The sequence below is a fragment of the Undibacterium sp. RuTC16W genome, from assembly GCF_049339445.1.
Lineage (GTDB): Bacteria > Pseudomonadota > Gammaproteobacteria > Burkholderiales > Burkholderiaceae_D > Undibacterium.
The window spans coordinates 1-115,343 of the sequence record NZ_JBMPPE010000009.1; the positions used below are offsets into that span (position 1 = coordinate 1).

102 protein-coding genes, 2 tRNA genes, 1 pseudogene and 1 riboswitch (1 of these 106 running past the window's edge) are annotated in these 115,343 nt (G+C 49.1%); of the genes and pseudogenes, 51 read left to right on the top strand and 54 right to left on the bottom strand.

The window, feature by feature from the left end; translation table 11 throughout:
- Positions 1 to 126 (top strand): ExbD/TolR family protein (locus ACO0K4_RS16040; RefSeq protein ID WP_422957813.1); only part of this gene is annotated, 126 nt, incomplete at its 5' end.
- Positions 127 to 245: 119 nt separating this feature from the next.
- Here the strand turns inward: ACO0K4_RS16040 and ACO0K4_RS16045 are convergent.
- Positions 246 to 1,172, bottom strand: a complete 927-nt coding sequence (locus ACO0K4_RS16045) for a sulfurtransferase (RefSeq protein WP_422957664.1) — start codon at positions 1,170 to 1,172, stop codon at positions 246 to 248.
- A 134-nt stretch (positions 1,173 to 1,306) separates the two neighbouring features.
- Between ACO0K4_RS16045 and ACO0K4_RS16050 the strand changes: the two genes are divergently transcribed.
- The 5 genes from ACO0K4_RS16050 (at position 1,307) to waaF (ending at position 9,336) form a co-directional block, all read left to right on the top strand.
- Positions 1,307 to 1,453, top strand: a complete 147-nt coding sequence (locus ACO0K4_RS16050; RefSeq protein WP_422957665.1) for a hypothetical protein — start codon at positions 1,307 to 1,309, stop codon at positions 1,451 to 1,453.
- Between the two features lie 9 nt (positions 1,454 to 1,462).
- Positions 1,463 to 4,990, top strand: a complete 3,528-nt coding sequence (gene dnaE, locus ACO0K4_RS16055; RefSeq protein ID WP_422957666.1) for a DNA polymerase III subunit alpha — start codon at positions 1,463 to 1,465, stop codon at positions 4,988 to 4,990.
- A complete protein-coding gene (locus tag ACO0K4_RS16060) occupies positions 4,983 to 6,359 on the top strand; it encodes an O-antigen ligase family protein (RefSeq protein WP_422957667.1) in 1,377 nt (458 codons plus the stop codon). The genes dnaE and ACO0K4_RS16060 overlap by 8 nt, the downstream gene beginning before the upstream one ends.
- Before the next feature lie 146 nt (positions 6,360 to 6,505).
- A complete protein-coding gene (gene msbA, locus ACO0K4_RS16065; protein ID WP_422957668.1) occupies positions 6,506 to 8,242 on the top strand; it encodes a lipid A export permease/ATP-binding protein MsbA in 1,737 nt (578 codons plus the stop codon).
- Between the two features lie 2 nt (positions 8,243 to 8,244).
- Entirely contained in the window at positions 8,245 to 9,336 is a 1,092-nt protein-coding gene (waaF, locus tag ACO0K4_RS16070) for a lipopolysaccharide heptosyltransferase II (protein ID WP_422957669.1), read from the top strand.
- A gap of 388 nt (positions 9,337 to 9,724) precedes the next feature.
- Here the strand turns inward: waaF and ACO0K4_RS16075 are convergent, their stop codons facing one another.
- The 9 genes from ACO0K4_RS16075 to ACO0K4_RS16115 all read right to left on the bottom strand — a co-directional run bounded on the left by ACO0K4_RS16075 (position 9,725) and on the right by ACO0K4_RS16115 (position 18,272).
- Positions 9,725 to 10,747: an acyltransferase family protein gene (locus ACO0K4_RS16075; RefSeq protein WP_422957670.1), complete on the bottom strand. Its 1,023-nt coding sequence runs from the start codon at positions 10,745 to 10,747 to the stop codon at positions 9,725 to 9,727.
- Positions 10,748 to 10,926: 179 nt separating this feature from the next.
- Positions 10,927 to 12,387 carry a ribonuclease G gene (gene rng / locus ACO0K4_RS16080; RefSeq protein WP_422957671.1) on the bottom strand — a complete coding sequence of 487 codons (1,461 nt, stop codon included), beginning with the start codon at positions 12,385 to 12,387 and terminating at the stop codon, positions 10,927 to 10,929.
- Between the two features lie 18 nt (positions 12,388 to 12,405).
- Positions 12,406 to 13,026 carry a Maf family protein gene (locus tag ACO0K4_RS16085; RefSeq protein ID WP_422957672.1) on the bottom strand — a complete coding sequence of 207 codons (621 nt, stop codon included), beginning with the start codon at positions 13,024 to 13,026 and terminating at the stop codon, positions 12,406 to 12,408.
- Between the two features lie 73 nt (positions 13,027 to 13,099).
- Complete coding sequence (rlmH, locus tag ACO0K4_RS16090) at positions 13,100 to 13,570, bottom strand: 23S rRNA (pseudouridine(1915)-N(3))-methyltransferase RlmH (protein ID WP_422957673.1); 471 nt, start codon at positions 13,568 to 13,570, stop codon at positions 13,100 to 13,102.
- Positions 13,571 to 13,769: 199 nt separating this feature from the next.
- Positions 13,770 to 14,474 (bottom strand): ribosome silencing factor, encoded by a 705-nt coding sequence (rsfS, locus tag ACO0K4_RS16095; protein ID WP_422957674.1) that lies wholly within the window; start codon positions 14,472 to 14,474, stop codon positions 13,770 to 13,772.
- The gene (gene nadD, locus ACO0K4_RS16100) at positions 14,474 to 15,244 is read right to left on the bottom strand and encodes a nicotinate-nucleotide adenylyltransferase (protein WP_422957675.1); all 771 of its coding nucleotides are present in this window, start codon (positions 15,242 to 15,244) and stop codon (positions 14,474 to 14,476) included. Before nadD ends, rsfS begins: the two co-directional genes overlap by 1 nt.
- A complete protein-coding gene (gene hemF, locus ACO0K4_RS16105) occupies positions 15,245 to 16,144 on the bottom strand; it encodes an oxygen-dependent coproporphyrinogen oxidase (RefSeq protein WP_422957676.1) in 900 nt (299 codons plus the stop codon).
- A 41-nt stretch (positions 16,145 to 16,185) separates the two neighbouring features.
- A complete protein-coding gene (gene purD, locus ACO0K4_RS16110; protein ID WP_422957677.1) occupies positions 16,186 to 17,460 on the bottom strand; it encodes a phosphoribosylamine--glycine ligase in 1,275 nt (424 codons plus the stop codon).
- A gap of 86 nt (positions 17,461 to 17,546) precedes the next feature.
- Positions 17,547 to 18,272, bottom strand: coding sequence for a YebC/PmpR family DNA-binding transcriptional regulator (locus tag ACO0K4_RS16115; protein WP_422957678.1), 726 nt, complete (start codon positions 18,270 to 18,272; stop codon positions 17,547 to 17,549).
- A 131-nt stretch (positions 18,273 to 18,403) separates the two neighbouring features.
- Here ACO0K4_RS16115 and ACO0K4_RS16120 point away from each other — a divergent pair, with 131 nt between their 5' ends.
- Positions 18,404 to 20,050 (top strand): helicase HerA-like C-terminal domain-containing protein, encoded by a 1,647-nt coding sequence (locus tag ACO0K4_RS16120; RefSeq protein WP_422957679.1) that lies wholly within the window; start codon positions 18,404 to 18,406, stop codon positions 20,048 to 20,050.
- A 162-nt stretch (positions 20,051 to 20,212) separates the two neighbouring features.
- Here the strand turns inward: ACO0K4_RS16120 and fghA are convergent, their stop codons facing one another.
- The 4 genes from fghA to ACO0K4_RS16140 form a co-directional block, all read right to left on the bottom strand.
- Positions 20,213 to 21,073, bottom strand: a complete 861-nt coding sequence (gene fghA, locus ACO0K4_RS16125; protein ID WP_422957680.1) for an S-formylglutathione hydrolase — start codon at positions 21,071 to 21,073, stop codon at positions 20,213 to 20,215.
- Between the two features lie 34 nt (positions 21,074 to 21,107).
- Positions 21,108 to 22,214 (bottom strand): S-(hydroxymethyl)glutathione dehydrogenase/class III alcohol dehydrogenase, encoded by a 1,107-nt coding sequence (locus ACO0K4_RS16130; RefSeq protein ID WP_422957681.1) that lies wholly within the window; start codon positions 22,212 to 22,214, stop codon positions 21,108 to 21,110.
- Positions 22,215 to 22,286: 72 nt separating this feature from the next.
- Entirely contained in the window at positions 22,287 to 23,000 is a 714-nt protein-coding gene (locus ACO0K4_RS16135; protein WP_422957682.1) for a GAF domain-containing protein, read from the bottom strand.
- Positions 23,001 to 23,104: 104 nt separating this feature from the next.
- A complete protein-coding gene (locus tag ACO0K4_RS16140; protein WP_422957684.1) occupies positions 23,105 to 23,278 on the bottom strand; it encodes a hypothetical protein in 174 nt (57 codons plus the stop codon).
- On the opposite strand from ACO0K4_RS16140, the gene ACO0K4_RS16145 reads away from it, so the two are divergent.
- The 4 genes from ACO0K4_RS16145 (at position 23,277) to ACO0K4_RS16160 (ending at position 27,729) form a co-directional block, all read left to right on the top strand.
- Positions 23,277 to 24,194 carry a DMT family transporter gene (locus ACO0K4_RS16145; RefSeq protein WP_422957685.1) on the top strand — a complete coding sequence of 306 codons (918 nt, stop codon included), beginning with the start codon at positions 23,277 to 23,279 and terminating at the stop codon, positions 24,192 to 24,194. The two genes, ACO0K4_RS16140 and ACO0K4_RS16145, sit on opposite strands and share 2 nt — an antisense overlap.
- Positions 24,195 to 24,250: 56 nt before the next feature.
- Entirely contained in the window at positions 24,251 to 25,237 is a 987-nt protein-coding gene (locus ACO0K4_RS16150; RefSeq protein WP_422957686.1) for a quinone oxidoreductase family protein, read from the top strand.
- A gap of 72 nt (positions 25,238 to 25,309) precedes the next feature.
- A complete protein-coding gene (locus ACO0K4_RS16155) occupies positions 25,310 to 25,465 on the top strand; it encodes a hypothetical protein (protein WP_422957687.1) in 156 nt (51 codons plus the stop codon).
- A gap of 107 nt (positions 25,466 to 25,572) precedes the next feature.
- A complete protein-coding gene (locus tag ACO0K4_RS16160) occupies positions 25,573 to 27,729 on the top strand; it encodes a DUF1631 family protein (RefSeq protein ID WP_422957688.1) in 2,157 nt (718 codons plus the stop codon).
- A 51-nt stretch (positions 27,730 to 27,780) separates the two neighbouring features.
- Here the strand turns inward: ACO0K4_RS16160 and ACO0K4_RS16165 are convergent, their stop codons facing one another.
- Entirely contained in the window at positions 27,781 to 28,437 is a 657-nt protein-coding gene (locus ACO0K4_RS16165) for a DUF4136 domain-containing protein (RefSeq protein WP_422957689.1), read from the bottom strand.
- A gap of 348 nt (positions 28,438 to 28,785) precedes the next feature.
- On the opposite strand from ACO0K4_RS16165, the gene pepN reads away from it, so the two are divergent.
- The 3 genes from pepN to ribA all read left to right on the top strand — a co-directional run bounded on the left by pepN (position 28,786) and on the right by ribA (position 33,473).
- Positions 28,786 to 31,464 (top strand): aminopeptidase N, encoded by a 2,679-nt coding sequence (gene pepN / locus ACO0K4_RS16170; RefSeq protein ID WP_422957690.1) that lies wholly within the window; start codon positions 28,786 to 28,788, stop codon positions 31,462 to 31,464.
- A gap of 67 nt (positions 31,465 to 31,531) precedes the next feature.
- Positions 31,532 to 32,533, top strand: coding sequence for a class 1 fructose-bisphosphatase (locus ACO0K4_RS16175; RefSeq protein WP_422957691.1), 1,002 nt, complete (start codon positions 31,532 to 31,534; stop codon positions 32,531 to 32,533).
- Positions 32,534 to 32,840: 307 nt separating this feature from the next.
- Positions 32,841 to 33,473, top strand: coding sequence for a GTP cyclohydrolase II (gene ribA, locus ACO0K4_RS16180; protein ID WP_422957692.1), 633 nt, complete (start codon positions 32,841 to 32,843; stop codon positions 33,471 to 33,473).
- A gap of 100 nt (positions 33,474 to 33,573) precedes the next feature.
- Here ribA and ACO0K4_RS16185 read toward each other — a convergent pair whose 3' ends face one another.
- From ACO0K4_RS16185 to zwf, 4 genes are all read right to left on the bottom strand, one after another.
- Positions 33,574 to 34,515: a DedA family protein/thiosulfate sulfurtransferase GlpE gene (locus ACO0K4_RS16185; RefSeq protein ID WP_422957693.1), complete on the bottom strand. Its 942-nt coding sequence runs from the start codon at positions 34,513 to 34,515 to the stop codon at positions 33,574 to 33,576.
- Between the two features lie 96 nt (positions 34,516 to 34,611).
- Positions 34,612 to 35,508 carry an SIS domain-containing protein gene (locus ACO0K4_RS16190; RefSeq protein ID WP_422957694.1) on the bottom strand — a complete coding sequence of 299 codons (897 nt, stop codon included), beginning with the start codon at positions 35,506 to 35,508 and terminating at the stop codon, positions 34,612 to 34,614.
- Between the two features lie 164 nt (positions 35,509 to 35,672).
- On the bottom strand, positions 35,673 to 36,362 hold the full coding sequence (pgl, locus tag ACO0K4_RS16195; protein ID WP_422957695.1) for a 6-phosphogluconolactonase: 690 nt from the start codon (positions 36,360 to 36,362) through the stop codon (positions 35,673 to 35,675).
- Positions 36,349 to 37,818 (bottom strand): glucose-6-phosphate dehydrogenase, encoded by a 1,470-nt coding sequence (gene zwf, locus ACO0K4_RS16200; RefSeq protein ID WP_422957696.1) that lies wholly within the window; start codon positions 37,816 to 37,818, stop codon positions 36,349 to 36,351. Before zwf ends, pgl begins: the two co-directional genes overlap by 14 nt.
- 394 nt (positions 37,819 to 38,212) lie before the next feature.
- Between zwf and edd the strand changes: the two genes are divergently transcribed.
- From edd to ACO0K4_RS16235, 7 genes are all read left to right on the top strand, one after another.
- Entirely contained in the window at positions 38,213 to 40,075 is a 1,863-nt protein-coding gene (gene edd / locus ACO0K4_RS16205) for a phosphogluconate dehydratase (RefSeq protein ID WP_422957697.1), read from the top strand.
- Between the two features lie 69 nt (positions 40,076 to 40,144).
- Positions 40,145 to 40,783, top strand: a complete 639-nt coding sequence (eda, locus tag ACO0K4_RS16210) for a bifunctional 4-hydroxy-2-oxoglutarate aldolase/2-dehydro-3-deoxy-phosphogluconate aldolase (RefSeq protein ID WP_422957698.1) — start codon at positions 40,145 to 40,147, stop codon at positions 40,781 to 40,783.
- A gap of 180 nt (positions 40,784 to 40,963) precedes the next feature.
- On the top strand, positions 40,964 to 42,610 hold the full coding sequence (gene pgi / locus ACO0K4_RS16215) for a glucose-6-phosphate isomerase (protein ID WP_422957699.1): 1,647 nt from the start codon (positions 40,964 to 40,966) through the stop codon (positions 42,608 to 42,610).
- A 315-nt stretch (positions 42,611 to 42,925) separates the two neighbouring features.
- Positions 42,926 to 45,718 (top strand): phosphoenolpyruvate carboxylase, encoded by a 2,793-nt coding sequence (ppc, locus tag ACO0K4_RS16220; RefSeq protein WP_422957700.1) that lies wholly within the window; start codon positions 42,926 to 42,928, stop codon positions 45,716 to 45,718.
- Between the two features lie 151 nt (positions 45,719 to 45,869).
- Positions 45,870 to 46,424 carry a molybdopterin-guanine dinucleotide biosynthesis protein B gene (gene mobB, locus ACO0K4_RS16225; RefSeq protein WP_422957701.1) on the top strand — a complete coding sequence of 185 codons (555 nt, stop codon included), beginning with the start codon at positions 45,870 to 45,872 and terminating at the stop codon, positions 46,422 to 46,424.
- 27 nt (positions 46,425 to 46,451) lie between these two features.
- A complete protein-coding gene (locus ACO0K4_RS16230; RefSeq protein ID WP_422957702.1) occupies positions 46,452 to 46,652 on the top strand; it encodes a YjfB family protein in 201 nt (66 codons plus the stop codon).
- A 325-nt stretch (positions 46,653 to 46,977) separates the two neighbouring features.
- On the top strand, positions 46,978 to 47,394 hold the full coding sequence (locus ACO0K4_RS16235; RefSeq protein ID WP_422957703.1) for a hemerythrin domain-containing protein: 417 nt from the start codon (positions 46,978 to 46,980) through the stop codon (positions 47,392 to 47,394).
- 60 nt (positions 47,395 to 47,454) lie between these two features.
- Here ACO0K4_RS16235 and ACO0K4_RS16240 read toward each other — a convergent pair whose 3' ends face one another.
- A complete protein-coding gene (locus tag ACO0K4_RS16240; RefSeq protein ID WP_422957704.1) occupies positions 47,455 to 47,670 on the bottom strand; it encodes an RNA-binding S4 domain-containing protein in 216 nt (71 codons plus the stop codon).
- Positions 47,671 to 47,799: 129 nt separating this feature from the next.
- The gene (locus tag ACO0K4_RS16245) at positions 47,800 to 48,078 is read right to left on the bottom strand and encodes a hypothetical protein (protein ID WP_422957705.1); all 279 of its coding nucleotides are present in this window, start codon (positions 48,076 to 48,078) and stop codon (positions 47,800 to 47,802) included.
- Positions 48,079 to 48,328: 250 nt separating this feature from the next.
- Between ACO0K4_RS16245 and ACO0K4_RS16250 the strand changes: the two genes are divergently transcribed.
- The 8 genes from ACO0K4_RS16250 (at position 48,329) to ACO0K4_RS16285 (ending at position 57,914) form a co-directional block, all read left to right on the top strand.
- Positions 48,329 to 48,580, top strand: a complete 252-nt coding sequence (locus tag ACO0K4_RS16250) for a DUF2282 domain-containing protein (RefSeq protein WP_422957706.1) — start codon at positions 48,329 to 48,331, stop codon at positions 48,578 to 48,580.
- 16 nt (positions 48,581 to 48,596) lie between these two features.
- On the top strand, positions 48,597 to 49,463 hold the full coding sequence (locus tag ACO0K4_RS16255; protein ID WP_422957707.1) for a DUF692 domain-containing protein: 867 nt from the start codon (positions 48,597 to 48,599) through the stop codon (positions 49,461 to 49,463).
- Positions 49,460 to 50,314, top strand: coding sequence for a putative DNA-binding domain-containing protein (locus ACO0K4_RS16260; RefSeq protein WP_422957708.1), 855 nt, complete (start codon positions 49,460 to 49,462; stop codon positions 50,312 to 50,314). The genes ACO0K4_RS16255 and ACO0K4_RS16260 overlap by 4 nt, the downstream gene beginning before the upstream one ends.
- Positions 50,315 to 50,383: 69 nt before the next feature.
- On the top strand, positions 50,384 to 50,848 hold the full coding sequence (locus tag ACO0K4_RS16265) for a DoxX family protein (RefSeq protein WP_422957709.1): 465 nt from the start codon (positions 50,384 to 50,386) through the stop codon (positions 50,846 to 50,848).
- Positions 50,849 to 51,253: 405 nt separating this feature from the next.
- Positions 51,254 to 52,468: an efflux RND transporter periplasmic adaptor subunit gene (locus ACO0K4_RS16270; RefSeq protein WP_422957710.1), complete on the top strand. Its 1,215-nt coding sequence runs from the start codon at positions 51,254 to 51,256 to the stop codon at positions 52,466 to 52,468.
- 3 nt (positions 52,469 to 52,471) lie between these two features.
- Positions 52,472 to 55,588 (top strand): efflux RND transporter permease subunit, encoded by a 3,117-nt coding sequence (locus ACO0K4_RS16275; protein ID WP_422957711.1) that lies wholly within the window; start codon positions 52,472 to 52,474, stop codon positions 55,586 to 55,588.
- A gap of 232 nt (positions 55,589 to 55,820) precedes the next feature.
- Complete coding sequence (locus ACO0K4_RS16280) at positions 55,821 to 57,068, top strand: SGNH/GDSL hydrolase family protein (RefSeq protein ID WP_422957712.1); 1,248 nt, start codon at positions 55,821 to 55,823, stop codon at positions 57,066 to 57,068.
- A gap of 162 nt (positions 57,069 to 57,230) precedes the next feature.
- Positions 57,231 to 57,914 carry an OmpW/AlkL family protein gene (locus ACO0K4_RS16285; RefSeq protein ID WP_422957713.1) on the top strand — a complete coding sequence of 228 codons (684 nt, stop codon included), beginning with the start codon at positions 57,231 to 57,233 and terminating at the stop codon, positions 57,912 to 57,914.
- A gap of 112 nt (positions 57,915 to 58,026) precedes the next feature.
- Here the strand turns inward: ACO0K4_RS16285 and ACO0K4_RS16290 are convergent, their stop codons facing one another.
- Genes ACO0K4_RS16290 through ACO0K4_RS16300 form a run of 3 tightly spaced genes read right to left on the bottom strand, consistent with a single transcriptional unit; the run spans position 58,027 to position 60,243 of the window.
- Entirely contained in the window at positions 58,027 to 59,025 is a 999-nt protein-coding gene (locus ACO0K4_RS16290) for a diguanylate cyclase (protein ID WP_422957714.1), read from the bottom strand.
- Between the two features lie 22 nt (positions 59,026 to 59,047).
- Positions 59,048 to 59,914: an HDOD domain-containing protein gene (locus ACO0K4_RS16295; RefSeq protein WP_422957715.1), complete on the bottom strand. Its 867-nt coding sequence runs from the start codon at positions 59,912 to 59,914 to the stop codon at positions 59,048 to 59,050.
- A complete protein-coding gene (locus ACO0K4_RS16300; protein WP_422957716.1) occupies positions 59,911 to 60,243 on the bottom strand; it encodes a hypothetical protein in 333 nt (110 codons plus the stop codon). Before ACO0K4_RS16300 ends, ACO0K4_RS16295 begins: the two co-directional genes overlap by 4 nt.
- A 183-nt stretch (positions 60,244 to 60,426) precedes the next feature.
- Between ACO0K4_RS16300 and ACO0K4_RS16305 the strand changes: the two genes are divergently transcribed.
- Positions 60,427 to 61,083, top strand: coding sequence for a DUF1345 domain-containing protein (locus ACO0K4_RS16305; RefSeq protein WP_422957717.1), 657 nt, complete (start codon positions 60,427 to 60,429; stop codon positions 61,081 to 61,083).
- A gap of 55 nt (positions 61,084 to 61,138) precedes the next feature.
- On the opposite strand, the gene ACO0K4_RS16310 is transcribed toward ACO0K4_RS16305, so the two are convergent.
- Entirely contained in the window at positions 61,139 to 61,651 is a 513-nt protein-coding gene (locus ACO0K4_RS16310; RefSeq protein WP_422957718.1) for a hypothetical protein, read from the bottom strand.
- 440 nt (positions 61,652 to 62,091) lie between these two features.
- Between ACO0K4_RS16310 and ACO0K4_RS16315 the strand changes: the two genes are divergently transcribed.
- Positions 62,092 to 62,523, top strand: a complete 432-nt coding sequence (locus ACO0K4_RS16315) for a hypothetical protein (RefSeq protein ID WP_422957719.1) — start codon at positions 62,092 to 62,094, stop codon at positions 62,521 to 62,523.
- A 25-nt stretch (positions 62,524 to 62,548) separates the two neighbouring features.
- On the opposite strand, the gene ACO0K4_RS16320 is transcribed toward ACO0K4_RS16315, so the two are convergent.
- The 11 genes and pseudogenes from ACO0K4_RS16320 to glyA form a co-directional block, all read right to left on the bottom strand.
- Entirely contained in the window at positions 62,549 to 64,363 is a 1,815-nt protein-coding gene (locus ACO0K4_RS16320; protein WP_422957720.1) for a M14 family zinc carboxypeptidase, read from the bottom strand.
- 59 nt (positions 64,364 to 64,422) lie between these two features.
- Positions 64,423 to 65,742, bottom strand: coding sequence for a TRZ/ATZ family hydrolase (locus ACO0K4_RS16325; RefSeq protein ID WP_422957721.1), 1,320 nt, complete (start codon positions 65,740 to 65,742; stop codon positions 64,423 to 64,425).
- Between the two features lie 775 nt (positions 65,743 to 66,517).
- Positions 66,518 to 67,733: pseudogene (locus tag ACO0K4_RS16330) on the bottom strand (IS256 family transposase).
- Positions 67,734 to 67,933: 200 nt separating this feature from the next.
- Positions 67,934 to 68,500 (bottom strand): GspH/FimT family pseudopilin, encoded by a 567-nt coding sequence (locus ACO0K4_RS16335; RefSeq protein ID WP_422957722.1) that lies wholly within the window; start codon positions 68,498 to 68,500, stop codon positions 67,934 to 67,936.
- A 4-nt stretch (positions 68,501 to 68,504) separates the two neighbouring features.
- Positions 68,505 to 68,963, bottom strand: a complete 459-nt coding sequence (locus ACO0K4_RS16340; protein WP_422957723.1) for a type IV pilin protein — start codon at positions 68,961 to 68,963, stop codon at positions 68,505 to 68,507.
- A gap of 10 nt (positions 68,964 to 68,973) precedes the next feature.
- Positions 68,974 to 72,876 carry a pilus assembly protein gene (locus ACO0K4_RS16345; RefSeq protein ID WP_422957724.1) on the bottom strand — a complete coding sequence of 1,301 codons (3,903 nt, stop codon included), beginning with the start codon at positions 72,874 to 72,876 and terminating at the stop codon, positions 68,974 to 68,976.
- 33 nt (positions 72,877 to 72,909) lie between these two features.
- Positions 72,910 to 73,587, bottom strand: coding sequence for a pilus assembly PilX family protein (locus ACO0K4_RS16350; RefSeq protein WP_422957725.1), 678 nt, complete (start codon positions 73,585 to 73,587; stop codon positions 72,910 to 72,912).
- Between the two features lie 5 nt (positions 73,588 to 73,592).
- Positions 73,593 to 74,621, bottom strand: coding sequence for a PilW family protein (locus tag ACO0K4_RS16355; protein WP_422957726.1), 1,029 nt, complete (start codon positions 74,619 to 74,621; stop codon positions 73,593 to 73,595).
- Positions 74,622 to 74,642: 21 nt separating this feature from the next.
- A complete protein-coding gene (pilV, locus tag ACO0K4_RS16360; protein ID WP_422957727.1) occupies positions 74,643 to 75,224 on the bottom strand; it encodes a type IV pilus modification protein PilV in 582 nt (193 codons plus the stop codon).
- A 108-nt stretch (positions 75,225 to 75,332) separates the two neighbouring features.
- Entirely contained in the window at positions 75,333 to 75,806 is a 474-nt protein-coding gene (gene nrdR, locus ACO0K4_RS16365; RefSeq protein ID WP_422957728.1) for a transcriptional regulator NrdR, read from the bottom strand.
- 293 nt (positions 75,807 to 76,099) lie between these two features.
- On the bottom strand, positions 76,100 to 77,350 hold the full coding sequence (gene glyA / locus ACO0K4_RS16370) for a serine hydroxymethyltransferase (protein WP_422957729.1): 1,251 nt from the start codon (positions 77,348 to 77,350) through the stop codon (positions 76,100 to 76,102).
- 113 nt (positions 77,351 to 77,463) lie between these two features.
- Positions 77,464 to 77,600, bottom strand: a riboswitch (ZMP/ZTP riboswitch).
- Positions 77,601 to 78,063: 463 nt separating this feature from the next.
- On the opposite strand from glyA, the gene ACO0K4_RS16375 reads away from it, so the two are divergent.
- From ACO0K4_RS16375 to ACO0K4_RS16440, 14 genes are all read left to right on the top strand, one after another.
- A complete protein-coding gene (locus tag ACO0K4_RS16375; protein WP_422957730.1) occupies positions 78,064 to 78,816 on the top strand; it encodes an SDR family NAD(P)-dependent oxidoreductase in 753 nt (250 codons plus the stop codon).
- Positions 78,817 to 78,968: 152 nt separating this feature from the next.
- The gene (gene ybgC / locus ACO0K4_RS16380) at positions 78,969 to 79,367 is read left to right on the top strand and encodes a tol-pal system-associated acyl-CoA thioesterase (protein WP_422957731.1); all 399 of its coding nucleotides are present in this window, start codon (positions 78,969 to 78,971) and stop codon (positions 79,365 to 79,367) included.
- A gap of 110 nt (positions 79,368 to 79,477) precedes the next feature.
- Entirely contained in the window at positions 79,478 to 80,173 is a 696-nt protein-coding gene (gene tolQ / locus ACO0K4_RS16385; protein WP_422957732.1) for a protein TolQ, read from the top strand.
- A 6-nt stretch (positions 80,174 to 80,179) separates the two neighbouring features.
- Positions 80,180 to 80,620 (top strand): ExbD/TolR family protein, encoded by a 441-nt coding sequence (locus tag ACO0K4_RS16390; protein WP_422957733.1) that lies wholly within the window; start codon positions 80,180 to 80,182, stop codon positions 80,618 to 80,620.
- Positions 80,620 to 82,605 (top strand): autotransporter assembly complex protein TamA, encoded by a 1,986-nt coding sequence (locus ACO0K4_RS16395; protein ID WP_422957734.1) that lies wholly within the window; start codon positions 80,620 to 80,622, stop codon positions 82,603 to 82,605. The genes ACO0K4_RS16390 and ACO0K4_RS16395 overlap by 1 nt, the downstream gene beginning before the upstream one ends.
- A 30-nt stretch (positions 82,606 to 82,635) precedes the next feature.
- The gene (locus tag ACO0K4_RS16400) at positions 82,636 to 87,036 is read left to right on the top strand and encodes a translocation/assembly module TamB domain-containing protein (protein ID WP_422957735.1); all 4,401 of its coding nucleotides are present in this window, start codon (positions 82,636 to 82,638) and stop codon (positions 87,034 to 87,036) included.
- 139 nt (positions 87,037 to 87,175) lie between these two features.
- Positions 87,176 to 88,081 (top strand): cell envelope integrity protein TolA, encoded by a 906-nt coding sequence (gene tolA / locus ACO0K4_RS16405; protein WP_422957736.1) that lies wholly within the window; start codon positions 87,176 to 87,178, stop codon positions 88,079 to 88,081.
- Between the two features lie 6 nt (positions 88,082 to 88,087).
- Positions 88,088 to 89,359, top strand: coding sequence for a Tol-Pal system beta propeller repeat protein TolB (gene tolB, locus ACO0K4_RS16410; RefSeq protein WP_422957737.1), 1,272 nt, complete (start codon positions 88,088 to 88,090; stop codon positions 89,357 to 89,359).
- Between the two features lie 61 nt (positions 89,360 to 89,420).
- Entirely contained in the window at positions 89,421 to 89,960 is a 540-nt protein-coding gene (pal, locus tag ACO0K4_RS16415; protein ID WP_422957738.1) for a peptidoglycan-associated lipoprotein Pal, read from the top strand.
- Positions 89,961 to 90,142: 182 nt separating this feature from the next.
- On the top strand, positions 90,143 to 90,886 hold the full coding sequence (ybgF, locus tag ACO0K4_RS16420) for a tol-pal system protein YbgF (RefSeq protein WP_422957814.1): 744 nt from the start codon (positions 90,143 to 90,145) through the stop codon (positions 90,884 to 90,886).
- A 91-nt stretch (positions 90,887 to 90,977) separates the two neighbouring features.
- A tRNA-Lys gene (locus tag ACO0K4_RS16425) sits at positions 90,978 to 91,053 on the top strand.
- Positions 91,054 to 91,169: 116 nt separating this feature from the next.
- Positions 91,170 to 91,245: transfer RNA gene (locus tag ACO0K4_RS16430), tRNA-Lys, on the top strand.
- Positions 91,246 to 91,393: 148 nt separating this feature from the next.
- On the top strand, positions 91,394 to 92,287 hold the full coding sequence (locus ACO0K4_RS16435; protein ID WP_422957739.1) for a class I SAM-dependent methyltransferase: 894 nt from the start codon (positions 91,394 to 91,396) through the stop codon (positions 92,285 to 92,287).
- Positions 92,288 to 92,492: 205 nt separating this feature from the next.
- Positions 92,493 to 93,950, top strand: coding sequence for a Ppx/GppA family phosphatase (locus ACO0K4_RS16440; RefSeq protein ID WP_422957740.1), 1,458 nt, complete (start codon positions 92,493 to 92,495; stop codon positions 93,948 to 93,950).
- A 125-nt stretch (positions 93,951 to 94,075) separates the two neighbouring features.
- Here ACO0K4_RS16440 and ACO0K4_RS16445 read toward each other — a convergent pair whose 3' ends face one another.
- Positions 94,076 to 94,651, bottom strand: coding sequence for a GNAT family N-acetyltransferase (locus tag ACO0K4_RS16445; protein WP_422957741.1), 576 nt, complete (start codon positions 94,649 to 94,651; stop codon positions 94,076 to 94,078).
- Between the two features lie 303 nt (positions 94,652 to 94,954).
- Between ACO0K4_RS16445 and ACO0K4_RS16450 the strand changes: the two genes are divergently transcribed.
- The gene (locus tag ACO0K4_RS16450; protein WP_422957742.1) at positions 94,955 to 95,557 is read left to right on the top strand and encodes a hypothetical protein; all 603 of its coding nucleotides are present in this window, start codon (positions 94,955 to 94,957) and stop codon (positions 95,555 to 95,557) included.
- A 116-nt stretch (positions 95,558 to 95,673) separates the two neighbouring features.
- Here ACO0K4_RS16450 and ACO0K4_RS16455 read toward each other — a convergent pair whose 3' ends face one another.
- The 8 genes from ACO0K4_RS16455 to ACO0K4_RS16490 all read right to left on the bottom strand — a co-directional run bounded on the left by ACO0K4_RS16455 (position 95,674) and on the right by ACO0K4_RS16490 (position 101,818).
- Positions 95,674 to 96,288 carry an alpha-ketoglutarate-dependent dioxygenase AlkB family protein gene (locus tag ACO0K4_RS16455; RefSeq protein WP_422957743.1) on the bottom strand — a complete coding sequence of 205 codons (615 nt, stop codon included), beginning with the start codon at positions 96,286 to 96,288 and terminating at the stop codon, positions 95,674 to 95,676.
- Positions 96,289 to 96,311: 23 nt separating this feature from the next.
- On the bottom strand, positions 96,312 to 96,821 hold the full coding sequence (locus ACO0K4_RS16460; RefSeq protein ID WP_422957744.1) for a DUF1993 domain-containing protein: 510 nt from the start codon (positions 96,819 to 96,821) through the stop codon (positions 96,312 to 96,314).
- 350 nt (positions 96,822 to 97,171) lie between these two features.
- Positions 97,172 to 97,960 (bottom strand): head GIN domain-containing protein, encoded by a 789-nt coding sequence (locus ACO0K4_RS16465; RefSeq protein WP_422957746.1) that lies wholly within the window; start codon positions 97,958 to 97,960, stop codon positions 97,172 to 97,174.
- A 153-nt stretch (positions 97,961 to 98,113) separates the two neighbouring features.
- Positions 98,114 to 98,938, bottom strand: coding sequence for a DUF2726 domain-containing protein (locus ACO0K4_RS16470; protein WP_422957747.1), 825 nt, complete (start codon positions 98,936 to 98,938; stop codon positions 98,114 to 98,116).
- A gap of 351 nt (positions 98,939 to 99,289) precedes the next feature.
- A complete protein-coding gene (gene ypfJ, locus ACO0K4_RS16475) occupies positions 99,290 to 100,174 on the bottom strand; it encodes a KPN_02809 family neutral zinc metallopeptidase (RefSeq protein WP_422957748.1) in 885 nt (294 codons plus the stop codon).
- Between the two features lie 49 nt (positions 100,175 to 100,223).
- A complete protein-coding gene (locus ACO0K4_RS16480) occupies positions 100,224 to 100,562 on the bottom strand; it encodes a single-stranded DNA-binding protein (RefSeq protein WP_422957749.1) in 339 nt (112 codons plus the stop codon).
- Between the two features lie 15 nt (positions 100,563 to 100,577).
- Positions 100,578 to 100,949 carry a hypothetical protein gene (locus ACO0K4_RS16485; RefSeq protein ID WP_422957750.1) on the bottom strand — a complete coding sequence of 124 codons (372 nt, stop codon included), beginning with the start codon at positions 100,947 to 100,949 and terminating at the stop codon, positions 100,578 to 100,580.
- Between the two features lie 137 nt (positions 100,950 to 101,086).
- Complete coding sequence (locus ACO0K4_RS16490) at positions 101,087 to 101,818, bottom strand: flagellar brake protein (RefSeq protein WP_422957751.1); 732 nt, start codon at positions 101,816 to 101,818, stop codon at positions 101,087 to 101,089.
- A 365-nt stretch (positions 101,819 to 102,183) separates the two neighbouring features.
- On the opposite strand from ACO0K4_RS16490, the gene ACO0K4_RS16495 reads away from it, so the two are divergent.
- Both ACO0K4_RS16495 and ACO0K4_RS16500 read left to right on the top strand, forming a co-directional pair.
- Complete coding sequence (locus tag ACO0K4_RS16495; RefSeq protein ID WP_422957752.1) at positions 102,184 to 102,747, top strand: GNAT family N-acetyltransferase; 564 nt, start codon at positions 102,184 to 102,186, stop codon at positions 102,745 to 102,747.
- Between the two features lie 177 nt (positions 102,748 to 102,924).
- Positions 102,925 to 103,398, top strand: a complete 474-nt coding sequence (locus tag ACO0K4_RS16500; protein WP_422957753.1) for a WbuC family cupin fold metalloprotein — start codon at positions 102,925 to 102,927, stop codon at positions 103,396 to 103,398.
- 464 nt (positions 103,399 to 103,862) lie between these two features.
- Here the strand turns inward: ACO0K4_RS16500 and ACO0K4_RS16505 are convergent, their stop codons facing one another.
- The 7 genes from ACO0K4_RS16505 to ACO0K4_RS16535 all read right to left on the bottom strand — a co-directional run bounded on the left by ACO0K4_RS16505 (position 103,863) and on the right by ACO0K4_RS16535 (position 111,442).
- Positions 103,863 to 104,297 (bottom strand): hypothetical protein, encoded by a 435-nt coding sequence (locus ACO0K4_RS16505; protein WP_422957754.1) that lies wholly within the window; start codon positions 104,295 to 104,297, stop codon positions 103,863 to 103,865.
- 141 nt (positions 104,298 to 104,438) lie between these two features.
- Positions 104,439 to 105,110, bottom strand: coding sequence for a TonB family protein (locus tag ACO0K4_RS16510; protein ID WP_422957755.1), 672 nt, complete (start codon positions 105,108 to 105,110; stop codon positions 104,439 to 104,441).
- 351 nt (positions 105,111 to 105,461) lie between these two features.
- The gene (locus ACO0K4_RS16515) at positions 105,462 to 105,815 is read right to left on the bottom strand and encodes a TfoX/Sxy family protein (RefSeq protein ID WP_422957756.1); all 354 of its coding nucleotides are present in this window, start codon (positions 105,813 to 105,815) and stop codon (positions 105,462 to 105,464) included.
- Between the two features lie 94 nt (positions 105,816 to 105,909).
- A complete protein-coding gene (locus tag ACO0K4_RS16520; protein WP_422957757.1) occupies positions 105,910 to 106,290 on the bottom strand; it encodes a glutaredoxin family protein in 381 nt (126 codons plus the stop codon).
- 336 nt (positions 106,291 to 106,626) lie between these two features.
- Positions 106,627 to 108,699 (bottom strand): M13 family metallopeptidase, encoded by a 2,073-nt coding sequence (locus tag ACO0K4_RS16525; protein ID WP_422957758.1) that lies wholly within the window; start codon positions 108,697 to 108,699, stop codon positions 106,627 to 106,629.
- A 261-nt stretch (positions 108,700 to 108,960) separates the two neighbouring features.
- Positions 108,961 to 110,442: an aminoacyl-histidine dipeptidase gene (locus tag ACO0K4_RS16530; RefSeq protein WP_422957759.1), complete on the bottom strand. Its 1,482-nt coding sequence runs from the start codon at positions 110,440 to 110,442 to the stop codon at positions 108,961 to 108,963.
- 103 nt (positions 110,443 to 110,545) lie between these two features.
- A complete protein-coding gene (locus ACO0K4_RS16535; protein ID WP_422957760.1) occupies positions 110,546 to 111,442 on the bottom strand; it encodes a LysR family transcriptional regulator ArgP in 897 nt (298 codons plus the stop codon).
- Positions 111,443 to 111,546: 104 nt separating this feature from the next.
- On the opposite strand from ACO0K4_RS16535, the gene ACO0K4_RS16540 reads away from it, so the two are divergent.
- The gene (locus ACO0K4_RS16540) at positions 111,547 to 112,149 is read left to right on the top strand and encodes a LysE/ArgO family amino acid transporter (RefSeq protein WP_422957761.1); all 603 of its coding nucleotides are present in this window, start codon (positions 111,547 to 111,549) and stop codon (positions 112,147 to 112,149) included.
- Between the two features lie 62 nt (positions 112,150 to 112,211).
- On the opposite strand, the gene ACO0K4_RS16545 is transcribed toward ACO0K4_RS16540, so the two are convergent.
- The gene (locus ACO0K4_RS16545; protein WP_422957762.1) at positions 112,212 to 113,072 is read right to left on the bottom strand and encodes an alpha/beta fold hydrolase; all 861 of its coding nucleotides are present in this window, start codon (positions 113,070 to 113,072) and stop codon (positions 112,212 to 112,214) included.
- A 242-nt stretch (positions 113,073 to 113,314) separates the two neighbouring features.
- Here ACO0K4_RS16545 and ACO0K4_RS16550 point away from each other — a divergent pair, with 242 nt between their 5' ends.
- A complete protein-coding gene (locus tag ACO0K4_RS16550; protein ID WP_422957763.1) occupies positions 113,315 to 114,097 on the top strand; it encodes a hypothetical protein in 783 nt (260 codons plus the stop codon).
- 91 nt (positions 114,098 to 114,188) lie between these two features.
- Positions 114,189 to 115,073: a DUF4349 domain-containing protein gene (locus ACO0K4_RS16555; protein WP_422957764.1), complete on the top strand. Its 885-nt coding sequence runs from the start codon at positions 114,189 to 114,191 to the stop codon at positions 115,071 to 115,073.
- A 166-nt stretch (positions 115,074 to 115,239) separates the two neighbouring features.
- Here the strand turns inward: ACO0K4_RS16555 and ACO0K4_RS16560 are convergent, their stop codons facing one another.
- Positions 115,240 to 115,343: the 3' end of a hypothetical protein gene (locus ACO0K4_RS16560; RefSeq protein WP_422957766.1), read on the bottom strand. The gene runs 208 nt beyond the window's last position; 104 of the gene's 312 nt are visible here — the last part of the coding sequence; its start codon lies beyond the right edge, outside the window; it ends in the stop codon at positions 115,240 to 115,242.

Consider the following 115,343-nt stretch of genomic DNA (forward strand, 5'->3'; position numbering starts at 1 on the left):
CCGGAAGTGCATCTGCGGCCCAACAAGCTGGTGGCGTACAAGTCGGTAGCCCATGTGATGGCAACGGCACAGCGCCTTGGTGTCACTAAGATCGGGATGGTTGGTAATGAGCAGTTCTTGAAGTGATGTAATTCTCTTCAAAATATGTTCTGACTAAAAAGAAAAGGCTCCTTGCGGAGCCTTTTCTTTTGCTGTGATTGTGAACTTAAATTAACAGCTTATATTGTCAGCCTATTTTTTGTGAATTAGCTTGCTGACTGGTTTGCAACTTGTGCGCCAGATGTTTCGCCTGCTATTTCGCTGGTTTGCAGTTTTTTGCAATGAGGGCAGGATTTTCCCTGAACATACCATGAGGATAGTTGTTCGCGTGGCGTCACCACTGCACGGCATGCATAGCATTGCGTGGTATCCGTTGCTTCCAGCTTCGGATTTAGGGCAGTACGATAATCAAAGACAAAGCAGTCACCGTGATAATGAGCACCGCCTACTTCTTCAAAATATTTCAGAATCCCGCCCTCTAGCTGATACACGCTGTCATAGCCGACATTCTGCATGTGGATTGCCGCTTTTTCGCAGCGAATGCCGCCAGTACAAAAAGTCACCACAGTCTTATCATTCAATGCTTCGCGATTGGCTTCAATGACGGCAGGGAACTCGGTAAATTTGCTGATCCGATAATCAATCGTATTATCGAAACTACCTACGTCGACTTCAAAATCATTACGTGTATCAACCATGACTACCGCTTTGCCATGATCGTCATGTCCTTGATCCAGCCAGCGTTTTAAGGTGTGTGCATCGACCGATGGTGCGCGGCCTTCCTCAGGCTTAATCAAGGGCATGCGCATGGTGATGATTTCAGGTTTCAGCTTGACCAGCAATTTGGTGAATGGCTGATGGTCCGAAAAACTTTCTTTAGCAACGACATCTGCAAAACGCGGATCGGTATGTAGCCAGTCCATATAGGCATCTATTTCATGACGCAATCCCGCCAGGAACATATTGATGCCCTCTGGCGTGAGTAAAACAGTGCCTTTGAGATTTAATTCCTGGCATTTAGCGATGAATTCCGGGCGCTTTTCAGCCGTATCGTCGAATGTAATGAATTTATAAGCAGAAATATTAACGTAAGGTGTTTCTTCGGTTTGTATTGCGGGAGTTGCGTGCGACATAGTAGATATTCAGTAAGTCATTGATTTGGCAGCATTATAAACTTTTCTGGACGCAAAATTACAGTTTTGCGATTCAAAAAAACAAAACGGTCACGACTCACAATAAGCAAACTTTGCTTTTGCCCTGATGAGCAATGCAGAATATATGGCTATCTGGCGAGGGAGTGCCTTGCCTATCTGGCGCTCTCTGCCAGGCTCTTGTCGGTTATATCACCATTCATATCGCGATTCCCGCACTTTTACCTGCACTGGCAATCGTTTTCGCCAGTCCGGCACGGTAAAATACGCGAATGAATACTGAATTAACACTGACCAACGATAGTACGGCGCCTGCCTTGTCTGCCGCTGCACATCCGCAATTTGTCCACCTGCGTTTGCACTCTGAATATTCGATTGTCGATGGCTTGGTTCGCATTGACGATGTGGTAAAAGCGGCAACGAAAGATAAGCAGGTTGCGCTGGCGATTACCGACCTGGCGAATTTGTTTGCTATGGTGAAATTTTATAAAACAGCACGTAGCAAAGGTGTGAAGCCGATTGCTGGTTGTGATGCATGGATCACCAATGATAACGACCGAGATAAGCCGTCGCGCCTGATGCTCTTGGTGAAAAATAAAAAGGGCTATTTGCAGCTCTGCGAATTATTGGCGCAAGCCTGGCTGACCAATCAGCATCGCGGTCGTGCCGAGATCCGCTACGAATGGCTGCACGCCTTATTTGAGGCTGATCAGCAAAAGGGCGAAGAACCAGGCCTGATCGTCTTATCGGGCGCTCACTTCGGCGATGTTGGTATTGCGATAGACAATGGCAATATTGATCTGGCCGAGCGCAGTGCGCAGCGCTGGGCGGCGATTTTCCCCCACCATTTTTATATTGAAATTCAACGCGCAGGTCAGCCAAATATGGATGCTCATGTGCGTCAGGCGATCGCTCTGGCGCGCAAGCTGCGGTTGCCGGTTGTTGCCACGCATCCTATCCAGTTCATCAATAAAGAAGACTTCGTTGCCCACGAAGCACGCACCTGTATTGCCGAGGGCGATATGCTGGCGAATGGTCGTCGCGTACGTCGTTTTAATGATCAGCAATGTTTTAAAACCCAGGCGGAGATGGCCGAGTTATTTGCCGATATTCCAGGTGCGCTTAAAAATTCTGTCGAGATTGCCAAGCGTTGCAATCTCACGCTGGAATTGGGTAAGCCGAAATTACCCGACTTCCCGACACCGGATGGCATGACCATCAACGATTTTCTGGTACATGAATCACAGCGCGGATTAGAGCAGCGACTGGTACAACTCTATCCGGATCTGGAAAAGCGTGAACAGCATCGCCCCAGATATGAAGCGCGCCTGAAGTTTGAAACCGACACCATCATCAAGATGGGCTTCCCGGGCTACTTCCTGATTGTGGCGGACTTTATCCAATGGGCAAAAAATAATGGCGTACCGGTTGGTCCGGGCCGTGGGTCAGGTGCTGGCTCATTGGTCGCGTATGCGCTGCTGATTACGGATCTGGATCCGCTTGAATACAATTTGCTGTTTGAGCGTTTTTTGAATCCAGAGCGCGTATCCATGCCCGACTTTGATATTGATTTTTGTCAGGAAGGACGTGATCGCGTTATCCAGTACGTGAAAGAACGCTACGGCAAAGAGGCGGTATCGCAGATTGCGACCTTCGGTACCATGGCGGCCAAAGGGGCGATTCGCGACGTCGGCCGCGTACTGGATTTTGGTTATATGTTCTGCGATGGGGTCTCGAAATTAATTCCATTTAAACCGGGTAAACAAGTCACGATTGCTGAGGCGATTGTCGAAGAACCTTTGCTTGCCGAACGCCAGGAAAACGAGGAGGAAGTTAAAACCTTGCTCGATCTGGCACAACAGGTCGAAGGGATTACCCGTAACATCGGCATGCATGCGGGGGGCGTGCTGATCGCGCCAGGCAAACTGACTGATTTCTGCCCGCTGTACACGCAAGGGGGTGATTCCGGCGTGGTATCGCAATACGATAAAGATGACGTTGAAGCAGTCGGTCTCGTGAAGTTCGATTTTTTGGGCTTGACCACGTTGACGATTCTGGATCGTGCTGTTCGCTACATCAAGATGCTGGATCCGGCGATGGCGGATTTTGATCTGGCGAAATTGCCTCTCAACGACAGGCCATCGTATGAACTGTTAACCAAGGCGAAAACGGTCGCCGTATTTCAGCTGGAAAGCCGCGGCATGCAAGGCATGCTGAAAGACGCACGCCCCGATCGCTTTGAAGACATTATTGCGCTGGTAGCCTTGTATCGTCCGGGACCGATGGACCTGATTCCGGATTTCTGCAAACGTAAGCATGGTGAGAAATTTGATTATCCTGATCCGCGTACCGAAGGTATTTTGTCAGAAACCTACGGCATCATGGTGTATCAGGAGCAGGTAATGCAAATGGCGCAGGTCGTCGGTGGCTACTCCTTGGGTGGCGCGGATTTGCTGCGTCGTGCGATGGGTAAAAAGAAAGCCGAAGAGATGGCGGAACACCGCCAGATTTTCCGTGACGGTGCGGCGAAGGACGGTTTGCCACAAGCGAAAGCGGATGAGATTTTCGATTTGATGGAAAAATTCGCTGGCTATGGTTTTAATAAATCGCATGCCGCTGCCTACGCGTTGCTGTCGTATCACACTGCATATCTGAAGGCACATCATCCAGCCGCGTTCATGGCAGCCAACTTATCGCTGGCGATGGATGACACGGATAAGATTAAAATTCTGGTCGAGGATTCACTCGATATTTGCAAACTCACCTTACTCGCACCCGATATCAATCAATCCGAGTACCGCTTTATTCCAGTTGGTGAGCCGGGTAAAAAAGCTACGCAAATCCGCTATGGCCTGGGTGCTGTCAAAGGCTCCGGTCAAAATGCGATTGAGAGCATTGTCGCAGCGCGTAAGGCTGATGGACCTTTCCTGAGTTTGTTTGATTTTGCAAAACGGATTGACAAGCGTCAGGTCAATCGCCGCACGGTAGAGTCCCTGATACGTGCTGGTGCGATGGATAGTCTGGGGCAGGATCGCGCGGTGCTTCTGGCAACCGTGCCTTTGGCGATGGAAGCGGCTGAGCAGGCCGAGGCTGCGATTAATCAAGTCAGTTTATTCGGTGATGATGACGATATGATTCCGCCGCCGGAATATATCAAGGTTGATCATTGGTCCGACAAGCAGCGTTTGATGGAAGAAAAACTGGCATTGGGATTTTACTTATCTGGCCATCTGTTTGACGCTTATGCTCCAGAGGTGAGACAGTTTATTAAAACTACACTCGCCAAGCTTGATCCCTCGCGTGATCTGCGCCTGATCGGTGGCGTGATTGCCGGGTTGCGTACGCAGATGACGCAACGCGGCAAGATCATGATCGTCACTCTCGATGACGGTACAGCGACCGTTGATGTGACGGTATATAGCGAAATGCTGGATGAGTATAAAAACTTGTTTAAAGAAGATGAATTTTTGGCGGTGCTAGGCAAGGTGTCCGAGGATCGCTTCTCCGGCGGACTTCGAATCACTGCCGAAAAAATCATGGACATTGGCCGCGCACGCGTCCAGTTTTCACAAGGCTTGCGTTTGTCACTGGATGCGGGAACTGATCTGAAAAAATTGCAGGACATTCTCAAACCTAGCCTGAATCCGGAAGGTTGCCCTGTCCTGATCCGCTATCAAAATACCGACGCCAGCGCCGAGCTGTATCTGGCAGATCAGTGGCGGGTCAATCCTGACGACAATCTACGGCAAAAACTCGGTGAGTGGCTGACACCTGACAGAGTGCAGATCGAATATGCCTGACCGCATGAAACAGACCGGATCACTACCCGCGCAACCGCAATCTGACACGCACTTGCAGACCCAGTCAGGTGGATGGTTGCCATTGTGGACTGAACGTGCAAACTGGCCGCAGCAGGTGCTGGCATTTCTGCCACTGACTTTATTTTTTCCGGTCGGTGTGATGTATGGCGGAGTGCTGGTGTTTTACATCAGCCTGTTACTGTCTTGCGTGTCGAATGATACGTGGCGATTGAAGCTGCAAGCGATACGACGCAGCCCGATGTTATTGCCTGTGCTGACATTGAGTGCGGTCAGTATCGTCGCTGCGGTCTCGCATGAGCGACCCGTTGGCGAATTCTGGTCAGGATTCTGGCACTATCAGACCTATGTTTTTTTATTTCCTTTTCTGTGTGTCGGTGCCGGTGCCTGGCAGCAAAAAGCGCTCAAGAATTTTTTTGCCGGAGCGATCTTTGCAGCGAGTTTGTATTATCTGAATCTGCTGCATGTCTTGCCAGCCAATACACTGTTCCGCAGCTATGTTGTTTATGAGGGGAATAAGTCAATCTTGCTCGGTATCTTACTGGCACTCGCTTCCGGCTGGATGTTGCATGAATTGGTTTTACGCAAAAATCATTTATTGATCAGGATGTTCGTATTGACATATGTCGTTCTGGCCTTATTGTTGCTGGCCAAAACCCGTACCGCCAGTCTGATCTTTGTTTTGTTATGTGTCCTGATGGCCTTGCGTAACTTGCGCTGGTCCTGGCGTAGTGCGCTGGTTCTGGCCTGCCTGTTGATGGCTGGCGTCGGTACCTGGAACTATGTGTTGAGTCTGCCTGCACCAGTGACCTGTGCTGTAAATGAGATGCAGCTTGCCGGTGCCAGACCTGCACAGATTCTGGTAACGCGTGCGCAGTGTACGGTGCATCAGGTGCATTCATTTAACGAAGGAAAAAATATCGGCGAAGACGGTATGCGGCTGGAGATTTATAAAGTAACCAGTCAGATCATCGCAGAGCAGGTCCTACTCGGGCATGGTATTGCGAACTGGATGCCGCTTTATCAGCAACGCGCCAAAGGCATGATGAGCGGCACCATGACGACACCGCATAACGATTATCTGCTGTATTTCACTGAGCTGGGTATCGCCGGATTGGCGGCATTGTTATGGATCTGGCTTAGCCAGTTGTGGCTGGCGCACCGCATGACCCTGCAGGCACAAACACGGGAGCGAGCGATGTTACTAGCGATGCTGGGAATAACGATGATGGTCGGTGGCATGTTTAATGCCATCCTGCGCGATGGCGTCTTCGGGATGGCCTTGATGATTTTGCTGGCGATTCCGCTGGCAGGTGTCGGCACAGACCATAGACAAGCCAATGTAACTTAATAAAGAAAATTGAAATTGAATCCGCATTATCCATGCGCCTTCTGGCATGAAAAGGCTCTGAAAGCCGCATGGATCAAGCGGATTGCTGTTGAGATGTTCAAAAAAATCTCTTCAGCCTACTCAAAATAATCAAAATAATGAGAATAATGAATCAGCAAACGATACAAATCGCGCAGCGCTTATGGGCGTCGATGCGTCAGCACCGTCAGCGTCTGTTATGGACCTTACTGACGATGATCGGTACCGCATTGACTGAGGTAATGTTTCCGCATGTTTTCGGCTATCTGCTGGATCATGGTTTTAAAGGCGAGCATACCAATCTGCCGTTGTGGAAAGTACCTGCTGCAATCATCGGTATTTTTGTCTTGCGCGGTCTCTGCACATTTACGACAAGTTATCTGATGTCATGGATTGCAACCCGTCAGTTGAATGATATCCGCGCTCAGGTATTTGCGCGGATCATGAATGTCCCTATCAATTTTTATCATACAGAATCCAGCGGCCGCATCATCAACACCATCATGTTTGAAGCGCAGCAAATCGTGGAAATGATGAAGGTATCGATCACGACCCTGTTCCGCGATTCGCTGACGGTGGTCGTCTTGCTCGCCTATTTGTTATGGGTCAACTGGAAGCTGACGCTGGTCACGATTGTCTTGATTCCCTCCATGGCGTATCTGGTGCGGCGTGTCAGCAAGCGCCTGCGCAAGCTCAATCAGGATCAGCTCGAAGTCAACGGCGAACTGACCCAGGTCATCGAAGAGACCACACGTGCCAGCCAGGTGATTCGTATTTTTGGCGGCCAGAATTACGAGCAGCAACGCTTTGATAAAAAGAATGAAAAATTGCGTGGTTATGCGATGAAGACCACGGTGGCCGTCGCATCGACGACGCCGGTTACGCAAGTGCTGGCAGCTTGTGCCGTCGCCATAGTGATTATGCTGGCGGTCGCACAAGGCAAGTCGGACACCACTACCGTCGGTGATTTTGTTAAGTTTATTACGGCGATGATGATGCTACTGACGCCTCTGAAACGTCTGGCTGATCTGAACGGTCCGATGCAGCGTGGCATGGCGGCGGCGGAATCGGTGTTCTCAATGATCGATGCAGAGCCTGAACATGATAGCGGCAAGCCCTTGCCCGCCAGAGCTCTGGGTAAGCTGGAATTTATCAATACCAGTTTTAGCTATCCGGGGCAGGAGCAAGTCGCGTTGCAAAGGATTAACCTGAGCATCCAGCCGGGTGAAACACTGGCGCTGGTCGGCATGTCCGGTGGTGGTAAGACGTCATTAGTGAATCTGGTGCCACGTTTTTATCAGGTGAGTGACGGTGAGATTCTATTGGATGGTATTCCGTTGAATCAGATTTCTCTCTCGAGTCTGCGGGCGCAGATTGCGATGGTCAGTCAAAACGTCGTGCTGTTTGACGACACCGTCGCGGCAAATATTGCCTATGGCGACCCACAACCGGATGCTGCGCGTATTGCCGCCGCAGTGACTGCCGCGCATCTGGAAGATGTCGTACGTGAATTGCCCGAAGGGTTGAATACCATGATCGGTGATAACGGCAGTCGCCTGTCTGGCGGACAACGTCAGCGTCTGGCGATAGCACGAGCGATTTATAAGAATGCACCGATCCTGATACTCGATGAGGCGACATCGGCGCTGGATTCAGAGTCTGAGCGCGCCGTGCAATCGGCACTGGATGAATTAATGCAAGGCCGGACTACACTGGTGATCGCGCATCGCTTATCCACCATAGAGCGCGCCAGCCGGATCGCGGTGCTGGTGGACGGCATGATCAGTGAGATCGGAACCCATGCCGAGTTACTGGCAAAAGAAGGTGTCTATGCGAACCTGTATCGCTTGCAATTCACGGCCTGACTATGAATGCGCCTTCTGTTAATCCAATCACTTCAGTTGCTTCGGCACCGGCTCCTGAGCGCTTACTGGTCATCGCACCGAACTGGATAGGCGATGCGGTCATGGCGCAACCATTGCTGCGGTTATTAAAGCAGCAGTACCCGGCTCATGCGATTGATGTACTGGCCGCCGCCTGGGTCGCCCCGGTATTGCGGGCGATGGCAGAGGTCGACACGGTACTGGAGACACCGTTTAAGCATGGTGCATTGCAATTGCGTGAGCGTTGGCGTTATGCCCGACAACTGCGTCAGCGTCATTATGTTGCGGCGTATATTTTGCCGAATACCTTAAAGTTTGCGCTGATTCCCTGGCTAGCCGGTATTCCCCGGCGCATTGGGTACAAAGGCGAGAGCCGCTATGGCCTGATTAATATGATGCATCATGATGATCTTGCCGCACCGCGAGCGATGGTGCCGTTTTATGCAGCATTAGCTGCCGAACCTGCGCCACAAGTTACGACGACTTGTGCGCGTCCTTCACTATCCGTGAGCGAATCGCACATTGCAGCGACTTATACACAACTCGGTTTGTCGCGGGAACAACCGCTCATCTGCTTTGCGCCCGGTGCTGAGTTCGGTAATGCAAAACGCTGGCCGACATCGCATTTTGCCCAACTCGCCGGGCAGATCGCCGCAAGCTATCCCGCAACACAAATCGTCTTACTAGGCTCGCCAAAAGACAGCGCTGTCTGTGATGAAATCAAGGCCTTATCGCAATCCGTCCCATCCATCCCATCCATTCATCACCTTGCCGGCAAGACCAGCCTGGATCAGGCGATTGCCTTGATTGCCAGTACCTCTGTCATGGTGAGCAATGATTCCGGCTTGTTGCATATCGCGTCGGCGCTGAACCGACCCGTCATTGCCCTGTATGGCCCGACCGATCCCGATCACGCACCACCGTTTTCTGACATTGCCTACTCCCTTTCCTTGCGCCTGAACTGCGCACCGTGCAAACAGCGCGAGTGTCCATTGGTGCATCAGAACTGCATGCAGAAAATGACGACAGAGATGGTCTATCATCCGATATCGGCGATCATGGCATCGCATCAGTAATCTCATTGAATGTCTTATCAGGTAGAGAAAATGCTCTATGAACACCGTTATCTGTCAGAAAAATAATCAGCCAGATCAGATATCGAACCTTATCTGCAACGATATTTATGTTAGACCGGAGTCTTGATTTTTACTGTTTGGGGATCGCAGTTACCCGATGCTGACACGATCTATCTTGAACAAGATTGCCACCTCCTGAGTCTAGTGAATGAGATGCGGTCGCGACAATTCACCCGATACGCAATCTGCTTGAGACTTCGGTTGCCCCAACCGATGAAGGACGCATTGCAGCGATAGATGCCGCGGAAATTTTGCAGGGATAATCGCCCATAGATAGACTTGAGAAATTTAGTAAGGCTTAGTAAGACTTAGTAAGACTTACTAAGACTCAGGCAGATATGTTTTTTAAACGCCATGCCGGTGGCGTGAATAAATATCGCAGTGCACTCAGCGATTTTGTTTGACTACCGCGATACACGAGCACCGGCAACACGATTCCCGCACCGACGCCAGCCAGTAGATGTGTCGCCACATCATCAATATGTAAAAATTTACTCAATATAATTCTGACGCCACTCGCTGCGAGTATATGCATCAGATAAATCGGCATGGAATATTGCCCTATTGTCGTCAACCACACACCGGTTCTTGTTTGGCTGAGCCAGATCGACAAACTGCTGACTAAAACGATTCCAGCGCAGGACAGGACGATGAGCAACACACTCGTATCGGTATAGATCAGGCGCAAGCGATGATAAAAAATGTACTGTAGTGTTCCGAATAAAATCAGGCTGCCGAATACCCAACTGCCAGCTCGATTTTCTATCCATCGCAAGACCGTCGTGACATTCATACCTAAGACGAAAAAAATAAAATAATTCGCCAGATAGTCAAAAGGAAAAGGGAGCGCCACATACAAATGCAGTACCCAGAACGCCAGTGCCGACACCAAGATGATGCCTTGTTGCCTGGCCTGCTGCTGGCGATGCACCAGCACGGCAAGGCCAAAGATCAGGAAGAGAACGTATAAAAACCAGAAATGTGCACGCGGCATCCACAGTAAGGACAAGACATCGCCCACGCTGGTTTGTGAGTTCGTATACCGGGATAAAAATACCTCAATGAATCCCTGCAACAGAGACCAGATCAGGTAAGGGTAAATAATCGTACTAAGTTTGCTGCGCATGAGTTGCATGTCACCGTATTTGTTTAATGACGGCAAGAAAAATAAACCAGACAAGAAAAAAAACAATGGCATATGAAAGCTGTAAATCACGCTATCGATCAGCATGTAGCTTTCTTTATCTAATGGCAAACCGGCATTCCACGCGCCACGTGCGACGTGCGCATAAACGACCAGCAGGATACCGATTGCCTTGGCGTAGTCAGCCCAGTTATTTCTGTGATTCATTTGTGTCGTTATGTTCAAGCTAGCTCAAATTGACGTCAGTTCTTATATACAGCTGTTTTTTTGAAGTAAAAAATAATGAGTCACCTGTTTTTGTTAATGCTTGGATTAATCAATTTATAAAATTAATGATTGAACCATCTCATCTAGATGGAAACAGTTAAATTTAGTAGAAAGTTTTTTCACATCAATATGATGTCGTACTGCTCCTGATGAAACACATTCTCCACTTGCAGTGAAATCGGCTTACCAATGAAATCACCGAGCATGGCTAAATGCTGTGACTCTTCTTCGAGAAACATATCCACCACGACTTGCGACGCCATGATGCGGAACTCTCTTGGATTGAATTGTTTGGCTTCGCGCAGGAGTTCGCGCAAAATTTCGTAGCAGATGGTGCGTGCGGTTTTGACCTGTCCCTTGCCGCTGCATGCCGGACAGGGTTCGCACAGGATGTGTGCCAAGGATTCTCTGGTGCGTTTGCGGGTGACTTCGACCAGGCCTAATGCGGAGAAATTAGAGATGGAGAGTTTAGTCCGGTCGCGTGACAATGCTTTATTCAGCTCTGCCAGTACCGCGGCTTTATGTTCTTCGTTCTCCATATCGATAATGTCGAGAATGATGATGCCGCCGAGATTGCGTAGTCGTAGTTGGCGGGCGATGGCGTGGGCTGCTTCGAGATTGGTTTTGAAGATAGTGTCATCGAAGTTCCGACCGGCGACGAAGCTGCCTGTGTTGACGTCAATGGTCGTCATGGCTTCGGTCTGATCAACGATCAGATAGCCGCCAGATTTCAGATCGACGCGACGCCCCAGAGCGCGCTCAATTTCCTCTTCAACACCGTATAAATCGAAGAGTGGCCGTTCACCTGTGTAATGCTGGAGTTTCGGCAATACCGATGGTGTATACGTGGTGCCGAACTCAAGCAGCATCTGATAGTTTTCACGCGAATCGACCTGAATACTTGCAGTCTCTTCGTTCACAAAATCACGCAGGACTCTTTGTGCCAGATTCAGATCCTGGTAGAGCAGGGTTGTGGGCGGCTGAGTTTTTGCCATCTGGGTGATATTCGCCCATGTCCGTCTCAGATATTCGACGTCGGATTTCAGATCTTCGTCAGAGGCATCTTCGGCCATGGTTCTGACGATGAATCCGCCTTTTTCATCAGGCTGTTGCAAGCTCAGCACTTTGGCGCGTAGTGCTTCACGCTCGGCTTCGTTTTCGATGCGCTGTGAAATGCCGATATGAGAATCTTGCGGCAGATAGACCAGCATGCGACCCGCAATAGAAATCTGGGTAGAGAGTCGTGCGCCTTTGGTGCCTATAGGATCTTTGATGACCTGAACGGTAATTGGCTGACCATCGAATAACAGTTTTTCAATCGGCGTCAGTACATTGCCGCCTTCTTGCGAACGTGCGTCCCAGATATCGGCGACATGCAAAAACGCAGCGCGCTCTAAACCGATATCAATAAATGCCGATTGCATGCCAGGCAGTACGCGTACAACTTTACCCAGATATACGTTGCCAACCAGACCGCGCGACAGTGTGCGCTCTATATGAAGCTCTTGTACTGCGCCTTGAAAAATCAAGGCAACCCGGGTTTCTTGCGGGGTAATGTTGATGAGGAGATTTTCGCTCATAGATCAATAAGATGCCAATTAGGGGATATGAATACCTGCTTGCCGTAACAGCTGGGTCGTCTCAAATAAGGGTAAGCCCATGATGCCAGAATAACTGCCGCTGATGTGGGAAATAAAGCGCGCAGCAGTTCCCTGGATACCATAGCCACCGGCCTTATCATAAGGCTCGGCGGACAGGCAATAATCTGACATTTCCTGTTCGGATAAAGTCGCAAATCGGACCTCAGATCGCTGAGTGAGATGCCAGCGTCCTTGCGTGCTGACGACGGCAATACTGGTCAGGACGGCGTGCTGCTGTCCTGACAGTTGGCTCAACATCGCCCGCGCTTCATTTTGATCGACGGGCTTGCCAAGAATTTGATCATGGATCACGACAGTCGTGTCAGCAGCCAGCACAGGGCGCATCGCCAGTCTGCGATGCTGCATGATGGTCCACGCGGCTTCAGCTTTTTCCTGCGTGACGCGACTCACATAATCGTAAGGCAGTTCGTCCGGCAATACCTGTTCAGTCACATCGGGGCCACGAGGCGCCAGATCCCTTAGCAGCACTACTTCAAAATCGATACCGATCTGGCGCAAGAGTTCGCGGCGACGTGGACTCTTGGAGGCGAGATATATTTTATTGTCGGCGATGGGCATGTTGTCTCCTCGACGTTCACAGGTCTATATGTCTACTGATGAGGCTATTGTGCGCCAGGATTTTATCCTGTGCTCAAACCCGATGATAGGGATGGTTTTGCGTAATCGAATAAGCGCGATATAGTTGCTCAGCCAGCAGCACGCGTACCATGCCGTGCGGCAGGGTCAGGCTGGAAATTCTGATCAGCATATCGGCTTTCGCCTTAAATTCAGCATCCAGTCCATCCGCGCCGCCGATAATAAATGCCACATCCCGTCCATCTTGCTGCCAGCTAGTCAATTGCTGCGACAGGGCGACACTGGTCAAGTCCTTGCCGCGTTCATCCAGGGCGATGATGCGCGCATTCTTTGGTAAAACAGCTTCAATTTTGACGCGTTCCAGTCCCATTACGGTCTCGGCAGTTTTACTGCCGGAGCGTTCAACAGGCTTAATTTCTTTCAGATGGATCCGGCACTCGGGTGGCATGCGTTTGCTGTATTCATTAAAGCCGTCTTCTATCCATGCAGGCATTTTGTGACCAACGGCAGCGATGATGAGTTGCATAAAATGGTGACTAATTGGTTGAGAAAATTTCTGGAAAAAATCAGAAAAAACAGTCGTAAAAAAGGCTTCTGTTTTACACAGAAGCCTATATTTAATCTGCCGTATCAAGCAAGCCTATCTGTTAAATAAATTTGTTCACTGCATCTTTAAAGATGTCTTTTAAACGAATTGATTAACCGACTCTTTTAAACGAACCAGATTATTCTGCAGTTTTACGACGAGTAGTCGCTTTTTTATCTGCGGCTTTTTTGGCGGAGGCAACGGCGGTTTTGGTTGCAGCAACTTTAACGCGAGTACCGCTTGGTGTTTTGGCAGTCGTTTTTTTCACACCAGTACCAGCGGTGGTTGCTGTTTTACGTACCGGTTTTGCTGGTGCATCAGCACTGGCAACTTTGGCTACGCGAGGTTTGCGCGTGGTTTTCTTTGGCTCGTCATCCAGCGTAGTCTGGCTTGCCATCATATCGTGTGTGACTTCGACAGGCGCAGCCTTGGCACGGCTTGCACGTTTTGGTTTGGCTTCTTCATCTTCTGATGCGCTGGCTAATTTCTTCGTGCCGCGCTTGGCTGCGCCGAATTTAATTTCTTTGTCGCCCCAGATTTCTTCCAGGCGGTAGTAGGCGCGAATGGCTGGTTGCATGATGTGAACGACCATATCACCCAGATCGACCAATACCCATTCACCGGTTGTTTCGCCTTCCATGCCAATGACGTCGCCGCCATTTTGTTTGACTTTGTCGCGTACTGACGCTGCCAGAGCTTTGGTTTGACGGTTCGATGTACCGGAGGCAATCGCAACGCGGTCGAACAAGCTGGTCAGGTGGGTCGTGTCGTAGACGATGATGTCTTGTGCTTTTACGTCTTCCAGAGCGTCAAAGACGAGAGTTTGTAGTTGTTTGATATCCATTATTTTTCGTATATATGATGTTGTTGTATATAGTCTAGCACCTTGCGAGGTACTAGCGATGTTGTTAGCTGTCCACGCTGCAGATCGTCACGAATCTGTGTGGCTGATATATCGATGAGGAGATCCTCTGTCAGATAAGTCAGCCCAGCGGGGGTATTGCGAATTTGTTCCGGTGTTGCCGCTCCTTGCTTGAATTTTTGCAGCACGTGCTGCTGTGTTTGCTGCGCTACTGACACTACTACTTGTGGCGAATTAGTTTGTTCCAGTTGGAAGCCGGGTCGTGAGGCCGCGCATAGATGCGCCAGATCAAACAAATGTTGCCATTGGTGCCAGCTAGACAGATTCTGCAACTGGTCGGCACCGATTAAAAAAACGATGGAAGTCTTGTCACCATACTCTGCCCGCAAAGCGCGCAAGGTATCGACGGTATAAGTAGCGTGCTGACGTCTGGCGCGCTGTATTTCTTGCTGATCTATCGTCAGTTTGCATGTGTTTACCTCTGCAAACGCCAGTTCCAGCATGGCACATCTCTGCTCAGCGCTGGCGACCAGGCCCTTCTTTTGCCAGGGATTACCCGCCGGTACGACGCGTAACTCCTGAGGTTCTAATAATGTGATAAATCGTTTTGCCAGTGCGACGTGTCCAAGATGAACAGGATCAAAACTGCCACCTAAAACGACGACACAGTGCTGAGCTTGCTGAATCTGATGATGCAATGGATGCGTTCCGGCTATCTTATTGACCGAAACAGGATCCGGTGACACAGTCATTTAAATCCATTCCCTGTGCGGCAAAAATTCTTGTGCCAGCGCTGCTTCGGCGCTATTTTCTTCCGGCGACCAGTCATAACGCCATTTTACTACCGGTGGCATGGACATCAATATGGATTCGGTCCGGCCACCGGATTGCAAGCCAAATAGTGTTCCACGATCGAACACCAGATTAAACTCGACATAACGACCCCGGCGATACGCCTGGAAATCGCGCTCACGTTCACCATAGGACAAGTCTTTGCGCTTTTCAAGGATGACGCTGTAGGTGGGGGCAAATGCATCGCCGACACTTTGCATCATCGCAAAGCTGGTCGCAAAATCGAGCTCATTGAAATCATCAAAGAAAATACCGCCAACACCACGTGCCTCTTTACGATGCTTCAGGTAAAAATACTCGTCACACCATTTCTTAAAACGTGGATGTAAATCCTGACCAAACGGAACCAGCGCATTTTTGCAGCTTTGATGGAAATGCTGTGCATCGTCGACAAAACCATAGTAGGGCGTCAGATCCATGCCGCCGCCAAACCACCATACATCGGGCTGACCCGCGGCATAGGTTGTGAAGAACCGAACATTCATATGCACAGTCGGTGCATACGGATTGCGCGGATGGAGTACCAGCGACACGCCCATGGCTTCCCACTTGCGACCAGCGAGTTCGGGGCGATGAGCTGCCGCTGATGGTGGCAGATTATTCCCCATCACGTGAGAAAAATTCACACCACCGCGTTCGAATACATTGCCTTCTTCAATCACGCGCGAAATCCCGCCGCCGCCTTCCGGGCGATCCCAGCTATCGGTAATAAAGTCCTTGCCATCGATCTGTTCCATCGTGGCGACGATCCTAGACTGCAATCCAAGCAGGTAAGTTTTTACGGCGTGTGAGTCAGTCATGCGTTCTGATTAAATTGGTGACAGTGGTTCGTTATCGCTAATTAATGTTTCTTATTCATTGCGCGCCAGCCAATATCACGACGATATTGGGCGCCATCGAAATGGATTTTTTCTACGACTTCGTAGGCATGTTTTTGCGCCAGCTTGACCGTGTCGCCCAGACCGACGACGCACAATACGCGCCCACCTGTTGCGGTCAGTGTGCCATCTTTTAAGGCAGTACCAGCATGGAACGTTACGCTGTCTGCGGTCTCGGCCGGTATGCCAGTGATCACATCACCTTTGCGCGGCGCATCTGGATAGCCCGCGGCTGCCATGACGACGCCCATCGCGGTGCGGCGATCCCATTCCAGTTCTACTGCATCGAGTGTGCCATCGACCGCGTGTTCCATGACGTTGACCAGATCGGTTTTCAGGCGTGCCATGATAGGCTGAGTTTCAGGATCGCCCATGCGGCAATTGAATTCCAGTGTTTTTGGATTGCCCTGATCATCAATCATCAGACCAGCGTACAGGAAGCCGGTGAAGACGATGCCGTCTTTTGCCATGCCTTGTACGGTCGGGACGATGATTTCGCGCATCACACGTGCATGCAATTGTGGTGTCACGATGGGCGCCGGGGAGTACGCGCCCATGCCACCGGTGTTCGGACCTTCATCATGATCCAGCAGGCGTTTGTGATCCTGACTGGTTGCGAGTGGCAGAATATTTTTGCCATCCACCATGACGATAAAACTGGCTTCTTCACCCGCTAAAAATTCTTCGATCACGACACGCGCACCTGCATCGCCGAGCTTATTGTCAGACAGCATCATATCGACGGCGGCATGTGCCTCGTCGAGAGTCATGGCAACGACGACGCCTTTACCTGCGGCCAGTCCATCAGCTTTGATGACGATAGGTGCGCCTTTTTTTGCGATGTAATCATGGGCACCTGCTAGATCTGAAAACGTTTGGTATTCCGCCGTCGGAATAGCGTGGCGCTGCATGAATGATTTGGCAAAATCCTTGGAGCTTTCGAGTTGCGCAGCTTCTTTGCTCGGGCCGAAGATTTTCAGGCCGCGGGCGCGGAATACATTCACGATACCCGCTGCCAGCGGCACTTCTGGGCCTACGACGGTGAGTCCGATATGCTCTTGCTCAACAAAATCTGCCAACGCAACGGAGTCAGTCAGCGCGATGTTTTTCAGGCGGATATCTTGTGCGGTACCGCCATTGCCGGGAGCGACAAAAATGGTCTGTACACGTTCTGATTGCGCGAGTTTCCAGGCTAATGCGTGTTCACGGCCACCAGAGCCTACAACGAGAATTTTCATAACAACTTTCTTTTTTCAATGACTGCGTTGCATCGAGTTGCATAGAGTTGCATTTACTACCGATGTTCTGCAAGGGCACATCAGATTTAATCTTCGATGATGGCGTTGGTGAAGACTTCTTGGACGTCATCCAGATTTTCCAGCGCATCCAATAATTTTTGCATCTTGATTGCGTCATCGCCAGTGAAGACGGTTTCTGTACCTGGCTTCATAATGACTTCAGCGATTTCCGGGATGAATCCGGCTTTTTCCAACGCGTCCTTGATGCCGGACATGTCGTAGGGTTGGCACAGAACTTCAATGCCACCTTCTTCATCGGTAACAACATCATCGGCACCCGCTTCTAAGGCTGCTTCCATCAATGCGTCTTCATTCGTGCCCGGCGCAAACAACATCTGACCGCAATGCGTGAATAAAAATGCGACCGAGCCTTCAGTGCCCATGTTGCCGCCGAATTTGCTGAATGCATGGCGTACTTCTGCGACGGTACGTACACGGTTGTCGGTCATGCAGTCAACGATGATCGCTGCGCCACCGATACCGTAGCCCTCGTAGCGAATCTCTTCATAGTTCGCGCCTTCCAGTGTGCCGCTACCGCGCTGTATTGCACGGGTGACGTTTTCTTTCGGCATATTGGCGCCGGCCGCTTTATCGACTGCCAGGCGCAGGCGGGGATTGGAGGCGACATCATCGCCGCCCATGCGTGCTGCAACCGTAATTTCTTTAATCAGACGCGTCCAGATTTTGCCGCGTTTTGCATCGGTGGCCGCTTTTTTATGCTTGATATTGGCCCATTTACTATGTCCTGCCATGATCGCTCTCTCTTGAATTGGCAATTGTTCACCTAAAGCCAGGCAAATTCCCCTTGCTTCGGTTCTATAATGAAGTCTGCCATTTTAACATAGTGATTTTATTCAAATCCCCCTAGAGAACGACCAAAACCATGTCAAAACCACTGCTTATTGCAAAAAATCAAGCGCAGGAACTGCATTTACTGTCAGATTGGGCGAATCGCCACGGCTGTATCACCGGAGCAACCGGTACCGGTAAGACCGTGACACTGCAGGTGATGGCGCAGGCGTTCTCGGATATCGGCGTGCCGGTTTTCATGGCTGACGTAAAGGGAGATTTGTCCGGCATGGCGCACCCGGGGCAGTCTGGCCCCAAAATCCAGCAGCGTTGTGAGCAACTTGGGATCGCGGCACCGGACTGGAAGGCTTGCCCAGTCACGTTCTGGGACGTATTTGGCAAGCAAGGTCATCCCGTACGCGCGACGATCTCTGATCTTGGACCGCTGATGTTAGGACGCATGCTAAACCTGAATGACACTCAGGAAGGTGTATTGCAGCTCGCTTTTAAAATCGCCGATGACAACGGCTTGCTCTTACTTGATACCAAGGATTTGCGTGCAATGCTGCAGCACCTGGGCGATAACGCGAGTGAGTTTCAGACCGAATACGGCAATATCTCCGCGGCCAGCATCGGTGCGATACAGCGCGGTCTGCTGGCAATCTCTGAGCAGGGTGGTGAGCAATTCTTTGGTGAGCCAATGCTGAATCTGGACGATATGCTGCAAACCGATGCCAGCGGCAAAGGTATTGTGAATATTCTCGCCGCCGACCAGTTGCTGCAATCGCCGCGCCTCTATTCGACTTTCCTATTGTGGATGCTGTCTGAGCTGTATGAGCATCTGCCTGAAGTCGGGGATCTTGATCAGCCTAAGATGGTGTTCTTCTTTGATGAAGCACATTTATTGTTCGACGAAGCGCCTAAAGTCTTATTGCAAAAAATCGAACAAGTCGTCCGCCTGATCCGCTCTAAAGGTGTGGGCGTGTATTTCGTCACGCAGAACCCGCTTGATATTCCAGATACCGTACTGGGGCAGCTTGGCAATCGTGTGCAGCACGCTTTACGCGCCTACACACCGCGCGATCAGAAAGCTGTGCAGGCAGCAGCAGAAACTTTTCGCCCCAATCCCGATCTTGATACAGCGCAGGTCATCAGTGAGCTGGGTGTCGGTGAGGCATTGATTTCTTTTCTGGATGAAAAAGGTCGGCCAAATATTGTCCAGCGCGGTTTTATCTTGCCACCTGCATCGCAGATTGGTGCGATTTCACCTGAGGAGCGCCAGCAGATTATGGCGACTTCGATTGTTGCAGGCGTCTATGAAAAAACGATAGATCGTGATTCTGCCTACGAAAAACTCAAAGGCAGAGTCGTCAGTACTCAATCGCAAAATCAGCCGCAAAGCGCACCAGCGCCCGATCAGTCTGGTGGTATCGGCGATGGCTGGGGCAATTCTGGCGGGACTACTGCCTCAAGCCGTACGCCCACGGAGTCAGCGCCAACGATCCCGTCGCAGCGACAAGTGCAAACGCAGGAGCAATCTCCACAGCAATCTCAGGAAGCCGGCGGTATCAGCGATACGCTGAAAAGCGTATTCGGCAATCTGCTCGGTGGTAGCGGAGGCATACGTCGTCGCGATAACGTCGCAGAGACCATGGTTAAATCGGCAGTACGAACCATCGGATCACAGGTTGGCCGTGAGATTATTCGTGGTGTGCTCGGGTCTATTTTGAAGAAAAAATAAAATGATTTCCAACCAGCAGGATGTGCCGCTATAAAATTTCATCATATTAATCCATGCAATCCGCAATGCTGGCGCGCCTTCTGGACGTATTTCGTCGTAAAAGGCGCACCAGTGTTGCGGATTCCGTTTTGAAATCAAGAGGAAAACATCGGATGATCTTATTTATGCCGCATTCAAAATCGCCGCATGGAACCGCAAATGATCTTCAATAAAACTGGTGATGAAATAGTAGCCATGATCATAGCCCTCATGACGTCGCAAAGTCAGAGGCTGGTTCGCTGTTGCGCAGGCGACTTCGAATTCGTGAGGCAGTAATTGCTCGGCTAGAAATTTATCGCCGAGTCCCTGGTCAATCAAAATCCCGTGAGGAAAAGGCGTGCTGGTGTTTGCCATCAGGATCGATGCATCGTAATCGAGCCAGGTGCTTTGATCAGCTCCAAGATAACCGCTAAATGCCTTTTGTCCCCAGGGACATTTGGTCGGCGCTGCAATCGGTGCAAAGGCGGAGACTGAGCGGTAAATGTCCCGGTTGCGCAGTGCCAGTGTGAGCGCGCCATGGCCACCCATGGAGTGGCCAAAGATGCCGATCTGATTTGCTTGTGCGGCGAAATTTTTCAGGATTTTGTGGCGCAATTCATGCACGACGTAGGAATACATACGGTAATGTTTTTCCCACGGCGCTTGCGTTGCATCGAGATAAAAACCGGCAGCGACACCAAAATCCCAGCCATCGCTATCGCCCGCGATAGACGCACCGCGCGGACTGGTATCCGGCGCGACTAACATGATGCCGAGTTCTGCTGCCAGTCTTTGCGCCCCGGCTTTGATCATGAAGGTTTCTTCATTGCAGGTGAGGCCCGCCAGATAGAACAAGACGGGGACTGCACGCTCTTTGGCTTGTGGTGGTTGAAATACCGAAAACCGCATCGGCAATCCGATCTCGCTAGACTCGTGACGATAAAAACCTTGCACGCCACCGTAGCAGGCGTGCTCGCTGATTGTTTCTAAAGCGGCGGCGGTCATCTTGGATCCTGTGGTGGCTAGTTTAAAATCAAGTTTAGAATTCAACAACAGAGCGAATCGACTCGCCGCTCTTCATCAGATCAAAGCCTTCGTTGATGCGCTCTAACGGTAGCTTGTGCGTAATCAGATCGTCGATGTTGAGTTTGCCTTCCATATACCAGTCAACGATTTTTGGTACGTCAGTGCGGCCTCGTGCGCCGCCGAATGCAGAGCCTTTCCAGACGCGACCGGTGACCAGCTGGAATGGCCGCGTACTGATTTCTTGTCCTGCTGCTGCAACGCCGATGATGATCGACTGGCCCCAGCCTTTGTGACTGGACTCCAGCGACTGGCGCATCGTGGTGGTGTTGCCGATACATTCAAAGCTATAGTCTGAGCCGCCATCGGTCAGGCCGATAATTGCGTCGACAACGTTACCGACTTCGGTCGGATTAACGAAATGTGTCATACCGAATTTACGCGCCATTGCTTCGCGAGCCGGATTGATATCGACCCCGATAATTTTATTCGCGCCGACCATGCGGGCTGCCTGAATGACGTTCAAACCGATGCCGCCAAGACCGAAGACGACCACGTTGGCGCCAGCCTCTACTTTTGCTGTGAACAAGACTGCACCGACGCCGGTGGTGACGCCGCAACCGATGTAGCATACTTTGTCGAAAGGCGCGTCTTCACGGATTTTTGCGAGAGCGATTTCTGGCACTACGATGTAATTGGAGAAGGTTGATGTCCCCATGTAGTGATACAGCGGCTTACCATCTAATGAGAAGCGGCTAGTCGCATCTGGCATCAGACCACGTCCCTGGGTACTGCGGATTGCCTGACAGAGATTGGTTTTTTGTGACAGACAGAATTTGCACTCACGGCATTCCGGTGTGTAAAGAGGAATCACATGGTCGTCTTTTTTCAGGCTCTTGACACCGGGGCCGACATCGACCACGACGCCTGCGCCTTCATGCCCCAGAATCGCCGGGAAAATGCCTTCCGGGTCAGCGCCAGACAGGGTGTAGTAATCGGTGTGGCAAATGCCGGTAGCCTTAATCTCGACTAAGACTTCACCTGCTTTTGGGCCGCCTAATTCAACTTCTTCGATAGTCAGAGGTTTGCCGGCTTGCCATGCGACTGCTGCTTTGGTTTTCATGTCTGTCCTTTGTCGTTATAGGAGGTAAGTAGAACTGTAAATGGGTAGAACGACTACAAGCTGACTGTAGTTTTAGCTGAGAATGCTAGACAAACTTGTAGCTACCGCGACGAGTAAAGCGAGCTCAGCGCCGTTAAAAATATTCTGTGTAAATGCTTCTGAATCGATAATCCCCAACACGTGACCATCTGCTGCCAGGATCGGCAAGCAAGCTTCTGCCTGCACTTTTGGATCACAGGTGTAATACTCGCCGCCAGTCGCAAGATAGGCGCTGACGTTGTTGATAATCCGGCTCTTACCGCTGATGCCGACGGTGCTGTTATTGCTGATGGCAGCGAATTCGGGTGTGAGCGGAAATTCGGCGCGTGATGCGGCACCAAAGTAGGCTAGCTTTATTAATACAGCATTACCATCTGATCCGGTGGGTGTCTGGTCGATTTTCTGATTGATTTTTCGATACACGCCAAACCACTGGCTGCCGCTATGTTGCTGATAAAACTTAACCAGTGCAGTCACCTGTTGCAACAGCCGCAGATTGTCAGGCGTTTGTCCGCCCAGGCGGGCAGCCAGATCATAGGGTGTGGCGGATAGCTGATCAAACAAGGAACAGGAGCCACCTTCGCCTAGTTCGGGTACCTGATATTGCCATTGGACTTGCGTGTCTTTTTCAGTTGATCTGATGAATTGCTGCAGTTGTTCTTGGTAGCTGGAAACTTGCGTCGCAAAATCAGACGGTAATTGTGAGTGATCGATGCCGCTGTGTGCCATAAAAAATGCGATTGACATTGGTCTGCCCGAGGTTCTAAAAAGCATTTGAGTTTATCAGATGTCTCATATCAACGTGGTAGCGGGCTAGTCGCTGAAAAATCTGGGAAGGTAGCGCCCAGCTTTTACCGGGCGGGGAGCGGTTTGCTGAACGCAGCATTCTTGATTGCAGTATTCCGTAGTACATAGTGAGTGCGATTTTTTACGTTGGTTGAGCCTGCCACCAATTCGCCGTCAACAGGCAAGGCGTATTTGTCCTGAGTACGCGTAATCGCATATGCATTTACAATATTTGGCATGACTACCTCGCTTACTTCTCAACGCAGTGCCCATGATCGACGCCAGTATCTGATCGGGTTAACCATCGCCATCACCGGTGCCATTTTGTTTTCCACTAAGGCGATTGTCGCAAAACTAATCTATCGATATCACGTTGATGCGGTGACCTTGATTAGCTTTCGTATGCTGTTTTCATTACCGGTCTTTGCAGCGATTGCGATCTGGCAAGCGCATAAGGGCGGAGCCCTGAAAGTGGCAGATCGCTGGCGTCTGGTCGGCCTTGGTTTGATTGGCTATTATTTATCAAGCTTCCTGGACTTTTTAGGTTTGCAATATATTACGGCGGGGCTGGAGCGGTTGATCCTGTTTTTGACGCCTTCATTTGTTTTGCTGATTTCGGTATTTTTTTTAAAGCGGAAAGTCAGTCGTATCGAGTGGGCGGCTCTGGGTGTGTCGTATCTGGGGATCGTACTGGTGTTTTTACATGATCTGCAATTTGGCGGTGCTGACGTGATGCTGGGAGCTGCCTTGGTTCTTGGCGCGGCGATTTCTTATGCTTTGTACCTGATACAGTCGGGTCAGCTGGTGGTGCGACTCGGGACTTTACGGCTGGTATCGTATGCGATGTGTGTTTCTAGCGTGGTTTGCATCGGTCAGTTCTTTGTATTGCGTCCGGTTAGCATGCTGGTGCAGCCTTCTGCGGTATATTGGCTTTCCTTGGTGAATGCGATTTTTTGTACCGTATTACCGGTGTTTCTGACAATGATCGCCGTGCAGCGGATCGGTGCACCTACCGCGTCGCAAGCGGGCATGATAGGACCGGTATCCACCTTATTCCTCGGCTCGTTTTTCTTAAATGAGCCGATCACCAGCTGGCAACTGGCGGGGACGGTATTAGTCATTGGCGGTATGTATCTGTTATCGATCAAGAAATAGCGTAAGCAGTCTACCCTTCATCCATTTTTCATTCATTTCAACCAGCGGAAGCGACCATGAGCACATCGACAAGCAAGGTAATCAGAATCCAGCAAACCGGCGGACCAGAGGTCATGGAGTTTGTTGACGTACCGCTGGGGCAACCTGGTCTGGGTGAAGCACTGGTTCGACATGTTGCTTGTGGTCTGAATTTTATCGATGTGTACTTTCGTACAGGCTTATATCCTCAACCTTTGCCTGCCGGATTGGGCATGGAGGCGTCCGGTGTTGTCGAGGCGGTAGGCGAAGGCGTAACTTATGTAAAGCCGGGCGACCGAGTCGCTTATGCAGGGCGTCCGAACGGCGCCTATGCCCAGGCGCGGATAATGCCTGCGGATAATCTGGTGCGACTGCCGGACAGTATCGACTTTGAGACTGCGGCAGGCATGATGCTGCAAGGCTTAACCGTGCAATACCTGTTCCACCGGACTTTTCCGCTCAAGGGCGGCGAGACGATTTTGTTCCATGCCGCGGCTGGCGGCGTCGGACTGATTGCCAGTCAATGGGCGCGGGCGATCGGTGTGAATATGATTGGCACGGTTGGTTCCGATGAAAAAGCTGAGCTGGCAAAAGCGCACGGGTGTACGCATGTGATCAATTACAACAAAGAGAATTTTGTCGAACGAGTCAAGGAAATCACCGAGGGCAAAGGTGTGCCGGTGGTATACGACTCGATCGGCAAAGATACGTTTACCGGTTCGCTCGATTGTTTATCGCCTCTGGGCATGATGGTGAGTTTTGGCAGTGCGTCCGGACCCGTTCCGGCGTTTGGCTTACAAGAGCTGGCATCGCGAGGTTCTCTATTCATTACACGCCCGAGTCTGATGAGCTACACCGCCAAACGCGCTGATTTGGAGCAGATGGCTGCGCATTTGTTCTCTATGGTAGAGAGTGGCAAAGTGAAAATTGACATACGGCAACGTTATGCCCTGAGCGATGCTGCACAGGCACATCGCGATCTGGAAGCGCGAAAAACAACAGGTTCGTCTATCCTGATTCCATAACGCAATACTTCTCCACCATATTGAGCCGTGTCTGTTAACATCCTGAATCTGAGATATTACTGACGAGATACGATGAGCACGCCAGAGCAACAGGAACAACATGAGCAAATCAGCAATGATTCCTCCGACGGTAGCCCGAAATTCGGGCGTTTATTGATTGTTCTTGTCCTGGCAGTGATGTTGATCGTCGTCATTACCTTTACATCGGAAGCGATTTACTCTAATTAAAAAGACGTAAATAAAAACACATAAACGTATATTGCCTTCAGTCAAGGATTGATGACGCGATGAAAAATCGTGACAGCCATCCTTGAAACTAGTAACGGACCCACGCGATGGACACCATTCCACTTCACAATACAACAAAAAAAAGTGAGTTCTCCAGCTCAAGTCGCTTATTAATTTTACAAAGTTTGGTACCGGTCGCAACTAACCGGGTGTCATCCCAGCTGGAAGCATTTTCTACGCGACTAAGCGAAGCTCTGTTCAAAATCTCTGACCAGACTGTGCGTCCTGAAGAGGCGAGTACCAGCTTTCAGTCATATCAGTTGCTGAAGAGAAACGGCACAAGCTTTTATCGCCTGGTTGCCGGTCAGATTAACGCGGCACTGGCAAAAGAAGTCAGTACCGTCAATACCCGCAAAAAAACGAAAAAAGACGACGAGAAGCAAGATTTTTCTCTCGTGACTTTTGAGGAAATGGAAAGTAAAGTCCTGATGCGTAATCTGTGTCAGGCTCTCGAAGTCAGTAATGCCGAGCAATTAGTTGCGCTGAATATCCGCATTGGCCATGTCCTGCGCCGCACGCCGATCAGCGTCTCGCAGAATCCGTTCAGACCAGAAATATTTGTTCATGCGGTGTATCAGGCGTGGATGGAATTCGATCCTACCCCCGAATCGCATCATCTGGTGTTACGCTTGATGCAACCACAATTGTTTTTGCAATTGCAGCCAATTTTGACCGAAGTTAACGACGCATTGATTGCGCGGGGTATCTTGCCAGACATCACTGACTCATTCAAAAAAAATCAGCGGAAAAACGAAACTACACGTTCGGATGACATCGCTGATCGTGACCCGTATCTGCACAATAAACTCAGGAATATATTCTCCGGTCAGCCTGTGAATGCTGAGGCGACGGGGAAGGATCATGCGCTGGCATGGACCGGCAACCAGAGCAATGCAGGTCATTATGGTGAAAAAGCCGATACCGTCACCATCGACCGGCAATTCTTTGATTATCTGACCAGCATTCAAAGGAACGACAACCTGGGATCGATTGCCGGCGGCATGAGCGCTTCGCCATTGCGTCAGTTATCGCAGCAGGCACCAACCGACAATCTGACCCACATTGATCAGAATACGATAGAGCTGCTGGCAAGGATTTTTGATTTCGTCTTCAATGATCCGAGTATTCCTGAGGATATCAAGGGCCTCATCGGTCAGTTGCAAATCCCGACACTCAAAGTCGCCTTGATGGACAAGGATTTCTTTTTTAAAGATTCCCATCCGGCTCGTGTGTTGATTGATACGCTGGCGAAATCCAGTGTGTTGTTGAACACCGATAGCACTAGCGAAGATCCCCTTTACCAGATGATCGAGGGCATTGTTGAACGGGTTCAGCAAGAGTTTGATCAGCAAATTGATTTGTTTTCTGATGTCGTATCGGATTTGGAAAACTTCCTGAAGGAAGAAGAGCAAAAAACCGAAGAAGCCATTACCCAGCCGGTCGCAGAAGCGCTGAAACAAGAGAAGATGCGTCTGGCGCGGGAGTTTGCCGAGAATGATGTGTCTTTGCGGGTTGAGACGGGTGAAGTAGCCGGTTTTCTGGAAACCTTCTTGCTAGACCAGTGGATACGGATACTGACGATTGCGCATAGCGTCAAGGATCAAAAGCCGAACGCCCTGGAAAATGCCCTCAAAACCATGGACGACCTGATCTGGAGCCTGAAGCCGAAGAACAGCGCCGAAGAACGCAAAGAATTAGTCAGCAAATTACCTGCCATGCTGACCCTGCTGAATGCCTGGCTGAATGCGATTAAATGGGATGAGCCGGACCGGGTTATTTTCTTTTCCAAACTGGCTGAACGCCATGCCGCGATTGCGCGTGCACCATTAGAATTATCACCGCGCCGGCAATTGGAAATCGCTGTGAATATCGCGCAACGCGCGAGTGAACGTCGCCTGAATCGTCACGTGCAAGATCAGAACGAGCAGCCCGCAGATGAATGGACGCTGATGCTGGAGACGATGGAACGTGGCGTCTGGATTGATTTTACCCGCGCCAATGGCTCTACTGCACGCTTTAAACTCGCCTGGGTTAGTCCTAAGCGGACACGTTATATTTTTACGAACCGCCAGGGGCATGACTCGTTTTCAATTTCCAGCGAAGAGCTGGCGCATAAATTTCGTGATGGTGAAGCCGTACAGATTGTGGCGGATTCTGTGGTGGACAGAGCGTTGTTAGAGGCGTTACGGGATCCTCCGGGCTAGTAGCTTGAAAAAAAGCGACTCGCCTGAGTCGCTTTTTTTAATTGAAATTCCTTATTTTTCTACCGGCAATTCAACCTCAACCGTCGAGCCACTTACTCCCGGAAAATGCAAGAACGCACTGTCCATCAGGTAATGCATGCTGGTATTGATCTCGGGATTCAATTGCTCCGTACTGGCTTTGATTTCACTCAATTTTTTACCGCTCGCTTTATCCGTGATATTCACTTCAAGCTGATGTAGATAATACCGGCGCACGCTGATGTCCTGCATCAGCAGGCTATCGGTGTAATACCGTGGGTAAAAGAAAGGGCGCCGGTAAAAAACCAACCCTCGATTGAAATGCAGGCGCCAGAATGGATCATACAGCGCCAAATCCCACGGGGATGACAACTGGATCTCACTCAGGTTGCTGGCGTAATTCATCGTTACGGAGAGTACTGCGCCAGTGACATTGGCTGCATCTGCCGAATTTGCCTCGACCAGACCAATTTGTTTCAACTTCTCGCGTAGTAGTTGCTCATAGGCTTTAAATTCAGGGCTATTGGCTTGTTTCTCCGATTTATCAACAACGAAACTTTTATTCTTCAGTTCCGCAGGCCATTCGTGAAAAACGCTGACCCGGCTACTTACCGTCGTAGCACATCCCGTCATGAAGAGAACGGCGCACAGGGATAGAGCAGCCAGGCAATAGTGACATATCATTTTCATCGCAAATCTCCTTTCATTCTAATTTTAGATGATATAAGCCGCAGTAAGTTCGTCCCGTTACGTTTTGTCACGCGAGGCTTGTCGCAAGCAAGATGAAAAAGAGAGTGAAATATCAGGCAATTAGTCGAATTAGTCTGATTTTTTGCCGAATTTTCTATGGTAATGCCTAAAGCAGATGAAGACTGACTGTACAGCTTGGTAAAATACTAGTCTTTGCGCTATGTTGACTATTTACGGGCGTAAAATTGTTTCGGCCGGGTTGTCTTTGCGGATACCTCTTAACGGAATAATTTTGGGCCAGTCCAGCGCTCCCTTTTTCGCTTTTATTTTTACAAGGCATTCGAACTCATGCGTACAGACACTGCTGATACACCTGTCACTATCTTCCGCAAAGATTACATCGCTCCCGGTTATTGGGTTGATACTGTTGAAATGGGTTTTGATCTCGATCCGGACGCGACGCATGTCGCCACCCGAATGGTCATGCGCCGTAATCACGATAGCAGCGAAAAAGATATTGTTCTGTTCGGTGAGTCACTCAAGTTACTGCAATTGCGCCTGAACGGTATCAACCTGAAAAAATCCGCTTACAAAATCGAAGGCGAGACACTGCGTATCGCGAATGCGCCTGATGAGGTCACGCTGGAAATTGAAACACTGATCAAGCCGGTCAAGAACACCTCTTTATCCGGGTTGTACACATCGAATCATAATTTTATTACCCAATGCGAGGCCGAAGGTTTTCGTAAAATCACCTGGTTCCCGGATCGTCCTGACGTCATGGCGAAATACACCGTGATGCTGCGTGCAGATAAAAAGAAATATCCAGTCTTGCTGTCCAACGGTAACCTGATTGAAGAAGGTGATCTCGGCGATGGCCGTCATTACGCGAAATGGGAAGATCCTTTCAAAAAACCGTCTTATCTGTTCGCACTGGTTGCCGGAAAACTGGTTTGCCAGGAAGAAAAATTCAAGCTCAAATCCGGCCGGAAAGCCTTATTGCAAGTCTGGGTAGAGGACGGCAATCTGGATAAGACCCAGCATGCCATGGACTCCCTGAAGAACAGCATACGCTGGGACGAAGAACGCTTCGGCCTCGAGCTGGATCTCGATCGTTTTATGATTGTGGCGACTGGCGATTTCAATATGGGGGCGATGGAAAACAAGGGCCTGAATATTTTCAATACCAAGTTTGTCCTGGCGAACCCGCGTATTGCTACCGACGTTGATTATGCCGGTATTGAATCTGTGGTCGGTCACGAATACTTCCATAACTGGACCGGTAATCGCGTAACGTGCCGCGACTGGTTTCAGTTATCCCTGAAAGAAGGATTGACCGTCTTCCGCGATCAGGAATTTTCTGCCGATCTGGTTGGTACTGCGACTGGCCGTGCTGTGAAGCGTATCGAAGATGTGCGTTTGCTGCGTCAGGTACAGTTCTCTGAAGATGCCGGCCCGATGGCGCATCCGGTACGTCCTGACTCCTTTGTCGAAATCAATAATTTTTATACCGTCACGATTTATGAAAAAGGTGCAGAAGTTGTGCGTATGTATTACACCTTGCTGGGACATGACGGTTTCCGTAAAGGCATGGATTTGTACTTCGAGCGGCATGACGGCCAAGCGGTGGAATGTGATGATTTCCGCGCTGCGATGGCCGATTCGTCTGGCCGTGATCTGACACAATTTGAGCGCTGGTATAGTCAGTCAGGTACGCCACGTGTGAAGGTCGAGACCCGATTTGATGCAGAAGCCAAGACCTATGACATCACCTTGACGCAATCGAGTTTGCCGGTGGCTGGTCAGACTAAAAAACTGCCTTTCCATATTCCGGTTGCGGTTGGTTTGCTGAATAAAGCGGGCAAGGATATAGCGTTGCAGCTTGACGGCGTCAGTTCCGATGATGCACCAGCTACCTTGGTGCTGGAGTTGACCAAGACGAGTCAGACTTTCCGTTTTACGGGAATTACTGAACAGCCGACGCCATCGATCTTACGTAACTTCTCCGCGCCGGTGGTTCTGGAAATTAATTATAGTGACGAAGAACTGGGACACTTGCTCGCGCATGACAGTGATCCATTCAACCGTTGGGAAGCGGGGCAGCGCCTTGCAACACGCCGTCTGGTAAAACTGACCAAGGCAGTCCAGCAAGCCGAAACGCTGGAACTCGATACGATGTTCGTCGATGCTTTGCGCAAAACATTGAATGACAAAACGCTGGATCCTGCTTTCCGCGAACTGGTCTTGACCTTACCCTCGGAAGCGATGATTGCTGAGGAGTTTAGCGTCGTCGATCCGCAAGCGATTCACGAAGCCAGAAAATTCATGCGTGCTAACCTGACCCAGCATTTGAAAGCGGATTTCCTGACTGCCTATGAAGAGAATCTGACTCCGGGCAAATACAGTCCAGATGCCGTTTCTGCGGCGAAGCGCGGACTCAAAAATCTGTCGCTGTCTTATCTCCTGGAGTGGCCGGACGACGCTACTTTTGATCTCGCTAAAACACAATTTGCAGAAGCTGAGAATATGACCGATCGCTTGGCGGCACTGACTGCGCTGACGAATTTTTCAGGCTCGGCAAAAAATACCAAGTCTGCTGAGCAAGCTTTGAATCAGTTCTACAAAGAATTCAAAAAAGAAGCATTAGTAATCGATAAATGGTTCATGCTGCAAGGTACGGCGCGTACGACGGATGTGGCAAAAGTCCGCGAATTGATGACGCATCCGGCCTTTACCCTGAATAATCCTAATCGCGCGCGCAGTCTCGTGTTCAGCTTTTGCAATGCGAATCCATCACGGTTTCATGCGGCGGATGGCAGTGGTTATGCTTTATGGGCAGAACTGGTTATCTCGCTCAATAAAATCAATCCTCAAGTTGCTGCTCGCCTGGCACGCAGTATGGACCGATGGAAGAAATATCCAAAGAATTTGCAAGCGCATATGAAAGTCGCTCTGCAGAAAATTGCTGATACCAAGAACCTGTCGAAAGATGTGCTGGAAGTCGTCAGCAAAGCTTTGGCTTCTTAATAGTGACGGCCATATTATTGATGAATATATCCTGGGTAATTAACTGCCGGGATAACAAAGGAAACTTATGAAACGTGTCAGTCTCACGCAATATCTGGTTGAAGAACAACGCCTCAATAATTCTATTCCTGCTGAATTGCGCTTATTGATCGAAGTCGTTGCACGTGCCTGCAAGACCATCAGTCATGCTGTTGGCAAGGGTGCGTTAGGCGAGGTGCTGGGAACAGCGAGCACCGAAAACGTCCAGGGCGAAGTGCAGAAGAAGCTCGACATCCTGTCGAATGAGATTTTGCTCGAAGCAAACGAGTGGGGCGGTCATCTGGCAGCGATGGCATCGGAAGAAATGGAAAGTATTCATCCGATTCCGAATCGCTATCCGATGGGTGAATATATGCTGCTGTTTGACCCGTTGGATGGCTCCAGCAATATTGATGTGAATGTGTCCATCGGCACGATTTTCTCCGTCCTGAAAGCACTGGACGGTATGGCAACGCCGACAGAAAAAGACTTCATGCAAGCGGGGAATAAGCAGGTCGCTGCCGGTTATGCTGTGTATGGTCCGCAAACGGTGCTGGTGCTCACCACGGGTAATGGCGTGAACTGCTTTACGCTTGATCGTGAAATGGGTTCCTGGGTACTGACGCAACGCAATATGCAAATCCCGGCAGACACCAAGGAATATGCGATCAATGCGTCGAACACCCGTCACTGGCATCCTCCGGTCACCCGTTATGTGAACGAGATGCAGGCTGGCGTTACTGGTCCGCGTGGCAAGGATTTTAATATGCGCTGGATTGCATCAATGGTGGCGGACGTTCATCGTATCTTGAATCGCGGCGGTATCTTTATGTATCCGGCGGATGCACGTGAACCGGACAAGCCAGGCAAACTGCGCCTGATGTATGAAGCTAATCCTATGTCTTTTATCGTTGAGCAGGCGGGTGGCGCATCGACCGACGGCAAGCAACGTATGCTGGATATCCAGCCTGAAAAACTGCACCAGCGCGTGCCGGTCTTTCTCGGCTCAAAAAATGAAGTAGAACTGGTCACGCGTTACCATCAGGAATAAGACGACTTCAAGAATCCGGTAAGAATAAAGCTGATCCGGTCTCTTATCAAAAACCCACGAAAATCGTGGGTTTTTTTATTGATGCCTGAGCAGGCTTGGAAATTCCGGATGTGCCCATATATCTTACAGACAAGCAGATAAAATCAGGTAATTTGGACGAACCGCTCTAGAGCTTGTGCGCCATCAGAGTGCAAAAGTCCGTGGTCGTTTATACTCTTGCCAACGCGGTTCATCACCATCATTGCGAAAATAGTAATAAAGCAAATTAGTTTGCGTAAGTCCATTCAGAATAATCCGTGAGAAATTTATGTCTAGCATTGACACGCCTGTGAGTACTTCAGCTCAGGCATTAGAGTACGTAACGTCCTGCAATTTGCCGACGACCTGGGCAACTTTTCAGATGCATGCCTTTGTGGAGCCGGACACCGGTAAAGAGCATATCGCTTTAAGCTTGGGTAACGTTGCAGACGGCGAGCCAGTGCTGGCGCGCATACATTCCGAATGTTTGACTGGCGATGCTTTGTTCAGCCTGCGTTGCGATTGCGGACCGCAGCTGGAAATGGCCTTACAAAAAATCGCGCAAGAAGGCCGTGGCGTGTTGCTGTACCTGCGTCAGGAGGGGCGTGGCATTGGTCTGCTGAACAAGGTGCGCGCTTACCACTTGCAGGATCAGGGTGCCGATACCGTTGAGGCAAATCAGCAACTCGGTTTTGCCGCAGATCTGCGCAATTACAGCTTATGCGATCCCATGCTAAAACATTTAGGGATCAGCTCGCTCAAACTGATGACGAATAACCCTCGCAAAATTGCCGCGATGGAAGGTCTGAAAATTACGATCACAGAACACATCCCGCTGATCATCCGCCGTAATCCGCATAATGAGCGTTATCTCAGCACCAAGGCGACTAAATTAGGACATCTGATACAGCCAGAATTGTGATGGAAGTTGGGCGGTCTTGATTTGACCCCTGATGCATTACGGTTACAGATTATGCAGATTATGCGATGACGTTCCTTAGCCTATCCTCGGCTAAGTACGGTCATGAGGGATAGATATGGATTTCGTGGCCAGCCTCTACCCAGGCATCCAAACCGCCGAGCAATGGCCGCGCCCGTTTATAGCCGCGTCCCATCAACAGCTTTACCATCTGTGCTGCAGAAGCCTCATTCGGGCAATTGCAATACACCACAATATCGCTCTCTGGCCGGACATGCGGGATCAGTGTTTGCCACTCAGTCAGTGCAATCATCTTCGCCCCGGGAATATGTCTTGCGTCGAGAGTGCGTACCGATGGTGAGCGGATGTCGACGATCACCGGGGTGTTCCCAGAATCCATCATGTCAACCAGCTCATTGACGCTGATGCGGGCGATTGCCAGAATTTTCTGGAAGCGCCAGCGCTGCCACCATTTATAGCTGATGTACGCGAGCAAGGCGATGCCTGCAATGACCAGTGCGCCATTACCCAGCGCCATAAACTGACGGCTGATCAGCTCAATATCCGGATGAAATAACCAGCCAAAGCCGATTGCCAGGCTTGCCCATAAAAATATTCCGATCGCATCAAAGAATAAAAATGCCAGTCGAGGCAAGCGCAACGCCCCCGCCATTGGCGCGACGATCAGAGACAGGCCAGGGATAAATTTCGCCACCAGCAGGGTCGTCAATCCCCAGCGCTCAAAACGTGTCTCGGTCTGGCGTACGCATGAATCCGGTGACAACGACAGGCGGCATAAAAAAGTCATGACCCGCAAACCGTGACGCTGCCCAATCAGATACCACACCGTGTCACCGATCAGGCTCGCCAATACCGTTACCGCCAGCAAGGCCGCCAGAGACACATGACCATCGGCGGCCAGCGTACCGGACACGATCAGCGTCGGCACCGTCGGAATCGGCAGCCCCAATTGCATCAGCAAGACATTGCTAAAGACAATGATCAGGCCGTATTGATGGGCGAGTTGTATCAGGGTTTGCATCATGGTGGGAAAGTGGCCTGGTCGCTAGCATGGACGTAATTCATCATTGTATGACGATCTGCCTTTTTGTGATGCGGTGCTGTTTATTCCGGACTGACTCTATTTTGAATCGAGCCGTTTTTCGCTGATGCTGGCCTTGGCGCGCTCCAGCATATCGATTGCTGCCGGGCCGCGTTGCAGAGTGACTGCGACGGCGAGGGCGTCGATGTAGGTCAGGTGGGCGAGGCGCGAGGTCATCGGGGTGTAGATATCGGGATCTTCTTCGACGTCGACACTGAGATGGACGTCAGCGAGTTCCGCCAGCGGGCCGCCACTGGCGCATAGCACCAGCACTTTGGCACCAGCACCTTTGGCGAGCTGCACGCTGCGTATCATGTCGCGGGTGCGGCCGGTGCGTGAGAAGGCGACGACCACACAATCACTGTTTAACAAGGATGCGGATTGCGCTTGTAAATGGGCATCGCAAAAGACAGTCGTAGGAATGCCGAACCGGAAAAATTTTAGCTGTGCGTCGATGGCCAGCGCACCCGAATAACCTAGACCATAACATTCAATCCGGCGTGCGCGTGACAGCAGGTTGACTGCGGCTTCAAAGCTTGCGGTGTTGGCTGAATTGCGTGCTTCCATCAATGCAGCAATGGTGCGGTCAAATACTTTGGGCAGCACATCACGTACCGAATCGGCTTGATTGACATCGAGATGCAAGAACGGAATGCCAGTGGCCAGACTCTTGGCAAATGCGAGCTTAAAGGTCTTGAAACCATCAAATCCCATCGACTGCGAAAAACGTGCAACCGTCGGCTCGCTGACATCACAAGCCTGCGCCAGAACACGGATCGACATCTCCAGTGCATCATGCGGTTTCTGTAATAAAAACTCCGCAACCTGCCGCTCGGCACGACTCAGCGCCGTACTGGCAGTGCGTATGCGCGCCAGCAAACCTTTTTCAGATGGAATCGGCTTAGGATCGAGAAGACGGGATACAGAATTTGGCATGGCTTTTTATAATCAGTTATTGTTATCCGAGATTGTCCAGCGGGTACACCCACGATACTATGTGAGCGCCGCAGTCACAGCAAAATCCACATCAAAATTCACACCAAAACTGCCTCGGCAAAATGCCTCTGTCATCATTGCAAATCCGTATGGACAATTTCGGATTATGGACACCAAAATACTTCAACATCGCAACGGGCTTCATGCAATAGCGCGGCGACGGGTAAATATGTTTCTGCTGCATTTTCCAGAACACGGCGCTTCTCTGCTCCGGTGATCACCAACCAGATCCTGTCTGTATTTAGCAGACGTGGTAGCGACAGGGACATGCGCCTTTGGCGGGTTTGTGGATGCAGTGCCGCCAGACAAGCCAACTCATCATGTTGAGTCGGTGCGCCGGGAAATAGCGAGGCAATATGTCCATCCGCGCCCATGCCGAGCAAGACTGCGCTGAATGCTTGCGGAATCTGTTCGTCCAGACGATGACTGATCGCTTCCGTCGCTACTTCTGGGGTACGCGCGGCATTTTTCAACGAGATCAATTTCCATTGTTTGCCATACGATTGCGCCATGCTTTGTTTGAATAAGCCTTCATTACTTTGCGCATCCGCATCATCCACCCAACGCTCATCGGTCGCAACCAATTTCACGTTATTACTGTCACGATGCGACAGCAATTGATCGAGCCGGCGATACAGAGGCGCAGGCGTGGAGCCGCCTGCAAGGGCAAAATAGGCTGGGAGCCGCGCCAATGCTGCGGTATCGATAATGCCTAACCATTCAGCCACCAGAGCGTCGCTGAGTTCTTCAAAGCTGGCAAAGCTATGTAGCACCATGGTCTCAGCCTTCAACATATTCTTCACCCCAGGCCGCACCGTTTTGCGCAAGCAAATAACTGGATGCCGACGGTCCCCAGCTACCGGCGATATAGGACTTCAGTCCTTCGCTATCGTTTTGCCATGCAGTCATGATCGGATCTATCCATGCCCATGCCGCACCGAGTTCATCATCACGCACGAACAGGGTCAGATCACCGTGCATCGCATCAAGCAACAGACGTTCATAGGACTCGACACGGCGTGAATTCGAGGCTTCGGCAAAATCCAGATTCAGGGCGACATCGGATAAGCGTATGCCTTCACCTGGTTCTTTGGCTTTTAAAAACAGTTGCACGCTTTCTTCCGGCTGCAAAGAAATGACCAGGCGATTCGAGCGTAAATTACTTTGCGAACTACCAAAAATCGAATACGGAATCGGTTTGAAATTGATCGTGATCTCGGCGCTGCGGCTCGCCATACGCTTACCGGTGCGCAGATAAAACGGCACGCCAGCCCAGCGCCAGTTATCGATCTCTGCCTTAATGGCAACAAAGGTTTCTGTGCGCGATGCCGGTGGCACACCAGGTTCCGCCTGATATGAAATCACTGGCTGACCATCAACCGCACCGGCGCGATACTGGCCGCGCACGGTTTTTTTGCTGATATCTTCCGGAGTAAATTTACGCAGGGCGCGCAGTACTTTAACTTTTTCATCGCGGATCGCATCAGGATTGGCGTTGACTGGCGGTTCCATTGCAACGATAGAGACGAGTTGTAGCAAATGATTTTGCACCATGTCACGCAGGGCACCGGTACGGTCGTAAAAGTCGCCGCGTGATTCAACGCCGACTTGTTCCGAGATCGAGATTTGCACGTCCTGGATCGATTTGCGATTCCACAGCGGTTCGAGAAACGCATTCGCAAAACGTAAGGCCAGCAGATTTTGCACCATTTCTTTACCGAGGTAATGATCGATACGATAGATCTGGTTTTCGCGTAGATAGCTGCGTAATGAGGCATTAATTTCTTTCGCGGACTGAGCATCGCGGCCCAGCGGTTTTTCCAGTACGACGCGGGCATTGCCTTCGACCAGGCCATGCTTGGAGAGTTGTTCTACGATAGGCACGAACAGATCGGGGCCGGTCGCCAGATAGAACAGCGTCGCATTGGTATCGCTGGTTTTGATTTGTTTTTTGAGCGCATCAAAGTCGCTGGCTTCACGCGCATCGATTTTGGAGTAATGCGTCAGCGCCAGAAAGGCGGCTGTTTTTTCGCTGTGCCCGGCCTCTTTGTCCTCGGTCTTGGCGCCATACGATTCTATGCTGGCCGCGACACGGCTACGGAAATCCTCATCGGACAAGGCTTCGCGTGCGGCGCCGATAAATTGAAAGTCAGCATCCAGACGACCATTGACAAAGGCGCTATACAGGGCAGGGATAATCTTGCGCTTGGCGAGATCGCCGGTGCCGCCAAACAATACAAATGTGGTCATGCTGACTCCAAGGTTGTTCTGAGTTGTAAATGATGATGTCGACAGAATAAGCAGGCATCGCTATAGCACGGTATACGCTCTATATTGCCCGGGCTTTTTAGCTGGACCCAGGTTACTCAGCCACACCGGAGCGTACTTTTTTGCTTTACTTATTCAGGCTTACCTTATTTATGCTTGTAAAGCGCACTGATGAAACGCACTTATGTACCTTACGCATTGCTTTTATTTTTCTTGATTATGCCAGAATACAATCAAAAATGTAGTTTCATTACGATAAATTTGTCATATTTACGTGAAATACATGAAAATATTTGATTAACTGAAAGTTTGTTACAGAAATTTAGGTTTTATGCTATCTTTGCAGTATCCAAAAAAAGCATGAGGCTAGTCTGCCATGACAACATCTACTTCCGCACTGATCACTCCAGAGATTCATCCCGTCGTTGCCCGTGTCACACAGCGTATTGCCGAGCGCAGCAAGACTTTACGTAGCGCCTATCTGGCGCGGATTCAGAAAATGGCGGGACGTGGCCCGCGCCGCGCGAGCCTGTCTTGTGCCAATCAGGCGCATGCCAATGCTGCGATGGATAGCGGCACCAAGATCTGGCTGAATCAGGCACAAAAACCGAACATCGGTATCGTCACCGCCTACAACGACATGTTGTCCGCGCATCAGCCTTACGAATCCTATCCGCAACAAATCCGCCAGGCAGCCTTGCGCTTTGGCGGCACCGCGCAAGTTGCCGGTGCGGTGCCTGCGATGTGTGACGGTGTGACACAAGGTCGTCCCGGCATGGAGTTGTCGCTGTTTTCGCGCGATGTGATTGCGCAAGCGACCGCGGTAGCCTTATCGCATGACGCTTTTGACGCGACTTTATGTCTGGGAATCTGCGATAAGATCGTGCCTGGTTTATTGATCGGTACGCTGGCATTCGGCCATCTGCCGACCATTTTTATTCCCGCCGGCCCGATGGGATCTGGCCTGTCGAATAAAGAAAAAGCTGCCGTGCGTGAACGCTATGCCCAAGGCAAGGCAACGAAAGAAGAACTGCTGGCGGCCGAGAGCGCGGCGTATCACAGTGCCGGTACCTGTACTTTCTACGGAACTGCGAATAGTAATCAGATGCTGCTGGAGGCAATGGGCTTGCATCTGCCTGGTGCCGCTTTTGTCCATCCGGGTGATCCTCTGCGTCACGTACTGACCGACGCGGCGGTCGAGCGCGTATTGCAATTAACCGAGCAAGGTGGCAATTACACCCCGATTGGCGAATTGGTGAATGAAAAAACCATCGTCAATGCGGTGATCTCTTTGCTGGCAACTGGTGGTTCGACTAATCATACGATTCACTGGATTGCGGTAGCGCGTGCTGCCGGTATTCTGATTGACTGGCAGGACTTTGATGAATTGTCGTCAGTGATCCCTTTGCTGACCCGTGTTTATCCGAATGGTACGGCAGACGTGAATGCGTTTGAAGATGCAGGCGGACCGACATTTGTCATTCGTGAATTGCTGTCTGCTGGCCTGATGCATGCAGATGTGAAAACGGTATACGGAGATCAAGGCCTGGCAGGGCATATCAATCGTCCGGCACTGGTCGAAGGCGCTGCTGGCAATCAAGTTCAATGGCAAGCTTCTCCGGCAGAGTCTACAAATAAAGACGTCGTGCGTAATGTGACTGAGCCGTTTGCTCCGACAGGCGGTTTGCGTCTGTTGCAGGGCAATCTCGGTCGTGCCATTGTGAAAGCCTCTGCCGTGCCGGAAGACGCATGGATCGTGCGTGCGCCAGCGATTGTGTTTGAGTCGCAGGATGCCTTGGTTGGTGCGTATAAAGCAGGCCAGCTGAACAAGGATTTTGTCGCTGTCGTGATTTTTCAGGGGCCGCAGGCCAACGGAATGCCAGAGCTGCACCACTTCACGCCGGTACTCGGCAGTCTGATGTCGGCGGGTTATAAGGTCGCGCTGGTGACTGATGGTCGTATGTCTGGTGCCAGCGGTAAAATCCCTGCGGCTTTGCATGTGAGTCCCGAGGTTGCACAGGGCGGACCGCTAGGCAAAGTACGCGATGGCGACCTCATTGAAGTCAATGTGCATACGGGCGAGTTGCGTGCTCTGGTCGATGAGACGGAATGGGCAAGTCGTGCGGTGCGCCAGCCATCTGCTATAGAGACGTTTGATTACGGCCGCGAGTTGTTTGCTGCGCAGCGCCGGGTCGTGACAGCGCCGGAGCATGGCGCATCAACCTTGTTTATTGATTAATCTACTGAGCGACTAAGCGACTAATCAATTAGAGCATCATTTACCTATAACAGCGAGAGCGAGACCATCATGATTCACACCAAACAAAACATCATTCAGCAATTAGAACAAATCCGCGTGTTACCGATTTTGGTGACGGATGATGTGGATCAGGCGATTCGTTGTGTAACGACTCTCGCAGAAAACGGTTTGCCAGCAGTTGAGATCACCCTGCGTACGCCGAATGCGATGACGGTATTGCGTGAAGTGGTGAAGGCTTGTCCGGATGTGACGGTCGGTGCCGGAACGATTTTGACCTATGCGCAGCTGGATGCCGTGAAGTACGCCGGTGCGGCGTTCGGCATCAGCCCTGGCATCACGCCGGCACTGGCAAAGGCTGCGGCAGAATCGGGTTTGCCTTACTTTCCTGGTGTCGGTGGTGCGAGTGACCTGATGCTGGCGCTGGAATATGGTTTTGATGTGGTGAAGCTGTTCCCTTCTGATATCGTCGGCAGCACCAAAATGGCCAAAGCTTTGGGCGGTCCTTTTCCTGATGTGCGTTTTTGCCTCACTGGCGGCGTCACGGTTGAGGCGACGCCAGCTTTGTTGCAACAAAAAAATATCCTGTGTGTTGGCGGCTCCTGGATGTGTCCGGCCAATCTGATCAATGCAGGCGACTGGCAAGCTATCGGCAGTCTGGCGGCGCAGGCTGCGGCGGCAGGTAAGTAATCATTTTAGTTATTGCCTAAAATAATATACTGGTAGGGTGTATAGACTTATTTTTCTTAATGCGCTAATAGATATGTGCGGATAAGAGGGTAATAGCCAGATACTCCCCCGTAAAGTGATTCAATAGCAGGCTCGTCTTTTCATTTTTTTGATCTCTACGTCACTCTAAAGCACTCGATCATGGTTACCTCTGTTTCCCGTACTCCTCTTTGGTGTCTGCTCCAACAACGCGCGACCAATCTGCCTGGTCTGAAAGAGTTATTTCGCGCCGATCCGCAGCGCTTTACGCATTTTTCTGCATCGGCTTGCGGCATTTTGCTGGATTACTCCAAGCAGCGCATGGATACCACGGCGAAGCTGAATTTGCTGGCGCTGGCGAGGCAGCAAGATGTCGAGAGTCGTCGCGATGCGATGTTGCGCGGCGAAGCAATCAACCATACCGAAAATCGTGCGGTATTGCACACGGTATTACGCTTGCCAAAAGGCGAGTCGTTTTATCTGAACGGCGACAATATTGCCGCAGACGTGCATCAGGTTCTGGCACAGATGCGTACCTTCAGCGACGCTGTGCGCGAAGGTCGCTGGCTCGGTTATACCGGCAAAGCGATACGCACGATTGTGAACATCGGGATCGGTGGCTCTGATCTCGGTCCGCAAATGGCCTGCATTGCGTTGGCACCATGGTCGCAAAAAAATCTATCCCTGCATTTTGTGTCGAATGTCGACGGTCGCCATGTGGCTGACGCATTGAAGAACGCCGACCCTGAGACGACGTTATTCGTCGTGGCGTCGAAGACCTTCACGACAATGGAAACATTGACCAATGCCCGCACTGCACGTGAATGGATGCTGGCGCACGGTTGTCCTTCCGATCAGATTCGTCAACATTTTGTAGCACTGAGTACCAATGTAAAAGCCGCTGCCGAATTTGGTATTGCAGAAGAAAACGTATTCCCTTTCTGGAACTGGGCAGGTGGCCGTTACTCGATGTGGAGTGCGATTGGCCTGTCGATTGCCCTGTATGTCGGTGCCGACCGGTTTGAAGAAATGCTGGCTGGCGCGCATGAGATGGATCTGCATTTTGCGCAAGCGCCACTGGAGAACAATCTGCCGGTATTGATGGCATTGATCGGTATCTGGAATATTAATTTCCTCGGTCTGCAAGCCTTGTCGATTGCACCATATCACCAGCGCATGACACGTTTGCCTGCGTATTTGCAGCAACTTGAAATGGAGAGTAACGGCAAGTCGGTGACCAGAGAAGGGCAGCGTGTCGATTATGCGACCTCGCCGATTTTATTCGGCGAAGCAGGCACCAATGGTCAGCATGCTTACTTTCAGCTGTTGCATCAGGGCGCGACGATTATCCCGACGGATTTTATTGTGGTCGCTGATGATGATGCGGGCTTGCCAAGCCACAATAAAGCCTTACTCGCTAATTGCTTCGCGCAATCCAAGGCGATGGCGTGGGGCAAGGACATCAGCGAAGTGCGTGCCGAATTGGGTGACTTACCTGAGAAGGTGCTGGCACCGCGCGTCTTTGAGGGCAATCGTCCGACATCGACCTTATTGCTGGATTCATTAACGCCGCGTTCACTCGGCGCACTGATTGCCTTGTATGAGCACAAGGTATTTGTACAATCCGTGATCTGGGATATTAATGCATTTGATCAATGGGGTGTCGAACTGGGCAAATCGCTGGCGCAACAGTTGATCAGCCTGGATCCGTCTTCTGTCAAAGAAGATGACGACAGCTCTACCCGTGGCCTGCTCAATGCCATCGGTAAGCGCGATAAGCTAACGATGCAACCTAGCAAAGCTGCATAGAAAGCTGCATAGAAGTAATGAAATACAGAAGCATCGAAACACAGAAGCATCGAAACACAGAAGCATCGAAACACAGAAGCATCGAAACACAGAAGCATCGAAACACAGAAATATCGACTATCTGAACGGTCTGAATAGAACACTCTGAATCCTTGTAAGTTGCCCGTCATGGTATTGCGGTAGTCTGATCTTTGTAGGTGAACGCCGCCCTCATACTCGCTCTGGTGCGGGTGTGCCGGAGTGGTGTAAGGCATGCAAAGATCGACAAAAATTTTTCATCTCCCGATTTCCTTTCGTCTCATAAAATCTGCCCGTATGAATGCACATCTCCATCCAAAAATCGATCTGACCGAAGACGACAAAGACCAAAGCTTGCGTGACGATATCCGCCGCCTTGGCCGCATACTGGGCGATACCGTGCGCAATCAGCACGGCGACCAGATTTTTGACCTGATCGAGACGGTACGACAAAATTCGATCCGCTTTCGTCGTGACGCTGATGAGGCAGCGCGTGAGGCTCTGGAGTCGACGCTCGATACGCTGACGAATGATCAGACGACGCAAGTGATTCGGGCATTTAGTTATTTTTCGCATCTGGTCAATCTGGCTGAAGATCAGCATCACATCCGCCGCACCCGCAAGCATCTGATTGCCGGCTCGGCGCCGCGTGCCGGTAGTCTGGCGCATACGATTGAGTCGCTGTACAACACTGGACATAGTACGCAGCAATTGCTTGATTTTTTTCAGACTGCGGAAGTCAGTCCGGTACTGACAGCGCATCCGACTGAGGTGCAGCGTAAAAGTATTTTGAATTGTCAGATGGTGATTACACGCTTGCTTGATGAGCGTGACCGTATGCAATTGACGCCGGAAGAATCTGCGGCGAATGAGGAGGCACTGAACCGCGCTGTACTGACCTTGTGGCAGACCCGCATGCTGCGTACCTCTAAATTGTCAGTGCTCGATGAAGTCGAGAACGGTCTGAGTTTTTATGACTACACATTCTTGCGCGAATTGCCAAGTCTGTATGCCGGATTGGAAGACCTGCTGAGCAGCAAAGAGGGTAATAAACAAGACAACAAGCAGACAGTTGATTTGCCCAGCTTTATGAAGATGGGAAGCTGGATCGGCGGCGACCGTGATGGCAATCCGTTTGTTACCGCCAGCGTATTGGAACAAACACTGGCGATGCAATCGAATCGTGCATTCACTTTTTATCTGGGTGAACTGCATACGCTGGGCTCGCAACTGTCGATGGCAACTTTGCTGGTGAATGTTTCACCAGACTTATTGGCTCTGGCGCAGCGTTCGCCTGATCATTCGCCACACCGCTCGGATGAGCCATATCGCCTGGCAGTCAGCGGCATCTATGCCCGCCTCGCGAAGACCTACAAACAATTGCTCGGCGCGGAGCCAGCGATTCATGCATCCGGCGATGCTGATGCGTACGCAAGCGCAGAAGAATTAGTAGCCGATCTTGATGTCGTGCATCAGTCCTTGTTCGATAATGGCTCCGCCGCTTTAACGCGTGGTCGTTTGCGTCATCTGCGCCGCGCTGTGCGTGTGTTTGGTTTTTATCTTGCGCCGATTGATTTGCGTCAAAATTCCGATGTGCATGAACGCGTTGTCGCGGAGTTGCTAGAGGCCGCCAATCCCGGTACCAACTATTTACAATTAAACGAAGAGCAGCGCATTGTCTTGCTGGCGGAAGAGATTGCATCATCCCGGCCATTGGCATCACCGTATCTCGAGTATTCAGAAGAAACGCAGTCCGAACTGGCGATCTACCGCGGTGCGCGCACGGCGCAACTGCGCTACGGCAAAGGTGCCGTACCAAACTGCATTATCTCCAAGACCGATGGCGTCTCCGATATGCTGGAGCTGGCGGTGCTGTTGAAGGAAGCTGGCTTATTACATCCACTCGAAGGCAGCCTTGACGTCAATATCATTCCTTTGTTTGAGACGATTGGCGACTTGCAAAACAGCGCGCCTGCGATGGACAGATTGTTAACATTGCCTGCTTATGCGCGTATGCTGGCAAGCCGTGGTAATGCACAAGAAGTCATGCTCGGGTATTCGGACAGTAACAAGGACGGCGGTTTCCTGACGTCTGGCTGGGAGTTGTATAAAGCTGAACTGGATCTGGTCACGATCTTTGCCAAACATCAGGTGCGCCTGCGCTTATTTCATGGTCGCGGTGGCTCGGTCGGTCGCGGCGGCGGACCTAGTTATCAGGCGATACTGGCGCAGCCGGCGGGTGCGGTACAAGGACAGATACGTCTGACTGAGCAAGGTGAAGTCATCACCGCGAAGTACGGTAATCCGGAAGTCGGCCGCCGCAATCTGGAGGTGCTGGCAGCGGCGACGCTGGAGGCTAGTTTGTTGTCGCACACAGAACCAGAGCCGCCGGCAGAGTTTTTAAAAGTCATGGAAGAATTGTCGGATCACGCCTTCCGCGCTTACCGGAATATGGTGTATGAGACCGAAGGATTTGAACAATATTTCTGGGAGTCTACGGTGATCTCTGAGATCGCCGGATTGAATATCGGCAGTCGTCCGGCATCACGTAAAAAATCGACCGCGATCGAAGATCTGCGCGCTATTCCCTGGGTATTTAGCTGGTCGCAGTGTCGCCTGATGCTGCCGGGCTGGTTTGGTTTTGGTTCTGCGGTACAGAGTTACCTGAAGGTGCATCCGGAGAATGGTTTGCAGACCTTGCAGGCGATGTTTAAGACCTGGTCTTTTTTCTCAACGGTGTTGTCGAATATGGAAATGGTGCTGGCCAAGAGCGATATCGGTATTGCCAGTCGTTATGCCCAGCTGGTGAAAGATGAGGCATTGCGCGACCGGATTTTCCCACGTCTGAAGGCTGAGCATGAGGCAGCGATTGCTGCGTTGACAGCAATCTCCGGCCAGTCAGAATTGTTGTCGGCAAATCCTTTGCTCAAACGCTCGATTAGTAACCGCTTTCCATATCTGTCCCCTTTGAATCACGTACAGGTTGAATTGCTGGAGCGTTATCGAAACGGGGATCCGGATGAGCGCGTGCGTCGTGGTATTCACTTGTCCATTAACGGTATTGCGGCAGGTTTGCGGAATAGCGGCTGACCGGCGATCTTGTTGGAGGCTTGTTGAGATTAGGGTGGGGGTAAGTGGTCTAGATACCGGAACAATAATTCAATGTAAAATCTGTGCGCTTGTTTGCTTAACCTGGTTGAGCACGTGTGTAAACACGGACTACATTGATTTAGGAATCTGGATGTCAAACCATTTACTTGGTATCGTCGGCTGGTCCGGCAGCGGTAAAACGACTTTGCTGGAATATCTGATTGCTGCTCTTTGTGGTGGCGGTTTGAAGGTGAATGTGGTCAAGCACAGCCACCACGATATTATTCTGGAACCCTCGCACAAAGACAGCGCCCGCTTTCGCCGCGCTGGGGCAAATGAAGTCTTGCTTGCATCGCCATTTCGCTACGCGATTACCAATGAGTTGCGCGAACAGGATGAGCCAGGCTTGCTAGAGTTACTGCCAAGGCTTGCGCCCTCAGATTTGATTTTGATTGAGGGGTACAAGTGGGAAGCGATTGCTAAAATCGAAATCCACCGCCCCGGCCTGGGCAAACCTGCCTTGTATCTAAATGATCCACACATTGTCGCGGTGGCATCAGATATTCCTGAGCCCGAAGGGTTGAGGGCAGATCTGGTCTGGCTGGATTTAAATCAGCCCGAGCAGATACTTGCCTGGATCCAATCGTCTTTAACAAAAAATTTATTCTTGCATGACCCTAAAGTAGAGATGGAAGTACGCCGATAATAAGATACGAAGTTATGGGAGATTGTCATGGATGTTACAGGAATTGCCAGTGTGTCAACAACGTTGGCGGATGTGGGTATTAGCCAGGCAGTCAGCGTTGCTGTTTTGAAAAAAGCCTTGGATGTCAGCGCCGAAAGCGCGACCGCATTGATCGAAGCGATTCCGGACAATAAGGCGATATCAAATTTGCCATCTAATCTCGGAAGAAACATCAATACGACAGCCTAAATTATTATAGGTAGTCATTCGTAGTAAAAAAGCACAGCCTGGTCGCTGTGCTTTTTTTATGGTTTTGAGGAAAAAGAAATTAATGGGGATTTTTATCCTGCCTCAAGCGAAAAAATCTTGGATCAGTGATAATTCTGAAAACGATAGTTGATCTCTCTTGATCACTGAATATTGTCCGGAGAGCCAAGCAGGCATTGAGGTTCACGATATTCTCAATGACACGTTTTGATGATGGGCGATTGCAGAATCGTTCGCTCAATACGGTTTGACTATCATTATTCAGAATAATTTCACCGATATGTACATCGAATAAAAAAGGATAAGTATGAGCGATACCAACTGGGGCTGGTCAGATCGACTAAAGTTGCAGTATGAGCCGATGGACGAGACACATCAGGAGTTCGTGATGTTATGCGCGGCACTGTCGGAAGATAACCCCGATACGTTTATCGCAAGACTAGATGCATTAATTGCTCACTCAGTCGAGCATTTTGAACAAGAAGATCAATGGATGACCAGCAATGCATTTCCGCCTGCTGGTTGTCATATGACTGAGCACGATGCTGTGTTGCAAGTGATGCGTGAGGTTCGCCGTCGTATCGTCGACGCAGGAGAGATGGATCTGGCAGCAAGGCTGGCTGAAGAGTTGCCGCTATGGTTCGAACACCATGTCGATACCATGGATAATATGCTGGCGCGTTTTATGACCAGCGATGCTATTGCCGCAGCTCAGCCAGCTTAGGGACATATTAATTACTTTTTTCCAGCAGGCGACACTACCGACCGATACGCGGATCAGTAATTAAGCACTGACTTTGATCCGGACGTCACCCAAGATCACGGTTTGCCCCGCACGGATTTTGGCCGTTTTACGTAATTCTTGTTTTCCGTCTACTTTCACTGAACCGCTGGCGACGATGACCTTGCCAGCGCCACCGCTGTCGCACAGGCCAACGAGTTTTAATAACTGGTTGAGTTCAACAAACTCGCCTTCGAGGCTAAAGCTAAGGTCTTGCATAGGGATCCTGATTGGTTAACGTAGATGATGATCGTTGCGGACGATCAAATTTTTTTGCAATTTCCGAATAAATTTACTGCCGCTCATCTGTCGGACCCTGCATGTCTGGTGGGCGGCTGGCAGGATACACTAAATTGCTTTCGCCAACTGAATTTCTGCTTTGTCCAGCCATAGGCGAAGCTGAGCTAACAGCTCATGCTGACTGAACGAACAGCTTTCTTCGCTAAACAGGCTACCTGATTCTAATCTGCTTAATAAATTTTCCATCACCTCTGCATACCGTTGCGGTAGTTGCTGCATCACAGCATGATCAACACGCCATTCTTGACAAAATTGCCCAACGGACAGATCTTGCTGTTGTAGCAATCCTAGTGTATCTCTTAAGCGCATCAGATTTTGAGTTGTCATTTAGCTGAGTTATTTTGACGGTAAAGTGATCGCACTAATATCGTTTGCGGATTTTTTCCTATTATAGTGAATCTGATTGTCAAAACTCTGCGTAAAGATCAGAGCAGGATACCGGTCTTGTGATGAAAGTAGATAGCGACATTTTCTCAAAAAATGTGTAAGGTATTCTGGCTTTGCCCGACTATTGGTCGTAAGTGATTTTTATTAGTCTTTTTTACGATTCTTTCTTTAAATTTTTCAGGAGATAAACATGAATAACAAGGCATTGATCGCAGTCGCATTAGCAAGTTTAGTGGGTTCTACCGTGGCGTTGGCAGCAGAGCCAGCAAAAACAGAAAAATGTTTTGGTATCGCTAAAGCAGGTCAAAACGATTGCGCAACCAAAACAGGTTCTCATTCCTGTGCTGGTCAGGGCAAGAAAGACATGGATCCAAATGAGTGGAAAAAAGTCCCGGCTGGTACTTGTGAAAAAATGGGCGGTAAGCTCGATAGCAAAGCGTAAACCTGCAAGACAGTAATTGAGCCTTATTTCCGACTCAGTGCAGCAAGCCAATCCCGATCTGGGCGTCGGGATTGGCTTGCGCAGTCAGCACTACCGTGATTTTCTTAATGCTTCTGTTGATATCGCTTGGTTAGAGGTGCATTCAGAAAATTATTTTGGTGATGGTGGTTATGATCTGCATGTATTGCAGACTTTACGCCAGGATTACCCTGTCAGCCTCCATGGTGTGGGGCTTGGTCTGGGCTCCGCACAGGGGTTTAACGAAGTCCATCTGCATAAACTCAACAAACTGGTACATCGAATCCAGCCTGCTCTGGTATCTGAGCACCTATGCTGGGGCGCTATTGCAGGGCGTCATTTGAACGATTTGCTTCCCCTCCCATTAAGACAGGACTCTCTGGCATTGATGTGCGAACGTGTTGATCAGTTACAAAACTTGTTGCAAAGATCTGTCTTGATTGAAAACGTATCGACCTATCTGCGTTTTGCCGAAGATGACATGTCTGAGGCTACATTTCTGGTCGAGCTTGCGCGTCGTACTGGTTGCGGCATTTTACTGGACGTGAATAATCTCTTCGTCAATCAGCATAATCACGGTGAGAGCGCCGATGCAGCGTTGATGGAACTGGCGCATCTTCCAGCGGGTGTGATTGGTGAGATTCATCTCGCAGGACATTTGCGTAGCGACGATTGCCTTATTGACCATCACGGTTGCAGTGTTGCTCCCGAAGTCTGGGAATTGTACGAGAAAGCTTGTGCACTGTTCAGTCCGGATATTCCGGTATTGATTGAATGGGATACGGATATTCCTGCGTTACCGGCGGTACTGGCAGAGGCAGCCAAAGCTGCCCGATACCGCGCTAATGCCAGGGTGACTGCATGACAGCGAACAATCTGGCCCCGCTTAATCCGGCTCATAAAACTACACTGACTGAATTGCAATTGCGATTTTCTGAGAGATTGATGGCTACTGCATCTGCCTCTGAATTGGATTCAGGATTACCAGTAGAGCTGAATATGTTTGGTGGCAAGCCGGCGCAGATCACGTCGCGGCTTGCTACTTATCGGGGCAATCTGACGGCGATCTGGAGCCAAGCCTTGAAAAATGTCTATCCCGTACTTTATCAATTAGTCGGTGAAGAATTTTTTGGACAAATGGCCAGAGAATATGGTCGCCGCCACCCATCAACTTCGGGTGACCTGAACGAGTTTGGTGTTTCTCTGGCCACTTTTCTTGAAGATGAAGAACTTGGCGTTTCTGCGGACTATCCTTATTTTCCAGATGTCGCAAGATTAGAGTGGCTGGTACATCAGGCATATTACGCTGAGGACAAATCCACCTTACATTTGTCAGCGCTAATCAGCCGCTTTGGTGCGGAGTTTGCTGACGCGTCGTTAGAATTACATCCTTCGTGCAAGTTAATCGTATCGGACTGGGCTAGCGCTGACATCTGGCTTGCTCACCAAAATATCGGCAGCGGTGTGTTTCCTTCAGAGATACAGCATAAAAATCATATTTTGATTCATCGTCAAAATTGGACGCCTGCTGTCCATGTGATCGATGCCGCGTCTTATGCCGCTCTGCGAGCTTTGTCTCAGGGAATCAATCTTGGGCAGTCTCTGGAAGTCGCTGTTGAGTGCGATGCAGGATTTCTGATTACTGAGCGCCTTCAGCAATGGTTTCAGTGGGAATTGTTTTGTTCTGACGAGTTAAATTTCAAAGAGTTATTGTAAGAACTCTTCGTCAACTCCGACTAATGATCTACAGGAATCCTGACATCAATCAATTTAACGGAGAGGAATATGAATCAATTTTTACGCCTGCACCAACTGACCACGCAATTCGATCATCTGCTACAAGAATGGGGCGGCGCTCTGCTGAATCTGGGACTGCGTATTTTCGTCGGCTGGCAATTTTTAAAAGCAGGAATGATCAAAGTCCAGGATTGGGAGGGCACACTGTCTTTGTTCCGCGAAGAATACACCGTACCTATACTACCTCCTGAATTGGCAGCCATCATGGGCGCGGGTGGCGAGCTATTTTTACCCATACTGCTGATCACCGGATTATTGTCACGTCCCGCGGCGCTCGGACTGTTTGTCGTGAACGCGATGGCAGTGATCTCGTATCCTCAGCTCTGGAAATTTGAATGCCCTGCAGCAATCAATGATCATTTGTACTGGGGATTACTACTTCTGGTTTTATTGGTATTCGGAGCAGGAAAACTCTCTTTGGATAGCCGTATCCAATCGTCGGCACAAACCTGATTTCGTAATTAGTCGGCAACTGGTGTTCAGAATGGGCACCGGTTGAATAGAGTATGAATGATGTATTCAGGATGTTTTTATCTGTTGCCTTAAACACTCCCTATATTTTCAGGTAATGAGGCTTAAGCTTGAATGAGCGATGGCAACTTTCGTCCTGATTTGCTCGTCTATTTTATTAAAGTCTCCCGCTTTTCCTCCGATCGATTGTATTATTGATACGTACTTGGCTGTTGTAATTCGCTTCATTCCAATTACAGCAATCTTCATCTCAGACAATGAGGATTTTGGCGAACTTATTTCTATAAGCTAGGTCTCAGTAGTGCAAATTGCCATTATAAAAATAACGATGAGCGCATTGCAGCGAAGTAGTTACTCCACTTATAAAAAATAATACAAGAGCAGATCATGAAAATAGACACTCCCGTTTTGTCTTCACTATCACAACGTCGCTGGCGTTTGCCTGTAGTGGGTTTGATTGCCGTGCTAATTGCCGGCGGTGGCTGGATTTTGTACACCAGGACGACTGCATCGCAGGCGAAAGACGGTGAAAAAGCGATGGCGAAGAAAGAGCCGGTTTACGAGCTGGCAGCTGTTGATGTGGTGAAAATCACGGCACGCGAATTAAGCCTGAACTTGCCGATATCCGGGTCACTGATGCCCGCAAGTCAGACTACTGTGCGGGCAAAGGTTGCTGCTGAGGTGCATGAAACTTTGGTGCAAGAGGGAATGCCGGTCCGGAAAGGGCAAGTGATTGCCCGTTTTGACAGTGCGGATTTACGGGCTCGTTTCAATATCCAAGACGCTGCTGTCGATGAGGCGCAGGCTCGCTTGGCATTGGCGCAAAAAAATCGTCATTCTAATGAGGCTTTGCTCAAGCAGAATTACATTTCTCAAAATGCGTTTGATACAACACAGAATAGTCTCGATCTGGCGCATGCCAGCCTGAAATCTGCAACCTCACAGCGGGAGGTTGCACAGCTTGCTGTTGCCGATACGCTGGTGAAATCTCCCGTTGACGGTATCGTCAGTAAACGTAGCGTTCAGGCTGGTGACAAGGTCTCGCCAGACAGTCCCTTATTCAGTATCGTCAATCTCGCTCAGTTGATCCTTGAAGCACAAGTGCCTTCGAGCGAAATTCCCCGTGCCAAAATTGGCCAAAATGTCAAATTCTCCGTAGATGGTTTTGGCTCCCGTTCTTTTATCGGCAAAGTCGCCCGTATCAATCCGTCTGCTGAGGCCGGGTCTCGCTCGATGCTGGTCTATGTGAGCGTTGAGAATAGTGATGGTGTATTGAAAGGCGGCATGTTTGCCAAAGGTAATCTGACATTGGAAAAAACCAGTGCTTTACCTGTGATGCCCGTGACGGCGATACGCCAGCATAATGGTAGCGATATGGTTTATCGCATAGTCAATAATCAGATTCAGCAGCAGGTAGTCAAATTAGGTCTGCGCAATGAGGATGAGGGTGTGGTTCAGGTGATTCAGGGGCTGGAGCCTGGTATGCAGATTATTTCGACCAGGCTTGACAGTATTAAGCCCGGCAGCAAAGTCAGTATGCCGAAAGCGACGATTGCATCTGTTCCGGCAGCCGATGTGACTACAGATAAAGTCAAAGGCTAAGCCATGTGGATTACCAAAGTCAGTATTCAGAATCCGGTTTTTGCCACCATGGTGATGGTAGCGCTGATGGTTTTGGGATTGTTTTCGTACAAAGGTTTGGGGCTGGAGCAAATGCCAAACGTGCAGTCTGTTGGCGTCTGGATGGAAGTGCAATATCCGGGAGCATCACCTGAAATTGTTGAGAATGACATCACCAAGCCGGTTGAGAATGTATTGAACACGATCAGCGGCGTAAAACGGATTATGGCAAGCTCTTATGAGGGGCGTGCAGGCATCTGGACTGAGTTTCAGTTGTCCGTAAATCCAGACAAAGTGCTGCAGGAAGTGCGCGACAAAGTTGCCCAGATACGCCCGGGTTTTCCTAAAGACGTGAAAGATCCGTTTATTGTCCGCGGTGGTAGCGACGGTAATGAGCGTCCTGTTGTAGAGATGTCGATCCGTTCTCAGGAAAGAAACTTGCGTGAACTATCCAACCTGACCGATCAGATCATCGCGAAAAAACTACAGAGTGTCGCCGGTGTTGGTCGTGTCGATGTAAGAGGTGCGGTTGTCCGGCAGGTGCAAGTCAAGTTGAATCCTGATCGCATGGCAGCTAATCACGTCGGTGTGAATGAAGTGCTGGCAGCAATTCAGTCAACGAACCAGAACATGCCGGCAGGATTAATCACCCAGGGAGCCAAAGATCAGTTGGTGCGTCTGGAAGCGAAAATAACAGACCCGCGCGGATTCAATAAAATCATCGTTGCCCGTCGTGCCAACGCCCCTGTTTACCTGGAGCAGGTCGCCGATATTCAGGATGGTGAACGTGAGGAGTTATCGATTTCACGTGTCAACGGTGTGCGGGCAATCGGTGTGTCAGTTACCAAGATTCAGGACGCCAATATTGTAGAGGTCGGCGATGGCATCATGGAGGCTATCGATGATCTGAAAAAGAGATTGCCTGCCGATGTGGTCATGAACGTCAACTATAACAATGCCGATAACGTAAAGCAGTCATTAAGCGGCGTTAAGGAAACGATTCTTGAAGGCGCCGGATTAACGATCCTGATTGTGTTTTTGTTCTTGCATTCCTGGCGCAGCACGATCATTACCGGCCTGACCTTACCGATCTCGGTGATCGCCACTTTCATTGCATTGAAGGCATTTGGCTTTACATTGAATTTCATGACCTTGATGGCGCTGTCTCTTTGTATCGGTCTTTTAATCGATGATGCGATTGTCGTCAGGGAAAATATTGTTCGCCACCTGGGGATGGGAAAAGGGCATAAGCAAGCAGCTGAAGACGGTACCAATGAAATTGGACTCGCCGTCATGGCAACGACGTTTGCGATTGTTGCGGTGTTCGTGCCGGTGGCCTTTATGAATGGCATGATTGGTCGCTATTTTTTACAATTTGGTATTACTGTCACCGTCGCGGTTCTGGTATCACTGTTTGTGAGTTTTACCTTGGATCCCATGCTGTCCTCGATCTGGCATGATCCAGCTGAAGGGCGATTTAGCCGCCTGCCATGGCTGGCGCGCATGATGGAGAGGATTGAGCACGGGATCGATCAGCTCCATCACCTGTATGGACGTATTCTTGAGCTGGTATTGAGGCGCCGTAAGACAACGCTGGTACTGACTTTCGCACTCTTTGTCGGCAGTTTCTTTTTGCTGCCGTTTATTGGTACTGAATTCGCTCCGGAAACGGATGATAGTCAAATTTCACTCAATCTTAAAACGCCGGTGGGTTCCAGCCTGACCTACACCAATGAAAAGACCATGCAGGTTGAAGCGATTTTGAAAGAGATACCTGAAATAGTGACGATGAATACCAGCGTTGGCGTGGAGGGTGAACGCAATGCGGCGCAGATTAATCTGAAGTTGACCCAACCTCGCATCAGTCACCGCAAGCCACAAAAAGAAATTGAATCCGCTATCCGTCAGCGCTTGAAATCAGTTCCCGGTATTGAACTTGGCGTCGGTTTTAATAAGCCTATTTACGTGGCAATCCTGGGACCTGATGCGGACAAGCTGCAAGGGGTTATTGATCAGGTCATGCTGAAATTGAGCGCAATCAAGGGTATCGCAGATCTGGAAAGTAGTTTGACGGGGGCCAACCCGACAGTGCTGGTGAAGGTCAATAACGAATTAGCGAATGATCTAGGCTTGTCCGTTCAGCAAATTGGTGCCGCCTTGCGACCATTTGTTGCCGGTGACACGATCGGTCAGTGGCTGGCGCCAGACGGTCAGAATTACGAAATCAACGTGCAGCTTCCTAAGTCGGGACGACAGAAAATCTCCGACCTTGCAGATCTCTCTCTGGCAAGTAGCAAGCTTGACGCGACTGGCACGCCGGTAATGGTGCCTTTGCGTCAGGTAGTGCAATTCATCCCGGGAACCAGTCCGCGAGTTATCAAGCGTCAGGATTTGCAGCGTCGTGCGGCAATCTATGCCAATGTTGAAGGCCGTCCTGCAGGGGATGTCGGTAAAGAAGTTCAGGACCTGGTCAAAACAATTGAACTGCCGCCTGGTTATCGCTTCGATGTCGGGGGGCAGACTAAGGAGATGCAAGAATCTTTTAATGCTGCATTGGCCGCGCTGGGGATTGCGGTGATCTTTATTTATCTGATCCTCGCATCGCAATTCGGTAGTTTTTTACAACCGCTGGCGATTATGACCTCACTGCCTTTTTCTCTGATCGGTGTATTGCTGGCTTTATTAATTACCGGCAGTACCTTGAATATTTTCTCCATCATCGGTTTTATTATGCTGATGGGCCTGGTAACCAAGAATGCGATTTTGCTGGTCGATTTTATTAATCAATCTCAGAAGCAAGGGATGTCACAACATGATGCAATCCTGGCGGCAGGCCAGGTCAGGTTGCGTCCAATCCTGATGACCACGCTGGCAATGATTTTCGGCATGTTACCGATGGCGATCGGTTTGAGTGAGGGCGCAGAATCGCAAGCTCCTATGGGACGTGCTGTGATAGGCGGGATTATTACTTCCACCTTGCTTACCTTATTAGTGGTTCCGATTGCTTATACCTATTTAGATCAATGGGGACGTCAGGCGCAGGCTTATTTCACGAGACATAGTCAGATCGCTGATACGGCGCTAGATATAAATAAGGTTTAAAAGCAAGAAAATTTGAAAATAAGCCTTGATTGCCTGTTGCATATTTGTAATAATTGTGTATCTGGCAATGTGTTTTTTATTTTGAATAAAAGTGCGTTGTTTTTAAAAGAATGTTTACTCTAGAATTGTAATTTTCTCTATTCAGGTAAAAGTCCTGATGACATACTGAGCGCACGGTGACTAGCACGACCGTTCACTTAATTTTTAAAAAATATTCCCATTAGGAGACAAAATGCGTCAATCCAATTTTGCACTGGCATTGCTTGCAGCAGCTGTACTGGCTGGTTGCGGCGGTGGCGGTGGCGGTGATCAAACTACCAAGGTCAAATTCAGTTCCCAAGTCTCGTTCGGTGATAGCCTGAGCGACGTCGGCACTTATGCAGTCGGTACTGTTGCCGCATTAAAAGGTGGCAAATACAGTATCAATGATGTAGATGCAAACGGTAAGAATAATGCGAAAAACTGGACAGAATTGATGGCAGCTCAGTTAGGCTTGCCAGCACCTTGCCCGGCACAAACAGGCTTGTTAGGTTTGGCATCACAAGGGTTTAGTGTTCCGGTCGTTAATCACGCAGGTTGCACATCGTATGCACAAGGTGGTGCTCGCGTAACGAATCCGGTTGGCCCTGGCAACAAACTGCTGGGCGGCTCCAATGCAGTCCTTGGCCAGTTGACCGTACCTGTTGTTACACAAATCCAGAACCATCTGGCAATCAACGGCGGTGCCTTCAAGGGTGATGAAATCGTATTCGTCATGGCTGGCGGTAACGACGTATTCATCCAGCTGGCAACCTTCTCCGCCGGTGCTACGGCTGCAGCAACTGCCGCTGTCACTGCTGCCGTACCAGGTCAGATTCAGAAAGATATCGCCGCTGGTACTTGCGTTCCTGCCGATGCACAGGCAACTAACTGCCAGGCAGCTGCTGTCGCTAAATTGACACCGACTGTGGGTGCAGCAGCAGCAGGTGCATTCGTACAAGCTAATGCGCCACTGGTTGTGACTGCGATGGGCACAGCTGGTGCTGAACTGGCTGGCTATGTTAAAACGCTGATCGTTGGCAAAGGCGCTAAATACGTCACCGTTGTCAACTTGCCTGACGTTAGCCAGACACCATTTGGTTTGAGCACAGATGCTTCCACACAAACGTTGATTTTCAACATGGTGAATGCATTCAATTCCCAATTGAAAGCAGGTCTCGATGGTAATGCCAGCATTTTGTATGTTGATGCTTACACCATCAACCGTGATCAGTTCGCTAATCCTGCAATTTATGGTTTGACGAACGTGACGACGCCTGCTTGTGATTTGACAGCAGCGAAAAATCCTTTGGGTTCCTCATTGGTTTGCAACAAGTCAAACACGATCTCTGGCTCAGTGGATAACTACCAGTATGCTGACTCCGTGCATCCAACTCCATATGGTTACTTGTTGTTGGCACGTTATGTATCTAAAGAAATGGTTGCAAAAGGCTGGCTGTAAGCCCATAACCTGATTGCAAGGGCAGAAATGACCTTTGCGATTTTCCACATCAACATCACCGGGCTCTATGTTGAAACGCTGATGTTGGTGGGGCAAGCAACTTTATCGAATTATGTAGATGACTAACTTAGGTGTCATCAGTCAAAAAGATCGGGAGACAATATGAATAAAAGTTTTAACACTGCGATGAAGCTGTTGGCAATCGCTGTTTCGATGACCGCGAGCGTTGCTGCTTCAGCGCAATCCGCAGGTACGTGGTCAGCCAAATTTGGTATTAACCAAATCACTCCAAAAGTAACAAGTGGCGATTTGAGCGCACCTGCTTTGCCAGGTACAAAGGCCGACGTCGGTAGCGATACTGAACCTGTTTTGGTCGGTAACTATATGTTCACGGACAATATCTCTGCAGAGTTTGCAGTAGGTTTGCCGTACAAACATAACCTGATTGGCGCTGGTGCTATTAATGGCACAGGCAAGCTAGGTACTTCTGAAGTATTGCCGCCGACTTTGTTTGCACAATATCGCTTCTTCCAGGCGAAATCTGCTTTCCGTCCTTATGTTGGTTTGGGTTTGACCTATGCTTACTTTCAGAAGGAAACAGGCTCTGGACAATTGACTGCATTGACTAATACAGGCAGCTCTTCACCAACAACATTTAAACTGGATCATAAGTTTGGTGTCACTGGTCAGATCGGCGCCGCATATGCCATCAATGAAAAATGGTATGTTGATGCTGCAGTCACGAAGACTTATCTGAAAACGACAGCGCATTTCTCTACTGGTCAGACGCAAGAAATTAAGCTGGATCCAGTCGCGATTGTAGTTGGTGTTGGCTATCACTTCTAAGCCTTAAGTTATTCTGATTCAATCTGGTTCAGTTCAGAATAAATAAAAAAAGCCTGCGGATATCAACATATCCGCAGGCTTTTTAATTTGCTGTCCCTCACTACATTGTGCTTCAGGAGGCGACGCGATTACGTCCCTCGTCTTTAGCACGATATAAAGCGGCATCGGCTATTGCAATCAGTGCCCCAGCATCTTGCCCTGCCGATAAAGTTGCGACACCAAAAGATCCCGTAATATGCGGTAAAGGTTTTTCGCGCTCCTCAAATACCCGGGTTTTACGTAGTCGGATACATAGCCGCTCCGCCACGGCAATCGCTGATTTCAGAGCTGTACCTGGCAAAATCACCATCATCTCTTCACCACCATAGCGGGCAGCAAAATCAGAGGGACGCAGACCTGCATTCATGACTTTGGCCGCACTTTGCAATGCATCATCACCCACCAGATGGCCGTAATCGTCATTAAATCGCTTAAAGTGATCCAGATCGACCATGATGATGCTGAGCGGATTGCCTGTTGCATGAGCATGTTCGATCATTCCGGGGAGCTGGCTATTCAGCCAGGCGCGATTGTGCAGGCCAGTCAGACCATCCACCATCGATAACTGGCGATAAAATTCACCGACTTTCTGGCGATTGCGGATTTGTGCATTGGCGGCGCGGATACGGAACGACAGCAACTGCAGTAAATTTTTCGCGACACCGTTCGATTCGTCAATCAAGCGCCATAAGGTTTCTGCCTCGATGACCAGCAACTCGCTATCCGCCAGTGCACTGATTGTCGAGGAGTGAATCTCCTCATCCAGCACCGAGATTTCACCAACGCATTCACCCGGCAAATACTGCGTAATCGCTGTTTCTAATTGATTACTGCTGGCATCTTGTCTCGTAATGCCTAGTACGCCTTGCAGCACCACATACAATCTTGCACCCGAGCTATGCGCATCGAGTACGATCTGGCCAGTACGGGCTTTAACGATAGCGCAGCGTTGAATAATATCTGCGATGAGACGAAGGTTTTCCTCAGAAATATCGCGGAATAAATGAATGCGATCAATTTTATAATCAGCATTGCCGAAGCTGGTGAGCGGTTCCAAAAGGGTTTTTTCCAAATACATGAATTGCTGTCAAAAATTATAAAAGAATGCCCTTGATTGCCTCAAAGCGCATTTCGGTTTCGCGAAAGATCCGTAAATACTCCACCTGGTCTAATCCTACGGTATTCCATGCGGTTTGGGACAGGAGTGGTACAAGATCATCATCAATATGATTCAGATCAAGTCCGTGCACAATCGCATTCGCAATATGGACTATCGAAGCAACCGAATTGAGACCTTCGATGTCGGGATCGTGATGACCGCGGATGGCATCATGAATTGCTTCAGAAAACTGCCACTGGTCAGCGAGTGCTAGGCCGGCGACTACATGATCAATGCCCATTACAGCTTGTTCTGCCTCTAGCAGATAACAGTCCTCTTGCTGCCGGTAGAGAATCGCCTGTTCATATTGTGCAGGAAAGCGTGTGACCAGTACCAGTCGTCCTATATCGTGCAGTAAGCCTGCGGTGAACGCAAAATCATGTTTCATGTGCAGAGTTCTTGAGATCAGTTCTGCACATTCGGCGGTCGCAATACTGTGGCTCCAGAACGCCTGAAAATCAAAATTCCTGCAACGGGAAGGCGGAAAGCTATGGCTGATCGCGGTAAGTCGTATCAGGTTGATTACCTGACGCATACCAAGCATGGAGACCGCTTGCTGAATGGTGACGACTTTGGAATTGCTGCCGTAAAAAGAAGAATTTGCCACGCGCAGCACACCCGCTGCGAGTGACTGGTCGTGCGAAACCTTCTCTGAAATGTCATCCAGACTGATATTGTCATCATCAAGATTGGACAGCAAGTCTCTTGCAACTTCCGGTAAGGTAGGTAAATCTTTTATATGTTGAACGACATCGTTCAGCAGTAAGTGCTGGCTGCTTAGTGCAGAAATATCAGGAGTCATGGTGCATCACTCCGGTAAGCGCGCAAATAATCGCGCAATATACTGGCTGGCATCTGGTCATCAATGTGGCGAAACAATTTATCCAGGCGGGCTAATTGATGTTGTTTTAGTTCATTCACCGTTGCTTCGTCCAGATCCGCATCTGACTCATTCTCTGTAAGGACAGACAATTGGCGTATATGATGATTGGCAACTGAGGCCAGCATGCTGTCAGTCAATATCACACCTGCAGGCAGTAACACATGCCCTTGTTTATCAAGTAAATCATCCGCTAGCACCCGGCCTGCGGAAATTTCTGACAAGGATAAATATTGATGTCGCTTGCTCATAATCGAGACCTCATGATGCTTACAGTGTAATAAATTTTCACTCAATTGACATGATTTTGTTTCTCTTCAGCAGTGCAGCCTCTAATATACTACGGTAAGTATATTGGGTGACAATATCAACAGGTACCAATCAGTATCAAACTACATTGCAAAATTTCTCTTACCTTCACAGGCCGCTTTCTCATGCATCCGATAAAACAATTTGTTCATAGCAGACCACGCCTGGTTCTGACTTTTGCCTTGGGCCTGGTAACGGGCTGGCTACTGCCGGACAGTCTGGACTGGATGACCCGTGCATTAGTTGGCTGGAATGTGGGCGTATGGACCTATCTTGTTTTGATAGGCTGGCTAATGAGTTGTGTCAGCCACGAGAGCATAAATGACATGGCGATGCAGGAAGATGAGAGTGCGGTCGCGGTATTGGTAATCCTCTCTTTGTCTGCGACTGCCAGTCTGGTCGCGATTGTTTTTCAGTTGGCGAATATGAAGGGGATGTCGGAAAATATCCGGTTACTGAAATATGCCTTCACAGGCATGACCGTATTCGGATCCTGGAGTTTGCTGGCAATGGTGTTCACGTTTCACTATGCCTTGCTGTTTTATCGTTCACCCAAAAACAAACGTGGATTGCGCTTTCCCGATGAAGAGCAAACTCCCGACTATTGGGATTTTTTATATTTTTCGTTCACTATTGCAATGGCGGTGCAAACCTCGGACGTCTCGGTGATGTCGCGAGAAATGCGCAAGACAGTGCTTGCACAATCGGTGCTCAGTTTTTTATTTAATGTCGCTATCCTAGGTTTCTCGATCAATATCGCTGCCAGCTTGGTCGGCGCATAAGCTGGAGTAGTACCATCATGGCATAGTCTCTGGTTGCCATGCCAGACGTACCATCCTAGCGGCGATGGTCGTCACCGTGACGCCGATCATCCCGGTCTTGACGATGCTCTCTATTCCAGCGATCGTCGCGGAACTCGCGATGCTCGCGGTTTTCGTGGTGTTCCCAATAATCGCGGCGCTCATAATAGCCGCGTGGATAATAGCGCTCACGCCATGGACGTCCAAATACTTGCTCTACATAGACATGTTCAATATAGGGGCGTTCGGAGCGCAGCACGACAGGTACGCCGCCAAATTGCAGATCAATATTGAAGTAACCGGGCAGACGGTTGCCGAATTGCCAGCTAGCGCCGTTAGCCCAATACCAGTAGCCGCTGTCAGGCGCGTAATAGACTTGCTGCGCCGGGTAGTACACATAGTTGTAATTGCGTATGACCTCTCTCGTGTAATACGGCTGAGGGCGCCAGTCCCCTCTATCCCAATCATGAGCAGCAGCGCTGCCGCTGATGCCGGCACTGAGAAGCAGGGTGCCGATTGCAAGGAATTTGATGGAGGTCGTAATGCGCATGATGAAACCCGTTCAGAAAGTTGACTACAAGCGTATAACGCTTCGGAGTGTGCTTACGGTGACATGAGGCGAGATAAATCTGTGCTGCCACGCAGCAGAAGTGCAACAAAAGGTATCTCTATACGGACGTATTGTTATGCAGATACTGCCTATGAGATGTGCGGGGATTTCAATGCCATAGCCTGCAATGAGGGTTGCAACTGCTTGCAATTCAGGCAAATTCCTGCGGTGAGTCTGATAGTTTTTTTGTGGTGGCAATAGTATCCGGATATTGCAGTTATTTAATATACTGGGATATAGTATTTTTTAACACCTAATAAAGATCAGCGGTAACCGCAGTATTTTTTATAAATAAAGGGGGAGTATATGTTTTCAGTCTTCCGCTTGGAGCCAGTTAGCAATCAACAACGAATCAACAATGAGCAATGAAGGGAAATAATATGGCGATCAGCAACCAGAATGGATTCGAGCAAGAGTGGCGTGTGCTGCAAACGAATATCGAGGCGCTGGAACGCAACTGCCTCTGGATCAAATTGAGTGCTTTTACTTTGTTTGTCGTGACCGCGATGTTCAGCTTTACCGTGTGGATGATGCTCGGCTTGCTTGCCACATTATGCTTGCAAGAAGCGATTGTCAGGACATCGCAGGCACGGCTCACTGCGAGGATCTTACGGATTGAATCCTGCTTGCAATCGGCGGAGGAATGCGGCACCGCATTTCAATTGCATACTGAGTGGCTGATTGACAGGCCGCGAGCAGGCGGCTTATTCGCCGAATATCTGACACAGGCGCTTCGCCCCACTGTTGCTTTTCCCTATGTTGTACTCATGGTGTTCAGCTTTGCATTGACGTGGGGACAGCCACCTTATTGAGATGGCCGATCCGGAGGAGGGCGGTTTATTCTGGAGTCGTCGCGATTCTTACCACGGGATATAAATTAAAACGATCATCCCAGGACGAATGGCGGCGGGCAAAAAAATCCAATCTCGCTGAAGCGCTTTTGGCAAAAGCCGGATCAGTGGCAATGCGTCGATTGAATTCAGCGCGCAATGCGGGGTCGGCAGCCAGTTGCTCACGTGCGACGTCTTCGGCAACATAGGCCTCCATATATTCCTTGCGCTCGAAGGCATTATTGAACCAGCCCCAGTTGACCAGTGCATCCGGTGCGCTTGGTTCCAGCATTGCGATGACCAGATTGGCTTTCGCTTGAGCGACGGGTACAAACAAACTGCCTTGCGGGAGATCACGTACTTCGGTTTTCCAGTCACCTTGCAGCTTTAGCATTTGACGTCCCTCAAAGGATTGCGGGCTGAAGTCGACTTTGCTGGCACGGTAACTTTCTACCGGCGTTTTTAGCACCGGCGACTTCAGCCGGCGGAACACGATGCCATGCTGCGTCAGTTTTTGCGCAAGTATATCGGCGTATCCCGCAGTGACAATATAACCAGCTTGCGGTGCGACGATGCTGCGTTGTGGAACGATTTCATTACGTAAAGTGACATTCCAGATTTGCGGCTTACTCTCGTCATAGCGCGTCATCAAAGCGCCAGAAATATCGGAATGTGTTCGTGTGTATGCATAACCTCGGAAGGCAAGCGGCGTAGTCTTTCGTGTTGTCTGGTAGCTGACAGGAACGTCTTTACCCGCCAGCGTCGCTGCTTGCAGATCGGCTGCCAGAGCCAGTTTTCGCCATTCTGCACCATGTACCGCCACCTGATTTAGTACCGAAATCACGGTGTTGCGGGTAATGCGTACACGGGTTGCATACTCTTTCCATGAGTGTGTTTCTACCAGCATACCGAAGCGATTGCGTAAGGCGAAATAACCGTGCGAGAAACGCGGCGACGGAACGGTATCAACAAAACCCGACATCGGATCATCTTCTTTTTCAAACGACATATAAAACGGCAGGGGTAAGGAGCCTTGCTTTGCAAGATCGGCGATCACGGCGTCACGGAATTGCTTGCCGGACCGGCGCAGTCCGGCATTGCCAGAGTTGACCGGCTCAACCTGGATAGAAATATCATGTTCAAACTTCGCTCCGTCCGTGACATGCAGATCAATGGTCGCCAGCGGATCCCAGTCATTGATCAGTTTCAGCATCGCCTGCATTTCGACAGAATCGGCCTTCACGTAATCACGGTTCAGATTGGTATTCTGTGCGGTAGTTCGCCAGCCCATTTCTTCAGGACCGCGTTGATTTGGGCGATTCCAGCGACCGAAGCGCTCATGGCCGTCGATGTTAAACACGGGAACGAAGAGCAGCACTTGTTTAGCCAGTGCGCCTTTGGCATTGGTGTCTTCCAGGGCTTCGCGCAGTGCTAAAAATCCAGCATCCTTGCCATCAATTTCTCCCGCATGAATACCGCCCTGTATCAAGGTAACCGGCACACCTTGTTGTGCAGCCTGTGCTGCGCTCAACGCGCCGCTGCGTGATGCTACTAGTGCTAGCATAGGCCTGCCTTCCGGTGTGCGGCCAAACTCCAGGCAGCGCACGGCATCCGGATAATTTTTTTCAAACTCAGCGCAGAGTGCGATGACCTCATCATAGCGACCGGTTGTGATGAATCCGGATCGTTCGGATACCGTTGTCAATGTCCTTGTTAATGCAGGAGTCAACGAGCTGACAGCGGTTGCTGCAACGGTGTTTGCTGCAATACCGGACAGTGTTGCAAAGGAGATCAGCAGGGACGATATAAGGGATAACTTCATCAAACGGGTTTCCTCAGAAAGTAGTTAGGGGAGGTGTTGAGTTGTCTTGCCTTAGCGATTTAGGCGGCGGATGTCGCGATTTTGCTCTGCCACCAGCGTGCTTTATCCTGCAACTGATCCATTTGCAGGCCGCACAGCGTTCTCTCACGCATCAGACATGTGCCATTCACCCAGACATGACTGATTTGTTCGCGTCCTGCAGCATAGACGATTTGTGAGATCGGATCGAATAGTGGTTGCGTTTCGATTGCCGACAAATCGATGGCGATGACATCCGCTTGCTTACCGGTGATGAGACTACCTATCTGCTGTTCCATACCCAATGCTTTGGCGCCCGCGATAGTTGCCATTTCGAGTGCGACGCTGGCATTGAGGGCAGTGGGATTGCCAGACTCTGCTTTTGCCAGTAAAGCTGCCATGCGTAAGTCGCCGAGCAGATCGAGTTTGTTATTACTCGCTGCACCGTCGGTGCCGATACCAACCTGGATACCTGCCGTTTGCATTGCGTGAACACGTGCGAAACCTGAGGCAAGTTTTAGATTGCTGGCAGGGTTGTGGGCAACATGCACCCCATGTCTTGCAAGCAGAGCGATTTCGGCATCATTGGCGTGAACCACGTGGGCGGCGATCAGCGCTGGACTTAGCAAGCCCAGCTGATGCAGGCGTTGTAACGGCCTCATACCATATTGCTTGAGGCTGGTATCGATTTCGTCTTGCGTTTCATGGATATGACAATGAATGTCCATGCCCATTTTTTCTGAGATAGCAATGATTTTACTAAAGGTTTCATCGGCGACCGTGTAAGGTGCATGCGGTGCCAGGCGAAACGAGATGCCGTCCTGACCGATAAAACTCTGGCGTGCTGCGAGTGCTTTATTGATGTATTCATCCGCATCATTTGCATAGACAGTCGGGAATTCCAGAATGCTGCAACCGACGATCGTCCGCATGCCAGAGTGAATGCCCGCGCGGGCTACCGCCTCATGGCAAAAATACATATCGTTGACGGTCGTGGTGCCGCCCCTGATCATTTCCGCCATCGCATGCACACTGCCGTCGAAGACGAATTCATCGGACACATGTTTTTTTTCTGCAGGCCAGATGTGATGGTTCAGCCAGTCCATCAGGGACAAATCGTCTGCCAGACCGCGTAACAGGCTCATTGCCGAATGGGCATGCAGGTTTACCAGACCGGGCAGCAGAGCATGCTTTGGCAAGACCGTATGGATCGCTTCCGGAAATTGTTGCCTTGCCTGATCCGCAGACAGGATGGCAGCGATTTTATCGTCTTGCATCACTAAGGCATGGTCCAGTAATACTGTCCCACGCGGCTCAACAGGAATCAAAAATTGCGGGTACAGGCAGCTTGTTGTTGTCATGACGATGTCACCTTATAAAATTCTGACAGAGACTGTGAACGATGTGGATAACACGATTATAGCGGTGCATCTGTGATCGGGGTTTGTTTGCAACGCCGAGACAGTCGTGACGATGAGACCTGAATAAGTGCTTATTTTAACTATGCTGTAAGTGCAGCATTACAGAACGGAACGCTGCAAAATTCTGATGCACTAAATGTCCGAATACAGCCAAGTAATCTTATGATAAAAATGTTTTTTGACCGCAATCCTTTAACTAAGTACACCAAAAAAAAGACGCAACATTAGAAATGTTAATCAAACGAACCATAAACTCTCCTTCGACTACGCTGTCTTAATCTACTTGCAGAATAAGACTGACCATGGTTTGCTTAGGTAATTGAGCCTTATCAATTCAGTGATAAATTTAGTTCAGTATCGAGGGACATACATGAAGGGGTTGAACTCGATCCGTATGGAGCAAATAATTTGTGAGCTGGGGTCGGAGCTGCAGGCCTACATTTGAAGCATTGATTTTTATAAACGCTATGCGGGATATATTAAAGGGTCAATGAAGTGTAAATAATCAACAATATGGTACTCAAAGTTTGCTGGATATTTTCCAAAGATATAAAGATGAATTCAAGGATTGTTGAAGCATTTAGTGCTTTACGTGATGCCAATAATGCGGCAAGGCCAGGAGATGCCGCTAGTAGTATAAGTTTGCAGAAAGAAGTTGCATCTCAAATGCTTCATCGAGCCTGCAAGAAATTCTGTATAAATGTCACGGAACAAATCAGTGAACGTGTTTTTGAATGCGCTCACCAAATTCAATCATAAATCGTTCAGGGCTAATCGCCAATGTTGAATCGGCATGGCCCATCTTTTTGCTGCCTGTGAGATTGCCAGATAAATCACTTTTACGGCGGATTCATCGCTTGGAAACAGCTTTCTGTGCTTTGTGGCGGCACGAATCACACTATTAAGTGACTTAATGGCATTGGTCGTATAAATCGCTTTTCGGATGTCTGGCGGGGTATTCAAACAAGGTGCGCAGATTCTCCCCAGTACCATCCACGATGTCGATATGTGTCGATAGAGGGTGTCCCATTGCTGCCTAAAACGATTTAACTCCGCCAGTGCCTGATCTTCCATATTGGCTTGGTAAATTCGTTTCAGATCCGCTGTGATAGCTTTGTAGCCCTTCCAGAAACGTACTTCAGGCTGTTGCACACCATGTGAACAATACAGAGCTGGATACGGGTTTCAGGGTAGGCGGCAGTGATAGCCTCATTAAAGCCTTTAAGGCCATTTACGCAGGCGATGAGAATATCTTGCACGCGACGATTTTTTAGTTCTGTCAGCGCCGATAAACAGAATTTGGCTCCCTCATTATCGGACATCCATAACCTAGCAAATCCTTTTTGCCGTTCATATAAACACCCAGTGCCAGGTAAATGGATTTATTGATGACACGCATATTGTCACGAATCTCGATGACGATACAGTCCAGACAGACGATGGGATAAATGGGATCAAGCGGTCGTGATTTGCCATTGGGTGATTTGCTCGAGTACGCGATCAGTGACTTTAGAAATCAGGGTGGTAGACACGTCAGCATCGACCATTTCTTTAAAAGTCTGCACAATTTCTCTGGTGACGAGTCACTTGGTATAGGGCGTGAGGATCTGATCGTCCATGCTGGTAACGCGCGTCTGATTTTTGCGAATGAGTTGTGGCTCAACGCTATCATCCCGATCACGTGGTATGTGGATTTCAACGTCACCATGCTGACCTTTGAGTCGCTTATGCGTGATGCCGTTACGAGTATTGCTGTTAGAGTGTTTGCTGTTGTCATGCTTCTCGTAACCGAGATGCTCGGTGAGTTCAGCATTTAAGGCAGTTTCTGCGGTTGATTTGAGCAGCTCCCTGGAGAGGATATTCAGATCTGCTTCAGATTTGATGTCTTTGGCTAATTCAGCAGCCAATACTTTGAGTTCCTCTCTGTCCATTAAAACGTCCATCGACCAATTTCCTGATAAAAAGTTAAAAGGTCGTGGACATTTACACAAATTTATTTACAGACTCCGAATTCTGGATGAGCTTCACACTCGTTCGCCATCTTACTTATTGTTTTTGTATATTGCTGAGACGAATACATACTTAATGCCGATATCCAGTAAAAATCAATCTCTGCGTGCAGATAGGCGGCTTAGCTTCCACTTGAATTGTTTCCACAAGTTTTTGTATCTGTATCAGGGTTACAAATTCTAGCGCGCCCTAAGAAATTGATTTTTACCCTTCTTGTATAGCTGCCTAGCACGAATGTTGCAGTTCCCGCTTGCGGAGTTTGACTACTTGCATTTGTCCTACTGCGACCATTGCCCGTATAAGATATATATGGGGATGAATTATCCGAAAAATTACCTGTTAATGTCATATTTGTAGGAATTGCTTCATGTGTAAAAATAATGGTTTCCCCAGCATCTACCTTGTGATTGTCGTTTGCATCAATAAATATTGTCCAGCCTTTATTCCAGTTTGTGCCATCTGTTGCGACCATATCAACTCGCGCCCCTCTTTTGATTGCTTCCGCGCGCGTCATATTTATACCGCCATAGAACTCGCTTGCAGTCGTAACTATTTTTTGGCTATCAATAAATGTACGAAAGCTCGGAATTCCAACCGCCAGCAATATACTGGCTACCGCTATAACGATGAGTAACTCTATCAATGAAAATCCAGCAAAAATCGTATTTTTTGTATCGATCGTGTTCATAGGATTACCAACATATATCTTTTGAGCCATTTGTTCCTGAGAAGTTTTTTACGCCTGTGCTGGTCATAGTGAAGTTCCCGCATTGCAGATCTTTAAAATTTGAGTCTACATTTGCTGTACCTGGCACTGCGGTCAGAAGAACACAATTTTGAATTGTGTCTCCAGTACAAGCGGTCGCCGTGATCTCATATGAACTGGACGTCGCAGTATCACCGCTATACCATTTGAATTTCTTTTCATTTGCATCTGTTGATGCCTGAGAAAAAACTATATATGAATTATTTTGGGTGTAAAACCGCTCCTCTTGTTGCATTAATTGCATAAGCGAGCTTTTAGCTTGCGAGCGTTTGGTTTTTATAACACTAGAAACATAAGAAGAATAAGCAATACTACTTAAAATTCCCATAATGACTAGTGTAATCAAAAGTTCGATCATACTAAAACCATTAGATTTTTTGTTCATCTAAGCACCTTTATTTGTTTGCTTCTTTACGCAGTTCTTGCCAATTTTGGAGCTCTCTCCAGCTAATACGGCCTGCACGACTAGTTGCATCAGGTGCTGCTGAATTATCACTGGAACCATCACTGCCCCCCGTACCTGCTGTTCGTACAGATATCTTGGTGGTCACTTTACGGGTTCCAACAGCATTTCTATCTGATTTTGATGTATTGATGTTAATTACTATTGGAGATGTCATTAGTCCAATTGTCGATAACGTCCCCGTTACTCCATCACTTAAACCAGTAACAGTGTCTAGTTGATATTTTCGCCCAGTCCCGCCTGTGCAAGGATCAGTACTAAGTATTAAAGAATTGAAAAATAGGTTATTGCCAGCAATTGCACTCGTTGTTACTGAACGTTCACCAGTAACATTTGAGTTGTAAAAATCTAAGTACCAACCCATCTTAGTACCAGCGGTTACCCCATATACAAAGCTATTTCCTGAAATCACAAAACCATTTCCAGAGGCTGTTGCTGTTCGTGGTTCTAAGACACTTCTATCGGGGACCACGTTATATGTAGTATCTAAAATCGCGTAGTATGAATTTACTTGATACTTAGTTGGATCAGTATCTTCTAACTCTAAATATTTTCCAGTGCCAAAATATATGATGTAGCCGCCTCCGGGAGCATAAATTGCTCTTGGTTGAGTCGTAATTGGTTGCGGAGGAGCGCTACCTATTTTTGCAGTGAAAATCGATTTTGGCGATATGGCGGATGTTATTTTTCCTAAACTAAAGTCAAACCGCCATAGGTTGCCCTGCAAATCTCCGGCATAAACGTATTTTACGGCGCCGTCACCGCCTGTAATTGCGGTGGGTGTTCCAAGGCCATTCCTCTCTGTTGGAGTGGTAATGGCGGTTTTGTATTTAAAATAATTACTGTTTAAAGCCCAAGGATCTCCCGGTTTTTTATCCAGTGATAGGACAAAAAGAGCTCCATCACCTGTGGCGTTCACATTAGAGTCGTAATTGTTATATCCACTAGAGACAATAACGAAGTTTCCATAAATAGGTTGGCCATTAGTATTTGTTCCTGTTTGGAATTTGGCGATAATCGGCGGGTTTAATACGTAACCCATGTCATTATCGTTTGCATCTGAAAATTCCCAAATCGCACCACCGTTAGAGGAGAAATTTGCAGGATCAGTTACATCTAGAGCAAAAATACCTTTTGCGCCCGCTCCCATACCAGAAGCTAAAATGGTTTTCCAGGATCCATTAGCATATGCGTCTCTGACAGTCATTTTGCCATCTACAAAAGCTTGATGTACGTAGTAAGGATCTGTTAACTGATTGATTTTAGGAAGTAACGCGTTTGGAATAAATCCAAACAATTCAGATCCATCAACTGCATTGAAAGCATGCAGCATTCCATCGTTAGAGCCCACATAAACAGCTTTTTGGCGAGAAGCATAGTTATTGTAAAAGGCCGTATATCCGACTTCAGAAATATTCTGTGCTGGGGCTCCATAATATAAAGGAGCGCTGTTTACTATATCGCCAAGAACGCCATTCCTAGAACGAAAAATACCCGTTACGTTACCAGTTTGCGCATCCTTCACTTGTTCTAAACTTCTTTCTCCGCGCAAATAGTTGATTCGATCATTTGCTAAATTATCTACCACGGTAGTATGTGGATTTGTATTTAAAGCTAATAAGTTTGAGGCGCTGAAATTAGACAACGTGTATGTGAATTCCACTGTGGAAAGAGAGCCGTTAGCATCTACTTTAGATGTATATATTTTTCTATTCGCCGGTTTAGTCGGAGGTATATTTTTCCCAGCATCTCCAGTTAGGATAATACCTGCGTCCCAAATTGCTGAGCTTGTGGAGGATGTTGCAGATTTTTTTAACAAGCTACCAGTCCATTTTTCCGCATTAAATCCTGGCTCGTAAACAAATGGGTTATCACTCGCCGAAGTAGATGAAATTCCAACCCCGGATAAAGTACCTCCGCCCGTTGCAATTGCTGCAAAAATTTTATCGATAGCAGCCATCATTTTTTTTGGATTACTTGCTAAGAAATAATTTGACGGATCGTTACCTGTAGTTGTGCCTGACCACTCTTTATTATTTTTAATAGTTGTTTTGCCATCAGCATCAAAGGTTATGAAAGGATTGCTGTCACTATTTAAGTCATTAAATCCACCATATTTTGCAGCAAGGTAATACGCAGATTTTCTGGGCTTTACGGATCTAGGACTTGCATCCATTGTGCCATTGCCTCCTTCATCAACGTCAATAGTATAGGTCTTGACTCTAACGGGTTTATCTTTGCGAATATTATTTGTATTAGCCCAGTATGCGACACCAGCCATATAAAATGTCGCACCACTAGCACCTGTATCGGCACTTGCAATATTACTTAATCCTGATACCGGAGCTGAATTACCATAGCCACTGGTTGATTCCATAACTGCAACTTTATTGGTTTGATCTACTACATTAAAATCAGGCCAAGTAGCATCCGCAACGTCTGCTGGGCGAGTTGTATCGTAGGCGTCAGTTCTATTGTTGCCAGGAATGTATTTATCGTTCCAAGTGTTAGCATCTCCAATAACAATAACGTAATTTTTTTGGCATGATGCTTCAATCGGATCTGACCACTTATCAATTACTTGAAAGTTTTCTTTCATGGCTGTGGTCATGCCTGTTGTTGCATCTGTGGTTACAGATCGACCTTGTAAATAGCGAATACTTTCATAATATAGCTCGCCGACAGGATCATATGTTTTATAAGTACCATTAGTTCCAGTACGGCCAAACTTATTTAAGTAATTGATTACTCCACTATTACCAGAAGCATCGTTTTCTGGGTTTGTGAAATAAACACCGCTGTTTGTATCCCATTCAGGGCGATCGTTTGCTGATTCAACAAAGGCATCTGCCGCTTTATATTGTTTTGCGCCCACATACTTGAGAGGTGCTCGTAATACGCCACCATACCGTTTTTGATCGTTATCCATTAAGTAGCCAAAGGCGCCATAACGAACAGTGTTTGGATTACGCTGCATTTGACCGACGGGTTTAAAATTACCGTTTGGATATTTGACACATAAATCGGTACGCGTTAAATTTTCAGCCGCATCGCAGACTTGAACTCTTACCAGGAACTCACCAAGTACACGATCAGTGGATGTATCTAGCTGAGTATCCGTACTCCAAGTGTTATTCGGATATGTGCGTTTAGTAGTGCAACCACCGCTTGCACTGACATCGCTAAAAAATATTTTATTATCACAATTCAATATATAAAGTGTTGTGACGTTATAAGGCGTTACTGCAGAAGGCGCGCTCATGGTTGCAGAGGCTGTAACCACTTTTTTTGTGAAATTTCCGCTGTTGTATATGCCTGGATAAAGGTATGCACGTTGCAATATTGTTTGCAATGTTGTGTCTACTATCCTATCCCCACCAGTCAATGATAACCGTAACATATCAATTGATGAGGAAGATGCCCAGTTCATGAAATTACCACTAAATGAGTTTACACCCGGGCATTCATGGGTTGTAGTATCTGCATCCTGTGTGATAGCAAAGTAACCGTTGGTTAAATCTGAGGTGCTGACGACTCTATTGATCGCGTTATTATTTTTGTCTTTAAATGTTTTTGTCCCACCATTGGTATAACATTTTAACGGATTAAAGTAACCCACATATTCAACGGACTTATCATAGTCGTTTGAGTTAGTGTAAGCAGCCTTCACAGTAGGGAACTCTACCGATAAATCTAACACTAAATTAGGATGTACACTACCTCCACCTGTGTAAAGCGGGGTTGTTGCCAGTACGACAGGTTTGGGTGCAGCAAATACGCTTAAATGGCTCGCTACCAATACCGTACACAAGGCTTTTTTTGAAAATTTTGTCATGTTAGTTTCTCCAAAGTGATGGAAGCCATGCACTTATGATTTCAATGCTTTACGATAGAATGATTGCAACACTACCTGAGTGGTAGCATTTGCACCAAAGCCAATTGCGGTAATTCTATAAATATATTTTTGAGCACTATTAGTATCGTTCGGACTCTCTGCCTGACCGGTATCCGCAACTCCGCCTGGATCAACGTCCGGGACAGCCTCAATGATGTACCTCGGTAGCTGCGCTGGAAATGAGCTTTTGCCTATCACCATTGTTTGGCCTGTAAACTTACCAAACTCTACTGCAACCGCACTTGATGAAGAATCTTTTAGATCTACTGTTTGCCAAATTGGAAGGCCACTTTTTGATGGAAGACACATTCCTTGTATAGGGCTAGAATTGTTTGCCGTACATCCTTCTATGAAAGAAATAATACTGGTGGCATCGAAACTATCCCCGCGTGCATTGACTGACGGCGTGCCCTGTGGATCGATATCCAGCTCCGCATCTTTGAGGGAAGCTTCGGCAGCCTGTAAAGCAATTTGCCTATCTCTATCACTACGCGATGCTTTTTCACCTTGCAAAGACATATTGGCTAGTGATAATCCCAGAATTAAGACTACTATTAACATCAGCAGCGAGACGATTAGCGACGCTCCGGACTGCCTTATGTCGCTGTATGCTGGCTTGTAATGTTTATTTAATTTGGTAAATGTATACATGATAATCAGGTATTTGGTGGTGAGCAGGTGCCTCTTAAAACATCTACGATACAGACGTTACGCATTTGAATTGTTGTTGTGAATACTTTCCGAACCCTGTCTATGGTGTCTGTAGGCAAGTCCTGTTCTTTGATTGTCGTACCTTTATCAGTTGCTCCGTTAGCCGCAGCGTAGTCTGCACCAAATAAGTCATAAACCGTCGTTGTGACATCCGTCCGGGATTTTTCTTTTCCTCGGACAAGTAGTGCTATTTTTACAGAGAGAATTTTTTTCCAATATGTTTTTTTATTTTTATCCGCAGCTTTTGCTGCGGCTGTTGCTCCAACTAATACCAATGTGTTGTCAAGAGCGTTTATATCGGTTGCGGTAAGAAATTTATTTGCTAATCCATCTGGTGGGACATTAGTATCAAGACCATATAAAACTTGAAATGATTCCACCCCTTTTACAATTGACTGCGCATTCCAATTTCCGTTGACAGAGTCATAATATTTGCAAATAAGTTCAGGTTCATTATTTGCATCTTTGCCAACGTAATAAATACTCCATCCTCGATCTTGATCAGCTGTATTTGATGACACAGGTGCTGGCACAGAAAAACCGGCGCAATTTGACATAGTCCCGTCACCGTTCGCACTTGCTCCCGATCCAAAAAAACGAACTGCAAGTACATCACTAAAGTTAACTGCACTACCCAGAGGGCTTGAAATATCTGTTGAGGTGGCTGTTACGCTGTTAGCGTCTAAGCCACCAAGGTCTGCACTCGCTGTAGAGGGCGTAACTTGAGGTGAATTGCTAAAATCATAATTCACAAAACCTGTTTGGCGTAATTGCCTGGAAATATTATCCAAAGCAAAACGTGCTGTATCTTGTGTATCATTACCATCTGTTTGTGTCATGAACAGTGTTTTAGTCGATACTACAAGTGCGGTTGCAGATAGAACAACTAACAGACCCAATCCAATAGAAATCATCAGCTCTACCAAAGTTAAGCCTAATTGCTTTTTTAGATTTATGCTGTTGCCCAGGCGCATATGAGAATTTATGAACATAATTTATTTGACGTAAGGTTCTATTGCATAAGCAAAACTTGGTGGTATGACGCCCGCGTTACTATTGAAACTCCCATCAGGGTTTTTACTCTTCCAGCCAATTTTTAAAGTCAGCCCTGAATTGGCATCTGGCTTGCACGTCCAAGTCAATGACTTTGTTGTTGTATCAAAGGGTGTTGAGTCACGGCAAACTACTACCCGCCCACCAGGCAGGCTATTTTTCAGTCTTATTTGCCATTCATAGATGTCTGCTTTTGCTAAATCAGTGCTCGTGCAATTTGCTGCACTGGTATAACAGAGTGTTGGTGCGCTGGGCGTTGGATCTACCGCTGAGTCGTAATTCATATTTAGGAACAAGTTAGACGCATCGGCTAACTTCATTTGCGCATCATTGGACCTCATCTTGTCAGCCAGTTCATTTGCTAGTTGCACAGCATTGGTCTGAAAATTTGTTTGCTGGGATGTGCGAATTGCTGCAAGCTGAAGACCTGCAGCACCGATAACGCCCAAAGCTAATACGAATACCGCTATAAGCACTTCAATTAGTGAGAAACCTTGATTCTTTGTGGTTTTGTGGCTGATCATGGGTGGTCCATATAAAGGTGCTATCTTGCAACTCATTGTAGTCAATCTTTGAGTGACGGAGCTAACCGCTCGTCTAACAAATATCGCCGATAGTCAGAGTTGTCGTGTTCAGTCCGACATTTTCTGTTTCTTGTCTTTCGCTACTTCCTGAATCGCCTCAGCGAACTCAGACACATCTTCAAAGCTCTTATACACAGAGGCAAAGCGGATATAGGCGATTTTATCCAGGCGCTTTAGTTCTCTCATGACGAGCTCGCCTATGTAGCCAGAGATGACTTCGCGTTCGCCGCTGGATAATAATTTTTCTTCTATGCGTTGGATTGCGATGTCGACGGCTTCTGCGGATACCGGGCGCTTGCGCAGGGCTAACATCAGGCTGGCGCGTAATTTTGCGGTTTCAAATTCTGTTCGGCTGCCATTTTTTTTGACGATGGATGGCATGATGAGTTCGATACGCTCGTAGGTGGTGAAGCGTTTATCGCAATTGGCGCAGCGGCGGCGGCGGCGGATGGTGTTGCCGTCCTCGGGTACCCGGGTATCGATGACTTGCGTGTCATCATTGTGGCAGAAGGGGCATTTCATGATGTTTATTCCAATCGATGGTGTCGCAGTAGATGCGATACATTTTATATACTCCCCTGCAATATTACATAAAATGACTGCTCACGCACCAAAGTATTGCGTTGTTCATAAATACATGGTGGGAGTATGTTGCAATTTGCTCGTGTTGATCGCTGATGATGTATTGATTTTTCGTGTATTGACGACCTGAATTCCCCCATTTTATTTTCACGCGTCAATACAGGCAATCTAAAACGACTGATCTATAAAAAATGCCACTCGAATTGAGTGGCATTTTTTCGCAAGCTGAGGTTTTATGCTGCGTAGACAGGGAAGGCGTCTGTCAGTTTTTTGACTTCGACTTTGACGCGTTCGATGGTTGCTGCATCGTTCGGATTGTCCAGTACGTCTGCGATCAGATGACCGACTTTGATGGCTTCTGCTTCTTTAAAACCACGTGTCGTGAAAGCAGGGCTGCCGAGGCGGATGCCGGAGGTGATCATTGGCTTTTGCGGATCGTTAGGAATGCCGTTTTTGTTACAGGTCATGTGGGCCGAGCCGAGAATGGCTTCTGCTTCTTTGCCGGTCAGGCCTTTAGGGCGCAGATCCACCAGCATCACGTGAGATTCTGTGCGACCAGAAACGATACGCAAACCGCGTTCGGTCAGCGTATTCGCCAGTGCTGCTGCATTTTTTACGACCTGCTCTTGATAGGCTTTGAATTCCGGTGTCAGTGCTTCTTTGAACGCGACGGCTTTACCGGCGATGACGTGCATCAATGGGCCACCCTGGAGACCAGGGAAAATTGCAGAGTTAATTTTTTTTGCAATCGCTTCATCGTTCGACAAGATGATGCCGCCGCGCGGGCCGCGCAGGCTCTTGTGCGTCGTTGATGTGACGACGTCAGCAAACGGTACTGGGTTAGGGTAGACGCCAGCAGCGATCAGGCCGGCATAGTGCGCCATATCGACCATGAAGTAAGCGCCGATTTCTTTGGCGATTTTGCTGAAGCGTTCAAAATCAATGCGCAATGCGAATGCCGATGCACCAGCGATAATCAGTTTCGGTTTGGTCTCGCGCGCGAGTTTTTCCATCGCGTCGTAATCAATATCTTCCTGTGCGTTCAAGCCATAAGAAACTACATTGAACCATTTACCCGACATGTTCAAAGGCATACCGTGCGTCAAGTGACCGCCTTCGGCCAGGCTCATGCCCATGATGGTATCGCCTGGATTCAACAACGCAAAGAACACCCCCTGATTCGCTTGTGAACCTGAGTTCGGCTGTACATTTGCGAAGTTGGCACCGAATAATTCTTTCAGGCGATCAATCGCAAGTTGCTCAACGACGTCTACGTGCTCACAGCCACCGTAGTAGCGTTTACTAGGATAGCCTTCGGCGTATTTGTTGGTCAGTTGCGAACCCTGCGCTTCCATAACGGCTGGCGAGGTGTAGTTTTCTGAGGCGATGAGTTCGATGTGTTCTTGCTGGCGGTGATTTTCTTGTTGAATCACGGCGTACAAATCGGGATCAATATTGGCGAGAGTATGATTTTTTGCGAACATGACAAGCTTCCTGTTGAGATAGAAGGTGAATCAGTGAATGTAATGGATCAGGTGCCCGAGCCAGATAAAGCGCATAGACAAATAGGGCGAGCAGCCTTGATCGTTCTTACCATCCAGGCTACCCAGGCGCACGGCTATTGAAATCTCACGCTTCCCGATGGATCTCCATCTTCGTCGTTAGTCGCTGCCAGAATGTTGTATTGCAATTCATAGCGCGGTTAAGACGTTTTCGCCAGTCACGTGAGACGAAATGGTTTACAAATTTTACGTCAAGCCTTCTGATTGAGCAAGAATAGCCTGCAATATAAGTGCATTAAGAAATGGATCAAGACGTGGATTAAGTCGAGAAAATTGATTCCGTCGCTTATAACGGAGTCGTTCTGATATCCATATCAGGCAAGCTCAGAGCTGATGGCGCGGAATCAACGCCACTAGTCGCTTCAGACGGATGCGATAAAACCGCATAGAATAATGCCTGCAGCTACATCGAGATTTTCTATCAGGCGCACCAAAGAGGTTATTCAGGTACTGACGGCGCATTTTCGGTTATTTTGGCCTTTTTTTGAAACTTATTGCACGCTCATGAATAGTTCTGAGCATCTTATTCAGGTCAAAGCTGCCTCGAGCAGCGCATCCGTCGTCAACAGAAGTTCTAATGCGCAATCTCGGTTAGAAACACAGCGTACTCATTTCAATAACGATAAGAGGTAGTCATGATTGTCTTAATTACAGGTGCCAGCTCCGGTTTTGGCGAAGAGATGGCTAGAAAATTTGTCAGCCACGGACACAGAGTCATTGCCGCAGCGCGTCGCACGGACCGCCTGGCGGCACTGCATGCAGAGCTGGGTGCTGCGCTATTGCCGGTCAAAATGGACGTAACCGATAAAGAGTCCATTCAGCATGCCTTGGCAGAATTGCCGCTTGCCTGGCAACAAATCGACGTCCTGGTCAATAACGCAGGATTAGCACTTGGTACAGAGCCGGCGCATCAGGCGAATCTGGACGATTGGGAAACCATGATCGATACCAATACCAAGGGCTTAGTCCGCGTCACTCGCGCGATTTTGCCTGCCATGGTGCAGCGTGGTAGCGGCCTGGTCATCAATATTGGCTCGATCGCGGGCTCTATTCCTTATCCGGGCGGCAATGTGTATGGTGCAACCAAGGCGTTTGTTGACCAATTTACGCTGAACCTGCGTGCCGACCTGGTAGGCACCGGAGTGCGTGCAACGAACATCGCGCCGGGATTATGCGGCGGTACGGAGTTTTCGAATGTGCGCTACAAGGGTAATGATGATGCTGCCGCAAAAGTCTACGAGGGTACTGTGCCTCTGACAGCAGTGGATATTGCGGAGTCCGCGTATTGGGTTGCAAGCTTGCCGCCGCATGTCAATATTAACTACATCGAAATGCTGCCGACCTGTCAGGGCTTTGGCGGTTTTAATATCAAGCGCAACGCGGTATAAGTGAGCGATTGCTGAGTGCTTGTTAATCGATTACTAATTGATAGCTATTTGTCATACTGGTAGAGAGTATTTTTATTTGTCCTTGCAGATAGTGCGCAATCAGCAATAAAAATAAAGATACTCCCCCTCTTTAACTAAAATCATTGATCTCTATGCTGCGAGAATTTAATTGGTTTGTGCGTGTCTATTACGAGGACACCGATGCGGGCGGCATCGTGTTTTATGCAAACTACCTGAAGTTTTTTGAACGAGCCAGGACGGAATGGTTGCGTGCTGCCGGGATCAATCAGCAGATCATGAGTGCTGAGCATCAGGTGATGTTTGTCGTCAAAGGCACGGCTGTCGAGTATCATGCTCCCGCCAGACTGGATGATGAACTCAGGATCAGCGTCGTGGTCAAAAAGCTGGGACGTGCCTCCGTGCAGTTTGTTCAAGAAGTCTGGTGTGGTGATCGCTTGCTGGTGACAGGCAACATCAAGGTCGGCTGTGTGAGCGTCGGCGCGGTGCGTCCAGCGGCTATCCCGGATGACATTTTGCAGAAAATTGCGTGAGTTTGCGGCAGCGCTTGCAAATGACCTGTTCGCCGCCATCGTTTTAACCAGAACCTGGTTGGCGTTTTAGTAGTCCGAGAATTTTTGTAAAAATCTAAAGTAAAGAAACCATGACTGTTACTCAAGACTTATCGTTTTTCACCCTGATTACCAATGCGTCGGTTCTGGTGCAATTGGTCATGCTGCTGTTGCTTGGCGTTTCCGTCACTAGCTGGAATTATATTTTCAGCAAAATGTTTGCGATCAAAAGAGCACGCAAGCAAACAGAAGAATTTGAACGTAATTTCTGGTCCGGCGGTAATCTCGGCGAGCTCTATCAGATTGCCGCATCGAATCGTCGCTCCAGCGGCGATAAGACCGGCGCGCTGGAACGTATTTTCGAAGCGGGTATGAGTGAGTATCACAAGGTCAAAGCCGCAAATAAGGCAACCCTCGATGCGACCGCTATGCTTGATGGCGCACGCCGCGCGATGCGCGCAGCGTATCAGCGGGAAATGGATCATCTGGAAGCACATTTATCGTTTCTGGCATCGGTCGGTTCCGTGTCGCCTTACGTCGGCTTGTTTGGTACTGTCTGGGGTATTATGAATGCCTTCCGTGGTCTGGCGAATGTGCAGCAAGCGACGCTGGCAGCGGTCGCTCCCGGTATTGCCGAGGCACTGATTGCAACAGCGATTGGTTTGTTTGCAGCGATTCCGGCTGTGCTGGCTTACAACCGCTACTCACATGATATTGACAGGCTGGCGATTCGCTTTGAAACCTTCATCGAAGAGTTCTCGAATATTTTGCAAAGACAATCTCGTTAAGTTGCCATGAGTTCTCTGCGTGGCGAACGTAAACGCAAATTTAAAGCCGAAATTAATGTCGTTCCCTACATCGACGTGATGCTGGTATTGCTGGTGATTTTTATGGTGGCGGCACCGATGACCAATCCCAGCGTGATCAATCTGCCGACGGCGGGGCAGTCGACACAACCGCCGTCAGACTATATAGAAATCACGCTCGATACGAATAAATATGCCATCAGTATCAATACCAAAGGCAGTAGCAACGGCAACAGCAAACAAGAGTCGCAAGAGACGGCCGCGAATCACAAGCAGTTGATGCAAAAACTCAAGGAATATCACGATGCCAAGCCGGATTTATCGGTCATGGTATCGGCAGATAAAGAGATGAAGTACGACGAAATCATTCAAGTCATTTCCGAAGCGAAAAAACTCGGTATCAATCGGGTTGGCCTGGCGACCAAGTGATGCCGTTACACTCAGTTGTTCTCTCTTGTAGTTTGATGGTAGTGAGTGCGGGACTTACCGATTGTCTTGCATCAGAACAGCCTCCGCTCAGCGTGCTTGCTGAGTCAGTCACTCCAGTCACATCAGTCACAGCACAGGCCAAAGTAAGCAAGCCAGAGAAGCTACTTAATCAGCAGGACGATGCGCCTGCCGACATAAAAAATGATGTGGTGCCCAGTGGTGTCATTAGCGATGTCAATAGTGATAACGTTAATGATGCCATAGTGGTTTCCGCATCCGCTAAGCGCTTTCAAATCGGAGAGGCTAGCGGAGATTGGCTGGCACTGATCAAGCAGCATATTCCCGAGCTTACTCCAGGCACAGATCCACAAAACGTGACACCGACTTTGCTGCGTAAATTGCGGCTCGACATAGCAAATATTCTGGCGACGGAAGGTTATTTTTCTCCTCTTATTTCATTTGATACGAATGATGCCAGCGAAAAAATTAGTAGCGTCAGGTCAGGTGAAAATTCTGTTATTCGAGTCAATATCGATGCCGGCACCAGAACTCTGATCAAGGATGTCAAGCTGGAATTTTCGGGGGCGTTGAACGAGGCCTATAAAACGGGGCAGACAGACGCTGTCAAGCGGCAGAGCACATTAACAGCCGACTGGGGATTACCTGCCGGTGCCGCGTTTCGTGATGAGGATTGGGATAAGGCAAAGACCACGCTGATAGAAGCCTTGCGTTCTGACGTTTATGCGTCAGCCTCCATCGCCAATAGCAGTGCGACGGTTGATGCAGACAGCAATACAGCAATGCTTGCGGTTGATATCGATAGCGGACCGCCATTTACGCTTGGCGAGATGACGGTAACTGGTTTGCAGCGGTTTCCCTCATGGCTGCTGGATCGTTATCAGCCACCCAAAAAAGGCGAGCCGTATTCGCGCTCCCGTCTGCTGGAATATCAGCGCGCCTTACAAAATTCTGCCTATTTCTCCACCGTTGCGGTGAATGTCGATACCGATCCGGCGAAGGCGGACAGCGCGCCAGTTGAGGTCAGTGTGGTCGAGCGCAAAGCGCGTGATCTGGGCTTTGGTGCGGGTTATAGCAGTAACACAGGATTTCGGGCAGAAGTCTCTTACCGTGACCGCGATATACTGAGCAAGGCATGGGATTTACGCAGTGCCGTGCGTATCGAACAAAAGCGTCAGCTTGGCTATGCCGATATTTATCTGCCGCCGCGAGACACGCAATTTTTAGATTCTTTTGGTGTGCTGGCAGACCGGCAGGACATCTCGGGACTGCTACTGACTCGCACCGCTTTTGGCGTCAAACGCACTAGTACGCGCAATCATCTGGAGCAGCGTATTGGCTTGAATTTTTTGCGTGAAAAAGTAGAGATTGACGGCGAGCTGCCAAATTTTAATAAAGCCCTGGTGACCTCAATAGGATGGACATGGCGCGAAGTCGACGACAGTTTTGCGCCGCGTAAAGGTCAGATTGCTCAGCTCGATCTGGCGTTTTCAGAAAAAGCGTTATTGTCAGACCAGCGTTTTATCCGCACCTATGCCAAGTACCAGCGCTGGATCCCGGTAGGGCAGCGTGACAGCATTATCCTGCGTGCAGAAATAGGCCAGATCCTGTCGCAAAGTCGCGATGGTATTCCTGAAGAATATTTGTTTCGCACGGGCGGTAGTAACACAGTTCGCGGATACGCCTATCAAAGCTTAGGTATTCAAAATGCGGGTGCCGTCACCGGTGGCAAAGTCATGGGTGTTGCGAGTGCCGAGTATGTGCATTGGACCAAATCGAATTGGGGTGCCGCGACCTTTGTTGATCTCGGTGACGCGGCAGATAACTGGCGTGATCACAGTGCCAAACAAGGCTACGGTATTGGCGGACGTTATAAAACGCCTGCCGGACCGGTCGCACTGGATCTCGCCTACGGCAAAGATATTAAAAAATTCCGCCTCGATTTTTCGATCGCGATTGCATTTTGATGATGCAACTACTGTCACTATGAATGCACCATGAATCAGAACTCTCCACAATCTGAACCGAGTATTGTTACCGGAGAATCTGCTAAGTCTGTCTTGGCAGATAGGAGCATGGTGAAGAGAAATAAAATCCGCTTTATCTCTCGTTGCCTCTCACCCCTGGCTTTTATTCTGGTCGCCGTAGCGGGATTGGCGGGATGGATAGGTTGGACACAATCGGGCACGACCAGCTTATTCAATCTGATGCAAGTAATGATGGCGGGACAGCTCAGCTTTGCGGATGTCCGCGGTCACCTGATGAATGAGTTAACGATAGGTGAGTTACGTTATCAAACCGCGACAATTCATGTGAAAGCAGACGGTGCAAGCCTGCGCTGGCAACCATCAGCCCTTTTGTATGGAAAACTTGTTATACAAAATCTGCAAGTTGTCAGCTTGCAGATTGACACGCTAGAGGATAAAACACCGTCGAGTTTGCCAGCCAGTCTCAGCCCAGGCATTGATGTAACGCTGGATCAGGTGGCGATAGGACAAATCAAGCTCGCCAGTTTTGTTACAGACGGCAGTAAGATCAAGCGCACTCCCTTGACAACGTTGACGGGTGTTACGGGGCAACTGCACTCCGGTCAATTACAGCATCAAATACAAGCCAACCTCAAAACAGACTTTGGTCATGTCAGTGCTCGCATGACGATGGCGACACAGAGGCCATTTAAAACTCGGGCAGAGCTTGATTATCGTGGTCAGCCTGATATTGAATTGCCTGAGATCGGTGTCGTCGCCAATCTTTCTGGATCTTTGGAAGAGTTGTTGGTAGATGCGAGGGCGACATTAAGCCAGAAGACAGCGAGCGCTGAAACAAATGTAAATGCAACTGCAACTAAAGCTGTAGAGAAAGCGCAACCAGCGCCTGCCTTGCAAGGCGAACTAAAGGCGGTACTCACGCCCTTTGCCACGCAGCCAATGCGCAGTTTGCAAGCGACGATCTCTGGTTTAAATCCTGCAGAGTTTGTCGCACAGGCGCCTGTTGCTCATTTGAATATCAGCGCTGACATCCAACCTGTTGTCGTGTCGGCGACATCCATACCTACATCCGCATCTACACCCACATCCATATCCGCACTGAAAAAATCTGCCAGTACGACATCCGTCAGCTCGACGAGTTTGCATCTGGCTGGCAAGATGCAGATCGGTAATTCACAAGCCAGGCGTTTTGATCAAAACGGCTTGCCCTTCACGAAATTGACATCCGCAGTCGCCTGGAACGGCGATCACTTTTCACTGGATCAACTGCAGATGCAATTGGCGGGAAAAGGGCGGATTACCGGTTCAGGGATAGTGCAGTTACCTACAGGAGGCGCGCCTCTGGTTGATGCACGCTTTGATGTCGTAGACGTCGACCTGGCGCTGCTGGATCAACATATTCAGCCGACTCAGTTAAGAGGACGTATTCAGGCGCAATCGCGCCCGGATCATCAGATCAATTTTCAAACGCAATTGAGCGATCCGCGTGCCAGTCTGAATGCCGAGGCAAGTTATTTTCCAGGAGTAAAAGCACCGCCAGATACGGATGTAAAAAATGGTTTAGCTACAGTGCCGAAAAAAATCATGGCAACAGCAGAAAAAGCGGCATTGCTACGATTAACAAAATTCGATCTGACTTCAGCGGAGTCGCGTTTGCAAGCACAGGGCGAGATGAGTCTGAGCAATGTGATGCAATTTAATGTTAAAGGCAGCATGCAGCACCTTGATCCCGCTCGCTGGATCAGGACGCCCGCGGGGAATATTAATGCCGACTTTTCGGCTTCCGGTCATCTTCAGCCAAAACTCGATATTGAATTACAGTTACCCGCCTTGCAAGGGCAATACGCAGGGCAGAGCCTGAATGGCGCGATTGATGCGCGCTGGCAGCAAGATCTTGCCTTGAGCATTAAACAGCTCGATCTGCATTGGGGTAAAAATTCTATCAACGGACAAGGCGTCTGGGGGAACGATAAGGATCAATTGCAACTGACGATGGAGATGAGCGATCTGACCGCCATCTCGCCATGGTTGCCCGCACAACAGAGCTTGGCGGGCAATCTAAAAGCTCAGTTGCGTCTGCATGGAAAAATGACTGAACCTGCTGGAATGATCGATGTCAGCGCACAAAAGCTGCGCTTTGGTCAGCAATGGGAAGTCGATAGCGTACAGGCCAGGCTCGATTTGGCGCGTGGCATGCAGGGTGCTTTTGATGGCGATATTCAAGTCAAAAATTTGCACAGTGATCTTGTGCCTGTCAATACAACAGATGCGCTGAATGCGAATAAAAAAGCGGGTTTGCCAATCCTGGCGGAGCAAATCAGCTTGCTGCTGAAAGGTACACGCGAGGCACATACGATCAGCCTGAATACTCGCTTTACCAAAGCACGCAGTGTCAACATGCAAGCCACTGGTAGTCTGGGCGGCAAGGCAAATGCAGGTGAAAAATCTGCTGATAACGCTTTGCACTGGCAAGGACAAATTCTGAGTGCCGGTTTGACGGGTAAACCAGATCTCAATTTGCTTGCGCCAGTGAAATTGCGCGCCTCGGGTCAATCGCTGAGTGTGAGTGACCTGGCTTTAGCGGGATCGATTGGCCGTCTGGATGTCATGCAATTCGAGTGGTCGCCAGACGGTATCAAGACGCAAGGGAAGTGGGCTGCGATGAATGCCATTGCTTTGGCAAACCTGATTCGTCCGCAATATGCCGTCGAGGGAGATCTATTGCTTGATACGGCATGGAATCTGCAACTCAAAGATCACTTACAAGGGGAGTTGCACATGCAGCGCCAGAGCGGTGACGTGCGTATTAATGATGCTGACGGTACCGGTAAAGCGATTCCTTTAGGTATCCGTGATTTGCAAATGCATCTCGTCTCAGGTGGACTGCTTGCCGGCAGTGATGCTAACAAACTGGAGCTGAATGCCACTGCCGATGGCGCGCGACTAGGGCGCTGGCAATTGCAGGCTAACTCTGCCGTCAGCAAGCGATCCGGTAGCTGGGCTTTTGCTTCCGACGCCGCTCTTGCTGGTCAGGTCAAGGCAGATATTCCCGATGTGCAGTGGTTGGGGCCATGGATTAATCCCGGCCTGGCATTAAAAGGTAAATTGCTGATTGACGCGCAACTGGCCGGACAGATAAAGCAGCCTAAGTATCAGGCCAAGCTCAGCGGGCGTGAACTTGAAGTGGCGTTTGCATCTGAGGGCTTGCTCTTGCCCAATGGTGTGTTGGACGCGGTCATTGATGAAAGTCGTGTACGGTTGAATCGCCTTGAATTTTCGAATTCCGTATCGATGATGCCTCGTCATGCGCAATTTCAGGGAATCAACTGGATAGGACAAAAAGGTGAACTCAGTGCTAGCGGTGATATCGACATCCGTAATGAGAGCGGCAACATTCAGGCGAAGATGACGCAATTCCCGCTCTTGCAGCGAAATGACCGCTGGCTCGTGGTCAGTGGCGAGACAAATATCGTGAATATCAAAGACGTCTGGAACCTGACGGGTAAGCTTAAAGCCGACGGCGGATATTTTAAATTGCCCAAATTACCGCCACCGAGTTTGTCTGGCGATGTCGTCGTGATTCGCAGTAAAGATAAGGCAGCACAAGCCAAGGTCACAGAAGATGCCAATAAGAAAGCACTGAAGTCCCGGCTCGATATGAGTTTTGATATGGGACCCCGGTTTGTATTCGTTGGTCGTGGGCTAGATACGGCGCTGGCAGGCACCATACGCTTGCGCGCTGCGGATGGTAATCCTATGCAAGCTAGTGGCTCCATCAGTACGGTTGGCGGCGCTTATGAAGGCTATGGACAGCAATTGGCGATAGAGCGTGGCATTTTGAATTTTCAGGGACCGCCGGCGAATCCTGGTTTGAATATCCGTGCTTTGCGGCTGGGACTGGCGGTAGAGGCGGGCGTGGAAGTGGTCGGTACGGTTGCTGCGCCGCAAGTACGTCTGGTTTCTGAGCCCAGCGTGCCCGATGCCGAAAAGCTGTCATGGCTGGTCCTCGGCCGCGGCTCAGATCAGATCGCGGGTAATGATGCGTCCTTGCTGATGTCGGCAGCGAGCGCTATTTTCGGCGGAGATGGCAGCCGGAATATTCCACGGGATCTGGCGCATGGTCTGGGTTTTGACGAATTCTCAATGGGGACTGCGGATACCGGCAATGGCTCTAAGTTGCCCAGCCAGACAATTGCTGGCGCTACCTCCTTAGGATCAAGTTCGGGTGATCAGGTCGTTACCATCGGCAAGCGGCTGGCACCGGGAATTGTACTGTCAGTTGAGCGTGGTCTGTCCGATGCCAGTGGCGCAATTAAATTGAGTTGGCAACTGACCCGGCGTATCAGCATTATCGGCAGAACAGGTAATGAGTCCTCGGTCGATGCCTACTATACGTTTTCATTTAATTAGACCGTAATTCCCGACTTCGCTCAGTGATCCCGCTTATAATTTTATTTGCAATGCAATATCCGCTTGAAAATAGCGCTAAGGCAAACATTTGTAGGCCATATCAAGGAACTAAGCAGCAATTGGTGCATCATATAAAGTCATGAAAGAATTTTCCCTGAATATCCCCGCAGACAGATTTCCACGTGAGCCCGGCCAGTGGCGCTCCGTTAGCCTGGCCGCATTGGTACATGTGTTGCTGCTTACTTTTTTATGGGTCGGTGTGCAGTGGCAGAATAAAGAAACAATGGCAGTGGAAGCAGAAGTCTGGGACATGAGCACCAGAGATGCCGCACCTAAACCTGTGCCGGTAGAGCCCGCACCTGAACCTGAAAAGGTGGTAGCGGAGGAAAAAACCGTCGTAAAAGAGCCGCCGGTCGAAGATCCCGAGATCGCCTTGGCGCAAGAAAAAAAGCGTAAGCTCGCCGAACAGAAAAAACTCGAAGACCAGCAAAAAGCGGAGCGGGAAGAGGCCAGGCGCAAGCAAGAGCAAGAGTTGGCATTGAAAAAAGAAAAAGAGAAACTCGTTGAGCAAAAAATCAAAGCAGAGAAACTGGCGGCAGAAGACGCCGATAAGAAAAAACTTGCCGATAGCAAAAAGCAGCAAAATAAAGAGCAGCTTGCCAGAGAAAAAATGCGCGAAGAAGATATGCGGCGTTTGACCGGACAGGCAACTGCGATAGGCAGCGGCGGCACTGGTGATGCAGCCAAATCAACGGGGAATAATCGCGGCGATCCAAGTTATGCCGCACGTATTGGCACCAAAGTACGTTCGAATACCGTATTTAATGCCCCTGAAACGTCTGGTAACAATCCTACCGTGGAATACCGGATTGAGCTATTGCCCGACGGTTCTCTGCGTGGTCCAATACGAAAGTTAAAATCTTCAGGCGTTCCCGGATTTGATGAGGCGGTAGAAAAAGCGATTGAGAAATCTGCACCTTTCCCGAGAGATAAATCTGGTGAAGTGCCGCCAAGTATTGTGTACGTTCATAGAATGAAAGAATAAACCGGAATGAAGATAGCTTCCTTGATTAAAGTCTTAGGATTGAGCGCCACCTTGGCCGCTAACATGGTCTATGCGCAATTACGGGTTGAGGTATCTGGCGTTGGCTCCACGCAGATTCCGATTGCGATTGCGAGTTTTGCAGATGAAGCTTTAACACCCCAACAAATTACATCCATCATCAAAGACGACCTGACGCGCAGTGGTTATTTCCGCTTGATTGATGTTGGTACCGTCATCACAGAAACCAGCCCCGTCAATTTTGACAACTGGAAGTCGCGTGGCGCCGAGGCACTGGTTGTCGGTAGTGTACAGAAGCTGAGTGACGGTCGTTTTGATGTGCGCTATAAATTGCTGGATACCATCAAATCATCGACACTATCCGGGTTTGCAATGGCGACGCCGCCAGCCAATACACGCCTGACCGCACATAAAATCGCCGACGATATTTATGAAAAACTGATCGGTGTACGCGGTGCTTTTTCTACCCGTATTGCTTATGTGACTAAAGCCGGTAATGAATTCCGCCTGGAAGTAGCCGATGCCGATGGTGATGGGACTCAAGTCGCATTGCGCTCGAATGAGCCGATTATTTCACCAGCCTGGTCGCCTGACGGAACTAAAGTAGCCTATGTGTCCTTTGAGGCGAAGAAGCCGGTGATTTATGTGCAGAATCTGATCACGCGCGAGCGCACCGTGATTGCGAATTACAAAGGAAGTAACTCGGCACCGGCATGGTCACCGGATGGTAGCAAGCTGGCGATTTCATTATCCCGGGATGGCTTAACCCAGATTTATCAGGTGAATGCGAATGGCACGGGATTGCAGCGCTTGACGCAGACTAGCGGTATCGACACCGAGCCACAATTCTCTGCAGATGGACAATATATTTATTTTCTCAGTGATCGCAGCGGCGGCCCGCAAATTTATCGCACGAGTGCGGCGGGAGGTGATGCCAAGCGCGTGACTTTCGGTGGCAGTTATAATATTACTCCCAGGATATCGCCAGACGGGAAAACCCTGGCGTTTATTTCCCGGCGTGAAGGTAAGTTTCAGTTGTACTCACTAGATCTGGCCAGCGGCCAGGAGCAGCGTTTATCCGATACGGTCAAAGACGAATCACCAAGTTTTTCACCGAATGGCAGATACATCATGTACGCCACCGAATCCGGTCGCCGCGGTTCATTAGCGGTAGTCTCGGTCGATGGCAGAGTGAAGCAAAAATTGACGGTGCAAGCCGGAGATATTCGGGAGCCCACTTGGGGTCCCTTCATGAAGTAATTGTTTGATTACATTTTTACCGAAATTTCTAAGTTTTTTAGTTTACCAAAAGGAGAATTACATGCGCTCACCGATCAAATCCACCACCCTTGCATTGCTGTTGACCAGCATCGCTCTGATCACTGCTTGCAGTACACCGGTCAAACTCGAAGAGCCAGCAAAAGTGGAAGATAAGTCTGCAACTACCGCGGTACCAACAACACCGGATACCCGTACCGTCAGCACTGTTGACACAGGTTCTGTCGATCCTTTGAATGATCCAAAAGGTATCCTGGCAAAACGTAGCGTTTACTTTGACTATGACAGCTATGTTGTCAAAGACGAATACAAAGCACTGGTAGAAGCTCATGCTAAATACCTGGTGACAAACAAGGGCCGTAAAATTTTGATTCAAGGTAATACCGATGAACGCGGTGGTCGTGAATACAATCTGGCTCTCGGTCAAAAACGTGCTGAAGCTGTTCGTAAAGCACTGGCTCTGTTAGGCGTACCTGAGGCACAAGTTGAAGCGGTTTCTCTCGGTAAGGAAAAACCAAAAGCAACAGGTAGTGATGAAGCCTCATGGGCCGAGAATCGCCGTTCCGATATCGTTTATCAATAATCTGTGGCCGGGGATTGTCCGTAAAGAGTAATCCCCTATTATGTAGATGACGGCAATCAGATGAAATTCGCTTGCTCAAAATATCATCTGATTGCCTATGTAAAGTGCGTATTGCTTTCCCGTCTTTTGCTTCATTTCACTAACTTGCCAATCCCATGAAATTGTTTACTTTTCCCCAATCGATGCGGTTGATGACATGCACGATATTGCTGGCGTCTGTGTTGCCATTGAGTGCCTCTGCAGGCATTTTTGATGATGACGAAGCGCGCAAGGCGATACTGGATTTACGTGCCAAGGTCGATGCCGTCAGTACCAAGCTAGACAATAAACTGGATACGAAAGCCGATAAAAGCAGTGCATTGGAACTGGCAAATCAGATCGAGCAATTGCGCGGTGAGATTGCGAAATTGCGCGGTCAAATAGAGGTCTTGACCAATGATCTCGCCAATACGCAACGTCGTCAGCAAGATTTTTATGTCGATCTTGATAATCGCGTGCGCAAATTAGAACCGAAAAAAATGACGATCGATGGCAAAGAAGCGACCGTCGATATTGGCGAGCAACGTGCCTACGATGCTGCGCTGTCCTTGTTTAAAGCTGCCGATTATAAAAATGCGACTGCAGCATTTACCGCGTTCAATGTGAACTACCCACAGTCCGCTTATGCAGGCTCTGCGCAGTACTGGCTTGGTAATTCATGGTATGCACAACGTGACTGCAAAAATACGATTTCTTCTTTGCAGCAGTTAGTGAAGAACTACCCTGATCATCCTAAAGCCCCGGATGCAATGCTGAATATTGCGTCTTGTCAGCTTGAATTAAAAGACAAACCGGGTAGCAAAAAAACACTGGAAACAGTGATTGCACAGTACCCTGAGACCGATGCAGCACAAGCGGCAAAGAGTCGTCTGGCCGCCACAAAATAAGCCTGCGATCTGGAAGAACAGGCCTGCACTGGAAAAAATCCGGCAAGCTCGTTGACAGGGATTATGGAACATACTATAATTTCGTTCTTTCGGGTCGTTAGCTCAGCTGGTAGAGCAGCGGACTTTTAATCCGTTGGTCGCAGGTTCGAATCCCGCACGGCCTACCACGAAATTCGAAAGACTTAGGTGAAAATCTAAGTCTTTTTCATTTATAAGCAAGAGCGTTATTGAATTTGCATTCGTTTTTTTGCAGATCGCGCGTTGATTATAAACAGCAGTCTTTGGGTCGTTAGCTCAGCTGGTAGAGCAGCGGACTTTTAATCCGTTGGTCGCAGGTTCGAATCCCGCACGGCCTACCAAAGTTACTAGCAAATATAAGGATTCAGGTGTAAGCCTGAATCCTTTTTTGTTTTTTCTGATGCTGAGAAGTGTCTATACTTATTGCACTGTGCTTATTCCAGTGCGCTAGCCGCGCTATGATCCAATTCACCTATTCAAGGCAGCCTGATGAAGCATAAGCAGGATAAAAACAAACCTACTCCATTACCGAAGGCTGCCGATAAGCAAGAGCAGCATCATGAGATTCGTCCCGGTCAATCCATTGAGTTGCTCAAGGAGCTGCACATCCTGACGCGTGATGGCAAGATGAATCAGGACAGTCGCCGTAAATTGAAGCAGGTTTATCATCTGTATCAATTTATCGAACCTCTTTTACAGCAGTTGCGTGAGACTCACGCAGACCTGAGTCTGGTTGACCATGGCGCGGGCAAATCTTATCTCGGTTTTATTCTGTACGATCTGTTTTTTAAGGCAACAGCAGGTCAGGATTCTTCCCGTATTTATGGCATAGAGACGCGTGACGAGCTGGTTAGTAAATCGACAGAGCTCGCACAGCGCCTGGATTTCCCGGGAATGTCATTCCTGAGTTTATCTGTTGCAGAATCCATTCGCTCAACACAATTACCTGATCAGATTGATATTGTGACGGCTTTGCATGCCTGTAATACCGCGACTGATGATGCAATCGAATTTGGCTTAAAAAAGAAAGCAAAATTCATGGTGCTGGTTCCTTGCTGTCAGGCCGAAGTTGCGGCTGAATTGCGCAAACATAAAGCGGAGGCAGTCAGAGATAATCCCTTGTCGGAAATGTGGCGTCATCCTATCCATACGCGCGAATTCGGCAGCCAGATTACCAATGTATTACGCTGTTTGCAGCTTGAGGCGCACGGGTATCAGGTGCGTGTGACAGAGCTGGTTGGCTGGGAGCACTCGATGAAAAACGAGCTGATCATTGCTGAATATAAGGGCTTACCTGCGAAACGTCCTGCGGAGCGCCTGGCTGAAGTACTGAAAAGCACGGGGCTAGAATCTATGCGCGGGCGATTCTTCACTCCTGCATGAGGTCGCATAGACAATTTGTGTGCGTAGGTGCCGTCATTCTGACGTCATAAATAATGATTAATATCATTTATCAGAATAGTGAGTCGCCAGAGAGTCTCATCTGGCCATTCCCTTGATTGATGATGTGGTCCAATCAGTTTTTTGCTAAAAATTACTTGCTGCATGATGCATTTTGTATCGATACATCTAATTGGAGAATCGCAGTATGTTTGCAGCCGTTGATCTTGGTTCGAATAGTTTTCGCTTGCATATAGGGCGTCATGAAGGTGATGTGATTCGTGTCATCAAAAGTGCGCGTGACCCTATCCGGCTCGCAGCTGGCCTGGATAGTCAAGGCAACCTAACGGCGGCAGCGATTAAAAGCGCGGTTGATAGTCTGGCGCGTTTTAAACTCATCCTCGGTGAGTTTCCAATTGATGCGGTGCGGGTTGTCGCGACGAACACAATACGGATTGCCAAAAATGCGGGAGCCTTATTGCCCGCGGCTGAAGCGGCGATCGGTTATCCCATAGAAGTGATTTCAGGCGAGGAAGAGGGGCGTCTGATTTACATGGGGGTGTCTAATTCCATCGCAATTCCCGGAGAACGCCGCTTAGTCCTGGATATCGGCGGAGGCTCAACCGAGGTCATTCTCGGACGCGGACACGAGATCGTGAAAGTCGAATCCTTCAGTATCGGCACAGTCAAACATAGTTCTACTTTTTTCCCTGAAGGGAAAATTACTGAAACAGGTTTCGAAGCCGCCATCTTATCTGCACGATCCTTGTTTGAAGACGCAGCACCACCATATCAGCCTGAGCATTGGCGTAATGCCTATGGGTCGTCCGGAACGATACGTGCGATCTCGGATGCGCTCTCAAAAAACAGTCTCGGTGACGGCAGCATCACCTTGCAAAGCCTGACCACGCTAAAACAGTATTGCGTGCAATGCGGGCAGATCAGTCAGTTGGAATTAAACGGCATCAAACCAGAGCGCGTTGCAATGGTTGTCGGTGGACTGGCGATTTTAATCGGACTGCTGCAAGAATTTAATATTGATGTGCTTCGACCGATTGAAGCGGGTTTGCGTATGGGCGTGATGTGGGATTTGTATTTACGCTCAACCAAACGCGACCGGCGTGAGCAGGCAGTACATAATGCTGCGACTTTATTCCATGCTGATGTGACGCGTGCTAATCGCGTAGCCGATATGGTGAAGTCTTTATATGCGCAACTGAAACCTTCTTCTGATACCTATACCCGTCATCTGCACTGGAGTGCGATGCTGCATGAGATCGGCATGGTAGTGTCGCACACGGGTTACCACAAGCACGGTGCTTACATGATTGAGAATGCGGATATGGCCGGATTCACTACCCGTGAACAGCGCGTAATGAGCAAATTGATTCTGAGCCAAAAGGGTAATCTCAGAAAAATCAGCGATAGTTTTGCCGACCTTGATTTCGCCAAAGCGGTACTGGCGCTGCGTTTGTCCGTGACTTTTATGCACTCGCGGGTTGAGCTGGATTATGCTGATTTTCGTTTGAAAATGAAAAATAAAATCGAACTCGAAATTCGCCAGGACTGGGTGACTTTGCATCCGACAGTCGCATTCTGGCTGCAAAAAGAAATCGAATGCTGGCGTGAGGTCGGCGTCGAGTTTGTCGTGAAAGCAAATATCTAGTCCGGATTTTCCATTAGACCGCTTCGCTTCGTAAAAACCTAAGTGGCATACGGTGCTCGAAGGAATAATGTCATCGCGATGCGCAATTGCCGCTGTCCTAATGGAACATCCTGATCAATTTACTTTTATTTTTTCTGAAAATCGTGGCCCAGCAAACCGTAGTAGTGCATATCAACATAGCGTTGATTTTTCCATGCAACTTCTCTGCGACATCCCTCCAGTTGAAATCCTAGCTTCAGTAAAAGCTCGCTACTGGCCTTATTTGTGCTTTCAACTTCTGCTTCGACTCTGTGTAGTTGTCCTGCGCTAAATGCATGGGCTAGCATGGCGCGTAAGCATTCTTGCATCACGCCTTGACGCCAGTAATCGGGGTGCAGCCAATAGCCGAGGTCGGCATTATGATTGTCCTTATCCCACTCATACAAACCGCAAGCACCAATTAATTGATCTGGTATCCCGCATGGAGATATTGCCCACCAGCGGCCGGTTTGCTCAGTTTCTAAATGTCGGTACCACTCGATTTGCTCTTGTGTCGCAACCAGGCTGTCATAAGAAATACCATAATAAGCAATCACTTTTGGGTGAGATAGCCCTTTAAAAATATTGCCGATATCGTCTTGTACGATTTGCCTGAGAACAAAGCGCTGCGAACGCAATTCAGGGAAATGATTGTCAGATTTCTGTGATGTAGAAGTTGCCATGCCTGATCTTTAGTCGTGCTGTTTTTATGTATTTCTCAATCAGAGGATTTCATTTTTTACATAGTGTATCGATATGTAAAACCTGAGCCTGTTTTTGTATCGCTTAAGTATCGCGGCACTATCATCCCGTAAAAAAATGTAATAGTCCTCAATATGACGCTGAGGGGGGACTATATTGACATGGCTTCATTTTACTTTTCTTGATCCCACTCCCAAAGTGGTTTATGGCTACGCCTCTGATGGCGTAGCTTTTTTTTGCCCGGTTGTGGGCGTCTATTCTTTCATCTTATCAGGAGCAGCAAGATGTTTTTGCCACTTTCCCGTTTTTCTCTCAGATTTGCAGCTTTCATGGTATTTGCGTGCACGTTGCTGTCGTTCGTCAGACCTGCGCTAGCGATTCCTGTATCGGATTTTCGTGCAGAAGATGCATTGCCAATTTTCGATGAAGTTAAAAAAAATCTTAGTTTAAGCGCCAATCAGCAGTTGCTGTGGCAGCAGACCGAAACCAAGGTACGCAATATCATGCGTACACGCGAGGCTCGCCGGCGTAATGTGCAGGAATCCATTAAGAATGGCATGCAAACTAAGAGTGCCGAGTTGCGTGATCTCGCAAAAGTGATGGATCAGGATGAGCTGATTTCTTTGCAGGAGAATCAGCAGCTCAGGGAGCTATGGATGACGATGCATGATGCTCTGGACGATAAGCAGTATGAGATTGTCCTGAGTTTGCTGATGGAGCAATTGACGCGCGTAGCTGATCAGCCAAGAGACTCACGCGCCGGTGGTGACGGACAAAAGCAAGGTGGCGGACGTCGCGGTGGTAAAGGTGGGCCGGGCGGACAAAGTGGCGGCGGTATGCCTGGTGGATCCGGTGGCATGAATCAGGGGGGGCCAGGTGCAGAGTAGTAGCCAACGAATGAAATGTGAACTGGGATCGTTTTAACTTCTAAAACCTATCCCGCTTATTTCATGTGGCTTTTGGAGGATAAAGTGCCGGAGAACCGCATAAACATTGGTGCTCACTAGCGCAATATCGTCCTGAATGTGAGGTTAATACGCGGTGTATGCAATCGGCTTTCTTTGGGAACGGCATGTTCCCATTTACTCTGAAGCTCACCTGACATGAGCAGTACGCTGCCGTTGCTTAGGGCGATGGTCAGTGGTTTTTGCATGGGATTTGTTTTGTGCCTGAGTTTGAAACGACGCGTTTCACCCAGGCTCAAAGAGGCAATGGTGGGTGAGGAACCGAGTTCCGGTTCGTCATCACTATGCCAGCCAACGCTGTCATGTTGATCGCGATACAGATTGAGTAAGACGCTATTGTAGGAATGTTGTGTCAGCTCTTCTATCGCGTGTTTAATGGCCAGCAGCGTTGGCGTCCAGGGGTAGGGATCAAGTGCTAATCCCGAATATTCATAGCTGCTTTGTTTGTCACCATACCATGCCGTCAGGCGTGGTTGCAGATGTGTTTTGCCCCATACGGTGATGGGATCCTGTCGCCACGGAGTGGTATTGAGTAGCTCGTGAAATAAATCCGTTGCATACTCTGCCGCATAAAATTGATGCGCAAATGCCAGCTCGCCATCGACGATCGTCAGTTGCTCCAGTGTTGTCGGCGCAGAAAAAAGATCGTACATGGAAGCTGGCAAATGACTTAATTTTAGTAGGCGCCCATGTAGTCTTTTTTGCCGATTTCAATACCGTTATGACGCAGCAGTGAATATGCAGTCGTGACATGGAAAAAGAATTGTGGCAAGCCATAGGCCAACAGATAATTTTGACCGCTGAGCTTTTTCTCTTTCGGCGTGCCTGGACGTAAAACGATATCAAGCTCTTCGCTGCCGTCAAATTGTGCCGGCGTCAGTGTATCGAGGAGTGCCAGTGTTTTGGCAATGCGAGCTTGCAGGTCTGCGAAGCTTTGTTCATTGTCTTCGTAGGATGGAACCTCAATACGGGCAAGACGCGCAGAGACGCTTTTCGCAAAGTCGGCTGCTATCTGAATCTGACGGGTAAATGACAGCATGTCTGGAAACAGACGTGACTGCAGCAAAGCAGAGGATTCGATATTTTTTGCCGTTGCGTGGGCCTCGGCTTTCGTCAGGACATCGCTCAAGCTTAAGAGCATTTGGCGGAATACGGGTACAGAGGCGGCATACATAGAAATTGTCATGGGAACTCCTGAAAAAGTGATTGCAGCGGGATGAAATTGCGACCGAGGTTGCGACTGAAGTTGCGACTGATATTGCGACGCTTGGCATGGAGTAACACAGCGTCTCTTCGCAAAGCATGATGATTATAGTGAGTTACCAGAAACCACGTATGAGTGGGTTGAATTTTGCTTGATCAGTGTCAGTAGAAGGCCTGCACAGCCTTGCTGCAACGACCTCGCTGTGCCTCGCTGAAATTATTGTGTGTCAGTCCTGCAATAAAAAACGCTGAGACAATTCAATTGTCATCAGCGATTTTTTATTGCGGCGGGTACAGCGCAATATGGCGCTGATTAGCTACAACTCATGCCTGTCAGGATGGAAAATTTCCCACACGTACAACGCTGCCTGAGCCGCCGATACTTTTGCTTACTTGCGGATCGCCATAATAGCTGACAGTGCCGGATCCGCCGATGCTGACTTTTAAATTATCCTTGGTCGCCGTGCTGACCTTGCCGGATCCGCCTATACTGATTTTGGCATCATTGACTTTGAGCGCTGCACCATCGATCGAGCCAGAGCCGCCGATGCTCATAGACACGGTTGATGCTGCACCGGCGACTTTAAAACTGCCGCTGCCACCGATGGACAATGCCAGGCTATCGGTAGCCAGACTACTCAGATTCACTGCACCCGAACCTGCGACGGTTACACGCAATTTAGTCGATTGCAGTTTGTCCGCATGGACTGTGCCGGAACCACCGACATCCAGTTCGTCAATTTGTTTTAGACGGATCACGATCTTCATGGTCTTGGTATCGAAGTTCGTGTTTTTTTCGACAGGGCGAATTTTAAGCGTGCCGTTGTCAACGACGGTTTCAATCAGCGCCAGCAGATTGTCGTCGGTTTCAATAGAAATACCTTCGTTACTTCCTTGTTGTAATTCCACATTGGCGGGCAGACCCACGCTGATGGCCGTGAATTGACTGACGGCACGGTTTTCCATTTGTACCTTGCCTGATCCGGCAATCTTCTTGCCTGATGCCCAGTTCCAGCTCCAATCTGCAGCGCTCGCAGCCGGAGTATACGTTGCCAGTCCGATTGCGCCGAATGCCAGGCCAATAACGCAAACACGATGTGCAAAACGAGTCAGAGTAGTCATGCTGTTTCCTTATAGGTGAGATCAAACAATGCTGTCGCAGTATGCAGATATGCATGGCGAGGTGCGAGGCGTTTGCGATGAAATGGTTTTTCCGTGGCGTAGAACGTCATGGATCTGGACAGACGGGCGCAGCAATTCAGGGACAATACGCGATCAGCGATTAATGAATGCCGTATCCCAGGTCGTCCTTGGCGCTGCTTTATCTAGATGATTTTCATTTTCTGCCTGAATACTAGCGATTTCTATCAGTACTTCGTTCGGAAAGCCGAGTCTATCTTCTCCAGGACCTTGAATAACCAGAGAGGTCAGGTAACGTTTCAGATGCATAGGTTCATTGCAGAACAGGCAAATACGTTGCCATAAATGAGGGTAAGCTGTTTTGATGTACTGATTTGGTGTCAGGCGCTCAATGTCATTGATCGACATGGCGACTATATTGCTCGGTGTGGGGTGCGACGAGTAGATTGCCTGAACGGTATCAGGAGGCGGCGGCGTAGTTGTCGCGGCTATTTGCTGGTTGCGCATAATCGTGCTGGCAGCGATATCTGGCTTGGGAGCGGCGATGCTTGAGAAGGGCGCTAAGGTGCGTAATATCTGCTCAAAAATCGGCAGCGATTGTCTCTCCCAGCGGATAGTTTTGATGCCCGCAGCTTTAAAAAAAGCCTCATTGGTCAGATACTTACCATCATCACCGAGCTCTTCGTTCAGCTCGATAACGCATAGTAAGCTCATACTTGCGTCAAAGATTGCATAATCTATTTTTCTGTCTTCGAGATCGGCTTGTTCAGTGCGTCGTAATTTGGCGTCCGTACTCATCGGCTCAAGCAAATCGATCAGGTCCACTTTCGGGAAAATATAGCAATTCGGCAGAGCGCGACGCAAACGTCCGAAAAAAACTTGTTCTTCTTTTTCAAAGAAGGGTTTTTCTTCATATGCTGCGGTCGTGTTTCTATTTTTCTTGAAAGGGAAAGAAAACATCAATCAGCCTTATGTTCAAAGTGGCATGCGGAGCATCTATGCAATCTGAACGGCATCTTTCGTCTGCTCAGATCTCAGTTCCGCATGTCTTCACGATCATATTCAAATTTGTTGTCTCGAACCGCGTCTGACCTATGTCTTGAGACTATGTGCTTGATGAACGATGTGTCGATTTGTTGCAAATAATGACTATAATTGTCATCTTTGTTTGCAAAAAAGGCAAGCTTTGTGTTATCCAAATACTACTGTTGAAGCGAAATTCAGGTTAAATAATGTTAAAAAATATTTAAAAACGTATTTAGGAATAATCCAGAAACGATTTAAAAATCTACTGAATATTAGGTCGTCAATCTACAACTGCTTAGTCTGAAACGTATCGCATTGCTCCATTTTTCCGCTTTCTAATCCCCGGCTAAACCAGCGTACCCTTTGCTCCGAACTTCCATGAGTGAAGGAGTCGGGGACAACCTGTCCCTGGGCTTTGCGTTGCAGGGCATCGTCACCGATGGCGGTCGCTGCATTCAGGGCGTTTTCTACATCGCCTTTTTCCAGGATGCTACGCGCCTGATTCGCGTGAAAAGCCCAGACTCCGGCAAAACAATCCGCCTGCAATTCCATTCTGACTGAAAGGGCATTTCCTTGTATCAGCGAGGCGCGAGCGCGTGCATCATGTACTTTTTCAGAGATGCCCAGCAGATTTTGTACATGATGGCCAACCTCATGCGCAATCACGTAGGCTTGCGCGAACTCCCCGCTGACGTTAAACCGGTCACGCATCAATCGATAAAAACTCAGATCGATATACACCTTACTGTCAGACGGGCAGTAAAAAGGCCCGGTCGCTGACTCGCCTTTCCCGCAGGCGGTAGATGTGAGGTTGTCAAAAATAACCAGATGCGGCGCTGTATATTGTGCGCTTCTGGCACGAAATAACTCCTTCCAGACATCTTCCGTATCAGCCAGTACTGTCCGTACGAACTTGGTTTCTCTGTCATTGGCGGGAGGACGGTTCTGATGCGCTGGCTGGCTTGTCGATACTTGCCCACCACCGCCGCCACTTAATAAACTCAATACCGTCAGAGGATTCACACCAAAAAAGTACGAGGCCACTAAAGCGATGACGATGGAGCCGATACCGATATGGCGACCGCCTAAGCCACCGCCGCCACCTCCTGCATTTTCATCACCGCGGCGGTCTTCTACATTATCGCTTTCGCGATTACCTTCCCATTTCATACGTATCCTTCCAGTTGCAATTCAGATGCAAGAGTATTTAAAAGTATATTTAATGAAGGTCATCGACTTGCAAAGCCTCGCGTTTTTTCTGTACGTCATACGCGGTCAGCATGGCATGCGCAATCAAGTCGACGGCAGGCCGGGTATTGCCTTGCTTGTCTTCCCATATCTTCGGCGTCAAAGCGCCTGAGAGTGAGAGCGCGTCACCATCATCCAATGCGAGCAGGGCTTCTTGCAAATCGTCATCGAACGCAATCACGTTACAAAAAATAGTATCCCCGTCAGCAAGCGCGACGCGCAGCTTGCAAGTGACATAATGGCTGCCTGACTGGCCTTGCCGTTGCTGTGCCTGACCGTACAATCTGCCAGCGATGAGTGCATCTATCACATGAACCTTTGCGTGTTATTTGAGTAATTGAAAAAAGTGCTCAGATTTTCTGACGATACGTTTAGATGCTGTCCCAAACAAATCATGAGTTTCTTGCAGCACATATTCATTGATGTCTTTCAGATGAAAAATGACCCCGCGAAAATTGGTGCCCAAGTAATCGAATGGGGTAAGTTTAGTTTTGACGGGAATATCGCTCACCAGTAAGTTACGTAATTTGCGTTCCAGATCGTATAAAGATTTTTCATCAAAAGAGACCGTAGTACCCTTGGGAGTAGGGAAGTTCGTAGAAAATGAAGAATTTTGCCCCATGGGATTTTTAATGGTAATTTTTACGCCGAGCTTTAAGAATTTGGCTGTCGCAAAAAAATCATTATCATCGTACATGCAATCTCCTTATTTTTTATAGTAAAGCAGATCGTTTACAGACTTGCCAGAGTTCGATAATTTTCTGTCGCTGTTGCAACGTCTGTGAACTAACATAATCCGCTGACATGGCAGATTCAGGGGTTTTATCCGTTCGTCTAGATCATCAGCAATTTACGCCGCTCATATTCCGTTTTAATAATATACCGCTGGATGGCAACTTCCATTGCATGCGGCAATTTAAAAAACTTCACCCCGATCCGGTAGCGTCCGTGTCCATCTCTGCTAATTAAGGTCACGTGTCTGATGTGACCGGCGCAGGTCAAGACCGTTTTATCTGACAAAGGTATCTCGAGCTGCATGATTTTATCGTCTACGCGTAGTGATGGCTGTCCGGTTAGGGTTGCCCCAAAACCTCCAACGCTCAGATCATGCAAGACCAGGTCATGGATTTTTGTCCCGTCTTCCATCAATAAAACTACTTTGAGCGGATTAGCCACCGGTAATAAATTCCGGTAAGTCTCGCGTCGCTGCAGGCGAATAATACGCTCCGGCAAAGGCACCCAGAACGCCTGATGCTCACCCCACAGAAAGCGGTTAGGCTGTAATCCTGTGAATTGTACGCGGATGCCATCAGGCATGGCGACGAACGCACAGGTCGCACTTTTGGGGAGAAGTTTATTGGCCCTCTCGTCGCCACCCAGATCAAAAATCAAGGCCTCAGCGCGCGCCTCCAGCAACATGCTAAGGATAAATTCCTGACCGCCGTTAAAATAAACAGTAACAGGCTCTCTGCGGTGTATGAGATCATTGAATACATTCAATATCTCCATCTTACCGAGCAAAAAATAGCGATCCTCAATTTCGTCATTGCTCAAGGACGCCGACATGGATTTTTCTCCAAATAATGATGTATATGAAAATACTCTCTGGGAGTAAAGAGGTCAATACCGTTTGGCTGTGTTTGGCTTTGTTTGGCTGTATATGTAACAAGATGGTGAGTATCAGGTTCTGAATTTTACCGCTGGATTACGCAGACATACCGCCTCCACTTCCGACTTGGCAAAACCTGGCCAAAGGAAGCAAAGAGATCGTACCGAAAGTAAAGTGAGCTGTCTCACGCATGCTGGCTGATAAAACCTTGCTCGTTGATAAAAATGGCGGCATGGACTGATACACTGTTGTCAGTGCATTACGCCCTTATAATTTCTCAATATTCTTATCGTTTACGACTATCGGACAGGAGACCAATAACATGATCAAAGGTAGTTGCTTTCATTTACGCCATGTTCGCAAAGAGGATGTTCCTGAACTGATCACTCTGATGAATTCGGCCGAAGCTAAAGGCGAATTTCTGTCGCTTGAGGTGATGTTGCCTGGCGCATTGGAAAAGAAGTTTGAGGCCGAATCCCAGTCCAAAGACATCAGCGAGAGCCTCCTCATTATTGATGGACATGAGACGAATCAGGGCGCGAAGAAGGACACAATACTTGGCCGCGTTTTTCATTTCAAAACGGTGCCTTACTTTAACTCGCGTGAAATAGGCTATGGCATGTTTATCAGCAAGATGCGGGGTAAAGGCATCATGACCGAAGCGGTTCAGTTATTGACTAACTACCTGTTTAACACCACGCTGCTTAACCGGCTGGAGATTCATATGCATGTCGATAATATCGCCTCAGAAAAAGTCGCCATCCATTGTGGTTATCTGAAAGAAGGTATCGCTCGAGGTGCTGCCTTCAGCCGTGGCAAGCATATTGATATTACGATGTATGCCTTGTTACGCAGTGAGTGGGAGCAATTGAATGAACTTAAGTGAGTGAACTTAAGTGAGTGGACTCAAGTGAATAGGCTTAAGTGATGCTCACGAACAAACCCATCGCAGTCCTGATTCCATTGCATATTTCATTTTTATCAGAGACGGGTGCATGATCAAGATCTATCACCACACAAGTTACAGACCAATATATTTTGACGAATACAGAGATATCTTAATATGACCCGTTTAATTACCCAGCACACCTTAGCCGAGTTGACGCACGCTGCCCAGGAGAGTCCGCGCTTGCGAAAAAATTTGAATTTTCACACCAGCAATGACAGTGTTTGTCACCGCTTGTTGAATGCATTGGAACCCGGTACCTACGTCGCCCCGCATCGTCATCTGCATGCAGAAAAAGATGAGACCATGATGGTGATGAGCGGTAGCTTCGGCGTACTATTATTTGATGAACAGGGTGTAATAACTGAGACCGTCGTACTCTCGCAAACCCGGGGTAGTTTGGGCATCACCATCCCGGCTGGAGTGTTTCACAGCATGGTGGCGCTCGAAAGTGGCTCGATATTTTTTGAGAGTAAAGCCGGACCTTATGCCGCTTTAGCCGAACAGGAGAGGGCGCAATGGGCGCCAGCCGAGGGGGATCCTGGCTGCGTCGTCTATCTGCAAAATATGACAGCGCAATTTGCCGAGTAATCATCAGTCAGTTGGAGTTTAGAAGTGCGCCGGTAATTCAAGAGGGATCTTTGCAATGAGATCAGTTATTTTTGGTCTTACTTCCACCTGAATGGCAGTCAGGATCCTCGCTAGTTGCGGGGATTTTTTCTATGATAATGACGTTCTTGTCCATTGGCACAAGGACTTGTGATTTGACCGGTTGCTCAGCAACCGCTTTGCGCGGTCGCACTGGTTGTGGATGATGTAACCAAAACATAGCTTGCCCTTTGTCGGATGAGTAGCTGAGATGGGGGAGTCCACAATCGAATACAAGTCCCGTCCAGATATTCTTGTCTGATGTCGATGTGTCGAGCATGTCAGTACGCATCTTGTTGACGACGGACATCACTAATACATCTTTTCAACCTATCGATGCCATCGGAGTCTGATTATGGCTATCAGGCGTTCGCCTGCGTTCGTTTGCCTGCATTTGCCAATATTAATTAATGAGCTGGCTTGGTCCGCTCAATAAATGCTGCATGCGGATAGTCTGCGGGTGCAAAAGGAAAGCCTTTCGACGTCAGCCATATACAGGCTTCTTGCATATCGGAAAAGTAATGCACCAGATGTTCCGGTAAGTTGCCAGTCTGTCGCTGGTGGATTGCCAGGCGCATCTGATCTGGCACGATGACGGCAAGGCAGACGCAACCGTGCTGAAACGCCCATTCACGCATTTGCGGAAAAGCCTGTAGGGATGAGGCGCTGGACATTTCCCAGTGTGCTGCATTGGTGAGTCCTGCCCACGGCGTGCCTACCGGTGCTTTTTCTTGTGTGTCACGAAAGCAGGCGAGAGTGCCTTGCTCATTGAAGCTGCCAGCGGTGGTGCGAACCAACACGTTACGAACGAGGGAAATCTCCCATTCTCCATGTATTTTCATTGGCTAAATTTGTACGGGGTAGGTACATACTGAGTACAGAATAAGGCATCATTGTACTCAGTTTGTTCAACGCTTGCCGTTGCTGACCTGGTGCTGATCACCAGGGGCAACTGTCAAAATCAGGCTGTGTATTCAGAGCAATTACTGAACAGGATTTTTAGGGAACAAGCGCAATGAAACCGGCGCACTGAGTTTTTTCTGGTCGCGGCTTGCTGCTTTGAATTTGCAGGTTTTGACCAGCTCTACGCTAGCCCGGTCCAACTCTGGTTTGCCGCTTCCCCACTCCAGCGAAAAGCGTCCTGGCATTCCGATGTCGGAGATATAAGCGCCAACCACAATGCCCCGGCCACGCTCTTTATCGCTGGCAAAGCGTACCAACTCAGATTCGGCGCAGCTTTCCGGGATCAGTTCAGGCTGATACTCAATCGCTCCGTTATAAGACCATTTATACGCAACGATTTTCGTCATTTTTTTATTCGGTGCAGTTGCCACTAATTGACAGCCCATGATCGTACTGCTAACCGTATCGTCAAGTATGCGCCATCCGCTACTTTTCAGAATATTGACTCCCTCGATTTTGCCACTCTCATCAATGTTGAGACCGATGACGGAATTGCCCTGAAAGGCATTGCGTAGTGCAACCATGGGATATTCCGGCTTGCGACAGCGGCTCAGCAAGTCACCATCAGGGCGGCTATCGGGCGTCTCGGTAGTTGACGCTGGCACCGCTGTGGTCGCTGCATCTTGAGCGTATGACAGAGCAGTCACGCTGACCAAGAGGGCGCCGAGGAAATTTTTTATTAGTTGAGGCATTCAGAGCTCGCTTTATCCCTGCGCGGGACGGGGTTGGTTAGGATCGGTTGCACGGTCATCGATGAAAACGGTGCAGCGATATATTGCTGTTGATTAATAATTGACATAAATCAACGCAAACAGCATCTTATAATAAATATTGTTTTTCAATCAATTTATTTCTTTGATGATAAGTAATCTGTGAGCTGACCGAGTCGCATACAGCCGTATGCATTCGTGCGTGGCCTAAACAGCGACTACTCGCCGGGCCGGATAATGGCTACAACACATCCTCGTTGAGGTAATGCGTTCTGACAGATGCTTTGTGGTGATGCGCCGGGGTTTGCCTGCTAGCTCAGGCGTTGCCTGATTTTATGAAGTCGTCGCTGCTGGTGGTTTCTGTTTTTTTACTTTTTTTACCGGAACAGGTAATGCTGCCACAGTGCAGAGCGCAAGTTGGCAAAGGCGCTCGCGGTCTTCCCACATATCAGCATCCAGCAAAAACCAGGGCTTGGCCGAGGGGTAGGGTGGTGCTTCGCTTACGGTGCCGAGAAAAGCGCGTCCGGCGTCTGTGGGTTTAATAAATAACTGATCATCGCAAATGACGGCGAACATTTTTTCCGATAAATACAGGCCATATTCGCCAAACATGCGTTTTGCTGTGACGGCGCCACAGCCACTCAACTGATCCACAATAAATTCAACACTGCTCGCCTGACTCGCCATGGTGATTCCTGTCTGATGATCGTTAGATGTTTATCTGCTGTTGCTATCGCTCTGAAGCACTGTCGACTGTACCCAGTTGCAATTGAGCGGACGTTCAGCTTTTTGCAAAACCTTGATCCAGATACGCCATGATGTCACGTGATTCATAGAGCCATTTCACGCTGCCGTCGTCGTTGGTGATTCTCAGGCAAGGTACTTTCGGACTACCGCCTTGAGTCAGTAAGGTATCGCGGTGGTGTTTTGATGCCTGAGTATCACGCAGTTCTATGTTTAAGGAAAGTCTGCGCATTTCCTGACGGACTTTGATGCAAAACGGGCAGGTGTTGAACTGATATAGCGCCAGTTTTTTACAGGTGGCATCAACATTTTTTTGCGCATCGGGTGATCGTTCCAGACCTTTTGGCCGCGCCAGGTATTCGTTCAGTAGCATGAAAGGGCCAAGGATGGTGCGGATTAATCTGAAAAAGTATTTCATGAATTCTTTCGGTAGGAACGGTGAGCAATACCGGGTGCTGTGCAGGCGATCCCGGCCATCGAATGTCGCATTGCCGTGATCAGCATTGTGCCGGCATTGTAGCGGTGAAGTGATATGTTCAGTAGCGTGTTTTTGATAATTTTAAAAAGCGATCCGCATAGTCTAAGCGCCTCGTGGCGCATAAATGCCCTGAAAGCCGCATGAACATTGCGGATTCATTTTTAAAAGTACGCAACAATACTCAGCAATGTCTAAACAAATACACAAATAGATAAGCTCAGAATAAAAAATGGCGGGCAGTATTTGCCCGCCATCTGCTATCCACTTTTTAGATACTTACCAGATCGATACGCGCTGCTCCGGCGGCAGGTACATCTGGTCACCTGGCCTCACATCAAAAGAGGTATAAAAATCCGGATGATTCTTCAGGCTCCCATTAACGCGGAATTCGCCGGGAGAATGCGGATCAGTTTTGATCAGCGCCAGCGAACGTTGTTCACGCGATTTGTTGCGACGTGCTTGTGCCAGACCCATGAACAAACGCTGTTCTGCCGTCCAGCCGTCAATCACCGGTGCGGGTTTGCCCTCCAGCGATAACTTGTAAGCGCGCAGTGCCATGACGATACCGGCGTTATCCGCGATGTTTTCGCCGAGTGTCAGTTCACCATTCAAAAAATGGCCTGGCACCGGGCTATAGCCGTTGTACTGCTCAACCAGCGCCTTGGTTTTACGATTGAATTTTTCGCGGTCTTCTTTGGTCCACCAGTCGCGCAGATTACCATCGCCATCATATTGCGAACCTTGATCATCAAAGGCATGACTGATTTCATGGCCAATCGAGATACCCAGCGCACCATAGTTGACGGCGTCTTCTGCGTTCACATTAAATAGTGGCGATTGCAGGCGCGCTGCGGGGAAGACGATCTCATTCATCTCCGGGCTGTAATAGGCATTCACCGTTTGCGGTGTCATGTGCCATTCTTCACGATCGATAGGCTTGCCGAGTTTGGCTATCTGTAAGGCATGCTCTGCCATACGCAGTCGCATCAGATTGCCGAGCAAATCGTCTTTGCTGATCTGAACGGCAGAGTAGTCATGCCACTTGTTGGGGTAGCCGATCTTGACGCTGATTTTGGCGAGTTTGGCCTGAGCCTGCTTTTTGGTTTCTGGGCTCATCCAGTCGAGAGTGTCGATACTTTCTTTAAACGCTGCGAGGAAGTAGCGCACCATTTTTTCTGTGCGGGCTTTGACTTCAGGTGCAAAATATTTTTCGACATAAGCCTGACCGACGGCTTCGCCCATGACCTGATCAACCAGTGCTACACCGCGTTTATCACGCGAGCGATTCTCTTTGATGCCAGCGAGGATCACACCTTTAAACGCAAAATTTTCATCGACAAACGCAGTCGATAAATAAGGACTGGAGTTACTGATCAGATGCCATGTGAAATAGGTTTTCCAGGTATCGAGTGAAGTATTTTGTACTATCTCGTTCATCCCTGTGAGAAAACTTGGTTGCTCCACCACGACGGCATTGACCTTGCCTGCAACGCCGGCGGCTTGCAAATAGGCGGACCAGTCATACGCTGGCGTCAGTACATTGAGCTGCTGGATATCGAGTTTGTTATAAGTTTTGATCGGATCACGATTCTGTACCTGCGTCCATTGAACTTTGGCTAGCCCGGTCTCTAAGGCAACGATGTTTCTGGCATCGGCTGCGGCCTCTTTATCGCCCGCGAGGCTCAGCATTGTTTCAATGTGCGCCTGATACTTCGCGAGGATGTCTACCATCTTGGCATCGTCTCGCTTCAGGTAATAATCACGGTTGGGCAAGCCCAGTCCCGATTGGGCGATGCCGACGACGTATTGCGTCGAATTTTTATTATCCTGACCGACGTTCATCCGATATGGTGTGGTCACGCCGATGGATTGCAGATGAGCGATCAGTGCCGTCAATTGTTTTTTATCGCTCAGTGCCGCTATCGTTGCCAGCTCTGTGCTTAGTGACTGGATACCCAGCGTATCGAGCTTTTTCTGATCCATGAAGCTGTTGTACAGGTCGCCGATTTTTTGCTGATTGCTCCCTGCGATTTTGTCTGGCTTAGTGGCAGCGTCTTCAACGATGGTGCGCAGTTGCTGCTGCACGTCTTCACGCGCTTTCATAAACGTACCCCAGTCGGATTTGTCTGACGGGATCTCGGTTGCCTTCAGCCACGCACCTTGTGAATACCGGTAAAAGTCATTTTGTGCCCGTACCGTTTTATCGATACTGTTGGTTTGTATGCCCGAGCTTAATGTGCCGGCGATAGCTACTGTATCCGCGGCATACGCTGAGTAGCTAAGTGTGCTCATAACAATGAATGTGCTGAGTGTGCTGGCGGTGAGGGTATTGAGAAGGGGGCGTTTCATGACATCGTTACTTTCAGATAGGGATAAGTTCTGGATAGGCGTCGCTGTGTGACGCAGGGTAAGCGTGACACGGTATTCACGATACCATTACATGGTCTTTTGTATCGGTAGATGTAGACATCATGATGGTCGGCTAAGTTCCTGTCCGTCGTCAAGGGGCTGAGACGGGCGTATCGCCCATCTCTCACATGCGACAGATGGGCGATCATAGTGGGTGACGATAATGAGTGGCGATGGTGAGCCTACATTACCGAAAATAGCCTAAGCCGCCTTCGCCGGAATCCGCTCCAGCACTGCCAGCAATAGTGTCCAGAATTGTCCGACCGTCGTGATATTCACCATCTCATCCGGTCCATGCGGGAAGCGGATTGTCGGACCGATCGAGACCATGTCCAGATCGGGATAATGTTTTTTAAACAGACCACATTCCAGACCCGCATGGATCACCATGATCGTCGGTTCTTTATGATAAATACTCTCGTAAGTATTCTTCACGATCGCCATCACAGGGGAGCTGGTGTCTGGTTTCCAGCCCGGATAGCAGCCGGTGAATACGATACTGGCGCCTGCCAGATCGCTCAATGATTGCAAGGTGCTTTCAATATTTTCACGACCGCTGTCGATCAGCGAACGGACCATGCAGACGATACTGACGCTGTCGTCGTGCGTACTGATGACGCCGACATTGAGTGAACTCTCGGTCACGCCAATGATCTCGTCGCTCATGCGGATCACGCCGTTCGGGCAGCTATTGATCAGGTTGATCAGCACCTTTTGCGCCTTTGCTTGCATGGTACGCAGCGGCGTTGTTGCGGTGGCCGATGGGGTGATGCTAAGTTTCAGGGTTGGCTCTACCTTGGCGAGTTCCGCCTGCAAGAGCGCTTGGTATTGCGTCACGCGCTGTTGTAGCAGGTCGGCTTTATCTGCGGGAATCGTAAAGCTGCATTGCGCCTCACGCGGGATCGCATTGCGTAAAGAACCGCCTTTGAGTTCACTCAGCGCCAGACCCAGCTCCAGCGCATGACCTGCCAAAAAGCGTGCAAGTAATTTATTCGCATTGCCGCGACCCAGATGAATGTTCACGCCAGAGTGGCCGCCTTTGAGGCCAGACAGACTCAGTGTAAAGGCAAGATGACCAGCCTGTGCGGCTTGCCATTGCACTGGCATACTGATCTCGGCGTCGACACCGCCTGCGCAGCCCATGTAGATTTCGCCTTCTTGTTCCGAATCCGTATTGATCAGAATCTCGGCGTCCAGCATGCCCGCTTGCAGGCCAAACGCGCCTGTCATGCCTGCCTCTTCATCGACCGTCAACAAGACTTCCAGCGGACCGTGCCGGATATCATCAGAACCAAGAATCGCCAGCGCTGACGACATGCCGATGCCATTGTCCGAGCCTAGCGTGGTGCCGGTCGCCTTGACCCAGTCACCGTCGATCCAGGGCTGAATCGGATCGGTGACAAAGTCGTGTACCTTGTCTGCATTCTTCTGCGGCACCATATCCAGGTGCGCCTGAATCACGACGGTCTTACGATCTTCCATGCCTGCGGTTGCCGGTTTGCGTATGATCAGATTGCCGACATGATCGACGACCACAGACAGGCCGCGCTCTTTCGCCCAGGATTGGATGTGCGCGCTCAATGCCGCTTCGTGTTTAGACGGATGCGGAATCGCACAAATTTGAGAAAACCATTGCCACAAAGGCTGAGGAAAAAGCTGATTGATGCTAGAAGTTGTCGTCACGTTGCGTATCCTGTTGCGCCCATGCGGAGAGGGCAGAGGGCGGCAAGTTTAACATAGCGCACTTCTCAGGCCCTTCACCCGGTTGCCTCGCATCATCCTGCCTTCATGCTTCAGAGAGCAGCGCACTCCTGGCACTTTCCACTAACTTGGCCGATAGCCGCGCCAGACGTGGTGATTGTACTTTCCAGTGATGCCAGTACAGAGCGACGTCCACGGGACGGTCTGGTGCCAGCCGGATGAGTTCGGGTTCTGCCTGCATTTCTTTCAGCATCAACTCAGGAATCATGCCCCATCCCAGGCCAAGCACGATGGCGCGGTTGTACGGTGCAGTAGCGGGAATGTGATGACGCGGACAGACATTTTCGGTCAAACCGAAATGCTCAAGCAAAAACTGGGACTGCAATTTATCCTTGCGATTGAAGGTCAGTACCGGTGCCAGGCGTGCACTTTCGCGTTGCATTCCTTGCGGGAACCAGCGTGTGCAAAAGGCTTTGCTGGCAACTGCCTGGTAACGCATGTTACCCAGCGCCTCGGCCTCACAGCCGCGCATTGCCTGCGGTTCAGCTGAAATACAACCAAGCACCATGCCGTTTTCCAGTAAATCATGGGTATGTTCCTGATCATCGATGCACAGATCCAGCAGAATATTTTCTTTGATCAGAAAGTCGCCCAGCGCAGGCAAGACCCAGCTATCGAGGCTATCCGCATTGACGGCTAGCGCAATACTGACCGGTGCGTGCGGCAGATCGGCAAACATACCCGATAAGTCCTGCTCCATTTCAGCGACGCGCCGTAAGTGCTGCAACAGACGCTGTCCTGCGGGAGTGGCACGACAAGGCCGACTGCGGATGACTAGCGTGCTGCCAAGCTGGATTTCCAGTGCCCGGATTCTTTGCGAGAGTGCCGACGGGGTCAGACTCAGTTGCTGAGCTGCCGCCTCAAAACTGCCGCTGTCAATCACACTCATCAAGGCTGCACACTGGCGGGTATCGAATTTCATAATTAAGAAATTTTAATGAAGTCGTAAATAAATTAAATCTACTTCAGCTTAGTCGTAAAGAGCTGCACTATGCAAGCTTATTCACAGAGGTAGGAGCGGCGCAGATGTTGACGTTTTTCTTAAAGGGCATGGGGCTGAGTGTCAGCCTGATCATGGCAATCGGCTCACAAAATGCACATGTGCTGCGTATGGGTTTGCGGCGCGATCATGTCGCGATCACTGTGCTGGTGTGTGTCGCTTGCGAAGCGGTGCTGATCGCGATTGGCATCATGGGAATGGGCAGTCTGCTGAGCCACAACCCTGCATGGATGCGTGTTGCCAGCTGGGGAGGTGCCGCCTTCCTGTTCTGGTATGGCGCACGTGCCTTGCGCTCGGCTTTACAGACCCAAACCCTGCAAGTCGCTGGCGGCGATAACAAAATTAGCCGGGCGCAGGCTCTGGCAGCAGCGCTGGCAGTCACGTTGCTGAATCCGCATGTGTATCTGGATTTGCTGGTCTTGCTGGGTCTGGTCGGCGCGCAGCAAGAGGGGCAGGGCAAGCTCTGGTTCGGACTGGGTGCGCTGTGTAATGCTGCCCTATGGTATGCAGCGCTCGGTTACGGTGCCAGACTACTGGCCCCCTTGTTTGCCAAGCCACTTGCCTGGCGTATTCTTGACGGTGGTATTGCGATCATGATGTGGGCGCTCGCCCTGAATCAGTTGCGGTGAATTGGCAGAAGTTGTTGCCAAATCCAATGATCCGGGTGAGCGCTCCGCAAGCAAGTCAACACTCAGAATTGACCGTTCAAAAACTCGCGATAAGCTTTGAGTGCCTCTGGCTTGCTCATCGCGTTCATGTGACCCGTATTCGCGATTTCTTCATAGCGCTTATTCGTTCGCGGAATACTGACAAATAGTTCGCGCGCCGTTGACGCTGGCGTCTGTGCATCATTAGCGCCGTTGACAATCAGCACCGGGCCTGGATAACTGCGCAATGCAGCGCGGTTGTCGATAGACATCAGTTCCTGATCCAGGTTGATCTTGACGAAAGGTTTAGCGAACCACGGCACCATATTTTCTGAATACGCGAGTGCGGTAGTTCCTGTACCTTCTAACACCAGCGCATCAACCGCGCGCTGGCTGGCCAGTCTCGCTGCTACAAAGCTGCCGAAAGAATGACCGTGCACTACCAGCTTACCAGGCACCATTTTGCGCACATAGTCGTATAAGGCCAGCGTATCGCTCTCCAGCTCAATCAGGCTATGCGGCTTGCCATTCGAATCGCTGCGACCAAAGCCGCGATAATCGAAGCTGATCACGTTCGCGTTCAAGTCCGTAAATGCCTTCGCAAAATAAGCACCGTTCGCATCGACCCGGACGCCGCTCCCCATAAAGTACAGCACCGTGAAGTCCGCACCGGGCTTGCGAATATATACGCCACGACTCACTGCACCATCCACCTGTGTGTACTCCAGATTCTCAATTTGATACGCCGGTGCAGTCGTTTTTAACAAACTAATTTTGCCCGGATCTTTGGGAACGAATTGCTGTGCGGTGTAATTCACGGTAGTGCAGCCACTGGCACACAACGCGGCGGCAATCAACAAGCCTGGCAACAGACCAGACAACAAACCGGAGAGACGAATTTTCATGTGTTTCCTTAATTTTCTCTTAGTTTTATAAATGATGGGTCGAGTGTTGATGATGACCAGATCTCATCTCTGACGAGGATTCGTGACAATAGTTCAATGATTTTGCATGTAAAAAGTATAATAAAAAATAGGTTAATTTTATTAATTTTGTTATAATTTTTTTCGGAAATTACTTGTCATTATTGAAAATACAGTAGTTTCTTTGCTTACATTCCAGTCCCACTTCAACGGAGTTTTTAAATATGCAAAAAACGTATGTTTTGGCAAGCAAGTTTGCTCTCGCTGCCTTAGTTCTGGCGGCGCACGGCGTCTCTCACAGTGCGAGCTACGAGGAGGCCGATATCAGCGGCTTCAAAATTGGCGGGCAAATGGTATCCGCCAAACCAGCACTGCAAAAAATCAATCCAGCCTATACGTTTGACGATATCAAGCTCAGTGATGGACGCGTAGTTGGCCTGAGTGCCGTGGCCAAAATTGTTAAACCCAATACCTCGCCTTTTTATACAGATCAATTCATCCTGTTGCAAAACGAAGCGGGTGTCGTCTGGTTTGCCGGAAGAACCCAACAGATTCCCGACAGAGACAAATATATCAACAGAAAGACCTTACGCGAATCTCTCGAAGAAAAGTATGGCAAATCGAGTTATGCGGAATTTAATGGGATGTCGTGGGAATACGATATCAGCGGCAAACAATATTTTTCAGTCAAAATCGGCGATTATTACGGCATCGCTCCTTGCTATACCGACGGCAATGATGCGGACAACCTCGGGCAAATTACGGGTACGCAGTTGTCGATGTGGTTGCCACGAAAATTCAGTGAAAAATGTGGATTCACCGTTATCTCCAGGCTAAGTGGCGCTGCCGGGGATTCGACAGGGGCTCTCTTAAGTCAATACACAGTTAGCTTGATTAATCCTAAGCTGAGGCACGATATGGCCTCAATCAAAGCCGCGAAAGAGGCTTTGGAAAAGAAAAAACTGATCGATCAGGAATCACAGCGCAGCAATAAGCCTAAGCTCTGATCGCCGACGCCAGTAGGGCAGGTGCAAACCGCGCGTATATTTGAAACGAAAACAACGCGGGTTGCACCCGGCCTACATACTTATTTATCCCATGATGAAAAAAATTCTCTGCACCTTAATTGTGTTACCGATAGCGATCCTCAGCGCTTGCTCCAGAAAACCAGAACCGTCATTTGATCGAGGGCAAACGCCAGCGGCAGCAATGGTTGTTCAGGGAGCAGCCCCAGCTCCAATGCAGGATATGAAGCGTAAAGGTAATGAAGTAGACTCAGAGACGAAGGTATCATCAAAAGATAAAAAAACCTCCCGCCGCTATCTCGCCTACGAACATTCCATCGGTATCGATGTCACCGACACTAAAATCGCGACGCTGGTCGAGAATATTAAGCATGCCTGCGATGCTGCTGAGAATTGCGATGTACTGGACAGTGATGTCAACGGCGGCGAGTACGCCAATGCACATATAAAGCTACGTGCAATGCCGTCAGATATTCCAAAACTCATCGCGATCGTCAGTCACGAAGGTAAGCTGTCGAGTCAGCGTACCAATGCCGAAGATTTAAGTGGTCGCATTGAAGACACTGCAAAGCAAATCGCGCTCAAAGAAGATTTTCGTAGTCGGCTGGAAGCCTTGCGCATCAAGGCGGGCAACGATATTGATGCACTGATTAAAGTGAATGAGCAACTGGTGCAAATCCAGTCCGATCTCGAATCCTTGAGCGGACAACGCGTCATCCTGATGAAACGCGTCGACACTGAAATTCTCAATATCAGCATCGCATCCGCAAGCAACACCTCTGTCTTTGCGCCGTTGAGCCAGGCCGCTTCCGGTTTTTTGCGTAATATCTTCGATGCACTGGCGACGGTTGTCACCTTCATCGCGCTGGCATTGCCGTGGCTGGTGTTCCTGATATTCTGTGTCTGGGTATTTAAAAAAATCAGGAAATACAGAAAGCGGAAGCTAGAAAAAATTTGATGTGTACATCAGTACTCAGATGATGATATCCATTACGGATCTCATCGTTTTAATCGGTGCGCATGGCGCGCCGATTATGTACGCTACGTTTTCCAGCGATTAACGGTAAGGCCTTAGCCCGCAGGCGCAAAACTTACCTTAGCTCTCAGATGCAACAAGCTACATATCAGCCGCGCTGAAATACCTTCATCAAGCTCACACCGTCAGCACCTGCCACGCAATCAGTTACCCCGGCTTCCAGATGGATCAATTGCGCAGCAGCCACTACTA

Bases quoted from the DNA above. Each gene is read 5' to 3' on its own strand.
- ACO0K4_RS16045 (WP_422957664.1), bottom strand. From the start codon at position 1,172: ATGTCGCACGCAACTCCCGCAATACAAACCGAAGAAACACCTTACGTT.
- ACO0K4_RS16050 (WP_422957665.1), top strand. From the start codon at position 1,307: ATGCAGAATATATGGCTATCTGGCGAGGGAGTGCCTTGCCTATCTGGC.
- dnaE (WP_422957666.1), top strand. From the start codon at position 1,463: ATGAATACTGAATTAACACTGACCAACGATAGTACGGCGCCTGCCTTG.
- ACO0K4_RS16060 (WP_422957667.1), top strand. From the start codon at position 4,983: ATGCCTGACCGCATGAAACAGACCGGATCACTACCCGCGCAACCGCAA.
- msbA (WP_422957668.1), top strand. From the start codon at position 6,506: ATGAATCAGCAAACGATACAAATCGCGCAGCGCTTATGGGCGTCGATG.
- waaF (WP_422957669.1), top strand. From the start codon at position 8,245: ATGAATGCGCCTTCTGTTAATCCAATCACTTCAGTTGCTTCGGCACCG.
- ACO0K4_RS16075 (WP_422957670.1), bottom strand. From the start codon at position 10,747: ATGAATCACAGAAATAACTGGGCTGACTACGCCAAGGCAATCGGTATC.
- rng (WP_422957671.1), bottom strand. From the start codon at position 12,387: ATGAGCGAAAATCTCCTCATCAACATTACCCCGCAAGAAACCCGGGTT.
- ACO0K4_RS16085 (WP_422957672.1), bottom strand. From the start codon at position 13,026: ATGCCCATCGCCGACAATAAAATATATCTCGCCTCCAAGAGTCCACGT.
- rlmH (WP_422957673.1), bottom strand. From the start codon at position 13,570: ATGCAACTCATCATCGCTGCCGTTGGTCACAAAATGCCTGCATGGATA.
- rsfS (WP_422957674.1), bottom strand. From the start codon at position 14,474: ATGGATATCAAACAACTACAAACTCTCGTCTTTGACGCTCTGGAAGAC.
- nadD (WP_422957675.1), bottom strand. From the start codon at position 15,244: ATGACTGTGTCACCGGATCCTGTTTCGGTCAATAAGATAGCCGGAACG.
- hemF (WP_422957676.1), bottom strand. From the start codon at position 16,144: ATGACTGACTCACACGCCGTAAAAACTTACCTGCTTGGATTGCAGTCT.
- purD (WP_422957677.1), bottom strand. From the start codon at position 17,460: ATGAAAATTCTCGTTGTAGGCTCTGGTGGCCGTGAACACGCATTAGCC.
- ACO0K4_RS16115 (WP_422957678.1), bottom strand. From the start codon at position 18,272: ATGGCAGGACATAGTAAATGGGCCAATATCAAGCATAAAAAAGCGGCC.
- ACO0K4_RS16120 (WP_422957679.1), top strand. From the start codon at position 18,404: ATGTCAAAACCACTGCTTATTGCAAAAAATCAAGCGCAGGAACTGCAT.
- fghA (WP_422957680.1), bottom strand. From the start codon at position 21,073: ATGACCGCCGCCGCTTTAGAAACAATCAGCGAGCACGCCTGCTACGGT.
- ACO0K4_RS16130 (WP_422957681.1), bottom strand. From the start codon at position 22,214: ATGAAAACCAAAGCAGCAGTCGCATGGCAAGCCGGCAAACCTCTGACT.
- ACO0K4_RS16135 (WP_422957682.1), bottom strand. From the start codon at position 23,000: ATGTCAATCGCATTTTTTATGGCACACAGCGGCATCGATCACTCACAA.
- ACO0K4_RS16145 (WP_422957685.1), top strand. From the start codon at position 23,277: ATGACTACCTCGCTTACTTCTCAACGCAGTGCCCATGATCGACGCCAG.
- ACO0K4_RS16140 (WP_422957684.1), bottom strand. From the start codon at position 23,278: ATGCCAAATATTGTAAATGCATATGCGATTACGCGTACTCAGGACAAA.
- ACO0K4_RS16150 (WP_422957686.1), top strand. From the start codon at position 24,251: ATGAGCACATCGACAAGCAAGGTAATCAGAATCCAGCAAACCGGCGGA.
- ACO0K4_RS16155 (WP_422957687.1), top strand. From the start codon at position 25,310: ATGAGCACGCCAGAGCAACAGGAACAACATGAGCAAATCAGCAATGAT.
- ACO0K4_RS16160 (WP_422957688.1), top strand. From the start codon at position 25,573: ATGGACACCATTCCACTTCACAATACAACAAAAAAAAGTGAGTTCTCC.
- ACO0K4_RS16165 (WP_422957689.1), bottom strand. From the start codon at position 28,437: ATGAAAATGATATGTCACTATTGCCTGGCTGCTCTATCCCTGTGCGCC.
- pepN (WP_422957690.1), top strand. From the start codon at position 28,786: ATGCGTACAGACACTGCTGATACACCTGTCACTATCTTCCGCAAAGAT.
- ACO0K4_RS16175 (WP_422957691.1), top strand. From the start codon at position 31,532: ATGAAACGTGTCAGTCTCACGCAATATCTGGTTGAAGAACAACGCCTC.
- ribA (WP_422957692.1), top strand. From the start codon at position 32,841: ATGTCTAGCATTGACACGCCTGTGAGTACTTCAGCTCAGGCATTAGAG.
- ACO0K4_RS16185 (WP_422957693.1), bottom strand. From the start codon at position 34,515: ATGATGCAAACCCTGATACAACTCGCCCATCAATACGGCCTGATCATT.
- ACO0K4_RS16190 (WP_422957694.1), bottom strand. From the start codon at position 35,508: ATGCCAAATTCTGTATCCCGTCTTCTCGATCCTAAGCCGATTCCATCT.
- pgl (WP_422957695.1), bottom strand. From the start codon at position 36,362: ATGTTGAAGGCTGAGACCATGGTGCTACATAGCTTTGCCAGCTTTGAA.
- zwf (WP_422957696.1), bottom strand. From the start codon at position 37,818: ATGACCACATTTGTATTGTTTGGCGGCACCGGCGATCTCGCCAAGCGC.
- edd (WP_422957697.1), top strand. From the start codon at position 38,213: ATGACAACATCTACTTCCGCACTGATCACTCCAGAGATTCATCCCGTC.
- eda (WP_422957698.1), top strand. From the start codon at position 40,145: ATGATTCACACCAAACAAAACATCATTCAGCAATTAGAACAAATCCGC.
- pgi (WP_422957699.1), top strand. From the start codon at position 40,964: ATGGTTACCTCTGTTTCCCGTACTCCTCTTTGGTGTCTGCTCCAACAA.
- ppc (WP_422957700.1), top strand. From the start codon at position 42,926: ATGAATGCACATCTCCATCCAAAAATCGATCTGACCGAAGACGACAAA.
- mobB (WP_422957701.1), top strand. From the start codon at position 45,870: ATGTCAAACCATTTACTTGGTATCGTCGGCTGGTCCGGCAGCGGTAAA.
- ACO0K4_RS16230 (WP_422957702.1), top strand. From the start codon at position 46,452: ATGGATGTTACAGGAATTGCCAGTGTGTCAACAACGTTGGCGGATGTG.
- ACO0K4_RS16235 (WP_422957703.1), top strand. From the start codon at position 46,978: ATGAGCGATACCAACTGGGGCTGGTCAGATCGACTAAAGTTGCAGTAT.
- ACO0K4_RS16240 (WP_422957704.1), bottom strand. From the start codon at position 47,670: ATGCAAGACCTTAGCTTTAGCCTCGAAGGCGAGTTTGTTGAACTCAAC.
- ACO0K4_RS16245 (WP_422957705.1), bottom strand. From the start codon at position 48,078: ATGACAACTCAAAATCTGATGCGCTTAAGAGATACACTAGGATTGCTA.
- ACO0K4_RS16250 (WP_422957706.1), top strand. From the start codon at position 48,329: ATGAATAACAAGGCATTGATCGCAGTCGCATTAGCAAGTTTAGTGGGT.
- ACO0K4_RS16260 (WP_422957708.1), top strand. From the start codon at position 49,460: ATGACAGCGAACAATCTGGCCCCGCTTAATCCGGCTCATAAAACTACA.
- ACO0K4_RS16265 (WP_422957709.1), top strand. From the start codon at position 50,384: ATGAATCAATTTTTACGCCTGCACCAACTGACCACGCAATTCGATCAT.
- ACO0K4_RS16270 (WP_422957710.1), top strand. From the start codon at position 51,254: ATGAAAATAGACACTCCCGTTTTGTCTTCACTATCACAACGTCGCTGG.
- ACO0K4_RS16275 (WP_422957711.1), top strand. From the start codon at position 52,472: ATGTGGATTACCAAAGTCAGTATTCAGAATCCGGTTTTTGCCACCATG.
- ACO0K4_RS16280 (WP_422957712.1), top strand. From the start codon at position 55,821: ATGCGTCAATCCAATTTTGCACTGGCATTGCTTGCAGCAGCTGTACTG.
- ACO0K4_RS16285 (WP_422957713.1), top strand. From the start codon at position 57,231: ATGAATAAAAGTTTTAACACTGCGATGAAGCTGTTGGCAATCGCTGTT.
- ACO0K4_RS16295 (WP_422957715.1), bottom strand. From the start codon at position 59,914: ATGACTCCTGATATTTCTGCACTAAGCAGCCAGCACTTACTGCTGAAC.
- ACO0K4_RS16300 (WP_422957716.1), bottom strand. From the start codon at position 60,243: ATGAGCAAGCGACATCAATATTTATCCTTGTCAGAAATTTCCGCAGGC.
- ACO0K4_RS16305 (WP_422957717.1), top strand. From the start codon at position 60,427: ATGCATCCGATAAAACAATTTGTTCATAGCAGACCACGCCTGGTTCTG.
- ACO0K4_RS16310 (WP_422957718.1), bottom strand. From the start codon at position 61,651: ATGCGCATTACGACCTCCATCAAATTCCTTGCAATCGGCACCCTGCTT.
- ACO0K4_RS16315 (WP_422957719.1), top strand. From the start codon at position 62,092: ATGGCGATCAGCAACCAGAATGGATTCGAGCAAGAGTGGCGTGTGCTG.
- ACO0K4_RS16320 (WP_422957720.1), bottom strand. From the start codon at position 64,363: ATGAAGTTATCCCTTATATCGTCCCTGCTGATCTCCTTTGCAACACTG.
- ACO0K4_RS16325 (WP_422957721.1), bottom strand. From the start codon at position 65,742: ATGACAACAACAAGCTGCCTGTACCCGCAATTTTTGATTCCTGTTGAG.
- ACO0K4_RS16335 (WP_422957722.1), bottom strand. From the start codon at position 68,500: ATGAACACGATCGATACAAAAAATACGATTTTTGCTGGATTTTCATTG.
- ACO0K4_RS16340 (WP_422957723.1), bottom strand. From the start codon at position 68,963: ATGAACAAAAAATCTAATGGTTTTAGTATGATCGAACTTTTGATTACA.
- ACO0K4_RS16345 (WP_422957724.1), bottom strand. From the start codon at position 72,876: ATGACAAAATTTTCAAAAAAAGCCTTGTGTACGGTATTGGTAGCGAGC.
- ACO0K4_RS16350 (WP_422957725.1), bottom strand. From the start codon at position 73,587: ATGTATACATTTACCAAATTAAATAAACATTACAAGCCAGCATACAGC.
- ACO0K4_RS16355 (WP_422957726.1), bottom strand. From the start codon at position 74,621: ATGCGCCTGGGCAACAGCATAAATCTAAAAAAGCAATTAGGCTTAACT.
- pilV (WP_422957727.1), bottom strand. From the start codon at position 75,224: ATGATCAGCCACAAAACCACAAAGAATCAAGGTTTCTCACTAATTGAA.
- nrdR (WP_422957728.1), bottom strand. From the start codon at position 75,806: ATGAAATGCCCCTTCTGCCACAATGATGACACGCAAGTCATCGATACC.
- glyA (WP_422957729.1), bottom strand. From the start codon at position 77,350: ATGTTCGCAAAAAATCATACTCTCGCCAATATTGATCCCGATTTGTAC.
- ACO0K4_RS16375 (WP_422957730.1), top strand. From the start codon at position 78,064: ATGATTGTCTTAATTACAGGTGCCAGCTCCGGTTTTGGCGAAGAGATG.
- ybgC (WP_422957731.1), top strand. From the start codon at position 78,969: ATGCTGCGAGAATTTAATTGGTTTGTGCGTGTCTATTACGAGGACACC.
- tolQ (WP_422957732.1), top strand. From the start codon at position 79,478: ATGACTGTTACTCAAGACTTATCGTTTTTCACCCTGATTACCAATGCG.
- ACO0K4_RS16390 (WP_422957733.1), top strand. From the start codon at position 80,180: ATGAGTTCTCTGCGTGGCGAACGTAAACGCAAATTTAAAGCCGAAATT.
- ACO0K4_RS16395 (WP_422957734.1), top strand. From the start codon at position 80,620: ATGCCGTTACACTCAGTTGTTCTCTCTTGTAGTTTGATGGTAGTGAGT.
- ACO0K4_RS16400 (WP_422957735.1), top strand. From the start codon at position 82,636: ATGAATCAGAACTCTCCACAATCTGAACCGAGTATTGTTACCGGAGAA.
- tolA (WP_422957736.1), top strand. From the start codon at position 87,176: ATGAAAGAATTTTCCCTGAATATCCCCGCAGACAGATTTCCACGTGAG.
- tolB (WP_422957737.1), top strand. From the start codon at position 88,088: ATGAAGATAGCTTCCTTGATTAAAGTCTTAGGATTGAGCGCCACCTTG.
- pal (WP_422957738.1), top strand. From the start codon at position 89,421: ATGCGCTCACCGATCAAATCCACCACCCTTGCATTGCTGTTGACCAGC.
- ybgF (WP_422957814.1), top strand. From the start codon at position 90,143: ATGCGGTTGATGACATGCACGATATTGCTGGCGTCTGTGTTGCCATTG.
- ACO0K4_RS16435 (WP_422957739.1), top strand. From the start codon at position 91,394: ATGAAGCATAAGCAGGATAAAAACAAACCTACTCCATTACCGAAGGCT.
- ACO0K4_RS16440 (WP_422957740.1), top strand. From the start codon at position 92,493: ATGTTTGCAGCCGTTGATCTTGGTTCGAATAGTTTTCGCTTGCATATA.
- ACO0K4_RS16445 (WP_422957741.1), bottom strand. From the start codon at position 94,651: ATGGCAACTTCTACATCACAGAAATCTGACAATCATTTCCCTGAATTG.
- ACO0K4_RS16450 (WP_422957742.1), top strand. From the start codon at position 94,955: ATGTTTTTGCCACTTTCCCGTTTTTCTCTCAGATTTGCAGCTTTCATG.
- ACO0K4_RS16455 (WP_422957743.1), bottom strand. From the start codon at position 96,288: ATGTACGATCTTTTTTCTGCGCCGACAACACTGGAGCAACTGACGATC.
- ACO0K4_RS16460 (WP_422957744.1), bottom strand. From the start codon at position 96,821: ATGACAATTTCTATGTATGCCGCCTCTGTACCCGTATTCCGCCAAATG.
- ACO0K4_RS16465 (WP_422957746.1), bottom strand. From the start codon at position 97,960: ATGACTACTCTGACTCGTTTTGCACATCGTGTTTGCGTTATTGGCCTG.
- ACO0K4_RS16470 (WP_422957747.1), bottom strand. From the start codon at position 98,938: ATGTTTTCTTTCCCTTTCAAGAAAAATAGAAACACGACCGCAGCATAT.
- ypfJ (WP_422957748.1), bottom strand. From the start codon at position 100,174: ATGAAATGGGAAGGTAATCGCGAAAGCGATAATGTAGAAGACCGCCGC.
- ACO0K4_RS16485 (WP_422957750.1), bottom strand. From the start codon at position 100,949: ATGTACGATGATAATGATTTTTTTGCGACAGCCAAATTCTTAAAGCTC.
- ACO0K4_RS16490 (WP_422957751.1), bottom strand. From the start codon at position 101,818: ATGTCGGCGTCCTTGAGCAATGACGAAATTGAGGATCGCTATTTTTTG.
- ACO0K4_RS16495 (WP_422957752.1), top strand. From the start codon at position 102,184: ATGATCAAAGGTAGTTGCTTTCATTTACGCCATGTTCGCAAAGAGGAT.
- ACO0K4_RS16500 (WP_422957753.1), top strand. From the start codon at position 102,925: ATGACCCGTTTAATTACCCAGCACACCTTAGCCGAGTTGACGCACGCT.
- ACO0K4_RS16505 (WP_422957754.1), bottom strand. From the start codon at position 104,297: ATGAAAATACATGGAGAATGGGAGATTTCCCTCGTTCGTAACGTGTTG.
- ACO0K4_RS16510 (WP_422957755.1), bottom strand. From the start codon at position 105,110: ATGCCTCAACTAATAAAAAATTTCCTCGGCGCCCTCTTGGTCAGCGTG.
- ACO0K4_RS16515 (WP_422957756.1), bottom strand. From the start codon at position 105,815: ATGGCGAGTCAGGCGAGCAGTGTTGAATTTATTGTGGATCAGTTGAGT.
- ACO0K4_RS16520 (WP_422957757.1), bottom strand. From the start codon at position 106,290: ATGAAATACTTTTTCAGATTAATCCGCACCATCCTTGGCCCTTTCATG.
- ACO0K4_RS16525 (WP_422957758.1), bottom strand. From the start codon at position 108,699: ATGAAACGCCCCCTTCTCAATACCCTCACCGCCAGCACACTCAGCACA.
- ACO0K4_RS16535 (WP_422957760.1), bottom strand. From the start codon at position 111,442: ATGAAATTCGATACCCGCCAGTGTGCAGCCTTGATGAGTGTGATTGAC.
- ACO0K4_RS16540 (WP_422957761.1), top strand. From the start codon at position 111,547: ATGTTGACGTTTTTCTTAAAGGGCATGGGGCTGAGTGTCAGCCTGATC.
- ACO0K4_RS16545 (WP_422957762.1), bottom strand. From the start codon at position 113,072: ATGAAAATTCGTCTCTCCGGTTTGTTGTCTGGTCTGTTGCCAGGCTTG.
- ACO0K4_RS16550 (WP_422957763.1), top strand. From the start codon at position 113,315: ATGCAAAAAACGTATGTTTTGGCAAGCAAGTTTGCTCTCGCTGCCTTA.
- ACO0K4_RS16555 (WP_422957764.1), top strand. From the start codon at position 114,189: ATGATGAAAAAAATTCTCTGCACCTTAATTGTGTTACCGATAGCGATC.